The organism is Enterococcus sp. FSL R5-0957, assembly GCF_038008005.1.
Taxonomy (GTDB): Bacteria; Bacillota; Bacilli; order Lactobacillales; family Enterococcaceae; genus Enterococcus_B; species Enterococcus_B faecium.
This window is the reverse complement of record NZ_JBBOYG010000001.1, coordinates 1238858-1354200: the sequence shown is the minus strand read 5'-3', so window position 1 is coordinate 1354200 and position 115343 is coordinate 1238858. Positions and strand designations below refer to the sequence as shown.

99 protein-coding genes, 7 pseudogenes and 1 riboswitch (2 of these 107 running past the window's edge) are annotated in these 115343 nt (G+C 37.6%); of the genes and pseudogenes, 50 read left to right on the top strand and 56 right to left on the bottom strand.

The features are described 5' to 3' along the window. The 13 genes in view from MKX69_RS06520 to MKX69_RS06460 are tightly spaced (at most 53 nt apart) and all read left to right on the top strand, a layout consistent with a single transcriptional unit that may run on beyond the window. Positions 1-336: the 3' portion of a solute carrier family 23 protein gene (locus MKX69_RS06520; RefSeq protein WP_002288870.1), read on the top strand. 948 nt of this gene lie to the left of the window's left edge; the window shows 336 of its 1284 coding nt (coding positions 949-1284); the start codon falls outside the window, past its left edge; the stop codon is at positions 334-336. Between the two features lie 12 nt (positions 337-348). After that, positions 349-1275, top strand: coding sequence for an aspartate carbamoyltransferase catalytic subunit (locus tag MKX69_RS06515; RefSeq protein ID WP_002288872.1), 927 nt, complete (start codon positions 349-351; stop codon positions 1273-1275). An 18-nt stretch (positions 1276-1293) separates the two neighbouring features. Next, the gene (locus MKX69_RS06510; protein ID WP_002306761.1) at positions 1294-2574 is read left to right on the top strand and encodes a dihydroorotase; all 1281 of its coding nucleotides are present in this window, start codon (positions 1294-1296) and stop codon (positions 2572-2574) included. 4 nt (positions 2575-2578) lie between these two features. Further along, positions 2579-3655 (top strand): carbamoyl phosphate synthase small subunit, encoded by a 1077-nt coding sequence (locus tag MKX69_RS06505; RefSeq protein WP_341009411.1) that lies wholly within the window; start codon positions 2579-2581, stop codon positions 3653-3655. A gap of 4 nt (positions 3656-3659) precedes the next feature. After that, a complete protein-coding gene (gene carB, locus MKX69_RS06500; protein WP_341009409.1) occupies positions 3660-6845 on the top strand; it encodes a carbamoyl-phosphate synthase large subunit in 3186 nt (1061 codons plus the stop codon). 53 nt (positions 6846-6898) lie between these two features. After that, positions 6899-7675, top strand: a complete 777-nt coding sequence (locus tag MKX69_RS06495) for a dihydroorotate dehydrogenase electron transfer subunit (protein ID WP_341009408.1) — start codon at positions 6899-6901, stop codon at positions 7673-7675. Further along, positions 7672-8604 (top strand): dihydroorotate dehydrogenase, encoded by a 933-nt coding sequence (locus MKX69_RS06490; RefSeq protein WP_002337698.1) that lies wholly within the window; start codon positions 7672-7674, stop codon positions 8602-8604. The genes MKX69_RS06495 and MKX69_RS06490 overlap by 4 nt, the downstream gene beginning before the upstream one ends. After that, the gene (gene pyrF / locus MKX69_RS06485; RefSeq protein WP_002299720.1) at positions 8601-9317 is read left to right on the top strand and encodes an orotidine-5'-phosphate decarboxylase; all 717 of its coding nucleotides are present in this window, start codon (positions 8601-8603) and stop codon (positions 9315-9317) included. The genes MKX69_RS06490 and pyrF overlap by 4 nt, the downstream gene beginning before the upstream one ends. A gap of 6 nt (positions 9318-9323) precedes the next feature. After that, entirely contained in the window at positions 9324-9953 is a 630-nt protein-coding gene (gene pyrE, locus MKX69_RS06480) for an orotate phosphoribosyltransferase (protein WP_341009406.1), read from the top strand. Further along, on the top strand, positions 9941-10255 hold the full coding sequence (locus tag MKX69_RS06475; RefSeq protein ID WP_002288892.1) for a hypothetical protein: 315 nt from the start codon (positions 9941-9943) through the stop codon (positions 10253-10255). Before pyrE ends, MKX69_RS06475 begins: the two co-directional genes overlap by 13 nt. Before the next feature lie 37 nt (positions 10256-10292). Beyond that, the gene (locus MKX69_RS06470; protein WP_024635180.1) at positions 10293-10934 is read left to right on the top strand and encodes a YfbR-like 5'-deoxynucleotidase; all 642 of its coding nucleotides are present in this window, start codon (positions 10293-10295) and stop codon (positions 10932-10934) included. A gap of 42 nt (positions 10935-10976) precedes the next feature. Next, positions 10977-11669: a carbonic anhydrase family protein gene (locus MKX69_RS06465; RefSeq protein WP_172436436.1), complete on the top strand. Its 693-nt coding sequence runs from the start codon at positions 10977-10979 to the stop codon at positions 11667-11669. Continuing rightward, the gene (locus tag MKX69_RS06460; RefSeq protein WP_002288888.1) at positions 11666-12568 is read left to right on the top strand and encodes a LysR family transcriptional regulator; all 903 of its coding nucleotides are present in this window, start codon (positions 11666-11668) and stop codon (positions 12566-12568) included. The genes MKX69_RS06465 and MKX69_RS06460 overlap by 4 nt, the downstream gene beginning before the upstream one ends. A gap of 157 nt (positions 12569-12725) precedes the next feature. Here MKX69_RS06460 and efbA read toward each other — a convergent pair whose 3' ends face one another. Beyond that, positions 12726-14432: a fibronectin-binding protein EfbA gene (efbA, locus tag MKX69_RS06455; RefSeq protein ID WP_341009402.1), complete on the bottom strand. Its 1707-nt coding sequence runs from the start codon at positions 14430-14432 to the stop codon at positions 12726-12728. Positions 14433-14621: 189 nt separating this feature from the next. Between efbA and MKX69_RS06450 the strand changes: the two genes are divergently transcribed. The 11 genes from MKX69_RS06450 to MKX69_RS06400 all read left to right on the top strand — a co-directional run bounded on the left by MKX69_RS06450 (position 14622) and on the right by MKX69_RS06400 (position 24933). Beyond that, complete coding sequence (locus MKX69_RS06450; RefSeq protein WP_341009399.1) at positions 14622-15245, top strand: hypothetical protein; 624 nt, start codon at positions 14622-14624, stop codon at positions 15243-15245. 449 nt (positions 15246-15694) lie between these two features. Next, positions 15695-16744, top strand: coding sequence for a tryptophan ABC transporter substrate-binding protein (trpX, locus tag MKX69_RS06445; protein ID WP_341009398.1), 1050 nt, complete (start codon positions 15695-15697; stop codon positions 16742-16744). Further along, positions 16741-17622, top strand: a complete 882-nt coding sequence (locus MKX69_RS06440) for an ABC transporter permease (protein WP_341009396.1) — start codon at positions 16741-16743, stop codon at positions 17620-17622. Before trpX ends, MKX69_RS06440 begins: the two co-directional genes overlap by 4 nt. Positions 17623-17624: 2 nt before the next feature. Next, complete coding sequence (locus MKX69_RS06435) at positions 17625-18395, top strand: ABC transporter ATP-binding protein (RefSeq protein ID WP_002309294.1); 771 nt, start codon at positions 17625-17627, stop codon at positions 18393-18395. A 279-nt stretch (positions 18396-18674) separates the two neighbouring features. Beyond that, positions 18675-19529 carry a shikimate dehydrogenase gene (gene aroE / locus MKX69_RS06430; RefSeq protein ID WP_341009393.1) on the top strand — a complete coding sequence of 285 codons (855 nt, stop codon included), beginning with the start codon at positions 18675-18677 and terminating at the stop codon, positions 19527-19529. Between the two features lie 177 nt (positions 19530-19706). Next, positions 19707-20870, top strand: a complete 1164-nt coding sequence (locus MKX69_RS06425; protein WP_341009391.1) for an LCP family protein — start codon at positions 19707-19709, stop codon at positions 20868-20870. A gap of 116 nt (positions 20871-20986) precedes the next feature. Next, the gene (locus MKX69_RS06420; protein ID WP_002299733.1) at positions 20987-21397 is read left to right on the top strand and encodes a VOC family protein; all 411 of its coding nucleotides are present in this window, start codon (positions 20987-20989) and stop codon (positions 21395-21397) included. A gap of 173 nt (positions 21398-21570) precedes the next feature. Then, on the top strand, positions 21571-23793 hold the full coding sequence (topB, locus tag MKX69_RS06415) for a type IA DNA topoisomerase (RefSeq protein WP_341009389.1): 2223 nt from the start codon (positions 21571-21573) through the stop codon (positions 23791-23793). Between the two features lie 63 nt (positions 23794-23856). Continuing rightward, entirely contained in the window at positions 23857-24141 is a 285-nt protein-coding gene (locus MKX69_RS06410) for a hypothetical protein (RefSeq protein WP_179189392.1), read from the top strand. Between the two features lie 160 nt (positions 24142-24301). After that, a complete protein-coding gene (locus tag MKX69_RS06405) occupies positions 24302-24538 on the top strand; it encodes an AbrB/MazE/SpoVT family DNA-binding domain-containing protein (RefSeq protein WP_002289715.1) in 237 nt (78 codons plus the stop codon). Next, complete coding sequence (locus MKX69_RS06400) at positions 24535-24933, top strand: type II toxin-antitoxin system death-on-curing family toxin (protein WP_192453562.1); 399 nt, start codon at positions 24535-24537, stop codon at positions 24931-24933. The genes MKX69_RS06405 and MKX69_RS06400 overlap by 4 nt, the downstream gene beginning before the upstream one ends. Positions 24934-25592: 659 nt before the next feature. Here the strand turns inward: MKX69_RS06400 and MKX69_RS06395 are convergent. After that, positions 25593-26510, bottom strand: a complete 918-nt coding sequence (locus MKX69_RS06395; protein WP_151403386.1) for an L-lactate dehydrogenase — start codon at positions 26508-26510, stop codon at positions 25593-25595. Between the two features lie 324 nt (positions 26511-26834). Next, complete coding sequence (locus MKX69_RS06390; RefSeq protein WP_341010515.1) at positions 26835-27779, bottom strand: AraC family transcriptional regulator; 945 nt, start codon at positions 27777-27779, stop codon at positions 26835-26837. A gap of 192 nt (positions 27780-27971) precedes the next feature. On the opposite strand from MKX69_RS06390, the pseudogene MKX69_RS06385 reads away from it, so the two are divergent. Then, positions 27972-29213 (top strand): annotated as a pseudogene (locus MKX69_RS06385) (MFS transporter). A 21-nt stretch (positions 29214-29234) separates the two neighbouring features. After that, positions 29235-31250 (top strand): annotated as a pseudogene (locus tag MKX69_RS06380) (alpha-L-rhamnosidase-related protein). 82 nt (positions 31251-31332) lie between these two features. Here MKX69_RS06380 and MKX69_RS06375 read toward each other — a convergent pair. The 5 genes from MKX69_RS06375 to MKX69_RS06355 all read right to left on the bottom strand — a co-directional run bounded on the left by MKX69_RS06375 (position 31333) and on the right by MKX69_RS06355 (position 36638). Beyond that, complete coding sequence (locus tag MKX69_RS06375) at positions 31333-32706, bottom strand: PTS ascorbate transporter subunit IIC (protein WP_341009384.1); 1374 nt, start codon at positions 32704-32706, stop codon at positions 31333-31335. A 25-nt stretch (positions 32707-32731) separates the two neighbouring features. After that, positions 32732-33016: a PTS sugar transporter subunit IIB gene (locus MKX69_RS06370; protein WP_002286047.1), complete on the bottom strand. Its 285-nt coding sequence runs from the start codon at positions 33014-33016 to the stop codon at positions 32732-32734. A 1-nt stretch (position 33017) separates the two neighbouring features. Then, complete coding sequence (locus MKX69_RS06365; protein WP_341009381.1) at positions 33018-35033, bottom strand: BglG family transcription antiterminator; 2016 nt, start codon at positions 35031-35033, stop codon at positions 33018-33020. A 178-nt stretch (positions 35034-35211) separates the two neighbouring features. Continuing rightward, positions 35212-35517 carry a hypothetical protein gene (locus tag MKX69_RS06360; protein ID WP_002286049.1) on the bottom strand — a complete coding sequence of 102 codons (306 nt, stop codon included), beginning with the start codon at positions 35515-35517 and terminating at the stop codon, positions 35212-35214. 89 nt (positions 35518-35606) lie between these two features. Continuing rightward, the gene (locus tag MKX69_RS06355) at positions 35607-36638 is read right to left on the bottom strand and encodes a Gfo/Idh/MocA family oxidoreductase (RefSeq protein ID WP_341009378.1); all 1032 of its coding nucleotides are present in this window, start codon (positions 36636-36638) and stop codon (positions 35607-35609) included. Between the two features lie 206 nt (positions 36639-36844). On the opposite strand from MKX69_RS06355, the gene MKX69_RS06350 reads away from it, so the two are divergent. Further along, the gene (locus MKX69_RS06350; RefSeq protein WP_002295882.1) at positions 36845-37720 is read left to right on the top strand and encodes a MurR/RpiR family transcriptional regulator; all 876 of its coding nucleotides are present in this window, start codon (positions 36845-36847) and stop codon (positions 37718-37720) included. 23 nt (positions 37721-37743) lie between these two features. Here the strand turns inward: MKX69_RS06350 and MKX69_RS06345 are convergent. Then, positions 37744-40086: pseudogene (locus MKX69_RS06345) on the bottom strand (VWA domain-containing protein); the annotation flags it as partial. A gap of 256 nt (positions 40087-40342) precedes the next feature. Here MKX69_RS06345 and MKX69_RS06340 point away from each other — a divergent pair. Continuing rightward, positions 40343-41734 carry a helix-turn-helix domain-containing protein gene (locus MKX69_RS06340; RefSeq protein ID WP_341010513.1) on the top strand — a complete coding sequence of 464 codons (1392 nt, stop codon included), beginning with the start codon at positions 40343-40345 and terminating at the stop codon, positions 41732-41734. 72 nt (positions 41735-41806) lie between these two features. Here MKX69_RS06340 and MKX69_RS06335 read toward each other — a convergent pair whose 3' ends face one another. The 3 genes from MKX69_RS06335 to MKX69_RS06325 are packed head-to-tail and all read right to left on the bottom strand — an operon-like array spanning position 41807 to position 44227. After that, positions 41807-42454 carry a TetR/AcrR family transcriptional regulator gene (locus MKX69_RS06335; RefSeq protein WP_010724064.1) on the bottom strand — a complete coding sequence of 216 codons (648 nt, stop codon included), beginning with the start codon at positions 42452-42454 and terminating at the stop codon, positions 41807-41809. Between the two features lie 7 nt (positions 42455-42461). Beyond that, a complete protein-coding gene (locus MKX69_RS06330) occupies positions 42462-43148 on the bottom strand; it encodes an ABC transporter ATP-binding protein (RefSeq protein WP_002286060.1) in 687 nt (228 codons plus the stop codon). A gap of 5 nt (positions 43149-43153) precedes the next feature. Continuing rightward, positions 43154-44227: an ABC transporter permease gene (locus tag MKX69_RS06325; RefSeq protein ID WP_002286061.1), complete on the bottom strand. Its 1074-nt coding sequence runs from the start codon at positions 44225-44227 to the stop codon at positions 43154-43156. A gap of 221 nt (positions 44228-44448) precedes the next feature. Here MKX69_RS06325 and MKX69_RS06320 point away from each other — a divergent pair, with 221 nt between their 5' ends. Together MKX69_RS06320 and MKX69_RS06315 are read left to right on the top strand one after the other, a co-directional pair. Further along, complete coding sequence (locus tag MKX69_RS06320; protein WP_002286063.1) at positions 44449-45123, top strand: response regulator transcription factor; 675 nt, start codon at positions 44449-44451, stop codon at positions 45121-45123. Between the two features lie 4 nt (positions 45124-45127). Beyond that, positions 45128-46468: a sensor histidine kinase gene (locus MKX69_RS06315; RefSeq protein ID WP_341009373.1), complete on the top strand. Its 1341-nt coding sequence runs from the start codon at positions 45128-45130 to the stop codon at positions 46466-46468. A 148-nt stretch (positions 46469-46616) separates the two neighbouring features. Here the strand turns inward: MKX69_RS06315 and MKX69_RS06310 are convergent, their stop codons facing one another. Beyond that, positions 46617-47603, bottom strand: coding sequence for a DUF2382 domain-containing protein (locus tag MKX69_RS06310; RefSeq protein ID WP_002318678.1), 987 nt, complete (start codon positions 47601-47603; stop codon positions 46617-46619). 732 nt (positions 47604-48335) lie between these two features. Between MKX69_RS06310 and MKX69_RS06305 the strand changes: the two genes are divergently transcribed. The 5 genes from MKX69_RS06305 to MKX69_RS06285 all read left to right on the top strand — a co-directional run bounded on the left by MKX69_RS06305 (position 48336) and on the right by MKX69_RS06285 (position 53002). Further along, the gene (locus MKX69_RS06305; RefSeq protein WP_002306726.1) at positions 48336-49367 is read left to right on the top strand and encodes a tyrosine-type recombinase/integrase; all 1032 of its coding nucleotides are present in this window, start codon (positions 48336-48338) and stop codon (positions 49365-49367) included. Positions 49368-49475: 108 nt separating this feature from the next. Then, a complete protein-coding gene (locus MKX69_RS06300; protein WP_341009372.1) occupies positions 49476-51008 on the top strand; it encodes an acyl-CoA synthetase in 1533 nt (510 codons plus the stop codon). A 138-nt stretch (positions 51009-51146) separates the two neighbouring features. Next, complete coding sequence (locus tag MKX69_RS06295; RefSeq protein WP_002286068.1) at positions 51147-51959, top strand: hydroxymethylpyrimidine/phosphomethylpyrimidine kinase; 813 nt, start codon at positions 51147-51149, stop codon at positions 51957-51959. Continuing rightward, positions 51949-52434: an ECF transporter S component gene (locus tag MKX69_RS06290; RefSeq protein ID WP_341009369.1), complete on the top strand. Its 486-nt coding sequence runs from the start codon at positions 51949-51951 to the stop codon at positions 52432-52434. Before MKX69_RS06295 ends, MKX69_RS06290 begins: the two co-directional genes overlap by 11 nt. 22 nt (positions 52435-52456) lie before the next feature. Then, positions 52457-53002 (top strand): TIGR01440 family protein, encoded by a 546-nt coding sequence (locus MKX69_RS06285; RefSeq protein WP_002286070.1) that lies wholly within the window; start codon positions 52457-52459, stop codon positions 53000-53002. Positions 53003-53074: 72 nt separating this feature from the next. On the opposite strand, the gene MKX69_RS06280 is transcribed toward MKX69_RS06285, so the two are convergent. The 13 genes from MKX69_RS06280 to MKX69_RS06220 form a co-directional block, all read right to left on the bottom strand. Beyond that, positions 53075-54718: a glycoside hydrolase family 13 protein gene (locus MKX69_RS06280; protein ID WP_002303818.1), complete on the bottom strand. Its 1644-nt coding sequence runs from the start codon at positions 54716-54718 to the stop codon at positions 53075-53077. Between the two features lie 128 nt (positions 54719-54846). Further along, positions 54847-57075, bottom strand: a complete 2229-nt coding sequence (locus MKX69_RS06275) for an AAA family ATPase (RefSeq protein ID WP_341009367.1) — start codon at positions 57073-57075, stop codon at positions 54847-54849. Between the two features lie 32 nt (positions 57076-57107). After that, positions 57108-57587, bottom strand: coding sequence for a DUF6530 family protein (locus MKX69_RS06270; protein WP_002286073.1), 480 nt, complete (start codon positions 57585-57587; stop codon positions 57108-57110). Between the two features lie 230 nt (positions 57588-57817). After that, positions 57818-58666, bottom strand: coding sequence for a DegV family protein (locus tag MKX69_RS06265; protein WP_002298432.1), 849 nt, complete (start codon positions 58664-58666; stop codon positions 57818-57820). Positions 58667-58822: 156 nt separating this feature from the next. Continuing rightward, positions 58823-60433, bottom strand: a complete 1611-nt coding sequence (locus tag MKX69_RS06260; protein WP_341009364.1) for a polysaccharide biosynthesis protein — start codon at positions 60431-60433, stop codon at positions 58823-58825. A gap of 243 nt (positions 60434-60676) precedes the next feature. Further along, positions 60677-60994, bottom strand: coding sequence for an AzlD domain-containing protein (locus MKX69_RS06255; RefSeq protein ID WP_002295896.1), 318 nt, complete (start codon positions 60992-60994; stop codon positions 60677-60679). Continuing rightward, positions 60987-61766 (bottom strand): AzlC family ABC transporter permease, encoded by a 780-nt coding sequence (locus tag MKX69_RS06250; RefSeq protein ID WP_341009361.1) that lies wholly within the window; start codon positions 61764-61766, stop codon positions 60987-60989. The genes MKX69_RS06255 and MKX69_RS06250 overlap by 8 nt, the downstream gene beginning before the upstream one ends. Positions 61767-61840: 74 nt before the next feature. Continuing rightward, a complete protein-coding gene (locus MKX69_RS06245) occupies positions 61841-62776 on the bottom strand; it encodes a cation diffusion facilitator family transporter (protein ID WP_002295900.1) in 936 nt (311 codons plus the stop codon). Between the two features lie 75 nt (positions 62777-62851). Beyond that, positions 62852-63244 (bottom strand): DUF4430 domain-containing protein, encoded by a 393-nt coding sequence (locus MKX69_RS06240; RefSeq protein WP_002302017.1) that lies wholly within the window; start codon positions 63242-63244, stop codon positions 62852-62854. Next, the gene (locus MKX69_RS06235; protein ID WP_002331765.1) at positions 63225-63743 is read right to left on the bottom strand and encodes a hypothetical protein; all 519 of its coding nucleotides are present in this window, start codon (positions 63741-63743) and stop codon (positions 63225-63227) included. Before MKX69_RS06235 ends, MKX69_RS06240 begins: the two co-directional genes overlap by 20 nt. 147 nt (positions 63744-63890) lie before the next feature. After that, entirely contained in the window at positions 63891-64964 is a 1074-nt protein-coding gene (locus tag MKX69_RS06230) for a hypothetical protein (protein ID WP_002295905.1), read from the bottom strand. After that, the gene (locus tag MKX69_RS06225; RefSeq protein ID WP_341009355.1) at positions 64957-65874 is read right to left on the bottom strand and encodes a coiled-coil domain-containing protein; all 918 of its coding nucleotides are present in this window, start codon (positions 65872-65874) and stop codon (positions 64957-64959) included. Before MKX69_RS06225 ends, MKX69_RS06230 begins: the two co-directional genes overlap by 8 nt. Before the next feature lie 202 nt (positions 65875-66076). Next, positions 66077-66268, bottom strand: coding sequence for a hypothetical protein (locus MKX69_RS06220; RefSeq protein ID WP_002295907.1), 192 nt, complete (start codon positions 66266-66268; stop codon positions 66077-66079). Between the two features lie 158 nt (positions 66269-66426). On the opposite strand from MKX69_RS06220, the gene MKX69_RS06215 reads away from it, so the two are divergent. The 3 genes from MKX69_RS06215 (at position 66427) to MKX69_RS06205 (ending at position 69989) form a co-directional block, all read left to right on the top strand. Further along, entirely contained in the window at positions 66427-67935 is a 1509-nt protein-coding gene (locus tag MKX69_RS06215) for a DUF1846 domain-containing protein (protein ID WP_142431815.1), read from the top strand. A 235-nt stretch (positions 67936-68170) separates the two neighbouring features. Beyond that, a complete protein-coding gene (locus tag MKX69_RS06210) occupies positions 68171-69352 on the top strand; it encodes a NupC/NupG family nucleoside CNT transporter (protein WP_002295909.1) in 1182 nt (393 codons plus the stop codon). An 88-nt stretch (positions 69353-69440) separates the two neighbouring features. Next, the gene (locus MKX69_RS06205) at positions 69441-69989 is read left to right on the top strand and encodes a guanylate kinase (protein WP_341009351.1); all 549 of its coding nucleotides are present in this window, start codon (positions 69441-69443) and stop codon (positions 69987-69989) included. A 255-nt stretch (positions 69990-70244) separates the two neighbouring features. Here MKX69_RS06205 and MKX69_RS06200 read toward each other — a convergent pair whose 3' ends face one another. The 14 genes from MKX69_RS06200 to MKX69_RS06135 form a co-directional block, all read right to left on the bottom strand. Next, positions 70245-70757 (bottom strand): GNAT family N-acetyltransferase, encoded by a 513-nt coding sequence (locus tag MKX69_RS06200; RefSeq protein WP_002295912.1) that lies wholly within the window; start codon positions 70755-70757, stop codon positions 70245-70247. Positions 70758-70800: 43 nt separating this feature from the next. Further along, positions 70801-71757, bottom strand: coding sequence for a sce7725 family protein (locus tag MKX69_RS06195; protein WP_341009348.1), 957 nt, complete (start codon positions 71755-71757; stop codon positions 70801-70803). A 5-nt stretch (positions 71758-71762) separates the two neighbouring features. Next, a complete protein-coding gene (locus MKX69_RS06190) occupies positions 71763-72452 on the bottom strand; it encodes a hypothetical protein (RefSeq protein WP_010724080.1) in 690 nt (229 codons plus the stop codon). Between the two features lie 125 nt (positions 72453-72577). Next, a complete protein-coding gene (locus MKX69_RS06185) occupies positions 72578-73237 on the bottom strand; it encodes an amino acid ABC transporter permease (RefSeq protein ID WP_002321153.1) in 660 nt (219 codons plus the stop codon). Beyond that, the gene (locus MKX69_RS06180) at positions 73237-74073 is read right to left on the bottom strand and encodes a transporter substrate-binding domain-containing protein (protein ID WP_002298445.1); all 837 of its coding nucleotides are present in this window, start codon (positions 74071-74073) and stop codon (positions 73237-73239) included. Before MKX69_RS06180 ends, MKX69_RS06185 begins: the two co-directional genes overlap by 1 nt. Before the next feature lie 20 nt (positions 74074-74093). Further along, positions 74094-75545, bottom strand: coding sequence for an amidase (locus MKX69_RS06175; RefSeq protein WP_341009342.1), 1452 nt, complete (start codon positions 75543-75545; stop codon positions 74094-74096). Positions 75546-75655: 110 nt separating this feature from the next. Beyond that, a complete protein-coding gene (locus MKX69_RS06170; protein ID WP_341009340.1) occupies positions 75656-76624 on the bottom strand; it encodes a dihydroorotate oxidase in 969 nt (322 codons plus the stop codon). 83 nt (positions 76625-76707) lie between these two features. Further along, the gene (locus MKX69_RS06165) at positions 76708-77355 is read right to left on the bottom strand and encodes a PepSY domain-containing protein (RefSeq protein ID WP_341009338.1); all 648 of its coding nucleotides are present in this window, start codon (positions 77353-77355) and stop codon (positions 76708-76710) included. Between the two features lie 229 nt (positions 77356-77584). Continuing rightward, positions 77585-78751, bottom strand: a complete 1167-nt coding sequence (locus MKX69_RS06160) for a cyclopropane-fatty-acyl-phospholipid synthase family protein (RefSeq protein ID WP_341009336.1) — start codon at positions 78749-78751, stop codon at positions 77585-77587. Between the two features lie 150 nt (positions 78752-78901). After that, a complete protein-coding gene (locus tag MKX69_RS06155; RefSeq protein ID WP_002301999.1) occupies positions 78902-79717 on the bottom strand; it encodes a maltodextrose utilization protein MalA in 816 nt (271 codons plus the stop codon). 12 nt (positions 79718-79729) lie between these two features. After that, on the bottom strand, positions 79730-80581 hold the full coding sequence (locus MKX69_RS06150) for a sugar ABC transporter permease (protein WP_341009333.1): 852 nt from the start codon (positions 80579-80581) through the stop codon (positions 79730-79732). Positions 80582-80583: 2 nt separating this feature from the next. Then, a complete protein-coding gene (locus tag MKX69_RS06145) occupies positions 80584-81885 on the bottom strand; it encodes a carbohydrate ABC transporter permease (protein WP_341009331.1) in 1302 nt (433 codons plus the stop codon). 146 nt (positions 81886-82031) lie between these two features. Then, positions 82032-83291 (bottom strand): extracellular solute-binding protein, encoded by a 1260-nt coding sequence (locus tag MKX69_RS06140; RefSeq protein ID WP_002301997.1) that lies wholly within the window; start codon positions 83289-83291, stop codon positions 82032-82034. Between the two features lie 101 nt (positions 83292-83392). Continuing rightward, positions 83393-85159, bottom strand: coding sequence for a glycoside hydrolase family 13 protein (locus tag MKX69_RS06135; RefSeq protein ID WP_341009328.1), 1767 nt, complete (start codon positions 85157-85159; stop codon positions 83393-83395). Between the two features lie 388 nt (positions 85160-85547). On the opposite strand from MKX69_RS06135, the gene MKX69_RS06130 reads away from it, so the two are divergent. The 5 genes from MKX69_RS06130 to MKX69_RS06110 all read left to right on the top strand — a co-directional run bounded on the left by MKX69_RS06130 (position 85548) and on the right by MKX69_RS06110 (position 89229). Continuing rightward, on the top strand, positions 85548-86396 hold the full coding sequence (locus MKX69_RS06130; protein WP_341009326.1) for a YitT family protein: 849 nt from the start codon (positions 85548-85550) through the stop codon (positions 86394-86396). A 123-nt stretch (positions 86397-86519) separates the two neighbouring features. Then, positions 86520-86954: a VOC family protein gene (locus MKX69_RS06125; protein ID WP_341009325.1), complete on the top strand. Its 435-nt coding sequence runs from the start codon at positions 86520-86522 to the stop codon at positions 86952-86954. Positions 86955-87133: 179 nt separating this feature from the next. Continuing rightward, on the top strand, positions 87134-87544 hold the full coding sequence (locus tag MKX69_RS06120; protein WP_341009322.1) for an organic hydroperoxide resistance protein: 411 nt from the start codon (positions 87134-87136) through the stop codon (positions 87542-87544). A 56-nt stretch (positions 87545-87600) separates the two neighbouring features. Then, positions 87601-88041 (top strand): MarR family winged helix-turn-helix transcriptional regulator, encoded by a 441-nt coding sequence (locus MKX69_RS06115; RefSeq protein WP_002301992.1) that lies wholly within the window; start codon positions 87601-87603, stop codon positions 88039-88041. 108 nt (positions 88042-88149) lie between these two features. Further along, a complete protein-coding gene (locus MKX69_RS06110; protein ID WP_002288167.1) occupies positions 88150-89229 on the top strand; it encodes an AI-2E family transporter in 1080 nt (359 codons plus the stop codon). A gap of 125 nt (positions 89230-89354) precedes the next feature. Here MKX69_RS06110 and MKX69_RS06105 read toward each other — a convergent pair whose 3' ends face one another. After that, on the bottom strand, positions 89355-90524 hold the full coding sequence (locus MKX69_RS06105) for an LPXTG cell wall anchor domain-containing protein (RefSeq protein WP_341009319.1): 1170 nt from the start codon (positions 90522-90524) through the stop codon (positions 89355-89357). Between the two features lie 180 nt (positions 90525-90704). Here MKX69_RS06105 and MKX69_RS06100 point away from each other — a divergent pair, with 180 nt between their 5' ends. Then, the gene (locus MKX69_RS06100) at positions 90705-92225 is read left to right on the top strand and encodes a helix-turn-helix domain-containing protein (protein ID WP_445666851.1); all 1521 of its coding nucleotides are present in this window, start codon (positions 90705-90707) and stop codon (positions 92223-92225) included. 107 nt (positions 92226-92332) lie between these two features. Here MKX69_RS06100 and uxuA read toward each other — a convergent pair whose 3' ends face one another. Together uxuA and MKX69_RS06090 are read right to left on the bottom strand one after the other, a co-directional pair. Then, positions 92333-93415, bottom strand: a complete 1083-nt coding sequence (uxuA, locus tag MKX69_RS06095; RefSeq protein ID WP_341009317.1) for a mannonate dehydratase — start codon at positions 93413-93415, stop codon at positions 92333-92335. Continuing rightward, positions 93406-95052: a mannitol dehydrogenase family protein gene (locus MKX69_RS06090; RefSeq protein WP_341009316.1), complete on the bottom strand. Its 1647-nt coding sequence runs from the start codon at positions 95050-95052 to the stop codon at positions 93406-93408. Before MKX69_RS06090 ends, uxuA begins: the two co-directional genes overlap by 10 nt. Positions 95053-95235: 183 nt before the next feature. Between MKX69_RS06090 and MKX69_RS06085 the strand changes: the two genes are divergently transcribed. From MKX69_RS06085 to MKX69_RS06060, 6 genes and pseudogenes are all read left to right on the top strand, one after another. Beyond that, positions 95236-95898 (top strand): GntR family transcriptional regulator, encoded by a 663-nt coding sequence (locus MKX69_RS06085; RefSeq protein ID WP_341009315.1) that lies wholly within the window; start codon positions 95236-95238, stop codon positions 95896-95898. Positions 95899-96041: 143 nt separating this feature from the next. After that, positions 96042-96605 (top strand): alkyl hydroperoxide reductase subunit C, encoded by a 564-nt coding sequence (ahpC, locus tag MKX69_RS06080; RefSeq protein ID WP_002288178.1) that lies wholly within the window; start codon positions 96042-96044, stop codon positions 96603-96605. 9 nt (positions 96606-96614) lie between these two features. Then, positions 96615-98143: pseudogene (gene ahpF / locus MKX69_RS06075) on the top strand (alkyl hydroperoxide reductase subunit F). Positions 98144-98307: 164 nt separating this feature from the next. Beyond that, a complete protein-coding gene (locus MKX69_RS06070; RefSeq protein ID WP_002288180.1) occupies positions 98308-98658 on the top strand; it encodes a DUF2200 domain-containing protein in 351 nt (116 codons plus the stop codon). Positions 98659-98756: 98 nt separating this feature from the next. After that, positions 98757-99284: a DUF308 domain-containing protein gene (locus MKX69_RS06065; RefSeq protein ID WP_002298468.1), complete on the top strand. Its 528-nt coding sequence runs from the start codon at positions 98757-98759 to the stop codon at positions 99282-99284. A gap of 153 nt (positions 99285-99437) precedes the next feature. Then, positions 99438-100589: a cation:proton antiporter gene (locus MKX69_RS06060; RefSeq protein ID WP_341009313.1), complete on the top strand. Its 1152-nt coding sequence runs from the start codon at positions 99438-99440 to the stop codon at positions 100587-100589. Positions 100590-100697: 108 nt separating this feature from the next. Here MKX69_RS06060 and pbp4 read toward each other — a convergent pair whose 3' ends face one another. The 13 genes and pseudogenes from pbp4 to MKX69_RS05995 form a co-directional block, all read right to left on the bottom strand. After that, positions 100698-102734 (bottom strand): penicillin-binding protein PBP4(5), encoded by a 2037-nt coding sequence (gene pbp4, locus MKX69_RS06055; protein ID WP_341009310.1) that lies wholly within the window; start codon positions 102732-102734, stop codon positions 100698-100700. A 125-nt stretch (positions 102735-102859) separates the two neighbouring features. Further along, positions 102860-103726, bottom strand: a complete 867-nt coding sequence (locus tag MKX69_RS06050; protein ID WP_341010509.1) for an LCP family protein — start codon at positions 103724-103726, stop codon at positions 102860-102862. Between the two features lie 109 nt (positions 103727-103835). Continuing rightward, a complete protein-coding gene (locus tag MKX69_RS06045; protein ID WP_341009308.1) occupies positions 103836-104999 on the bottom strand; it encodes an FtsW/RodA/SpoVE family cell cycle protein in 1164 nt (387 codons plus the stop codon). A 124-nt stretch (positions 105000-105123) separates the two neighbouring features. After that, positions 105124-105290: riboswitch (M-box (ykoK) riboswitch) on the bottom strand. 224 nt (positions 105291-105514) lie between these two features. Further along, the gene (locus MKX69_RS06040) at positions 105515-105721 is read right to left on the bottom strand and encodes a hypothetical protein (RefSeq protein WP_002287763.1); all 207 of its coding nucleotides are present in this window, start codon (positions 105719-105721) and stop codon (positions 105515-105517) included. Positions 105722-105736: 15 nt separating this feature from the next. Next, positions 105737-106351, bottom strand: coding sequence for a flavin reductase family protein (locus MKX69_RS06035; RefSeq protein WP_002297470.1), 615 nt, complete (start codon positions 106349-106351; stop codon positions 105737-105739). A 146-nt stretch (positions 106352-106497) separates the two neighbouring features. Continuing rightward, entirely contained in the window at positions 106498-107181 is a 684-nt protein-coding gene (locus MKX69_RS06030) for an N-acetylmannosamine-6-phosphate 2-epimerase (RefSeq protein ID WP_341009306.1), read from the bottom strand. Between the two features lie 108 nt (positions 107182-107289). Beyond that, positions 107290-107748 (bottom strand): ASCH domain-containing protein, encoded by a 459-nt coding sequence (locus MKX69_RS06025; RefSeq protein WP_341009303.1) that lies wholly within the window; start codon positions 107746-107748, stop codon positions 107290-107292. 83 nt (positions 107749-107831) lie between these two features. Continuing rightward, entirely contained in the window at positions 107832-109595 is a 1764-nt protein-coding gene (locus tag MKX69_RS06020; protein WP_341009301.1) for a 1-deoxy-D-xylulose-5-phosphate synthase, read from the bottom strand. A 220-nt stretch (positions 109596-109815) separates the two neighbouring features. Next, positions 109816-111275, bottom strand: a pseudogene (locus MKX69_RS06015) (hypothetical protein). Between the two features lie 207 nt (positions 111276-111482). After that, positions 111483-112409, bottom strand: a complete 927-nt coding sequence (gene glsA, locus MKX69_RS06010) for a glutaminase A (RefSeq protein ID WP_341009299.1) — start codon at positions 112407-112409, stop codon at positions 111483-111485. A gap of 22 nt (positions 112410-112431) precedes the next feature. Next, a pseudogene (locus tag MKX69_RS06005) lies at positions 112432-113860 on the bottom strand (amino acid permease). Positions 113861-113890: 30 nt separating this feature from the next. Next, positions 113891-115105: pseudogene (locus MKX69_RS06000) on the bottom strand (ammonium transporter). Between the two features lie 85 nt (positions 115106-115190). Beyond that, positions 115191-115343, bottom strand: partial view of a hypothetical protein gene (locus tag MKX69_RS05995; protein ID WP_341009295.1) — the 3' portion only. The gene runs 75 nt beyond the window's last position; 153 of the gene's 228 nt are visible here — the last part of the coding sequence; its start codon lies off the right edge, out of view; the stop codon is at positions 115191-115193.

Here is a 115343-nt window from a genome sequence, read left to right as displayed (position 1 = left end):
GTGATCGGTGGAGCTGCAGTATTTGCAGTCATTTTAGGATTCGTAGGAAAATTAAGCGCTTTGATTTTAAGTATCCCTGGACCAGTCATCTCAGGAATCAGTTTTATCTTATTTGGAGTAATTGCGGCAAGTGGAATGAAAATTTTAATCGAGAACAAAATCGATTTTGATAAAAAGAAAAATCTGTTGATTGCTTCAGTTATCTTAGTAGTAGGAATTGGCGGACTCGTCTTTGAAGTAGGCACATTTACATTGTCGGCAATGGCATTAGCAACTGTACTTGGCATCATTTTAAATCTTATCTTACCAGAAACTTCACGAAGCGAAGAAAACTAAGGAGGAAACATTATGATCATCAAATCAGAACGTATCAGCTTAAAGCATTTATTGACCGTTGAGGCACTTACTGATCAAGAAGTTATGGGCTTGATCCGCAGAGGGCAGGAATTCAAGCAAGGTGCTAATTGGACTCCTCAAAAGCGCCAGTACTTTGCTACAAACCTCTTTTTCGAAAATAGTACTCGCACACATAAAAGCTTCGATGTAGCGGAGAAAAAACTAGGGCTAGAAGTGATTGAATTTGAAGCAAGCACAAGCTCTGTCCAAAAAGGGGAAACACTATACGATACAGTACTGACGATGTCAGCATTAGGCGTAGACGTAGCGGTTATCCGTCATGGTGATGAGAACTATTATGACGAACTGATACAAAGTAAAACAATCCAGTGTTCGATTATCAATGGAGGAGACGGAAGCGGACAGCATCCAACCCAATGCTTGCTTGATTTGATGACCATTTATGAAGAATTTGGACATTTTGAAGGACTGAAAGTTGCCATCGTAGGTGATATCACTCACTCTCGCGTAGCTAAATCCAATATGCAGATGTTAAAACGTCTAGGCGCACAAGTATTCTTCTCAGGTCCTAGAGAATGGTACGACGATGAATTCGAAGTGTACGGACATTATATGCCATTGGATGAACTACTAGATCAAGTTGATGTCATGATGATGCTTCGGGTGCAACACGAACGCCATGATGGAAAAGAAAGTTTCTCAAAAGAAGGCTACCATCAGGAACATGGGTTAACAGTTGAGCGTGCGAAGAAGTTGCAAAAACATGCAATCATTATGCACCCAGCACCAGTTAACCGCGATGTAGAATTAGCCGATTCATTAGTGGAAGGATTACAGTCGCGGATCGTTCAGCAAATGAGCAATGGAGTATTCGTCAGAATGGCAATCTTAGAAGCAGTGCTAAATGGAAAAGCGTAATTATAGGAGGATGAAAAAATGAAAACACTCATTAAAAACGGTCAGATCAATACACGAAAAAATATGACGACACCAGCAGAAATTTGGATAGAAGATGGGCGAATCAAAGCAATCGGTACAGGATTCTCAGAAGCCGAATTTGATGAAGTGTTTGATGCAAAGGGACAATTGATCACACCTGGTTTAGTGGACGTCCATGTTCATTTGAGAGAGCCAGGATTTACATACAAGGAGACGATCGAAGCTGGGACTCGCTCAGCTGCTCGTGGCGGTTTCACTACTGTATGCGCGATGCCGAATTTAAATCCTGTACCTGATACGGCAGAAAAGCTGAGACAAGTATATGACATCATTAGAAAAGATGCAGTTGTGAAGGTATTGCAGTATGCGCCAATCACAGAAAATCTGCGAAGTGAGAAATTAGTTGATCAAGAAGCACTGATTGAAGAAGGTGCTTTTGCTTTCACAAATGACGGTGTAGGTGTCCAAACAGCTGGGACGATGTATCTGGCTATGAAAGAAGCTGCAAAAAACAATAAAGCACTAGTAGCCCATACAGAAGATGAATCTTTATTATTTGGCGGCGTTATGCACGCTGGCAAGAAGGCAGAAGAACTTGGTCTTCCCGGGATCTTAAGCGTAACCGAGTCTTCTCAAATTGCTAGAGATCTGTTGCTAGCTGAAGCAACTGGTGTTCATTACCATGTTTGCCATGTTTCTACTAAAGAAAGTGTCCGTGTAATCAGAGACGCAAAAAAAGCAGGAATCCACGTAACAGCAGAAGTTTCACCCCATCATCTTATTTTGATCGACGAAGATATTCCCGAAGATTTCGGCTTTTGGAAAATGAACCCGCCGCTAAGAGGACGGGAGGACAGAGAAGCTTTGATCGAAGGCTTGCTTGACGGTACGATCGATTGCATCGCTACAGACCATGCCCCCCATGGATTAGAAGAAAAAAGCCAAAGTTTCATGAAATCACCATTTGGTATCGTAGGAAGCGAAACAGCATTTCAACTGATCTATACTCATTTTGTAGAAACTGGTCGATTCACGTTGGAACAAGTGATCAATTGGTTGGCAGTTAAACCGGCTGAGATTTTTGGTTTGAATGCAGGAACGCTAACGGTTGGTGCCCCCGCTGATGTAGCAGTTTTTGATATTACACAAACTTGCACGATCGATAAAGCAGACTTTTTATCAAAAGGGGAGAATACACCTTTTATCGGCTGGAAAGTAAAAGGCGAAACACAAATGACTTTTGTCAACGGAAAACTTGTGTGGCAGAAGGGAGAATAAAAGTATGGAACGTTTGCTTATATTAGAAGATGGAACAGTTTTCGAAGGAAAGGCTTTTGGTGCAGATGCTAGTGTCTTCGGAGAAATCGTTTTTACAACAAGTATGACTGGTTATCAAGAAACTATCACTGATCAAAGTTTTAACGGTCAAATCATTACATTTACCTATCCTATGGTGGGTAATTATGGGGTAAATAGAGATGATTATGAATCGATTTCTTCAACATGCAAAGGAGTAGTAGTAAAAGAACATGCACGTGTAGCTTCAAACTGGCGAAACCAAATGACGCTAGATTCATTTTTGAAACAAAAAGGAATTCCTGGAATATCAGGTATCGATACGCGCGCCCTTACTCGCAAAATCCGTGAAGTCGGAACGATGAAAGCTAGTATCGTTGATGCTGGAGATTCCTTCGAACATGCATTTGATCAGCTGAAAGCAACCGTTCTAGCAACCAATCAAGTGCAGCAAGTCTCAACTAACAAACCTTATCCAAGTCCAGGGACAGGTCGGAAAGTCATTGTCATTGACTTCGGCTTAAAACATAGTATTTTACGAGAATTGAGTAAAAGAAACTGTAACCTCACAGTACTTCCCTATAACACAGATGCCGAGACGATTTTAGCGCTATCACCAGACGGAGTCATGCTGACGAATGGACCTGGTGATCCAAAAGATGTGCCAGAAGCAATCGAAATGATCAAAAAAATCCAAGGAAAAGTACCGATTTTTGGTATTTGTCTCGGTCACCAGTTATTTGCTTTAGCCAACGGTGCAGATACCTATAAAATGAAATTCGGACATCGAGGATTAAATCACCCGGTACGAGAAGTAGCGACCGGAAGAATTGATTTTACTTCTCAAAATCATGGCTATGCAGTCGATGAAGCCACGATTGATCCAGAAAAACTCATCGTAACTCATGTAGAAGTAAATGACGGAACAGTAGAAGGAGTCAAACACAGAGATTATCCCGCTTTCAGTGTGCAGTTTCATCCAGATGCTGCCCCTGGTCCGCATGATGCACTACATTTATTTGATGAATTTATGGAAATGATGGACGCAGGAAAGGAGCAGTAAACAGATGCCGAAACGTACAGATATCAAGAAAATTATGGTGATTGGATCTGGTCCGATCATCATTGGTCAAGCCGCAGAATTTGACTACGCAGGAACACAAGCCTGCCTTGCCTTAAAAGAAGAAGGATATGAAGTGGTTTTAGTAAATTCTAATCCTGCGACGATCATGACGGATAAAGAGGTGGCAGATCAAGTATATATCGAACCGATCACACTTGAATTTGTATCAAGGATTCTTCGAAAAGAGCGTCCAGATGCTCTCCTTCCAACTTTAGGCGGACAGACAGGCCTCAATATGGCAATGGAGCTGGCAGCATCAGGTATTTTAGAAGAATTGAACATAGAACTTCTAGGAACAAAGCTTTCTGCGATCGATCAAGCAGAAGATCGTGATCTATTCAAACAGTTGATGAAAGAATTGAATCAGCCAATCCCCGAGTCTGAAATCGTCAATACAGTAGAAGAAGCTGTAGATTTTGCAAATAAAATCGGCTATCCTGTCATCGTTCGTCCAGCCTTTACTTTAGGCGGAACTGGTGGAGGTATGTGTGAAAATGAAGAAGAATTACGTATCGTATCAGAAAATGGATTAAGTCTTTCCCCCGCTACCCAATGTTTGATTGAACGAAGTATTGCAGGTTTTAAAGAAATTGAATATGAAGTGATGAGAGATTCGGCTGATAATGCAATCGTTGTCTGCAATATGGAAAATTTTGACCCAGTGGGTATCCATACAGGTGATTCTATCGTATTTGCCCCTAGTCAAACATTGTCTGACCATGAATATCAAATGCTTCGTGATGCTTCTCTTTCGATTATTCGAGCACTTAAGATCGAGGGAGGCTGTAACGTCCAACTCGCTCTTGATCCACAGAGTTTTAATTATTATGTGATTGAAGTCAATCCGCGTGTTTCTCGTTCATCTGCGTTAGCAAGTAAGGCGACTGGCTATCCGATCGCTAAGCTAGCTGCTAAAATAGCGCTTGGATTAACATTAGACGAAATGAAAAATCCTGTTACAGGAACGACTTTTGCAGAATTTGAACCTGCATTAGATTATGTTGTAGCTAAAATTCCTCGCTGGCCGTTTGATAAGTTTGAAAACGGAGAACGGCTTTTAGGCACGCAGATGAAAGCAACTGGTGAAGTGATGGCTATCGGTCGGAATATCGAAGAGTCTTTATTGAAAGCTGTGCGTTCTTTAGAAATCGGTACACACCATATCGAACTTCCTGAGTTGGCAGACATCACGGACGATGACCTAATCCAAAAAGTGGTTCGAGCACAAGATGATCGCCTGTTTTATGTAGCTGAAGCTATTAGAAGAGGGTACACCATAGAAGAATTAGCGGATTTGACAAAAATCGATTTATTCTTTTTAGATAAACTGTTGCATATCGTAGAAATCGAACAGCAGTTGAAACAGCAGCCGTTGGATGACAAGATATTGAAAACAGCGAAACAAAACGGTTTTACAGACAAAAAAGTGGCGGAGCTGTGGGAAATAAACGAAGAAGCCGTTCGCCAGATGAGAAAAGAAAATGATTTGATTCCTGTATATAAGATGGTTGACACTTGTGCAGCGGAATTCGAATCAAAAACACCTTATTTTTATAGTTCCTATGAATATGAAAATGAAAGTTCACGATCAGAAAAGCACTCAGTTCTAGTACTGGGATCTGGTCCTATCCGTATCGGACAAGGGGTTGAATTTGACTATGCGACTGTGCATTCTGTCAAAGCAATCCAGCAGGCAGGATACGAAGCAATCATCATGAACAGCAATCCTGAAACAGTTTCGACTGACTTTTCTATTTCGGATAAATTATATTTTGAGCCATTGACCTTCGAAGATGTGATGAATGTGATCGAGCTAGAACAGCCGATAGGAGTAATCGTTCAATTTGGTGGTCAGACAGCAATCAACTTAGCCGAACCTTTGACTGCTGCTGGTGTAAAAATCTTAGGGACAACGATCGAAGACTTGGATCGTGCGGAAAATCGTGATTTATTCGAGCAAGCGCTGAAAGAGTTGGATATTCCTCAACCTTCAGGGGATACTGCTACAAGTAAAGAAGAAGCCGTGGTTATCGCTTCGAGAATTGGTTATCCAGTTCTTGTTCGTCCAAGCTATGTATTAGGCGGACGTGCGATGGAAATCGTTGAAAACCAGCGAGATTTAGAAGATTACATGGAACATGCCGTGAAAGCATCTCCAGAACATCCAGTACTAGTGGACCGTTACTTGCTTGGCGGTGAATGTGAAGTGGATGCGATTTGTGACGGTGAAACAGTACTCATCCCAGGGATCATGGAGCATATTGAGCGTGCTGGTGTCCATTCAGGGGATTCAATGGCTGTGTATCCACCTCAAACATTATCTGAATCGATCAAGAAAACGATCGAAGATTACACGATCCGCTTAGCATTAGGTTTGAATTGTGTCGGGATGATGAATATCCAGTTTGTCATCCATGAAAATGATGTTTATGTGATCGAAGTCAATCCTCGAGCAAGTCGGACTGTTCCATTCTTAAGTAAGGTGACAGGAATTCCAATGGCACAAATTGCGACGAAAGCTATTTTGGGAGAGAAGCTAAAGACACTTGGTTATGAAAACGGACTTTATCCAGAAACAAAAGAAGTTCATGTTAAAGCACCTGTCTTTTCTTTTACGAAATTGCAGAAAGTTGATACTTACTTAGGGCCTGAAATGAAATCGACTGGAGAAGTAATGGGATCTGACAGACAATTAGACAAAGCTTTGTACAAGGCATTCGAAGCTTCTGGATTACACTTGCCTGAATATGGAGCCGTATTATTTACGATTGCGGACGAAACAAAAGAAGAAGCACTAGAATTAGCTAAACGTTTTACAGAAATTGGCTATAGTCTGATAGGAACGAAACATACAGCTGCTTATTTTGAAAAAAATGGTCTGGTCGTTGAAACAGTAGCGAAAATTTCTGAGGAAGCAGCAGAAAAAAATGTAGTCGACTTAATAAGAGATGGTAAAACACAAGTGGTTGTCAATACGATTGATAAAGATCGGGGAAATGCTTCTAAAGACGGTTTCATCATCCGAAGAGAAGCAGTTGAACATGGTATTCCATTGTTTACTTCTTTAGACACAGCAGATGCGATCGTTCGAGTGATGGAATCCCGTGCTTTTTCAACTAACCCTATTTAACGGCGAGCACATGTTAAGACAAAAAGACGAAAAACCGTTGCAGGAGGGGACAGATGAAACAAGAAATGATGGAAATCGTTCAGCAAAAACAGCTGGCACCAAAGATTTTTGAAATGACATTGAAAGGTGATCTAGTAAAAGAAATGCAGCAACCAGGACAGTTCTTGCATATTCTCGTGCCGCGTGCAGACTTGCTATTACGCCGACCGATTAGCTTGAATCATATCGACCACGAAACAAATACTTGCCGTATCATTTATCGGGTGGAAGGTGAGGGGACTAGAGTCTTCTCTACTCTTTCTGCCGGAGACCATTTAGATGTCATGGGTCCTTTAGGCAATGGTTTTGATTTGTCCAATCTTCATACAGGAGACGAAGTATTTATAATCGGTGGAGGAATCGGTGTCCCTCCTCTATATGAGTTATCAAGACAGTTAGTCGAAAAAGGAATTAAGCCAACGCATTTTTTAGGTTTTGCCACACATGAAGTCGTTTATTATGAAAAAGAATTTAATCGTCTAGGAGAAACAAGAATCGCTACTGACGATGGAACATACGGTATGCACGGAAATGTCGGTAATTTATTGTTAGGAACGAAGACGGAACCTACAGCTGTTTTTGCATGTGGTTCAAACGGGTTATTGAAGACAGTGGAACAGCTGTTTTCTTCGCATCAAAATGTCCAGTTATCATTAGAATCCCGCATGGCATGTGGGATAGGGGCTTGCTATGCTTGCGTTTGTCATACGCCGGAAGATGAAACAGGAACAAAAAGTGTGAAAGTTTGTGACGAAGGACCGATTTTTAAAATAGGAGAGGTAATTATATGAATGAGAATCCTTTAGCAGTCAAGCTCCCCGGTCTAGAATTAAAAAATCCTATCATGCCGGCAAGCGGCTGTTTCGGTTTTGGCAAAGAATACGGAAAATACTATGATTTGAATCAGCTTGGATCGATCATGGTCAAGGCAACGACTCCAAATGCCCGCTTTGGCAATCCCACGCCAAGAGTGGCGGAAACACCATCTGGCATGTTGAATGCAATTGGTTTGCAAAATCCTGGTCTAGACGTTGTTATGCATAAACTTCTTCCAGAATTAGAGGAGTACAATGAGTTACCCATCATCGCAAATGTTGCTGGTGCTTGTGAAGAAGACTATGTAGAAGTTTGTAGCAAAATTAGCGAAGCGCCAAATGTGAAAGCAATCGAGCTGAATATTTCTTGCCCAAATGTCAAACATGGCGGAATTGCTTTTGGAACAGATCCTGATGTTGCTTTTCAATTAACACAAGCAGTAAAGAAAGTTTCTTCTGTTCCTGTCTATGTCAAATTGTCCCCAAATGTAACAGACATCGTTCCAATCGCTCAGGCAATCGAAGCTGGAGGGGCAGATGGGTTTACGATGATCAATACTCTTCTTGGTATGCGGATTGACCTTAAGACAAGAAAACCGATTTTAGCCAATCAAACAGGTGGACTCTCCGGACCAGCAATCAAGCCTGTCGCTATTCGTTTGATTCACCAAGTAGCAAGTATATCCAGCCTTCCAATCATTGGGATGGGCGGCGTGCAGACAGTGGATGATGTTCTTGAGATGTTTATGGCTGGAGCAAGTGCTGTAGCTATAGGGACCGCGAATTTCACCGATCCGTATATCTGTCCTAAACTAATTAAAGAGCTCCCTGTCCGAATGAGCGAACTAGGCATCGAATCGCTGGAAAGATTAATCAAAGAAGTGAGAGAGGAACGTGAACGATGAATCAACTAGACCAACGACCAATTATTGCATTAGATTTTTCAACTAGGCAAGAGGTAGAAGACTTTCTTCGATTTTTCCCGAAAGAAGAAAAATTGTTTGTGAAAATCGGAATGGAATTGTTCTACCAAGAAGGACCTGAAATCGTACGTTATCTAAAAGAGGCTGGTCATAATGTATTTTTAGATCTGAAACTTCACGATATTCCGAATACGGTCGAAAAAGCAATGCGGGGATTGGCAAAGCTTGGTGTTGATCTCACCTGTGTTCATGCCGCTGGCGGTATTCGTATGATGGAGGCGGCAATGCGAGGATTAGAAGAGGGGACTCCAGAAGGTGGAAAACGTCCGCTACTTCTAGCTATCACTCAGCTTACTTCTACAAGTGAAGAAGAAATGCATGCCGATCAACTAATCGAAGTTTCTTTAGAAAAAAGTGTGATCCATTATGCTAGCTGTGCCAAAAAAGCAGGATTAGATGGTGTGGTTTCTTCTGCTTGGGAAGTAGAAGCGATCAAAGAAATGGCAGGAGACGAATTTGTTTGCTTAACTCCGGGTATAAGACCAGAAGGAACAGTCGCAGGAGATCAGACAAGAGTAGTCACACCTTCTCAGGCAAAAGAGATCGGCTCAACTTTTATCGTTATAGGTCGACCAATCACTCAGTCAACTAATCCTTATAAAGCATATCAAACGATTCAAACAGAATGGAGCTAACCTAAAATGAATGTTGAACAAAGTATCGCAAAAGACTTATTAGAAATTGAAGCAGTATTTTTAAATCCAAGTAATCCTTTTACATGGGCAAGTGGAATCAAAAGCCCAATTTACTGTGATAACCGAATCACGATGAGCTATCCAAAAGTCCGAAAAGAGATCGCAAAAGGATTAGCAAGCAAAATCAAAGAAGCTTACCCTGAAGTACAAGTGATTGCTGGAACTGCAACAGCAGGAATCCCTCATGCCGCATGGGTAGCGGAAATACTGGATTTGCCAATGGTCTATATTCGAAGTAAGCCGAAAGATCATGGGAAAGGTAACCAAATCGAAGGACGTATATTTGAAGGTCAGAAGATGGTTGTGATCGAGGATTTGATTTCTACAGGCGGAAGTGTCTTGGAAGCAGCTGAAGCAGCAAAAAGAGAAGGTGCGGATATCCTTGGTGTTGCGGCTATCTTTACGTATGAGTTGCCAAAAGGAAAAGCAAATTTCGAAAAAGCCGAAATCCCTCTTATGACGTTGACCAATTATTCTGTATTGATTGAAGCAGCTTTAGAAGATCGTTATATCGATGAGCAAGAATTAACTCTGCTAAAAGAATGGAAAAAAGATCCTGAAAATTGGCAGATTTAAGCGCGCTTGATGAAGATAGAGAAATCCGATTTGTGTCTCCAGAATCATCAATTGGAATAGCAAAAATCCAAAAACTGATTGCGAGAAGCATCTTTTCATCAGGTATGAAAAGAAACTTCTATCGTGATCAGTTTTTGATTTTTTTAAAATTCATTTTTCTAAGACTGGTTAGCAGAAAGAAGAGAATAATCTCTTCTCTTTTTTCTATTATATATAGATTTTCTCTATTTTTTGGTAAGGGAGCTGTTTCAAAAATGGTAAAGAGCGGAAATGTTGCGAATATCAGTTATTTAATGATATGATATTCGGAAAAAGAAATCTCAAAGGGAGGTAACTTTTATGGGATTGAATGAATTTATTTTAGGATTGAACAATTTAGAGACGATCACAAGGGCACCTGGATTTTTTAAATATACAGAGCATACAGTAGCAGCACATTCGTATCGTGTAGCATCTATTGCGCAAGTTCTAGGAGACATTGAAGAAGCGAATGGACAACCGATCGATTGGAAACTGCTCTATGAAAAATCATTGAATCATGACTACACAGAGCGTTTTATTGGTGATATCAAAACGCCGGTGAAATACGCAAGCAAAGAGTTAAGAGGGATGCTGCAAACAGTTGAAGAAAAGATGACGGACGAATTCATCAACCAAGAGATTCCAACTGAGTTCCAAGAAGTTTATCGCCGTCGGTTGTTCGAAGGAAAAGATGAAACCGTAGAAGGAGAACTATTAGCCATTTCAGATAAGGTTGACCTTCTTTATGAATCTTTTGATGAAATCATCAAAAATAACCCGGAAAAAGTTTATAAGGAGATGTTCATTGAGGCAGTGACTACGATTAAAAGCTTTGAACATCGGCCTTCTGTTCAGTATTTCTTTAAAGAGATATTTCCGGAACTATTGAACCAGGAATTTTATGGAAAAGAGGCGTTTTTAGAAACCGTCTCAACGATTGTAAAGAAAGAAGAAAAATAAAAATGATATGAGATGCAGGGGGAAGTATAGTTGAAAAAGAATATGGATGTCGAATGGGGCTATTCTGGAGACAAAGGTCCGGAAAATTGGGCGAGTTTATGTGATTGGTTTGCGAGAGGTGCGGAATTTCCATTGCAGTCGCCTATTCATTTGACCAAGGGGGAAGAAACCAAAATAGAAGGAGACACGCTTTCCTTTCATTATCAAAAGCAACGGTTTACTGACAAGGAATTCAAAAACACGATTCATTTAGTACCTTTTGACCAACTCAGTTATGTAGAGTTCAAGAAAGAACGCTATTATTTGACAGATATTCATTTCCACTTGCCTTCTGAACATATCATCAACGGAAAACAGGAAGATATTGAATTTCATTTTGTTCATATGAACAGCAAAAAAGAGAATCTAGTCGTGGGTGTCATGTACCAGCTAATGGAACAGGAAGGTTGGCTGTATAATCAAGAAAATGGGGAAAGTTGGAACTTAGAAAAACATGAGCATTGGGTAAATCCGGATGTGTTCTTTCCGGAGCAAAAAAGCCATTTCCATTATATTGGCTCATTGACAACTCCGCCTACCAGCGGGCCAATCCAATGGTTTGTAATGGATCATGTAGGAAAACTGAACCAAGAGTTTCTTCTCCCCTTCGATGGTCAGTATGCTCGACCGAACAACCGACCAATCCAGCCCTTGAATGGAAGAGAAATTTATTATTTCGAGGAGTTTGAGCAATGAATATCCAGCAGATGAAATACGTGGTCGCTGTAGCAAACAATGGTAGTTTCAGAGAAGCGGCAAAGAAAATGTTTGTCTCCCAGCCAAGTCTTTCAGCTGGTATCAAAGAATTAGAAACCGAGTTAGGGATCACGCTGTTTACTCGAACGAATCGAGGGGCATATTTAACAGAAGAAGGGCAAGACTTCTTAAATCGTGCCGAGAAAATATTGGTCCAGCTTGATACATTAGAAACTCACTATCTAACGAGTGAAAAGAGAGACAATTTTTCGATCGCTGCCCAGCATTATGATTTCTTAGGTCCTTTGACCGCACAGCTACTCGAGGAATTCAAAGACGAGATCAAACAATTTCGGATCATGGAGACGACAACAGCGAGAGTGATCGAAGAAGTCAAAGAGCAGCACAGTGAGATCGGCATTATTTATATGAATGAGCATAATCAAGCTGGTATCAGAAGATATTTACAACAAGGAGAGCTAAGTGGCCGCAGCATTGGAAAATTCAAAACGCATATTTTTTTAAGGCAAGGACATCCATTAGCTGAACACGCAGAGATCACCAAAGAAGAATTGTTATCTTATCCTCAAGTTCGTTTTACACAGGATGGAAATAATTTCCCGTATTTTTATGAAGACCTTATCGAGATCCCTGATCAAGAAACAGTGATTTATACGAGTGATCGAGGTACTTTGATGAATATCGTTCTTGAAACTGATGCTTACGCTTCAGGATCTGGTATTGTGATTGGAGGGATTCGCGAGCATTTGCGGTTAATCCCTTTGGCAGAAGGCGAACTAAATGAATTTTATATCATTTATTCGGCGAAACGTCCGCTCAGTGAAATCGCTCAAAGATTTATCAAAGAGCTTACTCGGTTACTGGACCAGCAGAGCTAAGAAAAGCAGATGAGAACGCTGTTTATTGAACACCGTTAATCAAAAAAGAGGGGTTGTGACAGAATTTTGTCACAACTCCTCTTTTTGTAGCAAACAATTTATAACTAATTGCTGTTGTGGGAAAGTACGCAAATATGATTCTAGAAACACTCATTGATTACCTGTTTTGTTTCATAGCTGTAATTTTTTCTTCTTCTGGTGTCACGATAATCGTCTTTTGGTTTTCATAAATAACATAACCAGGCTTGGCGCCATTTGGTTTTCGGATATGCTTTACCTGTACAAGATCAACCGGCACTTGGGCAGAGTATCGGTATTTTGAAAAATAGGCAGCTAACTCGGCAGCTTCTGTAATTGTTTCATCTGAGGGCTTGTCACTTTTAATGATGACGTGCGAACCGGGTATATTTTTTGCATGAAGCCAATAGTCGGTTTTTTTAGCTGTCTTCATTGTCAGCTGGTCATTTTGAAGATTGTTTTTACCAACAAGAATGAGCGTTCCGTCAGAAGAAAAGTATTGATCAGGCTGAGATGGTTTCTTACGTTTTTGTTTTTTTAAGTTCTTCTTTTTCAGGTATCCTTCTGAAGTCAATTCTTCTTTGATTGCTTCGATATCCATTGGGCCGGCAATTTCCAGTTGAGATAAGACAGATTCAAGATATTGAATTTCATCTTTGGCTTCTTGGATTTGTTCGCCAATCAACTTAACAGCGTTCTTCAGCTTTTGGTAACGATGGAAATATTTCTGTGCATTTTGATTTGGTGTCAATGCCGGATCTAGTGCTATTTTGATTGGCCGATCTTCTTCATAATAATTAGGTAAAACAACTTCTTTTGCGCCCCGTGGTACTTGTGTCAGAAAAGTAGTAAGTAGTTCGCCATCTCTACGGTAATTCTCAGCGTTTTCGGATTCTTTGAGTGTTTGTTCACGTTTTTTCAATTTATTTTTATTTCGTTTTAGTTCATTTTCGATTTTTCGAATCAGTTCTCCGCCTTGTTGTTTTGCCCGATCTTTCTCTGCTTTTTCGTGATAATAGCTATCTAATAATTGACTGAGTGTTGGATAAGCTGTTACAGCAGATGCTTGTTCGGACAATACCTGATAAGCAATCGGTGTGAAAAAATCTTTATTTTCCGTTTCGTAAAAAGTAGGAATAGGCTGATGGCTGATGGCTGAGAAAAATTCGTCCCATACAACCATCTTTTCATTAGGACGTTCAAGTAATCTTTTGGTCAGCTCTTGAGCGGTATCGAAACCGATTCCCTGAAACTGACGTTGGATTGATTTTGGCTCTAGTTCAGTTTGGGAAATCCGCTGAAAGATTTTTTCTTTCTCGGAGCTAAATGGGTTCAAGACTTCTTGTTTTGGCGGAGCAACATATTCTACACCAGGAAGCAAAGAACGATAAGTGTTTTGAGAGCTTCCAATGTGTTTGATCGCATCCAGTATTTTTCCAGTTTCTCGATTAACTAAGACGATCGTACTATGACGTCCCATTAATTCAACGATCAATATGATATTTTGTAGATCACCCAACTCGTTTCGTTTAGCAAAGTGGAAATGGATCACTCGATCATTTTCGATTTGTTCGATGTCTTCTAAAATAGCGCCATCCAAATATTTTCGAAGCATCATCACGAAGTTAGGCGGATTAACAGGATTCTGATAATCGATTTTGGTAATCTGTACACGAGCATAACTTGGGTGCGCAGATAATAATAATCGATGGTTTTTGCCGCGTGAACGAATCACCAGCACGATTTCATTTTCATAAGGCTGATGGATTTTCGAGATCCGGCCAGATAGTAACGTTTCACGCAATTCGTTGACCATCGCGTGGGTAAATACACCATCAAAGGACATGGTTCATTCCTCATTTCTTTTCATAAGTATATTCATTATAACGAAAAAAAGAAGAAAAACCAATTTGGCCGAATAGTAAAGCAAAAGTCTAGAAAAATCTTGGACTAATTACATAAAAAACAGTGTTTCTATCGTTGAAATCCAAATTTTTAGGTATAATAAAAAATAGGAGAAAAAGTAGAAAAGAAGGTGTTTGTTATTTGGGAAGTAGTTAAATCGAGAGTACAAGAAATGAATGAACATTTCTCAGTGTCATTCGCAGAAAATCCAAGTAAGTATTTTCGACGTCTTGTGTTTCTGCTCATCTTATCATTGCTGTTAACAGTTGCAATGTTTTTATTGCCGGAAAAAATCCGAGAAGAGCAAGTAAATAGTCTCGTTTATTCGTCCATACCAACCAGCAAATTGAAACCTTTTGATTACAGCCAAGCTGATCAGAAAATCAAACAAAGCCCGGCGATATCGGTGATGTTCAGCAAACCGAACGGGAAAACCTATCAGGACATGCTTGATGTTTTTAATGATCCCGAGCTTATGGAAGAATTGAATCGACCGATCTTTTATTATCCGATCGTTTATAATGTACATGAACTGGAACAAAAATATAACATACGAACGGATGAAGTGACATTTATTTTCTTTGATGGAGGAAAAGAAGCAAATCGGATAACTGCGGGTAAGGGAGGAATAACTGATTTTGATAAGGAGTTGATCCCTGAACTGAATCGACTTCCGTTAGCCAATATCAAACAATTAGAAGAAGAATTGGATAGAACGGGAGTAACTTCCCGAAATTCCGAGATTGCTAATTGAGACATTGGCGTGATGAAACGGTGGGTCTATATAGCGCTATTTTTTAATTATCAGAACAAGTGATGTTTGATCTTCAAAATAACAAATGAAAAAAATGAAAAATATAGTTGACGGAATTCAAAAATTCGATTAGACTTAAATCAATTCTTAAGGAAAGGGTGACCTGTAATGAACTTATCAAAACGTATTTCAGCAGAAAACAAAAAAAATTGGCGCAGCTGGCGTAGATAAGTTGTATTAATGGTGAGACTTTCCCATAGATACAACTTTTTAGAGTGCATTTCTAAAGCTTGTATCTATGCTAGACATGAACATTGACTGCCGCATAGATGAGAATCTATGCGGTTTTTTGTGTAAAGACAATGACCGCTTTGGCCATTGTCTTTTTTTAGACTGGATACTTGCCTGATTATAATAAATAAAAAGATTGACTTTGCAGGAGGAAAAAAATGAAAAACAAACGTTTAATAACAGTTGTAGTAATTATTTTAGTTTATTTAGCAGGTGCATTTATTTATGGAAAAGCCTCAGGCGAAAAAGAAAGTACTTCGACGAACCAGACAAAAAAAACAACAGTTGTTGGGGTATTGCAATACGTGAGCCATCCGGCATTAGATGAGATTTATCGAGGAATCAAAGATGGTCTGAAAGAAGAAGGATTAAAAGAAGGAGAAAATCTTGAGATCAGATTTCAAAATGGACAAGCCGATCAGAGCAAGCTAGCCACAATGAGTCAACAGCTAGTACAATCTGATCCAGATGTCTTGATTGGAATCGCAACACCTGCCGCTCAATCATTAGCAAACACGACTTCATCGATCCCAGTTGTGTTAGGTGCTGTAACGGATCCTGTGGGGGCTGGATTAGTCGCTTCTTTAGAGAAACCTGGTGGTAATGTAACAGGTGTTTCTGATCAGCCGCCTGTTGCTTCACAAATCAAGCTTGCTTCTGATTTGTTGCCAAATGCAAAAAAAGTCGGAATCTTGTATGCTTCTTCAGAGGATAATTCAAAATACCAAGTAGCACAAGCAGAAGAAGCTGCAAAAAAAGAAGGGTTAGAATCAGTAAAATATGCGGTGCCTTCCACTAATGAGATTGCACAAACGGTTCAAGTGATGAGCCGACAAGTCGATTTTATCCATGTTCCATTAGATAATACCATTGCCAATGCGATGCAAACAGTGGTAAAAGAAGCAAACAAAGCAAATATCCCCGTCATTCCATCTGTGAATACAATGGTGGAACAAGGTGGACTAGCAACAATTGGGATCAATCAATATCAATTAGGGCTTCAAAGCGGAAAGATGGCAGCAGAACTTGCGAGCGGAAAAGAAAAACCGGAAACGACGCCTGTTTATACATTTGATCAAGGGGATACAGTGATCAATCAATCTCAAGCTGATCGCTTGGGAATCACTATTCCTCAATCGATGAAGGAAAAAGCCAAAATCATTACAGATGACTCGCAGCAAGAAACATCTAAGGAGGATGACAAATGATCGTATCAGCTATTTCACAAGGCATGCTTTGGGCAATATTAGGATTAGGAATTTTCATGACTTATCGGATCTTAGACTTTCCTGATATGACGACAGAAGGGTCCTTCCCATTAGGTGCTGCTGTCTGTGTGACAGCTATTACTCATGGGATAGCGCCGATTGTAGCTACATTATTAGGCGTAGGTGCTGGCATGATAGCAGGAATCGTTACGGGGCTACTTTATACTAAAGGAAAGATACCGGTTATTTTAGCAGGGATTTTAGTGATGTCAGGATTGAACTCAGTTATTTTGTTTGTGATGCGAACACCAAATCTTTCTTTATTGAACCATCCGATTCTACAAGACAGTTTTCATCGCTTTGGGTTACCGAATTATTTTGACACAGTCTTTCTTGGCTTGATCTCTTTAGGCATCTTGATTGCTGTACTGCTATTCTTCTTCAATACAGATTTAGGTCAAGGCTATATTGCGACAGGAGACAATGAAACGATGGCTCGGTCGTTAGGGATAAAAACCGATCGTATGAAAATTTTAGGTTTGACTTTGTCGAACGGTGTCATTGCATTATCCGGTGCGCTGATTGCCCAGAATGACGGATATGCAGATGTAAATAAAGGGATTGGCGTGATCGTCATCGGTCTTGCTTCCATCATCATCGGTGAAGTGATCTTCCAAGAATTGACGCTAGCAGAAAGATTGATTGCTATCGTTGTCGGTAGTATCATCTATCAGTTATTAATCTTAGTAGTGATCAAACTCGGGTTTGACACGACTTATCTGAAGTTGTTCTCCGCTATCATCTTAGCTATCTGTCTGATGATCCCACAATTGAAGAAAGCACTGAACTTAAAAACGGGTTTTGAGAAGGAGGCATAGTAATGACTGATATATTGACAATCAAAAATGGCAGAAAAGTCGTAAACAATGGAATGAATGAAGAGAAAGTATTATTGGATGAAATTAACCTTACAATCAGAGAAGGGGACTTCATCACTGTCCTTGGCGGGAATGGTGCTGGAAAAAGCACACTGTTCAATACGATCGCTGGTACGCTTCAACTCAGTCAAGGATCGATTTCTTTTAAAGATCAGCTGATCACAAAAGATTCAGAAGAAAAAAGAGCACGATTCCTTTCTCGGGTTTTCCAAGATCCTAAGATGGGAACGGCTCCCCGGATGACTGTAGCAGAAAATCTGCTACTTGCACAAAAAAGAGGACAAAAGCGGAAATTCCGTTTACGTAACTTGAAAAATCAAAAAGAAGATTTTTTTAGACTATGTCAAGAAGTCGGTAATGGCCTAGAGCAACACTTGGATACTCCAGCGGGTGAATTATCTGGTGGTCAACGCCAAGCATTAAGCTTGCTGATGGCGACGATCACAGCTCCTGAGTTACTATTATTAGATGAACATACTGCAGCTTTAGATCCTAAAACAGCTAAAGCATTAATGCAGTTAACAAATCAGCGGATCAATGAACAAAAATTGACTTGTCTTATGATCACGCATCGAATGGAAGACGCCTTGAAATACGGAAATCGTCTGATCGTACTCCAAAAAGGGAAAATCGTTCAGGATCTTTCTGAAAAAGAAAAGCAACATTTGACAATGGGCGACCTTTTGCAGTTCTTTGAAGAAGTAGTGGATTGATTTCGACAGAAAAATCCCTTTCAGTAGAAGGACTTGAAAACTCATTGACATCTTCCTTTAATTCATCCTATACTTAAAACAATAAACAATTGAACATATTTGGGTGTTTTGTAGGATCACGTAGTCAATGATTTTTAACAATTAAATAGAATATTCTTTGCTCTGACAAGTGAACGAAGAGAAAAGAATTTGCTACTTTGCCACCTAGACGTTTCGTACTTTTTCGTATCAAACGCTAAGTGGCTTTTTTTATTGAAGTAAGAACAAAGGAGGAATAAGATGATTTCTGGACAAACCAAATTAGCTGGGCTCTTTGCTGATCCAGCTTCTCACAGTTTATCTCCATTGATGCACAATACTGCTTTTGAAGCAAACGACATCGATGCGGTGTATCTAGCTTTCAAAGTAAATTTAATGAATTTGAAGCAAGCAGTCGAAAGTATTCGAACTTTTGATATGTTAGGTGTAAACCTTTCGATGCCAAATAAAACAGCGGTTATTCCTTATCTGGATGAGGTAAGCCGGGAAGCACAATTGATCGGAGCAGTGAATACGATCGTGCACGAAAAGGGTCGTTTGATTGGCTATAATACCGATGGTGCGGGCTTCATGCAATCCGTGCAAGAAGCTGGGATTTCGGTCAAAAAGAAAAAAATGACTCTACTGGGCGCTGGAGGGGCAGCAAAGGCAGTCACTGTTCAAGCAGCGTTAGGCGGCGCTAAGGAAATCGTAGTTTATAAACGAAACAACCAAACATTCGCTCAAGTAAAAGAAACATTTGAACGACTTAGCTATCAAACTTCTTGTGAGATAAAAGTTTGTGATTTTGCCGATACGGATCTATTAAGAAAAGACTTGAAAGAAAGCTGCCTTCTAGTCAATGCAACAGATATCGGGATGGGAAAGAAAATCGATCAGTCACCGCTCTTAGATATAAACATGATGCATGAGAATCTAGCGGTTTTTGATTTGATTTATGCACCTAGAGAAACACGTTTATTAAAAGAAGCAAAAAAAGTAGGAGCAAAAGGATACAATGGACTTGGCATGTTGATCTACCAAGGAGCAATCGCGTTTGAATTATGGACAAAGGAAAAGATGCCGATCCATGTGATTGAAAAGCTGTTTGATTAAAAAAGGATAATAGATAAAGATCTTTTATTCTCGCATAAACGGTCTCAAGAAAAGTAATCCTTTATGTATCGAAGCATTTATTTCGTTATTTTTTATTAAATTATCAAAAAATGATAGGCTTTTGTCGATTGGTTATCGTATCCTTTATTTATCAGTAAGAAACGAGGAGGAACCACAATGAGTCGGATGGATCGCTATAAGGACATCCATAAGAAGGCGAAACCTCTGAAGCGGGATACGGGGAGTATTTTTGCTAGAAGAGAACGAAAACGAACGCGTATGGAAAATAAGGAAGATGCTACCCGTATTTATGAAAGAGAGCAGCATTCATTTGAACATTTGAACCAATACGAGCAACAGATATACAGAGATGCACCAAGAGCAGAAGAACAACAAAAAAATAAAAAATTTTTCAATCGGCAAAAGAAGAACAAACCGTTAAAACCTCGAAGAAAGCGATCGTGGAAAAAAATCATTCTATCGATTTTGCTTGTTTTGATCCTTTATTCAGGTATCTCATTTTTTATTGGTAAATATGTAGCTGAACATGACACAAGCTTAGAGGCAGCGACTTCAGAAAACTTTCATGGGCAAAAAGTGACGAATGGTGCGCATAATATTTTGATCCTTGGAAGTGATACACGCGGAGAAGATGCCGGGCGAGCCGATACGATCATGGTCTTACAGTTGGATGGTCCTTCCCATAAGCCGAAACTGATTTCTTTTATGCGTGACAGCTTCGTTACGATCCCAGGGGTAGGACAAAATAAGATCAATTCAGCTTATGCATACGGAGGAGCCGATCTAGTGCGTCAAACTTTAGTAGAAAATTTTGGAATCGATTGTCAATACTATGCGAAAGTCGATTTCAAATCGTTTGAAAAAGTGATCGATGCCTTATTCATGAACGGAGTGAAGATCGATGCAGAAAAAGATCTGAATCTGGATGGTGTAGATATTAAAAAAGGGGTCCAGAAGATGGATGGACATGTTCTTTTGCAGTACGCACGTTTCCGAATGGATGAACAAGGAGACTTTGGCCGTGTCAGACGCCAACAGCAAGTAATGAACGCTATTTTCAGCCAATTGAAGAATCCATTGAATCTGATCCGTGCACCTTATGCAGCTGGTAAAGCTTTAGGGTATACATCCACAGATGTCACTGCTTGGTTCTTGACGAAAAACCTCTTTTCGATTGCACGAGGAGCTGGTGGCATTGATCGAATAAGTGTGCCAGTAGACGGTTCGTGGAATTATGGGCAAAGTGATTATGCTGGCAGTATTCTTGAAATTGATAATCAAATGAATCAATCTGCTATTACAGATTTTTTGAATAAATGATCATAAAAAAGATCAAGAAGAAGCTGCGCAAGGCTTTTGTCATGAATCAATCAAACGATTCACTCGTAAAAAACGCTTTCTTATGGTAGATTTAACCAAGAGAGGAGCTGTTTACATTGGATATCTATCTGAACTTCAAAAATGAGTCGCGTGAAGCCATCGCTTTTTATGAAAAAGTTTTTGAGACTGAAGCATCAGGTATCACCACATACGGTGAAATGCCTGGAATAGAACAAATGAACTTGCCAGAAGAAGCAAAAAATCTAATCACGAATGCACGGCTGAACATTTATGATACATTAGTTATGTTTGCAGATACGCCAGAAGGAATTGGTCCTGAATTAGTTGTGGGAAATAATGTTTCTTTAGTCATCCAGACAAGAAATGAAGAAGAAACGAAGCGCCTATTTGAAAGCTTAGCTGAGGGTGGTAAGATTGAGATGCCACTGGATGCTGTTCCGTGGGCTCAATTGTATGGGATGGTAACTGATCGATTTGGCATCAACTGGCAGATCAACCAAGAGTGACAGCTAAAGATGAATATTTTTTGGAAACATCATGCAGCAAACGGAATATCGTTTGTTTGCTTGATGTTTTTTGTGCCTATTTCGACTATACGGTATCTTTTTTTTATTGCCAGATGCGAAAATATGTTCCATAATAGAGAAGTCCGCAAAAATCAAGTAACGGAGGTCAGAAGATGAAGACGGTAATACTAGCTGAAAAACCTTCACAAGCAAAAGCCTATGCCGAAACCTTCCAACAGCGAAAGCGACATGAAGGGTATTATGAAATCAGCGATCCATTGTTTGCTGGTGAAGTAACCATCACTTATGGTTTTGGACATTTGGTAGATATGGTTGCTCCAGGAGCTTATGAAGAGCGTTGGGCAAAATGGTCGTTAGAAAATTTGCCTATTTTCCCAGAAACCTTCCGTTACGAAGTTCCAAGGGACAAACGTACACAATTTTCGATCGTAAAACGAGAGTTACAGTCAGCTGATACCATCATTATTGCAACAGATGGTGATCGAGAAGGTGAAGCCATCGCGTGGTCGATTATTCGACAAGCAAACGCATTTTCTAAGGAAAAGAACTATTTACGTTTGTGGATCAATTCTCTTGAAAAAGAAGCAATCTATGATGGTTTTAAGAATCTTCAACCTGGGAAGAACTATTTTCCAAAATATAAAGAAGCGCAAGCAAGGCAGAACGTTGATTGGCTGATTGGAATGAATGGAAGTCCATTATATAGCTTGCTACTTCAACGAAAAGGGATTGATGGCAGTTTTTCTCTTGGTCGTGTACAAACACCGACACTCTATATGATTTATCAGCTGCAAGAAGAAATCAAACACTTCAAAAAAGAAACGTACTTTGAAGGAGAAGGTTTAATTACGACAAACAAAGGGCAGTTTTCTGGAAAAATCGTACCAAAAAAAGCATTTAAAACCCAAGAAGAGTTAACGAAGGAAATGGAAAAACTTGGAGCGCATTTAGGTAAGCAAAACGGACGGATTCTTGAAGTTACGAAAAAGGAAAAGAGGTTGCATAGTCCACGTTTATTTTCACTATCTAGTTTGCAGACAAAGATGAATCAGCTAATGAAAGCAAGTGCCAAAGCTACACTTGATGCTGCTCAAGGATTGTACGAAAGCAAGTTTCTAAGCTATCCAAGAACGGATTCCTTTTACATTACAGAAAATGAGCATCAGTATCTGGTTAAACATCTGCAAAATTATAAAAAATTTTTAGGAATAGAAGAAGTACAGACAACTGAGATCAAAGCAAAGAAACGATATGTCGATGCGAAAAAAGTTCAAGAACATCATGCAATTATTCCGACAAAGACGATTCCGACTCCTGCACGCTTTGCGAAGCTTTCCAAATTACAGCAAGCAATCTATTTGCAAGTTTTGCGCACTACTGTGGCTATGTTTGCTGCAGATTATATCTACGAAGAGACGACCGTAATGACGGGCGTACAGCAATTAAAGCTAAAAGGCATCGGAAAGATCCCATTACAGCAAGGTTGGCAGGAAATCTTACGCATCAAGTCAAAAAAGAAAGAAGCTCAGACTCTTCCTCCTATCGTAGAAAATGAAGAAGCAGAAGTAGAACTGAAAAGTATGGAGAAAGAAACACAACCTCCAAAACCCTATACCGAAGGAACGTTGATCACAGCAATGAAAACTGCGGGAAAAACGCTGGATAATGATGAAGCGCAAGAAATTCTCAAAGAAGTAGAAGGAATAGGGACAGAAGCTACACGAGCCAATATCATTGAAAATCTTAAGCAGAAGCATTACATCGAAGTCAATAAAAACGAAATAACTGTTACGCCAAAAGGAATCACTCTTTGTAAGGCAGTAGCCAATGAACCATTACTGACGAGCGCAGAAATGACTGCGCGCTGGGAAGGGTACTTGAGAAAAATTGGTAAACAAGAGGGGACACCATCTGTTTTTTTAGAGAATATCAAAAAATTCATCCTACATTTATTAGCAGAAGTTCCTAATCAAATCGACAAGGTAGACTTTTCAGATGAGATTAGCGGGACACGACAGATAAAAGCGATGGAGAAGAAAAACGATCAATTAGGAAGATGTCCAAAATGTAAAAAGGGAATAGTCATGCTTTATCCTAAAATCGCTACATGCTTGAATCCGGAATGCGACTTCAAATTGTGGCCAACAGTAGCTAAAAAGAAGCTGACTAAAACGAATCTCAGAGATTTGCTTTCAAAAGGAAAGACAAGTAAAGTTGTCAAAGGTTTTACTGGTAAAAAAGGGAAATTCGATGCAGTTTTAGTATTAAAAGAAGATATGACAATCGGTTTTTCTTTTCCTTGGATCGAAAACAGTGGAACAAAAGCAGTTGATGGAAACAAAGAAACATCAAGCAAAAATGTTGGGGTAGGCTGATTTTATATAGATAGCAAGGAGTTTTTTTATTTGAAAAAAGTGCATTCATTTTTAAATTATCTTATGGGAGCAATTACGATTGTGGCTGTGTACCAAGCATTTCTAAAGTATCCTGATTACGGGACGAAGTTGTTGTCATTGACGCACAATCAAACAGCATATTCACCAACGTTGATTTTATCGACTTTGACTGCAGGAGCTAAAAGCGCTACTTATTTTTTTCATAAAACGACAAGCATGCTAAAGCGAAAGAAACAGCGAAAACAATTGTTGATGGTGGTAGCGGCTATGATCATTATTTATTTTCTACCAGTTATTACACAAGTTTTTTATCAATATTTTGGTTAAGAATACGAGAGTTTGTGACAAAAGTCATGTCACAAACTTTTTTTCTTTGTCATTTTTTCGTAAGAAAAAGCAAAATAAAAGTATATACATTGATTAAAAGTATATACTTGGATATAATGTACTTACTATAGAATGAGAATGGTATAGAGGGTGGCGAAATATGAAAAAAATGAAAAAGTATAAAATTAGAAAATCTGGCAATAGCGATGTAACAACTATCCCACCAGAAGTAAAAGAATTCATGGGTGTGCAGACAGGTGACGCAATCAGTTATGTTTTTCAATCTGATGGTTCTGTACGAATGATCAAAGCACAAGAAGAACCTGATATTGATTCATTAGTTGATTCGATCATGAATCAATATGAAGACGCGTTAAAAGATTTGGTTGATTTATGAGGTATCTTTCGACTAAAGAAATTATCAAAATCAACGCGAAAGTTATTTTACGTCACTCGCCAGGCGAAATGATCGGTGTAAAAGATGCAAATGCATTAGATATGGCCGTCAAACAGCCTTCACAAGCAGTATTCAATCAAGAACTCTATCCTGAAATCTATGAAAAAGCGGCAATTTTAGCAATTAATTTAGCTAAAAAACATCCTTTTCATAATGGCAATAAACGAACTGCTCTTGTTGCCATGTTGTTGTTTCTTCAATTGAATAATTGTCCAGTTGCTTTTTCTCGTCAAGAATCTGTTGATTTTATCATAATGATTACCACTAGTTCATTGGATTTCGATTCACTAAAGTCCAAGATAACCAATTATTTACGACAAACCGCAATAAAATGAACGAATTAAAAACTTTATTTCTCAATTAGATCAGCATGTCATTAAGGAATATGCTGGTTTTTTTGTATGGTTAATCATACAAAAAAGTTTTTTCATAAAAATATGGATTAATTTTGAAATAATTGATTTAAAAGGAATACAAAAGAGTGGATAGTAGGAAATAGTGGTCTAGAACTAGTGGACTAGTTTTTTATATATTTTAGTTTACATAATATATATTATACAAAGTAGATTCAAAAAATGATAAACCTCTCTCGAACGGTTTTTTATCAAAAATCGTCATTTTTCCATCAAAATCTGCTTATGCAAAATTATAAAAAAATTTTGCAGTTTTTCTTACTTTTTTTGTCGTTTAATTGAATGATAAAAACCAGTTTCTTTATTCAGTTAATCAAATATGAACGAATTAGATATGAATCATTGTATTTGCCATTGCGGAAGGATTTTTTAATTAACCACAGATAAACATTGATAACGATTCGCTTATTGTAATCAACAGATTAAATTTCATATGTTCATATGTACGGATACATTTTTGGACCGATTAATTTTAACCATTCTGTTTATTTGCTTACCTATTAGATATCAATAAAAAACTGCTTAACAGCTATTTCAGCTGTTAAGCAGTTTTAGGATTTTTAGTTCATATTCATTGTTTCTTATAATACAGTGTTCAATACTTCTCTTAAAGCACTTGTTGATTTGCTGAACATTGCTTTTTCTTCTTCGTTGATTGATAATTCAACAACTTCACGAACACCATTTTCGTCAACGATTGATGGCACACCTGTAAAGATATCTTTTTCGTCGTATTCACCAGTTAAATAAGCAGATACAGGCAATACAGCTTGTTCGTTATTCAAGATAGCTTTTACGATACGTGCAGTACTCATACCAATACCATAGTAAGTTGCTTTTTTACGATCAATGATCTCATAAGCAGCATTACGGACTTTATCAGCAATCACATCTAATTCATCTTGGGCAATACGATGGTCTTTTTCTACAATTTCAAACACTGGTTTACCACCGACAGTTGTATGTGACCATGCAGCAACTTCTGAATCACCATGTTCACCTAAGATATAGCCGTGGACGCTGCGTGGGTCAACTTTTAATTTCAATGCGATTTCTTTACGGAAACGAGTTGTATCCAATGTTGTTCCAGTACCGATAACACGTGATGTTGGCAGACCAGATTCGTTCCAAGCGATATATGTCAAAATATCTACTGGGTTTGAAGCAACAACGATAATACCGTCGAATCCTGATCCCATGATTTCTTTTACGATTTGGCGCATGATTGACGCATTTGTTTTAACTAAATCTAAACGAGATTGACCAGGTTTTTGGTTGATACCAGCTGTGATAACAACGATATCAGCATCTTTACATTCTTCATAGCCACCTGACCATACAGCCACATTTTCATCGCCCCAAGCCATACCATCTAAAAGGTCCAATGCTTCCCCTTCTGCTTTTTCTTGATTCACATCGATCAATACTAATTCATTAGAGATTCCTTGGTTGATCATTGCATAAGCGATACTTGTTCCAACAAAACCTGTACCGACGATTACTACTTTACGACTTGTTTTTTTTCATGAATAAACAGCTCCTTTTCATAACTATTTGTTACTTTCATGAAAAGTATAGTCTTGTTTATTCATTTTATCAACATGTTAATTATAATAGTTGTTATTATAATTTTTGATGGAAACGAATTCCTGAATACGCATAACAGATAAATGACAAATGTTTACACCTATATCCCCTGATAATACAACCAAAAGTTTAGAACTGAAAATAAATCCAAAAAAAATTCGCTGCAACGATATAATAAGACAGCAACCGCACCTAAAACAATTTTCCTTCATATGCTTTAGTGAAAGATTTTCTTCTTAATGTTTATTTCTCCATTCATTGGGAGTACATGTTGAATACTTTTTGAATAATTTGAATAAAGAAGTCGTTTGTTTATATCCGATACGATTAGAGATTTCTTCCAACGAAAAACTCGTTTCTTGAATCAATTCCAACGTAAAGTCGAATTTTTTCTTTAGAACCAGTTCTTGAAAGGAAGCATCAAAATACATTTTCAATTTATTACTAAGATAGACCGGATTGTAGCCAAAATGAGCTGCTGTTTCTTTTAACGTACAAGAAGTAAAATGCTTATCGATATAATCTAATACTCTAAGCATCTCATTTTCTGCGCATCCATCTGCTGATGAAAAGCTTTGTTGTTCTAATAAATGAGTCAATTCGATCAGTAATAGTGATGTATAGAGATTTAACGAACGGATCTTATGACTGTATGTATCAAAATAAATCAACAGCATATTTTCAATCAAATGCGTCAAACGACTTGTTTTTCCGCCGCGAAAATGAATGAATTGTGTATGTTCCCCTTTTTCTTTTGATGCATTGATCAAAAAAGAAGAAAGTAGATTATTTGTGCTTGCCAAATGATTCAATATCTCTGTAGATAAGGTTTCTTCTTTTAATAAGATGTTGATTAAAATATCCTCTTGCCCTGTGTATTCGATTCTTTGAGTAGCTTCTTTATCAATGATCACCACGTCACTTTCTTCCATCTCTATCCTTTCTCCATTGATAATTTGTAAACATGTACCGCTATACATATAATTGATTTCAACAAAATCATGTGTATGCTCGGGAACTTCCGCATATCGACGGTGTTTACTGATATGAATATTTCCCTGTTGAAATAGATCTCCTCGGTGGATTTTTGGCGGTGTCTGAAGATGGTAAGCTAAGTTTAAATCATTGATATTCATTCCTTGTTCACGCTGCAGAGTTTCGATTGATTCTTCGTTACGCAAAAAAGTGTCTAATTCAGCTAGTTCCAATTGACTCCCTCCTTTTTGTAAGTGGTTTCTTTCGCTTATTAGTTTACGCTGTACTGCTATTATATGCAAAGCTATTTTTGGTTTCATAAAGACTTTCTATGGTTGGGACATGAACTTCCTGTGATTCCGCTATTGAGAGAATAACCACTTCATACTATATTTTTGATAAGCGCTTACAAAAATGAAAGGAACATGCTTATGAATAAAAAGATGATGAAATTTTCTCTGCTGTCAGTCTCTCTTATTCTGACTTCTGCTGGTGCAGTCACGTCTGCAATTCCCAGTATGTCAGCTACTTATGTCACGCGTTCTTTATCTGCTGTTGAATTATTAACGACTGCTCCCTCCTTTATGGTCACTATTTTTGTTTTGATTAGTAGCTTTATTGCTAGGAAAATCGGACAAAAACAAACTGTGATCATCGGATTAGTGATTGCATCGATTTGTGGTATCCTCCCCCTCTTCTCACAAAGTTACAGTATTGTCTTAGCTTCAAGAGCTGGACTAGGTATTGGCTTTGGATTGATCAATTCTTTGGCAGTCAGCATGATTGCTGCCTTTTATCACGGAGATGAACGAGCCTCTATGATTGGTTTTCAAAGTGCATTTCAAGGATTTGGTGCAGCTTTAATGACATTTGTTGCAGGACAGCTAGTACAGTTCGGTTGGCAATATACCTTTTTAATCTACGCCATCAGCTTACCTATTCTTGTCTTGTTTGTTTTGTTTGTTCCTACACCTGAAACAACTGAACTTCAATCACATGGCACAGCCCCAACAAGACAAGTAATCAAAACGAATCCTAAAATGATTAGTTATGGTATTTTTCTCTTGCTGGTCATCGTGGTATATAATGCTGTATCGATTAAATTAGCCACAGTCCTGACGACTTATTCTCTAGGAAACGAAACTAATGCAGCGAATATCTTAACAATCATGCAATTGGCAAGTATGGCTGCCGGAGTTTGTTTTGGCTGGCTTCAGACAAAAGCACATCGCTATATGCTTACACTTTCTTTACTACTGATGGGAATCGGCTTTGTATTGATTGCCACTGTGATAAACCTGTATGTGATTGGGTTTGGTGCGATCCTAACAGGAATTTCTTTTTCGTTATTCATTCCTTACTTATTCAACTAAGTAAGTATCCAAGCGCCCAAGCACGCGGAGAGTTTCAATACTTCAATCTTATTGGTTGGCGCTAATTTAGGTACTTTCATTGCACCATATGGTTTGCTCTTTCTCTCTTTTGCTTCTCTTGGGAGTAAAACACTTGCTGTTTTCGTCAATGGCAGTATCTTGCTGTTGATTAGCGCGCTTATTAGCCTTCTAGTAGTACACAGGACGAATAGAAAGACAGTGATAAGAGTAGATGAAGAAATAAAAGAACAATTGACAACAAAATAAATTTGATGGAGGTCGTGTAAAATGACAAATGAAAAACATAAAGATAGATGGCTTTGGTATCCTGGAGACTTTGAGATCCGCCATGGACTGCTACAAAATTTCCAACGGGAAGAACGAGGTTTTGACTGGCCAGCGTACTGGTACATGGATGATTGCCATCGGAACGTCAAGTTTAAGAGATATTACTTTCTTGATCAACCTTCCATGTTTAAAGTGACGATCCAAGGAGTTGGGTATGTAGAAATTAATGGACAAGAACATCCATGTGGAAAATGGCTGACTTGTCCAGCTGGTAAAGCAAAAATTCGTATCTTTGTAGGACATACATCAGGGCTACCAGCGATGTTTATCGAGGGAGACGAAGTAAAATCGGATATTGGCTGGACAGCAAGTAATTTTATTGAAGAATATCCAGCTGGCTGGAGTCCGCTTTATGTCGATATCGCAAAAGACCCAAATCAAATCTATTATCAAAAAGAATGCGTCCATCCAGTCACTGAAACGGAGATTGGCGGAGGAATCTTATTCGATTTTGGGCGAGCAGTGAATGGCTGTGTAGAACTAATATCTCTGGATGACCACATCGAATCTATCACTCTATGTTATGGAGAGTCCGATGTAGAAGCTATGGATATCGATTATTGCTACTATAAGCAAATAGGAATGACAAGAAAAATGAAAGCTCGTAAACGCGCTTTTCGCTATTTGTTTATACCAGAGGTTTCTACTGGAATGGTTCAACTTCAAGTTTTTCATGAATTTTTATCTCTTTCGAAACAAGCTGCTTTTTCAAGCGATTCTTCTTTACTGAATCAGATCTGGTCAGTATCAGAAGAAACATTCAAGTTATGTAGTGATTTGTTTTTTATCGACGGTATCAAACGAGATCGCTGGATTTGGTCTGGAGATGCGTATCAATCATTCATAATCAATCAATATCTTTTTTTTGACGAGGAAATCAATAAACGAACGATATTAGCATTAAGAGGACAAAATGAAATCAAGCAGCATATGAATACTATCGTTGACTATTCGATCTTGTGGCTGATTGGTATCGAAAACCACTATATGATGACGAAAGACTATGAATTTTTATGCATCGTCTACCCTAAGATGCAATCATTAATGAGATACTTGATGGAGCAAACGAATGAATTAGGGTTTATTTATGGGAGAGCAAAAGATTGGATATTTATTGATTGGTCTGAAATGGATAAAGAAGGAACGCTTGCTGCAGAACAAGTCTTATTACTGAAAGCCTATCATTCCATGATCACTTGCGGAGATATCTTAGCTGAAACATATGGAGAGAACGAAAATTATCATACTCATCTCTATCAAGAAAAATATCAACTATTGAAACAAAACCTATTTGACTACTTTTGGGATGAAGAACTTGGCGCTTTTATCGATTGCTATGAATCTGGGAGAAGAAATGTGACGCGTCATGCGAATATTTTCGCTGTTTTATTCGATTTTGCTAACAAAGACCAACAGCAATCGATCTTAAAGAATGTCTTATTGAATGACACTATCACACAGATTACTACTCCATATTTCAAATTCTATGAACAAGATGCTTTATGAAAACTCGGACAGACGAATATCGTCTACCAAACGATTCTTGATTATTGGGGAGGGATGTTATCTCATGATGCGGTAACTTTCTGGGAAGAATACGACCCTACTCAAACAGGAAATGAAAAGTACAGTATGTATGGAGATCCTTATGGAAAAAGCTTATGCCGTGCATGGGGAGCAAGCCCAATCTATCTTTTAGGACGCTATTTTATCGGTTTGTATCCAACAAAGCCAGGTTATGAAGAATTTATGATACAACCTAATCTAGATTCATTTGAAACACTGAATTGTACGCTACCTATCAAAGATGGAAAGATTTCGCTTGAAAAAACAAAAGATAAGATCGTGATTACTTCTGATAGAACAGGCGGAACAGTGAAAATGAATGGTAAAAGTTATCCTCTTCTAGCAAAACAGCCACTTGTCTTAACAAGCTATTCAAAAATAAATGCATAAAACAAAAAACTGCTTGCGACATATCAGAAGACTTTAAATCTTCTTCTGATATTGTCCAAGCAATTTTTATTTTGAAGTTTGCTTAATTCTGTTCTTTAGAAACAATGTTTGTTCTTTTTCCGGCAAAAAGAAAGCTAGATAATACGACAAGTAAAAAGAAAGCGATGATTCCAACTGTCAAGGCCATTTGACCGTATTCTCCTAGTTTCCCAAGTACAAGTCCTGGTACTAGATAATCAGTATCGGCAAATGTAGAAGAAGCGATTTTAAGATCTCCTAATACTGGAAGGATAAATAATGGCAGCCAACTAATCAATAAGCTATTGAAAGCAGAACCTAATACCGCCCCTCTTCTACCGCCAGTCGAGTTGCCGAAGACACCAGAAGCAGCTCCGCAGAAGAAATGTCCTACTACCCCAGGAATGATAACTGTAGTTTGCAAGCCTATCATAGCAAACATGGATAGTGTTCCTACAAAGAAGCTAACAAAAAAGCCAATTAATACAGCATTAGGTGCATATGGAAAAACGATAGGAACATCTAATGCTGGTTTAGAATCGGGTACGAGTTTTTTAGCAATCCCTTGGAATGCTGGAACGATTTCTGCCAATACCATTCGAACCCCTTGAAGGACGATAACAAACCCAGCTGTGAATGTTCCAGCTTGGATCAGTGCAAAGATTACAGCGTTGTCTCCATTGCTTAGTTCTCTTTCAACAAATCCAGGACCAGCTAACAAAGCAAGTGCGACATATACGATCGACATCAAGAGCATGATCGATACAGTAGAATCTCGCAAAAAGCTGAAACTTTTAGGAATCTTTATGTCCTCTGTAGAACGGTCTTTGTTTCCAAAAAACTTTCCGATCCATCCACTAGAAGCATAACCGATATTTCCGGTATGCCCTAACGCAACTTGATTGTTTCCAGTGATGTTCTTCATAAACGGTTGACAAAGAGCAGGCGTAATAGTTAATAGTGTTCCTTCGAAGACCCCGCCTAATAAGATCATCCACAAATTTGCAGTAAACCCCGCGCTCACTAAAATGACTGCTGTTAGACAAGAAACATAAAGCATTGCTTGACCTGTAAGAAAAATGAATTTATATCTTGTGAACCTAGCAAGTAAAATATTCACGATCATCCCTACTAGCATGATCAAAGCAGTAGGTGTACCGTATTGTTGCAAAGCAATCGCCACTACTGCTTCATTGCTAGGAACTACTCCTTGAGTATGCAGAGCTATTTGGAACATCGAAGCAAAAGGGGTTAGTGAATTACTGATTAGACCAGCACCGCCGATCAGTACTAGGAATCCGACAAATGTTTTGATAGTTCCTTGGATCACTTCTGAAAATTTCTTCTTCTGAAGAACGAGACCAAGCAGTGCAATCAAAGAAACGAGGATGGAGGGCTGACTGACGATTGACACAAACAAATTCAACAATTTATCCATTGATAGTTCCTCCCTTGAATCATTTTTATTCTTTTGACAAGATCTTCGTTACTTTTTCTTTTACTTCTTCGCTGTCAATGATCGATTGCAAAGGTACGAGCTTTTCATCAGGTATAGAAGTTAGCGTATCTTTCAAAGAATGCTCAATGAAGAAATAATCAGCCATATCGCTAGATACACTTCCAACATCCGTATGACTTACTTCAAACTCGTCCACATCTGCTCCAAGATCTGCAAGTGCTTGTTTGATGTTCATCTCTACCATAAAACTTGTTCCTAATCCACTTTGACATACTGCAAAAATTTTCATATCATTCGTCTCCTTTTCTTATGATCGCTAATATTTCTTCTTTTGTTGATGCGTGTAATAAATCTTGAAGATTTTGTTTATTAGAAAGTAGCTTTGTTAAATTTGCCAACGCCCGAAGATGCGCCTCATTATCGATAGCAGCTAAACAGATAAACAAACTAATGGGATGGGCAGGATCATCAAGCAGATCCACAGGTTGTTGAAGTTTCAGCAAAGACATCCCTACTTCATTTACGCCATCTTCTGGACGAGCATGAGGTAATGCGATGTGGTCGCCAATATGGATAAACGCACCATACTGCTCCACGCGCTCGATCATAGCTTTGATATAACTTTCTTCTATTTTATTTTCTGATAATAGCGGCTGTGCGGCAAATGTGATTGCTTCTTGCCAGTTTTTTGGTTGATCCGATAATTGGATCATTTCTTCTGTTAATAATTCAGATAGCATAGGACGTTGATCCTCCTTCTTTTCTAAAAGTTTGTTCATTTTACGATTTAATACTTGATAGAGCTTTTCTTCGTCTACGCCTTCTTTTAATTCGATATAAGGCAGTAGCGCCGACAACAATTCTTGGGCAGAAGGCATTGAAAATCCTGGTATCAGCCAATCTCTTTGTACTTGATTGATCAGCTGATTTTTTTCCAAGTCAGTCATGATTGGATGCAGAACATAGAGAGACTTTTTCTTATCAGTAAGTGTGAGAGGTACAGTAGAAAAAATAATATCGTAAGAAGTTTCGTCAACCTCGTGTAAGCGGTCAGCTGAATTAGTCTCTGTAAAAAAGATCATCGGGAATAATTGCTGAAGTTCACTTTTTAAGATCAATGAAGAGCTAATGCCACTTGGACAGACGATCACGGCTCTTATTTTTCTATTTCTTTCTTCTGCGTCCGCTTTTCTGATCTCTCCGCCAAATAGTATAGTGAAAAAACCAATCTCTTCTTCAGGGATGCTCTTCCCTATTCGTCTTTCTAACGGAAGTAATGCTTTTCTTGTCATTTCGTAGATGGAAGCATATTGATGCTTAATTTGATCGATCATCACATTAGGTAAATAAAAAGAATAGGAAATACGAAAATAGGCAGGGACCAAGTGATAAAAGACATTCATCAATAATTCACGAAACGAAGCAAATTCTACGGCCATCAGGAATTCCATGCGATGGATGACTTCTGAAGAACATTCCAGCAAAAAATCAAGTGCAGGCTCCTGGACATCTCCTTCAACGATCGATGCTAAGCAAAGAGAGAAAAATATAATCTCCGAATTTTGATGTTTGGAATAGCCAAGGCCAGTCAATACTTGTCGACTAATGTCAGTGACTGCAAGAGAAGCCAACAGTTCAGCATCTTTTACCAGTTCCATGGATGTTTTTCCAATTCGAATGGTTGTCAAACTCAAATAATAAGCTAATTCATCCATTCGATTTGGTGCGAATCGAAGATCTGATAGTGAAATCGTTTTATCTAGCAAATCTCTAACTTTGGCGTAATAATCAATGGAAAGGGTTGCGGTTAAATACGTGAGCCCAAATCTTCCAGCAAGTGACTGCATCAAACGAGCAGTGCGATTTTTTGCTTCTCTTCTTAATATTGCTTCTGACCCTAGCAGCCTAAAACCAGTTTTCCTAGTATACGACAGCTGACAATCTTCCACTTCTAATTCATTTCTTATCTTTTTGATATCTGACAGGACTGTCCCTTTAGAAACCTGAAGAAAATCTTGAAAATGAAAAACAGAAACAGACGTTGCAGTCGAATAAACCATCAAATAAAGAAGATCTCTTCGCTCTTGTTCGGTATACACAGCTTCAAATCGAGTAATATCCAAAAATTTTTCTGCCCAGTCGATTGCTCGGAATTTCTTTATACGGATATGGGTATCATCCACATATTCGGCAAAAGGAGTTAATTGTTTGATCACCTCGCTTGTATTTACTTCGATGATCTCTGCTGCTTTTTCTAGACTGATTTCTCTTGGTGTTTTCAGGAGATAACTAATTTTGTAGTTCACAGCGCTGTTCACCTCCTACTTATATTCTAGTATGGTAGCGCTTTTAAATCGAGGGGTGTTTGGTACAACTTACAGTTGGATTTTTTTTACGACTGTACCGAACGACTTCTATCGAATGGATACAGAAAAAAAGCAGGTGACCAAATGTCTCCTGCTTTTATGAATTGATTTCGTCCGATTAATGATGATCATGTTTATTTTTTGAGGTCAGTTCTTCAAATTTTTCTTTGACATCTTCAACCGCTTTTTCGATATCTTTTTCAAAGTGATTGGGCTCATTAGGCTTTGTTTCCTCTTCTACAGAATTTGAACCAGATAAAGCTGTTTCTTTATTTTCTGTTTCACCAGAGTTTGTGCCAGCTAATGATTCTTCTTTGTCTTCTGTTTCACCAGAATTAGTTCCTGCTAAAGCCACTTCTTCTTCTGTTTTAGGGGCCATTGAACCTCTTAATCGTTTGTGTTTTTCACCGTCATAATTTGTCATGTTGGTTCCTCCCAGTAGTTCTATACTTTTTCATCGTACAATAAGACAGTTTATGCGTCAAAAAAAAAAACCCGATTCTTACAAATATGTCATATTTTTCCTTCTGATTCTTGAATGCTTTTGATTCCTTCTTCCAAAATTTTCATTTGTAAGATTGTTTCTTCATCTTTGATGACTTTTTCTGCGCCATTAACTAATGTCTCGTAAATCCCTTCGTAGACACGGCTGTAATCACCAACCTCGGAAATTACTTTTTCTTCATGATAACTCCCTTGTTCATCTATATAGGTCAATACACCATAATGTTCGGGCAAATCGATACCAAAGTCTTCATGATCAGGCATGTAAAACATTTTCAGATGTTCTTCTTGTCGATCTTTTGTTTGTTTCACGAACATCCCTTTTTTTCCGTGAACGACGAAACTTGGACGTTCTTTGATGCGGAAATAACTGGATTTTATCGAAATTTTCATATTTCCATAGAAAAAATCCAGATCGAAGTAATCATTCATTCGTCCTTTCCCTAAAAGTTGACGTACATCATAGCTGATATCATCTGGTTCGCCGAAATAAGAAAGAACTTGATCTACTGTATGACAAGCATGTCCATATAAATAGCTGTTCGCAGTAGAAAATTCATGCGTATTTTCTGGTACTTCCGGTCTGAAATAATCATAATGCATTTCTACTTCTAAAATATCCCCTAATTTTCCGCTTTCGATTACTTTTTGGACTGTCAAGAAGTCAGAATCGAACCGTCTGTTTTGGTAACATTGGATAAATAGCCCTTTTTCTTTTGCTAATGCAAATAACTCTTCTGCTTCCTTTGACGTTTCTGCAAAAGGTTTCTCTACTAGTACATTCTTACCATGTTCGAGTGCCATTTTTCCATATTCATAATGAAATTGACTAGGTGTAGTGATGACAACTAATTGGATCTCAGGATCATCCCAAAGATCAGACAGCTGATCAGTATATTCGATGTCTTCGAATGTTTTCCACACTGGTTCAGATGGGGAAAAAATTTTTTTGATATTGATTTTGTTCGTAAGTTTTCTTGAAAAAGGCAAATGATAGCGATTTGTACTCTTTCCATTGCCAAGATAAGCGATTGTAAGCATGAGTGGTGCCTCCTTTTATTGATGTTTTTAGTATATCCTAGAAAAGCGCAGAAAGTATTTGTAATAGCTATTCTGGTAAAAAAGTTCAGAAAAACACTTGTTATTATTCGGTTTGATGAAATTAATGTTCAAAGTAAGGATAAAAATCAAAAAGATAGTAGCGGAACCAAGTGTTTATCAGTAAGATAGAATTTGGAGGTCAGATCATGCTTATTGAAGAAAAACTAACAAAACAAGAGTTGTTTACCACGACAGAGAAACGGATTGCCGATTACATCCGTAGGAATATCGAAGCTGCAGTCTACATGACGATTGAAGAATTAGCAAAAGCTACGTATACTTCCCATTCAGCTATCATTCGTTTATGCAAAAAAATGGGATTCAGCGGATTTAAAGAATTCCGTTTCGAGCTGGGGCGGGAAGTTCATCAATTGATTGCTCAGTTCAATCAAACGATTGATCCTAATTTTCCTTTTTCAAGTGAAGATAGCACTCAGCAAATTGCAAAGAAAATGGCGGATTTATCGATCCAGTCAATAAAAAAAGCACAATTGCAGATTGAACATGAAGATTTAGATCAAATCGGTAAAGTATTGAACAAGGCACAGCGAATCTTTCTTTTTGCAAAAGGTGATTCTCAAATCACGGCAAGGAAATTCCAGAATAAAATGGTCAAGTTGAATAAGTTTTTGATCATGGCCGAAGAATACAGTGATTCTTCTTGGAATGCAGCCAATTTGACTAGCGAGGATTGCGCTATTTTTATTAGCTACAGCGGTCGCATCCATCATTATGAACGAATAATGACCTATTTGAAGCATGTAGAGGCCCCTACCTTGCTGATTACCGGAAATCAGCATTCAGAAATGGCCAAACAGGCTGATATGTGTCTTGTTATATCGCAGGAGGAATATGATTTTGCTAAAGTAGCAACTTTCTCCTCTCAAATTGCCTTCGATTACGTATTAAATACGTTATTCTCAGTGATATATTCTCAAAATTTTGAAGAGAATATCCGCAACTTGAAAAACAAACAAGAATTGATGCAAAAAGGCCTTCTTAAAGAATATCGGAAAACTTAAGAAAAGATCCTCATTTAGTAATTAAGATCCTTTTCTCCTGTAGAGGAATTTTTCGTTATTTTTAAGTCTAACGGTGTGAATTGTTTAGTATTCTTCCATGTCAGTGCGTCTATTTGTTGAGAATCATATCCTGGTACAGGTAGTTCTTTGCTTGTTTGGTAACTGAATGCTTGACCTTGATTATTATATTGAGGCAGTGATAGTATCTCTTGATAACTTTCTCCACTATTTGCAGAGAGTTTGTCGACGTCTGCACGTTCCCACGTATTTGCAGTATCTTCAGCTGGTTTAGCGATGCGGATATATCCGTTTTTCCAAGCTGCAGCATTTGTCGTATGTTCCCGTTGAATCTCAAAAGTAACTTGATCTGGACGATCAGCTAGATTGTTGTCAAATTCTTCCCATAACTTTTTGATGTGAAGACTGACTCCGGGAGCTTTAGCAGATGGTATACCGAATTCAGCTAATTCATTGGTATCAATGTTTGGCTGGAAAGTTGTCCTGCCGTTCATTTGATACCAGAAATTTGGATGGAAGTCCTCATTTTCTGTTTGGATTCTCACTTGGTAATGGATTTGGATTTCTTGGTCTTTTCCTAAATAGATCTGATTGCTCTTGATGGTATTTCCTTCTATGGAAATAGATGGAGTGACCGTTGTAGGACTTGTCCCCACACTCTTGACTGAAAGTGTACCAGGCTGATAAATGAATGGTTCTGCGATTGGATCATTTATTTGTCCATTGCTTACAGTTGCTGAGATCTGTACAGCTTTTTTGGCTAGGTATTCAGAGATATCTGTTGCATGATCAGCTGATTCATAGTAAAGATCGCCTTTTTCATCTGATGAAACCATTTGTCGCATACGAGACTCTACTTCTGCTTTTGAGAGACCAGCTGCCGGATCGCTTTGAAGTTGGATGCCAAGACCATGTATTTCGATTCCTCGTTCTTTGAGTGCCATCGCTTCTCCGATGGTTGCGATAAACGTACTGTCGATTCTTCTGGATAGATTGTTTTGGTCAGGTGCATAATAGCTTCTTGAGATTCGAGAAGTATTTCCCGGCTGATCTTGCGTATTAGAAAACTGAGTTCCGTAATAATTGCTGCTTGATTGTGCGTGTACCCGCTGTACTTTATAGGAAAATGTTGGTACACCATCCGTCAGCAAAACGATCACTTTTTTATGTCCATTTGGAACGGATAGCATGTTTCCTGCATCTCTTAGTGCTTTTTGTGTAAAAGTACCACCATTTGTCCGTGAAGGTGTAATGGATTTTACTTGATTTTTCACTGAATCAAATGAACCCATCTGTACTGCACCGTTACTGTAGCTATATTCTTCGCTTGAGTAGCCGACATATCCCATATTGATTTTGTCTGTGATACCGCTATCTGCTAAAGTATCGACAAAACGATCGACACCAATCTTTACTTCACCGATCCGATTATTGTCGTTCATACTTCCTGACCAGTCTACGACCAATACGAGATCAAGAGGCGTGATATCTTTTTGTACATTTCCACGATCATTCAAATAAACATCAAACAATCCGGGTGTACTTGTTTCCTTTGCATACTTTCGTATCGCATAGTCTGCTTGATTACCAGTTCCTCCATATTCGATATACGAATGGGTCCGATCATTAGGATCTCCATTCCAAGAATTTATACCATCCCATTGATTTGTTCCGTTTTTATTGCCTTGATGATCAAGAACATTTGTATTTCCTGTAGGTTGCCAACTGGCTTTAGGATAAGTGCCCTGATCATCTGTTGTATATTCTGTAGGAATCGTTTGATTAGATGGCACACTCACAGCTGGCAAGGATAATGTAGGCAATGTAAATGGGCTGACAGAATTTTCGTTTTCTTTTGATGATTCTTCTTCTATTTCGTCTGCCTTTGGTACTGACACATCTGTATCTTTCTTATTTTCTGTCTCATCAATAATGTCATATTCTTTATTATCGACGATCAGCTTGTTTGCCTGGCTGTGGTAAAGTGCTGGATCGATTGGAAAACTCAGATCGATAGTTTGTTTAGTGTTTGATGAGATTTCCAACGTAATTTTCCCGCTATTTACCTGATAAGCATAGCCATCTCCTTCTTTTCTTTCCACATCACTTAAGTAATTTTCGACTAGACCAATTTCTTTTTCTATCTTTTCAGCACTGGTGTTATTCGCATTTAGCTTGATATTCAGTGCTTTTTTTCCAGACTGATCCGAAATGACTTCAGCTGAAATTGTTTCTAAAACTGTTGGATCATCTGTAGTGTCTGCTATTGCAGATAATGGCACAAAGTTTGATAAACTCAATATTATCAGCATGAAAATAACTTTCAGTTTCTTCCCTGTGGTCGTCATTTTTCCCCTCCTTTTTATTTTTTTCTGTTTTGACGTGAATAGTGAAAATTATTAAAATAAACAGGCGTTACATAATTTTATTTATTTTAATATGATAATTATTATACGAAGGGCGCTAAAGGGAATCACACCAATTTTCATACCAATTGGTTTCATTTATGAAGTTGATTTCTTCGATTAATGAGCGTTTCATTGAAAGAAAAGGGTTGAGGGAGAAAAACATATGATCAGGTTGTTGGAAGGAAACTATAGAAAGATGGAAAAAATCATTCGAATTCTGTCCATTTCTGACAAGTGGATGACTAAAAAAGAACTTGCCAAACGAATTGGTAGTTCAGAATCTACATTTGTAAGGTATATCGAAGAGATCAAAATCCGCTGGGGAACGGATGTAACGATTCAAACTTCACAAAAATTGGGGTATCGTCTTGAACACTTGAATGTACCAGCTTATTTAAATGTTCTGATGGAAATGTCGCAAAGTTCTACAAACAGTCGTTTATTAAATGAGATTATTGTCAATCCGGGTAAAACGATTGAGTATTATTGTGAAAAAATTTCCATCAGCCGGTCTTCTTTTACACGTAAGTTGAAACAATGCAATCAAATTTTAGAAAGTTATTTATTAAAAGTGATCGTTGACCAAGGTTTTCAGTTAACTAGCCTTAAAAGTGAGCTCCAGTTGCGTATCTTTGTCACCTTTTTCTTTTTAAGTTACTACGGAAGACGCACGTTGCCATTTCCAATCGAAAAAAAGAAGATCAAAGAAATTATGGTCAAGAATAATTGTCAGTTGAATTTGTTTCAGGAAGAAAGCCCATATGAGCAATCTTTCTTTATTATGTATTTTGTTGTGCATCTCATGAGAGAATCCCAAGGAACTCCATTTGAATGGAAAGCTGGAGACTCTTATGTACAGTTGATAAATATCGATAAAAAAGACTTCTTAATCTTGAAAAATCTCTTAGGAAAATTGAAGTACAGCAGCTATATAAAAGTAGTGAACTATTTTGTCAATACGATTTTTTCAGAATTTTCGGAGAAAGAAAAAAATGAAATCAGTGAGCAGATACGAAAAAATATGTCCTACTGTTCGTTTTCATCCTCTGATTGCAAAGAAAAAAACGAAGAATATGTTGTTCAATTATTAACGCAAATTTATTTTTTCTCCCGTATTTTCCCATACGATACGACTCATTTGACGATCTGTGCAACTTACTTTGCACAGCAGATGCAACACCGCCAGATACGTCTATATGCTGGATTTCGTGCAGAACTTCAATTTTATTCCACTCTACTGAATCAGAATCTGATTTATTATTTATCTAGCTATATCTTTTGGATGCTTATCGGTAATCCTGAAATTCACCATTATACTTCTGATAAAAAAATACTGATCATCAGTGACTTAAGTCTTCGACATAGTCAATATATTGAAGAATATATCAGTGATATTCTTGCTGTGCATAAAATTCACTCTGAGACAACTGCTATTACTGAAGATCAGCTGTCGAAATACAATCTTCTCGAGTATGATCTGATTGTTACGAATCAACCCATTTTGAATGCCCATGTTCCTCATATATTGATTGATGATAGTGTGTCATTCGCAAATGAAGAAGAACTCATCCGCTTATTCGAGTTATGAATAATCAAAAAACAGCTATGTATAAACCACCCTGATAAAAATTTCAGGACAAATACACATAGCTGTTTCTTTTTATTGTATTCCTTCAGCAATCCAACGAGATTTATAGCGAAAGTCTTTTAACAACTCTTCTTTTGTCCAATTATTTGCAATGAGATCCGTCAATGTGTTCATTACGAGGGACATGGAAAAGTATAGGAAACTAACTGCTTCTTCCGACGATTGAATGGAGAAATGATTGATTCTTAATAATTCCAGCCATTTTTTGTTCATTGGAGAATCAGCCGATAGTTCTCTACGTTTGGTTGTCTGCTGATCATTTCGCTGGGTTAACAAGTATAACCTTTGCCAATAGATACTTTCGTGATCTAAGTCGCAGCACCACTCTAAATATTTTTCGATCCCCAAAAAGAAATGTTGTTTGTTTTCGCTAATGAATTTTAAGATATCTTGATGGACTATGTGAGAACTGCTTTTGATCGTATACAAATAAGCATCTTCCAAATCTTGAAAATATTTATAAAAAGCACCGCGCGACATCCCCATCTTGTCAACGATCTCTGAGACTTTGACTTGGCTGATGTGCTGTGAGCAAAATATCTCCAGTAATAGGTCATCGATTCTCTGTTTCTTTGCGTTCGATAAATTGAAAAAAGTTTCTTTTGGCATCCACATCTCTCCTTTATCTCTGATTATACGTGGATAGCCCTTCATTGTCATGAAGGATTCATTCCTTCTTTTTCTCTTCTTCTGTCAAGTACCCATCTTCCATTCGATAAACGCGATCACTCCATTGAATCATACGGACATCATGAGTAACCATAATAGTCGCTTTTTGTTTCTCATGAGCTTCTTTAACTAGTAATTTGACGACTTCATATGCATGATCTGTATCCAAACTAGCTGTTGGTTCGTCTGCTAAGATCAAGCTTGGCTCATTATATAAAGCGCGAGCAATTGCCACTCTCTGTCTTTCTCCACCAGAAAGGTCTTTAGGATAACTATTTTTAAGTGACTGGATATCTAAAGATTGCAGCAAGGAATCGATTTTTGTTGAATCTTCTTTTTTTGAAGTAACTTGGTCAACTAGTTCAAATTGTTCCTTTACCGTTAAAAAAGGAATCAAATTAGAGCTTTGGAGAATAAATCCAATTTCTTTAAAGCGTAAATCTGCTCGTTTTTTTTCTGGAAGCTCAGTTAGTGAGTGACCGTTGATCACTATTTCTCCGGAAGTCGGTGTTTGCAATCCTCCTGAAATGGTAAGGAAAGTACTTTTACCTGAACCAGAAGGACCAATGATGCTGACGAATTCTCCTTCCTTTACATAAAAATCAATTGCTTTCAAAGCTGAGACCTTTGTATGACCAGAACCAAATGTTTTGGTAACTTTTTTCATCGTTAATATTTTTTTCATTTTTATTAACCTCCTATTGCTGTAATTGGGTCTACTTTGGTTATCGTACGTATCGAAAACAATCCGCCTAGCATTGCGACAATGATCAAAATCCCACTATATAGCAACCATTGTGACCAAAAAACAGCAAAAGGCATCGCGCTTGGTAAAATCAGACTAGTCAAATAAGCAAACAAAAGAGCAAGCAGAACGCCTACCACCCCAACAATAAAGGACTGTGCTACTAAAGATTTAGCGATGAAGAAATTTTTGATCCCTTGTGCTTTCATTACTCCAAAAATAGCAGTCTTCTGAAGTGTCATCACGTACATGAAAATACCGACCACGGCAGCAACCACTAAGAACAAAAAGTATATCATCGCATTTAAGGTCATATTTTGGGCAGAATAGCCAGGAATACTTTCAATGAATGTCCCAATAGTTAATAACTGTAGACCCTTCGATGCTTTTTCTTTCGAAATTTTAGCTGAATCCTTTATTACGATCCCATTGATCGGCTGTTCTTCTTCAGAAGCAAACGGCTGTTGTCCATACTTCAAAGCAGTCCACGTATCTAGGGACGCATAGATGACGGGAGAAACTGTGTAATAAGTTTCAGGAAAGATACCGACAATCGTCAAAGGATCGTCGTAACTGCCAATTTTGATCGTATCTCCAATTTTATAGCCTGAATCAGCCAGATTTTGAGAGATGATGATTTCATTCTTTGTTTTAAATTCATGCCCTTTCGTGAGTTTTGGTAATAAAAATGCTTCTTTCGTTGTGCCGAAAACTGTAACATTTTCTTTGTTTTTTCCTTTGATTGCTCCGCTGTACAATCCGATTGGTGCTTTCTCTCCTCCTTCAATGTATTTCAGATCTCCTCTTGTTAATTGTGAAGCTGCAAATACTTGATTTGCATCCTCCGACAAAACAATCTCTTGTGCGTCCCAATCATCGATTGCTTTTTTAAACTCTTCTGAAAGTCCATTCGCTAGTCCTGACAACATGAATACGACATACGCAATCAAGAACATAATACCGACGATCAAGCCATATCGTAATTTAGAATAGCGAATTTCTTTGATAGCTAGAAACATTTGTTTTTCCTCCCTATGATAGATTGATAGTGACAAAATGTCACTTATTGAATAGTGTAACTCTAAAGTGACATTTTGTCACTTGTGTTGTTTTTTTCTTATCAATAAATTGTCTAAGACGTCTTTCGATAAAACCTTAACATGAGTCATAAAAAATTTATTTAAGCCTTATTTATGCTTTCCATGATAAACTAAAGTGACCAAATCAATGAGGTGGGAAAATGATTAAACTATTAGTAGTAGAAGACGATAAAGTATTATCCAATAATATAAAAGAAATACTCGCTGCAATCGGCGAGATAACACAAGTTTATGATGGTAGTGAAGGACTGTTCGAGTTGGAAAGTGGAGTTTATGATCTTGCAATCTTGGATTTGATGATGCCGGAAATGAATGGATATGAAGTGTTAGCAAAAATACGGAAAGAAAAAATACAGACTCCAGTATTGATTTTGACTGCAAAAGATAGTTTGGAAGATAAGATTGAAGGATTTGAACGAGGTGCAGATGATTATCTAACAAAACCTTTCTATCGAGAAGAACTGATCATGCGCGTGAAAGCATTATTGAAACGCTCGCTAGGTCTCTTTGATGAAAATGTTCTGAAGTATAAGGATATCAGTTGTGATTTAAAAAGCAATGAAGTCTTGTATAAAGAACAAGTTTTGCCCATACAAGGAAAAGAGTTTGAATTGCTCGTTTATTTTTTACAAAATAAGGGAATCATTTTGACAAAAGAGCAGATATTTGACCGGATCTGGGGATTTGATTCTGATACGACGATTACAGTTATTGAAGTTTATATGAGCAACTTACGAAAACATCTGCGAAGTACTGGATTGGATAAAGAAATCAAAACCTTACGTAATGTCGGTTATATACTGCAAAGGGTGTGATGCAATGAATGGAGATATTACACGAAAGCAACGTAGTCGCTTTTTTGCGACAAATGTAGCAGCATTTGCTTTTATCTTTTTTCTTTTGGGATTCATTACTTTACAGATATTAAACCAATCTGCATACAGAGAAACAGATCTGTCATTAGAGAAAATAAATTTTGATTCTCGAACAGTACAATTAGAGATACAAAGATATCAGCAAGGCGATCCCTTTTTAAACCCGACTCAAACGGAACAAAACAGAACAAACATGGAACAGCCATTAATGGAACCATCAAATGACCGTTTTAACACTCAAGTGATCTTGTGGTCTAAAAATGGTGAGATATTGAATAAAGCAGCTATTGGTGGGCGTTTCAACCAAATCAAAGAATTAAAAATGGATACGAAAAATCTGAATAGCATCCAAAATATTGAATTAAATGAAGACAGTGGCTCATCTGCCCTCTCTTTCCGTTCGATTACGAAAAAAGCGGAGACGAATCAAGATGGCGTTGCCTACATCCAAATTTTAGAAAATACAAATCAAATCAAGAATTCATTAGCGACTTTTCGCACGATTATGATTTTGTGTATGATTGTTTTTTGGATTCTCTCTATTGGTATCAGTTATTACTTGTCTAGTCTAAGCATGCGCCCTATTATTCTTTCTTGGAGAAGACAAAAAGAATTTGTTGAGAATGCTTCTCATGAATTGCGCACACCGTTAACGATTATTCAAAATAGTTTGGAACATCTTTTTACCAAGCCTAATCATACTATTATTGAAGAATCCGAAAGCATCGCTCAAGCATTGTCAGAGACGAGGCGCCTCACTGGATTGACTTCGGATTTGCTGACAATCGCTCGGAATGATTCTGATCAGCAGCTGCTTTCAAAGCAAATGATCAATACACAAGAATATATCGAACAACTTGTTAAACCATTTCAAGAGATGGCCACCATAGATGGAAAAGAGTTTATTCTCCATAACGATGCAACATTAGAAGTACCAATTGACGAAAAAAAAATCCATCAAGTTTTGGTTATTTTGCTGGATAATGCATTAAAATATACGAATCCAGAAGATAAGATCATTTTGGACTCATCTGTTAACCATAAAGAATGGCTGATTCACGTAAAGAATACTGGCCCTTCTATCAGTGAAGAAGATCAAGCAAGGATTTTTGATCGATTTTATTGGGAAGATCAATCTCGGGCGAAAGAGACTGGCGGATACGGGCTTGGCTTGGCAATTGCAAAACAGGTAATCGAACAGCATCATGGACAAATTTCTGTATCCAATTATCTTCCACAAGGAGTCGATTTTAAAGTCCAATTGCCGTTGAAGCCTAAAAAATAATGCTTATCCCTAAAAAAGGGCTGTGACAAAAATCTTGTCACAGCCCTTTTTTGTTGCGAATAAACGGTGTTCCAGAAGTAGCTTCTTCGGAAATAAGCCGAAATTTCTTTAAGCTGACCACTTCTGTCACAACCTCTTTAGCTTACGCTTACGATTTTTTATTGCGGTCTTCAATGTGTACATCACCGCTTGTGTCAATATCCAATTCTTCTCGGCTAACATCTTCTGTCACTTTTTCAACATCTTCATGTTCTTCTTTATGAATCCCAACTTCTTCACGAACAACTGTATGTTTGCTTACATCTACTTGCTCTTCTTTGATTGGGATAGTAATCGTGTCATCTTCCAAGTTTTCGTCTGTTCCCTGTGAAGATTGATCTGTTACTGGTTTGCGTTCGATGACGATTTCTTCACGTTTGACCGGTACTTCTACCGTTTCAGTATCGTTGACCACATGTTTGTGGATGTCGACTTCTCCAGTTGTCACATCATGTGTATTTACATCTAATTTTTCTTCTTTTAGTTGAATTGTATCATCATCTAGATTTGGTTTGCGATCGATGTCTTCAGTCTTGCTTGTACCCATTGTATCAGTCTCGCCAGGTACGTCCATCGGATCAGTTCCTGGTGTCATATTCAATGGATCCGTTGTATTTTGAAAGCCTGTCGTGCCACCTACGTCCATTGGATCTGTTCCAGTGCCAGTTTCTAATCCAGTCCCCATTGTGCTTGCTGGGCTAACAGTATCTTGTGTATCCATTGTATCTTCTGTTGTTTCTGGCTGACGATAGCCTTTTACTGTGATGACAAATTTTCCATCAGAAATATCTCCTCTATATTGATATAAAGGATCATTTTCTGGTGTAGCCGTCTCAGAATCATAGGTATCAAAAGAAAAAGTATCTTTTATTTTTTCCCATAAAGAACGGTCTTCTTCACCATCCATCCGATTTTCATCTGTTTCAACATCTATACCAGACAATCCGTCAAATCCTAGTCTAGATGCTGCTTCATCAGTAGTATAAATAACGATATCATCTCGTTCATACCCTTCGTTACGCAACCGTTCAATTACTGATAATGCTTCTTCCCTCGTACTATAGCTTCCGATGACCGTTAAATTTTTCTCTTCCATGTAAATTCCTCCTAGCAAATAGATTTATGATTGGTATATTGTTACTTATAAATTTATTCTATAGGAGACGATTGTTTTCTACAAATTTTTAGATTGGAATTTGATTAAAACAATTTAATTTAAATTTGAAAACATTTATGTTAATGAAAGTCATATTCTAATAAAATGTCATTTGTTTCTATATGAATTTTTATGAAAAATTTCATATAATTTCCACTCGTTGTGATGGTTTAATTTATCCAATCCATCAATAAGCAAACAACTTATACAAAAAAGGATTAATTCTCAGTATAATTGCTCCTACCATAGAATAAATCTTCATGTAAAGTAATGAAGTACCAACTATTTCTAATACTTATTTAAGAATTATCCCAACAATATCGTTAGACAAACCATTATTGAATAAATGGAGAGCCAATCGATTCTGAAAAAATGTTTTCTAATTTTTCGGAAATAAAAGAAAGAGCCTCCTGCCATTAGAACGAACCAAATCCATTTCATTGCTCATGAAGTAACCACATAGCTAAAAAGAGGATAAATCAATTAAAAGATCAAAAGAATGACTGCACTAATAAAATAACTAAAAATGTATCTTCTTACTTCAAATCTTTTAGCTAGTACTTTTAAAAGACAGTTAAAAATTTGCTTCCTAAGATCAAGACAAACTGTCTATCTTCATTTGATGAAATGCGGTAAAATATAGAAAATGAACACTATTGGAGGGAATTTGTAATGGACAGCAAAACTAGAAAACAACTGCAAGAAAAGTTAAAGCAACGTACACACTTGCTCCCTTCCGTCTTTCAACAGTTTTTAGAAGAAAATCGTTCTTCCCTTTCATTAGGCAGTCGCTATGAATACGCAAAAGATTTTCATCTGTTTACTGATTATTTGAGAAAAGTATTTTCTGAAGAAGTGGATGATCAGCTGATTATCCATTTAGAAAAACAAGATTATCAGAATTTTTTAGCTAAAATCTATCGACATACTCGTTCGTTCCAAACTACAGCGAACCAAGAAACGGAGCAATTGTTTGAAAATAGCTATTACGGGATTTCAAGGAAGCAATATTCATTAAATCATTTTTTACGATTTTTGTATCAAAAAGGACTGATTGAAGAAGAGATTTCTCTTTTGGGTACAAGTTTACCGGAAACAACCAAAGCAGCTCCGCGATATATCGATGCAGAACTTTTCAAAGATTTTGAGCATTTGTTTATCCCGATTGAAGGCTTTCGAACAAGCAGAGAAGCTAGCTTTGAAGAAAAGAATCGACCGAGGAACCTTGCAATTACTGCCATTCTTCTGTATTGCGGATTAAAGATCCATGAAGTAGTAGAACTTAAACGTAAAGATGTATCTTTGACCAAGCAGATTCTTAATCTGAATAGAAAAGAAAACAGACTGAATAAAGTACCAATACCAAAAGAAGCGATGCCGTTTCTAGAGAACTATTTTAAGTTAACAGCACAAAATACGGACGAAAATTCTTTTGTTTTTCGTTCCTCACACGATCAGCAAATTTCTCCTCGGACTATTCGCCAAATTTTGAGCAAAATTACAGTATATAAAAACGTATCGCCAGAACTATGCAGAAAAACATATCGTTATTATGCAGAACTATATTTAGATGATGCTGACGCGGTAAATTATTTATGTGGTAATCGATACCTCTCATCCCATTCTTTTCAAGATATCTGGGAAAAGATGGTTGATTTTTCTTATCACGAATTAGCGGCATTCGTTCAGGTTTCTTCCATATAAAACAAATGTATGATCTTTTTTTCACAATAAACTATGTTATTATATAAAGGATTATGTTACGATTATCTTGAATTTGTATATTACTTAACAAAAGATAATGGAGTGTGAATGATGGAGACCATAACGTATTCCCCTTTGAACTTATTTACGAATTTTCAAGAAGCTGCAGCTAACTTTTCCGAGACCCCGATTATCTTTGATGAGCCACTTTCAGCTTTCCCAGAATTAGGACTTGAAACAACTTACAAAAAATGCTGCGAAAGTGTGTTGAAACGGGCTTATCAATTGGCTCATCTTGGAGTGAAATCCGGAGACAAAGTTATTATTTATAAGAGTTCCGCTTTTGACACATACCTTCTAGCTGTTTCTGTGTCTTACCTTGGTGCAGTGCCTGTCATGACTTCTTATCATCTACCAACAACAACAATGGAAGTATTTATCGATCGTTTAGAAGACCCTCTCATTTTATTTGATGATGAGACAAAAAAGCGAGTGAGAGAAATTTCAAATGGAACAAAATCAAAACAGATTCCTATTCTTTATTTAATGGAACAACCTGCTTTTTCTGTTTCTCAATCATTTTTAGACAAAAATGAAATTTCTTATATGACCCATACTTCTGGTACAACTGGTATCCCTAAACTTATTTGTCATTCTGCTCATTCTATGGGATGGCGGACGAAATGGCAAAAAACAGTTTTCACAAAAATTTCGGAAAAGAAATTAATCGCTTTTCACATCTCTCCAGTGCATTCCAGATTCAATATTGGTATCTCTTCTTTGATGTCCATGGGATTTCCTATGATGCCTTTAGCAAACGCACAAAGTTCAAAAGTTGTTCATATGTTGGAAGCTCACCGGCCAATTGCACTAGAGACCCATCCGAATAACTTTGTTCAGTGGCGTTTTACTGCTAAGGAGCATCCAGAAGCTTTTTCGGGTATCCGATACTATCACTCCACTTTTGATGCTATAAACAACCAGACAATGAAGACATTTTTGCGAACGTCGATGGCACAGGATGCGGTATTTCTTCAAGTATATGGCCAAAGTGAATGCGGACCAATGATTCTTAAGGCTCATACACTAGAGAGTTTGAAAACAAGTGATGCAAGAGATATGGGCGTTGGACTGGAAGACATGACAAGCACTCGGATTACAGATTCAGTTGGGAATGTCCTACCTGAAAACACAGATGGTCATATACAATTACTGTCTAAAGGACGGGCTTTGACTTATTACAAGGAAGATGCACGGTTCCAGGAAAATGTTTATGGCGATTGGTGGGATAGCGGAGATTACGGTTTTATGGATAAGCATGGCCACCTATTTTTGAAAGATCGGCAAGTGGATTTGATCGAAACGATCAATAGTACATTAGCTATTGAAGACTTTTTATTAGATTCGTTAGATTTTTTGGCAGAAGTAGTGATTGTAAGGGATAAAAATCATTCTCCACAACCGATTATTGCTTTAGCTCCTGATAAAGAAATGGATTGGAATCGATGGTGGGAGCAAGTCCATGAACTTCCTCGCTTGAACGTCCCTATCATCCGTGATTTTGATGCAATCCCGCGAACAGCTACAATGAAAGTGCAGCGGCTTCAAATCGAGAAAGAATTAAAATCACAAAAGTCCTAACTATTTAAGGAAAGAAAGATCCATTTTGGTCTTTCTTTTCTTTTTGTTTTTTTAAATTGGATGAGATAAAAATATTCCAATTGGCTGTTTTTCTTTTTTGAAAATTTCGTTATACTCTTATTCATGGAGGAAAATGTTATGAAAAGAATCTTGACAATTGGCGGTTCTGATCCATTTGCTGGTGGAGGAATCCAAACAGATTTAAAAACTTTTGAGAATTTTGGTCTATTCGGACTAAGCGCCTTGACTTCTATAGGGGCACTAGATATTAATGAGCGATTTATGCTGGAATCTATATCTTTGGAATTGCTTAAACGACAGTTAGTTTCGATTGATAAAATGACTTCATTAGATGGTATCAAAATTGGGTTATTGAACTCAAGTGAAGCAATCATGGTTGTTCGAGACTTCATAAAAACAAAACAAAATATCCCAATCATTTTAGACCCTGTTTTGGCATTCAAAGAAACTGAAGCTGTGATCAATCAATTGTATATTTCGCAGCTCATCGAAGAACTTTTTCCACTTGTTACGATGATTACGCCTAATTTGGCAGAAGCTGCTTTACTTTCTGGTCAAGCTCTTCCCTCTTCGTTAACAGAAATGATCCATCTCGCTAAAGAACTCACTGCTTCAGGAACAAAAAACATTGTGATCAAAGGCGGCACAAGGATGGCTGGAGATGAAGCTGTGGATCTTCTCTATTCAATTGATCATTATGAGGTATTTTCTCATAAAAAAATCGACACTACAACAGTAAACGGGGCCGGTTGTGCCTTTTCTTCTGCAATAACAGCGAATCTTGTGTTAGGGGCAGACTTTACCAAAGCAGTAGCAGAAAGTAAAAAATTTGTTGCCCATTGTATTTCTAATGGCGTGCTGATGAACGATCATACCGGAAGCGTCTGGTCTGGCGGTATTCAAAAAGGAGGAATGAGAAATGAAAACTAAGCAATTAACGATCTATGCTATGCTGATTGCGTTGACAGTTGCCCTTTCATTAACAATTTTGATCCCTGTACCGGCTACGAATGGATTTGTGACATTATGCGAGGCCGGGATCTATACCGCTGCTTTTCTTTATGGTCCAACGGGTGGATTAGTTGTTGGTGCTTCCAGTGGTCTATTGATCGATTTGATTTCAGGATATCCGCAGTGGTCAGTTTTTTCATTAGTGATCCACGGGTTACAAGGATATGTTGCTGGTTCTTTCAGCAAATCTTCTACTCGTATGTGGGGATTAGGACTTTTATTAGGAAGCTTAGTTATGATCATCGGCTATGGTATCGCCGGTTGGATTTTATATGATTGGCCGGCTGGAGTGGCTTCTATACCAGGAAACATCTTCCAAAATCTGATTGGAATGGGACTTGCCTTTCCTATAACTGCAAGTCTTCAACGTATTCAAGCACGGAAGCAATATTAATTGAAAAAGAAGGTTTTAGAAAATGAAGTTGTCAGAAAAAGAATTAAAAGACCAATTGACTGAAATAGTTAATGACATATTGGCTGAGGCACACTTGAAAAAAGGTGATCTTTTTGTTTTAGGATGCAGCACAAGCGAAGTCGTTGGAGGACATATTGGAAAAAATTCCAGTGCGGAAGTTGGTCAATGGATCATCCGTACGTTAAAAGAGTTGTTGGATCCTAAAGAAATTGCGCTAGCTGTCCAAGGTTGTGAACATTTGAACCGAGCATTAGTAGTAGAACGAACAGTGGCAGAAGCAAAAAATTTTGAAATTGTCTCTGTTGTTCCTGCACTACATGCTGGAGGTGCTTGTTCTGTTGCTGCTTTTGACCAGTTCAATGATCCTGTCGAAGTGGAACACGTAGTTGGACAAGCCGGTATCGATATCGGTGACACATCAATCGGTATGCATATCAAACATGTCCAAGTACCTGTCAGACCTCGTTTGAAAACCCTTGGACAAGCTCACGTGACAGCCCTTCGCTCTCGTCCTAAATATATCGGTGGTCCTAGAGCGAATTATTGAAATGAGTAATTGACAGAGCAATCTGAAAAACTTCCTCGCAAAGTCCAACTAATGAACTTTAACGAGGAAGTTTTATTTGTTTGTTTTATATAACCGAGCTTCATAAGGTGCTAGTATGCCTTTAGCTTCAAATTCTCCGCTAGAGGAATTTGACAAGAGTAATGTCCAGGACTGATCTGCTTCTTTTGGAAGTTCATAGTCAGCAAGTGATTCTGTTAAGTTTACCATAATAAGATATTGTTCATCTTCTAAATATCTTTCATAGACATAAAGTTGTGGATGTTCATGAAGATATTCTTTATAAGAACCGTATATCAGACCTTTATTGGTTTGTCTAATGCGGATCATATTCTTATAGAATTGCAGGACCGACTCTGGTTCATATTCTTGTTGTTCTACATTGATCGTTTTGGTATTTGGATTAGTGATCAGCCAAGGTTCATGTGTAGAAAAACCAGCATATTGTTCCGAAGTCCATTGCATGGGTGTCCTGCTGTTGTCTCTCGTTGTTTCACGAATGATATCCAATGCTTCTTCTCTTGTCTTACCTTCCGCAAGCAGCCTTTTATAAAGTCTTTTCGAATCTACTGCATCAACTTGATCGATCGATTCAAAGGGCATATTCGTCATTCCGATTTCCTGTCCTTGATAAATAAATGGCGTACCTTGCAAAAAGAAATACATCATAGCGATTGCTTTTGCAGACATAGCCCAAAAATCGGGACGAGTATCTCCAAACACTGAAACGGCACGAGGAACATCATGGTTTTCCATATATAAAGCGTTCCATCCGATACCATCCAATGAAGTTTGCCAAGCGCTTAATGCATGTTTCAATTTAAGGACATCTAATTGCCCTTCTTTTTCTTGCTGCCAGATATGGATATGATCAAATTCGAATATCATATCGAAATAACCGTCTTTCCCTACCCATTGTGGTCCTTCTTCTGCAGTGACACCACTTGCTTCTCCGACAGTCATGATATCGTACTCTTCAAAAACATGTTTCAAATCGGTCAAATGTTCTTCGATTCCTGAGACATTTTGAAAGGGTGAGAAAGGGTTCTCTGTGGCTTTTACTGAATATTCATCTTTTTTTACATGAGAAATCGCATCTAAACGAAATCCATCTATCCCTTTATCCAACCACCATCGGATCATATTGAATAGTTCTTCTTTCAATTTCTCGCTTTCCCAATTTAAGTCTGGTTGTTCTTTTGCAAAAACATGCAGATAATACTGTCCAGTTTCATGAGAATACTCCCAAGCAGAACCGCCGAAAATCGATGTCCAATTATTCGGTTCTTTGCCATCTACCCCGTCGACCCAAATGTAATAATCGCGATACGGGCTTTCTTTAGATTTTTTCGATTCTTCAAACCATTGATGCTGATCCGAACTATGGTTGATGACAAGATCCATAATCACTTTGATCCCTAATTCATGTGCTTCTTTTAGCAATAAATCAAAATCTTCCATCGTTCCGAATCTCTCTTCTATATCTTGATAGTCACTTACGTCATAACCATTATCGACAAATGGAGATTGATAGATCGGATTGATCCAGATAAAGCCGATACCAAGATCTTTCAAATAATTAAGTTTTTCACGGATCCCATTGATGTCTCCTTGACCATCGCCGTTGCTATCTTTGAAACTAGCAGGATAGATTTGATAGCCTACTGCTTCTTTCCACCATTTTTGTTCTTGTATCATATCGTTTCACTCCTTTAACGGTCCCTCTTGATTATAACCGATTCTATTTTAGAAGTATCCTTGTTACCGGTAACTAGAAACGAAAAGCTCAACGAATCTGCTAAGTGCGTTCGTTGAGCTTTATTTTATCATAGATAGCGGGCAATCAGTTGAATCATTTGCTTGGGAAATTCATTCAAGTCAGTAATATCTACAAAACGACTTTCACCGTAGATCGACTTGATTTCTTCTTTGTCTTGGCCAATAGCTGCGGAGACAAATAAGATTCCTTGACGCTCATATTCTTTCAAAACAGACTGGATATCTTCTTTTGCTTTTTTGCCTGTATAATCCGGCAACGCTTTTGGCTGACCGTCACTAATATTAAGCAACAGTTTGGTTGTTGCGGATTGTCTGTTTAATTTTTCTGCTGCTAAACGAAGTGCCGCACCATCACGATTGTTTTGCCTTGGTTTCATAGTGACTAATTTTTCATTTAACCATTGAAATCCGTCTTCAAATTCTTTATAAGAAAACAAAGAAGTCTTTTCTCTTGACGAACGGTCTGCTGTATCTCCGTAAATCAACAATGGGATATCGACTTTCTTAGAAAATTCGGCAATGGCAATCGCTGCTTTTTTTGCCGCTTCGATCCGATCATCCCGTATCATTGACCCAGATTCATCGATCCGTACAGCTACCGCTAAAGAAGGTTGCTCATGTGGCGGGTTCTTTTTGTCAAAATTTTTCAAATCACCATATGCTACTTTGCTTGCATTGAACCGCTGACCTTCGTATTTTCCTTTTTGGTACGTCTCTGTTTGTTCATTATACAGTAACTCTAAAATTTGTCGGCTAAGTGATTCTACTATTGGCATTACTTGCATGTGTAGCTCACGTACTTCCGGCGTTTTTCCTTGGAAAGATGGTCGGTGAACGATGAGACCTTCTTTTTCATGAATCGTTTCCTTCATGATTTGTCGCGCTTCTTTATTCAGTTGCTTCTTGATTTCCTTATCATGTGCTTCCATGTCAGAAGCAGACATTTCTTGAGAATCATCTCCTGTTTGTTGTTCTTTTTGATTTTTTCCTTCGATATCGCTACTGCGTTCTTTTTGCATTTGAGGAGGAATCTCGTTTTTTTCTATTGTTTCTTCTTGTTTCTCTTCTCCCTCATTTGGTTCTTCAGCAGACAACGATTTCTTTTCATCTAAGCGCAGAATTTCTTCAGCATTTTCAGTGATGTTTCGTTCATTTGCTTCTTCGGCGCTAATGGTTCTTCCTTTTGTATGCTCAGATTGAGGATGACCCCATTTTTCTTTTCTCAATATGTCCTGAAGTTCCAGTAGCAATCCACTGTCAGACAAAGCTTGTTCAAGAATTGCCAATTCATCTGGATCAGTGGATAATTTATACAAAACTTTTGGATAAATCGACTGGAGTAAATCTTGTCCTTGCTTATAGGTATTTGCCCAATAAAAATAAGAACGCAGTCCTGCTACACCTTTGATGGCGTTAGCTTTTGCAGTTTCATCCAACAAACGGATAATCTCTGCCATCTTTAAGAGAAGTTCTTGTTTTTGGATCATGGTTTTCGCCATCGCACGTTCTGCCATGACTTCTAAGGCAGGAAGATCCATTTTTTCCGCATGTTGCATCCGATCTCTTAAAGATTCATTTAATGGGCGATTTCCTTGGTAATTTCGATTTGTAGTGATCACAATGACGCAATCTGGATGGCGACGAATGATTCCTGTCGGTAAATTCAACATCCCATTTGGTTCGAGCGCTGAGTTAAGTGCCACAAGAACAGAGGCATCTCGGATGACAGTCGGCTCTTGAATCTCTAATAAATATCCTTTTTCAATCGCTCGAACGATTTCAGAAGGATAATAGCTGTAATGGATTGCATCTGGATAATCAGCTTCGATCCTTTGAACTAGCTCTGCTAATTTTTCTTTAGCAGAAAAAGGATCAATGCCGTAATGGTTCTGGATCAGTGTCAGTACAGCTTCAAGTGTATCTGTTTGGTAAATAGCTTCTAGTAATTCTTGGTCTTGTTCCTTATTAGAATCTACTATAGGTAATAAGGCTCCGAAAACATCTGATTTGTCCATATCTGCAAAACAGGTCACTTTTGTATAGGGAAGTTGCAGATCAGCAGATAGTGCTTTGGCTAATTGTGTCTTCCCCGACCCGGCATCTCCTTCCAAAAGTACGTTACTGATTTTCATTTCAGGATCTTGCCAATTCCCTTTGATTTCGGAGGCGATCCGCCATTCTTCTGCACTTGTCCGATGGCTTTTCGGTTTCTTCCAGATCATTTGCTTTTCTATCCGTGAAAAGGTTCGGTTTTCTGTTAGTGAGAAATTCTCCATGCTTCTCTTTCCCTTTTGATCATCTCTGTCTATTAATATCCTAGCTCATCTAAAAGACGTTTTAAAATACGGAATCGTTCCCCAATCAGTTCTCCGTCTTTTTGTAGTGTATCGTAATACAAAATGATGTCTTCATCGATCTTTGGATTTTTGGTATCTACTTCTACCGTCATTCGGTTCCCTTGCAATCCAATGATGTCTACGACTGGATTTTCTGGATCATAAAATTTTTCATAACGATAAGCATCTTGGAAGTATAAACTTCCTTGCGCAGCTAAGATCGCTAAGTCTAAAATACGTGTGATTGGTAATTCTTCCGACTGTCGTGACCATTTTTCTCCAGTATGTCGCCATACCTTGCCTGAGATATCGACTTTTCCACGATCATTCCACTGAGCAAGGCCCAGAGAAAGCCCTTTTGCGTCCGTATTTAATGCATTTCTTCCATCAACTTTATCATAGTCTTCTACAACGATTACTGGTTTATGTTTTAAATTTGTTGGTATTTCCATTATTTTAACTCCTCATCCTTTTATTTTTAGTAAATAAGTAAATTAGTAGTTTACTCATTTACTAAACTATATGCGACATTATAGAGGATTGAAGTGAGGATTGCAAAGAAAAAGAGCTTCGTTGATAGAAATAAAAACACCATCTCGTTCTTTTACACGCTCATTAGTAACATGTAGAAAGTCCAAGATGATGTTGGAATATTTTTGGTATGTTTTTTGAATAAAAGGAATTATTGCGCTGAAATGGCAATGCCGATGGCTTTTTCACCTAAATGTGTACCAATGACTGGTCCGAAATGACCAATTTCGATTTCTGCATTTGGATATTTTTTCTGCAATTTCTCTTTCTCCGCAATCGCTACTTCTAAATTATTTGCGTGTATCACGTAAAGTTTGACTGGCGGTTGTATTTCGTTATTTCTTCTACCAATAATTTCTTCAGCTCGAGCAAATGCTTTTTTACTTGAACGGATTTTTTCGAATAAAACAATTTTCCCTTCAGAAAATGTCAGGATCGGCTTGATTTTTAATAAGCTGCCAATCAGCGCTGCACCATTTGTCAAACGTCCTCCTCGTACTAAATTGTTCAAATCATCTACAATCAGATAAGCGTAGGTATTATCTCGGATTCGATCGACATGTGCAAGTATTTCATCAAGGGACTGACCTTCATCATTTAAGTCTAAGGCAGCTTCTACCATGTGTCCCATCGGCATACTAGTGATCTTAGAGTCATAAGGAATGACCGTTACTCCGCTGATGTCATCTTTCATCGCAAATAATGTGTTGACAAAGCCAGAAATCCCTGAAGAAAGATGGATACTTAAAATCGTGTCATACCCTTTCTCTTTCAATTCCTCATATAAACCCAAAACTTCCCCTACGACAGGTTGTGAAGTAGTAGGAAAATCTTTACTGTTTTTTAAAAGTCCATAATATTCATCCGCTTCGATATCGATTCCTTCGTTATAAATTTTCCCATCCATAATCAAAGGGATTGGAATAACGAATAAGTCGGGATGGTTCTTGATACGTTCCGGCAGATATGCCGAACTATCTGTAACTACTGCAAGTTTCATGTGTTTAATTTCCTCGTTTCAAAGAATTTTTCCAGACCTTATAACTATATCATAAGTAAGATTAGATATGAAACTAAAATTGGAAAATAGAAAAACGACAAGCGTAATCATACGAGTTGCCGTTTTTCAAGTGACAGCAAAAAACGATTAGTTAACCTATTCTTTGCTTCTGCTATGATGTTTAACATTTTTCAACATTCGAAACCCATTTTTTCCGAATTGAGAAAATAAAAATACTAAGCCGCCAATACTTCCTACAGCCACACAATAAATCATTGCATAGCTTTTTGATTCCATTGACAATCGCTGATTCAGCAAAAAGAAAACGGCAAAACATACTGCAAGCATAATCAGGGTGGAGCGGAAAGTTTTTAAGAAAAAATTGCTGATCTTTGCTAAAGGTGCTATTCGGTATTCTTTGCACATAAAGTGATAGCCGCGAACAAAGACAATACCGAATGCTAAGCCATTTGATAAGCTCATCCCGTATCCGCCAACTAATTCTAATCCGATTACTTGGAAGATGACTTTCAGGATAATTGCTTCTACAGTTAATCGGATCGCAAAACGATGGTGATTCAAAGATTGAAGCATCGTAGATAGGATCGTGAATAAAGAGAAAAACAAAGAAGCTAGCAAAGCCATTTGGAAATATCCGACACTTTCAGGATCATAGCCAAAAAACAATGTGTATAGTGGTCCAGCTAATAAAGACATTCCAGTCAATGAAGGAAGAAGAATCAATAACGCAATCGAAAAACTATCTCCTACTGTTTTTTCGATTTGTATCCGATCTTTTTTCTTCATCGTGCTTAATATTGGCAAGCTGCTTATAGCTACTGTTCCTACCATGGAGATCAGGATCAATGTCAATTTATTTGGATTGACAGAAGCACGGCTGAATAAGAATTCCAGTTGCTGATCTGCGATCTCTGGACGGAAAAAGTGAAGCAGTGGTTTCATCGTTACTTGGTCGATCATTTGAACGATAGTAATGACTGAGCCGACAAAAATAAACGGTAGTGTTTCCCGAATGATAGAGACAGAGGCAGATCGGTTTTCTCTTTCGAAATAACGGCTGGAAATCAAAAAATCTTTAAGTTCGAAGAAGTCTTTTCTGCGTCCGACGATATACATATGGATAATCGCAGCTAACCCACCGAAGAAAGAAGCGACTGTACTGATCAATACAGCTTCTAATATGGTTCCGTCAGTCAATACGCGCAAGTAATAAGTACCAGCCAAGATAACGATCACTCGTACAGCTTGTTCAATAATCAAAGAAGTTCCATAAGGTCGTAAATCGTTTTTCCCTTGGAAGTATCCTCTCATTGCACTAAGAATTGGGATAGCAACCAAAGATGGGCATAAACTTCGGATAGCTAGTATCCCATTATTAACGTTAGCAATCGGACTGATTCCGGCTAGTAAAGGAGCAAATAAATACATCAGTGCAGCAGAGGCGATACCGATGACAAACATGATATTGATCGTACTTCTAAAAATCAGCCGACAAGCAGCGTTATCTCCTTCTTTTGTGGCTACAGCTACTTTTTTTGCAATCGCATTTGGAAATCCGACTGTACCAAGCATCAGGAACAATCCATAAGGAAGATAGCCAACATTATACAATGTCGTAGCAAGCATACCATCTTGATTGTTCCCCATCATACTGAGCCAGGGAATCAAATAGACTACCCCTAAAACTTTACATAGAAGATTAGCAAAGGTTAGCCAAAATGTTCCTTGCATCAATTTTTTATTCATTTAAATTCCCTCAACTATTCTTTCATAAAATAAACATCTTCCCTATTATAGCAAAAAATCATAGAAGGACAAATCCCTCTCTAATTCCTAAAATAAAAAAGAGCTTGCATCATAAGCCAACACTAATCTTTTTTATCCCTACGAATAAACTTGCATCCAGAATTGACTGTTGCAAATGCAGTTCGGATAGATCAGTTTGAACAACTTATGTCGCAATCTCTGTTTTTAATAAAATAAAACAGTTTAAAGCATAGACAGCAAAAAGACAGACGCAAGTCCTGTCAAAACTGACAACGCCATCGAACGTGTTTTGTAAGCCACGCCTGCTACTAGAATCATTGCAGCTATTTTGATATTCCAAGCAATATCCAGATGTTCATGAGTAATGAAAACATCTTTAAAAGCTAACGCCGCAAATAATGCCACCGGTACATATTTCATCCAGTCACTGAACCAGGATGGCACTTTTCGATGAGTAAAATAAAGCATCGGGAACAAGCGCGGGATATATGCCACGATGAACAGACAAGCAACTAAAAGTAGCAAATATAGTTTAGTCATGGTGATTGGCCTCCTGTTCCGGGAAGTTGAAGAGCGGCTCATTGACATCTTTACCGCGGTCTCTTAGTTTCTTAGCTTTTTCTTTTTTGAATGCCTTCTCCAGCATAAATCCGGCAAATGAAGCAATGACTGTTGCTGCAATCAATCCGAAAGTATTTTGGAATAATACCATGAATACGACACCTAATACGCCTGAGAATAAACCTGTAAAGATCAGTAGTGCGCTTTTCATCTGCATGATAAACATGAAAATGAACATGGCCGTCAAAGCAAAATGGACAAGGTCAGCATCTACTCGAATCACCGAGCCGAAAAAATTACCGATCATATTGCTACCGGCCCATGCAGTCATTGAGAACCAATTGACATATAAAGCCTTTCTTTTATTCCAGGAAGGGTCAGTTGAAAACTTTAAGTAGTTCACCGCATAGTTTTCATCATTCAGTGATTGAGAAAAGACAGCCAAAAACGTCCGCTTTTCTTTTTTCATAAAACCGGCAAGACTTGCTCCTAATAATGTATAGCGTAATTCTAAAAAGAAAACCATCAATAATGTCGTTGCAAATGATGCTTGCGTCGTAAGCATAGATGCAACTAAAAACTGCGCGCCACCGGAAAAGACCAGAATCGATAACAGTCCTGATAAGAGAGGATCAAATCCAACTTTTTGCAACAATACTCCGCAAGCTAATCCTACTGGTATATAGCTTATACAAAGTAGCATCACTGCATGCAAAGCTTGAAGCCATGGCGCACTTTTCTTTTTGTTCATTAAAATATCTCCTTTAATTACAACAAATAAACAGCGGACTCATTGTAACATAAATTCGCTAAATTGTAGCCGTTTTATTTACGAGAATAATTTGGGTCATATTTATCTGTTTCAATGTATATATACATCTTCTTGTCAGGAAGAGACTGACGCATATTTTTTTCAATATCGTTGATGACCGAGTAAGCTTCATTCTCTTTGTTACCAACGATATCTGCTTTTGCTGCAACTAAAATCTCCGTTGGACTTAAATGAACTGTTTTGATATCAATTAGCCGACTGATTTCAGGTCGTTCAAAGGCTAACTTGATTTTTGACAAATCGCTTGCTGTCACGCTTTCACCGATGATCAGACTATAAAATTCTTTTGCTAGGAAAATGGCGGCTCCCATCAGCAAGAAACCGATCAGCAATCCGCTGATCGCATCAAATGCAGCAATCCCGGTTGCATAAGTCAATATTGTTCCTGCTAAAGCCAAGACCAAACCGATTACAGCACACAAGTCTTCCGTAAAAATAATCAGTATTTCACTGTGTCGACTTTCGCGCAAAAAGCGCATCGTGGAAAGTTTTTCAGTATTCAATTCTTTGATTTCTTTCATTGCCACGCGTAACGAACTTCCTTCGATTACCAAACCAAATAACAGTATTGCTATAACAATGATCGGATTACCCACTTCATGGGATGGATGCGTCAATTTTTCAAAAGCTTCCATCACCCCAAGTGCCCCACCGCCGAAGAAAAGCATCATTGCGACGATTGTACTGAAAAAGTATTTTGCTCGTCCTTCACCAAATTGATGCAACTCGCTCTGTCCTTTATTGGCTTGTTTATCACCGAATAACAGCAAAATCTGATTGCTGCAATCAACGATACTGTGGATGCTTTCGTTTAGCATGGCGGCACTGCCACTGATTGCATAGCCGACAAATTTGCTGATAGCAACTAGAATATTAGCCCCTAGAGCAGCAATTACGGAAAACATTCCGCTTTTTTTAAAATTTTCCATGTTATTTTCCTTCTTTCATCAACTGAACTCACTGAATTATGGCAATATTCGCCCTTTAACAGTTTTTTATGAAACTTATAGTTTAGACAAATTGAAAATGACCGATTGTCCATCATTCAATTTGATCTCTTTGGCACCAGTAGTAGCACTTTTCCCGTCCACAGTAAACATCCAATAGAGTTGATTTTTCTCATCCTGTGAGTGCCCTTCAAGCGAAGTGATGAAGCCGTTATCTTCTTCGACTTCAAAATTTCGTTTCAAAATACTCAGTAAATCATCGCCTTTTTTGAAGACCACTTCTTTTTCCGAAAAGTTTTGACCATTTTCTTGTAACGTGATTGTTGCTTTTTGCGATGTTTTTACTTCCTCCTTTTGGTTGGAAGCCAATTGTGTATAGGTTGTACTGCAACTTGTCAAAATGAGTATACTGACACTCATTGCAAGCAAACTATAAATTATTTTTTTCATTTTTTCCTCCTGAATGATTGTAAAAACGTTTGACGACTGGCAGAAAAACAAGAAAGAACACAACATTGCCTATACTGTGCATCAAATCAAACGACACCCCTTGAAGGTAATAGATCCAAGGTTGAGGTAAACGATATAACAGCGTATCAAAAACGGTCATACCTATTCCGTAAACCATGCCCGCCAGAAAAAAACAGACTCCCTTTAACCATAGATTCCTTTGCACTGTTTTTCTCAAGCAGGCGATTGAAAACAAACTCAGAACAACAGTATAGCTGATCCATTGGCCGATGACCCATGGTCCAACACCAAAATAAAAACTGCTGATTGCAATAGAAAGACTCATGACAATTAACGCATCTTTTAAGCTTAAGTAAAGTACTATAAATAAAAAAATAGCAGTCATTGGCTGGAAATTCGGAATAAATTGAAAAGCGATCCTACCTGCTACACAAGCAGCAGACAATAAGCTAAGCTGTGCTATTTTATTTGTGGACATTCCTAATGAAATCCCTCCTTCATCAGCAAGTTATTCACGTCCATTTAGTACATACAGAAAAGACTTGTGACAATTATTCTGGATAACTGCCGCAAGTCCTTTGGAACAGAATTATCTGAATGACATCTGGTAATCCAACTTATCCAATCAGGACTTTCTCACCATTAACGGGACCAAGAATTCGTAATTGATAAAGAAATCAATGACAGATCGTGGGTAGTCTCCAGATGAGATCGACAAGACTGTTTGATCTTTTTCGTTTGTTGTTATCGTTAAAGACTGTCCTTTATCTAATCGTACTTGATAAGTAGTTTCGTTGATCTTTTCCATATCGTAGGATGGATTTTTCATTGCCACGATAAAAATATCATCCAATACTTCATTCGTCAATTCAAATTCGCTCTGAAGATTCAAACGAAGTGGCTTCGTATTGTCTAGTAATGTCTGATTAACGGTAAAACCAAGTGTTCTTGCATGGGCTAATAATTGATTCAATTTGTGATTGAATATCGTGATCTGCCCTGCAGAGAATACTCGATCCACTGACCAGTGTCGGATCAAAGAAAGCACCCGGTCATCTTGGACATTGATTTCCATTGTCTCTGGTGATACGTTTAGGAGACTCATCGATTCCACTTGGTATCGTTGATCGATGGTCGGTAATACAAAGGAAAAGACTAATTCGTTTTGTCCATTCAACGTATAATTGATCGAAAAATGTCTTGTTTTCCATGTGTCATAAGCTGAATTTGACCGTTCCAGACCAATATCATTCAACGGTTTCAGTAATTCATACGTGAAGTATTCGATCAGGCTTGTCTTTCCGATCGTGGAGATTGGTTCTTCATTCAATATAAAACGATCATATGATTCTAATAATTGTGGAAAATCTGATTCGATCAAATCTTTTCTCATACGTAAATCCGCTAATTCTGCTTCCGCTGTTTCAATCAAACTGACGATATCTTGATGATCTTGCTCTTTTCCTTCTAAATACCCGGGATTTTCAGTTATTTCGTAAGCATGGGTGTTTTCTGCAGTATTCGTATTCGTCGGAGTTACTTTTTCTTTTTCGTGTATTTTTGTTTCCTCTAGCATAGGGATTTCTTCTGTGTCATCCAGAGGATTACTTGTTTGTTCTTCCAATGAAGTGTTCGTTTCTTCATGATCTTCTGTTTGTTCTTCATTTTTTGTCCATTCTGCTTCATCGTGTTCATTCATACTCGGAACCTCCTTCATTAGATTGATTATTAGGATTCTCATTGCCAAGATAATTCATCAAGAATTCATGGATTGCTTGACCGAATCCCTCTTTGCTACCGAAATAGCGTCTGATTTGCCTTTGTTCTTTTTCTACGATGGCTGCACGAAGCTGGTCCGCTCTTGCTTCTTGCTTCAATGCTTCTTTTTGCTGCTGGATTGTTTCAGGCGTCTCAATATAAGGAAGCCAGCCTAATTTTTCATTAGATAGTACTTGCTTCTTCTTCTCTAATTCTTGAATTTCTTCCTCGATTTTTTTACGATTCAAGAATCCTTTATTGTCGTTCAAATCAGTCATTTGTCGATTGATTTCTTTTATTTGTTCATCTAAACGTTCAATTTCTGTCTGAGCAGTGATCACCTTTGCGTCTAGCTCATTGATTTTTTTGTCATAGTCCGTTGACTCCGGTTGGGAATATTTCTCCCACTCTTCATCGATCTTAGGCAAAACAAAAATTTCTGGCAGACTTGCATCAATACCGACCGTGGGCCGATCATGGTAATAAGTGCCGATTTTGTAATAGCTTATCGTTGGCGAGATGCTTTCTACTTGTTCCATAAAAGGAAATTCCTGTAAAAAACGATCATGGATCTTACGCATCAGCAATTGATCGATCTCGTGATTTTCATTTGAGCTTCTTTTTAATTCTTCATTCAATCGGCCATTGTATAAACGGTAGATCTCAGGGATATCTTCTTCGCGGACAGCTTTTTCAAAAGCCTGTAAGTCTTCTAATAATTGGGAAAGATTCATGCTTGCTTTTTCTTTGATATCGTAAAAAGAAGACGATTCTTGTCCTGTATCCTGATCCGCGTTCGTCTCCTCTAGTTCGTCTGGCTTATAATTTGCATTTGTATCTGGCTCTTTCATACTACTTGCCTCCTCTTACTCATCTGTTTTTCACTTATTAATACTTCAATAGTACCATTTTCTGTAAAAAATTGTTATAAAAAAGAGCGGGCAATGCTCCATAAAAAAGGCTGCACCAAAATTTGGTACAGCCTTTTTTTCGATCAACTAGTCTTTCCATCTGATAGGACAGAATCGAATCCAATGACCTTTATCTTATTTTTTATTTACTAGGCAGATCTCTTGTTGTGAAATGAATGCGCTGATGCTCATCACGAGTTAGCTGCGTTTCTTCGTTTAGATAAGTAAACGTCAATTGTTCCAATTCGGGATCTTCAAGCATTCTTTCATAACCGGTAAAAATCGAACGGATATAGTGTTTATATGCGTTTTTCTTTTTCTGTCTTTTTTTCATGTAGCACCTTCCTTATCAAAAACTATCATACCAATGAATAACTATCTAGACAAGTTGGCTTAAACCATTTTCTTTGTTTTTTTGAGGAATTTCGCTCTTCCAGTTGACGAATCCTCAAAAAAATGAAAAAATGCTTTAGTACTTAAGGAGGGAACCTAGTGAAAAAAAATGGTTTTGACTCAGAAAAATATATTGAAGAGCAGTCAGCGTATATTTTGGAACGAGTGAACCACTATGACAAATTATATTTAGAATTTGGTGGGAAGCTAGTTGACGACAAGCATGCGAAACGTGTACTTCCAGGATTTGAAGAAGATGCGAAAATCAAATTGCTGCAAAAATTGAAAGATCAAGCTGAAATACTGATTTGCGTCTATGCTGGAGATATTGAACGTAATAAGATCCGTGGTGATTATGGGATTACTTATGATATGGATATCTTGCGGTTAATCGATGAGTTACGTGGTTATGGCTTATTAATCAACAGTGTCGTTATCACTCGCTATAGTGGACAGCCTGCCACGAAAGTCTTTATCAATAAACTAGAAAGACGAAACATCAAGGTCTATAAACACTCAGAAATCGAAGACTATCCAGTCAACGTAGAAAAAATCGTCTCAGAAGATGGTTTTGGAAAAAATGAGTATATTGAAACAACTAAACCAATCGTTGTAGTGACAGCTCCTGGCCCAGGAAGTGGAAAGCTCGCTACTTGCTTGAACCAACTGTATCATGAAAGCCAAAAAGGACATGCAGCTGGTTACTCCAAGTTCGAAACTTTCCCAGTATGGAATGTTCCGTTGAAACATCCGCTGAACATTGCTTATGAAGCAGCCACAGTCGATCTAAAAGATGTCAATATGATCGATTCCTTCCACTTTGATGCCTACAATAAAGTAGCTGTGAACTATAATCGGGATGTTGAGACATTTCCTGTAATCAAACGTATTATTGAAAAAATTACTGGTAAAGAATCTGTTTATCAATCTCCTACTGACATGGGTGTGAATCGTGTAGGATTTGGGATCGTGGATGATACCGTTGTCCAAGAAGCCTCTAAACAAGAAATCATCCGTCGTTATTTCCAAACAGAATGCGACTTCAAAAAAGGATTGATCGATGAAGAAGCAGTTAATCGAATCAAACTGATTATGGAAGAAGTCGGTTTACGTCCTGAAGACCGAAACGTGGTAGTCCCTGCCCATGACTATGCAGATAAGATTCAAGCGCAAAGTCCTACAAAAGATCCTTCTGCTGTGATTGCAATCGAATTACCAGATGAAGTCATCATTACCGGGCGTACAAGTTCATTGATGGATGCGTCAGCGGCAGTTATCTTAAATGCAGTAAAACACTTAGCCCATATCGCAGATGACATTCCTTTATTGTCACCATTAGTTCTTGAAACAATACAAGGATTGAAATCAAAGACACTTCATTCCTCTTTGGATGCACTAAGCATCAATGAAGTCTTGATCGCTTTATCAATCAGTGCAGTAACGAATCCAATCGCTCAAGTTGCTTATGATAAACTAGCTGAACTTGAGGGAGCACAAGCCCACTCTACTGTGATGGTCAATAAAAATGATGAACAAACATTGAAAAAACTAGGAATCGATATTACCTGCGCACCTGTCTACCCTTCCGAAAATCTATATTACCAATAGAAAAAGTTTACTTATAAATGTTGAAAACGAAACTATTAGCTTAATCAATAGTTTCGTTTTTTTATAGACTTTACTAAGACGTTACACTTTTTGAACCTTTTATTTTGTTCGCTTTATTTTCTAATGGAAAATGAATGCGTTTCACTCTAAAAAAGTAATGAAAATTTCACTAAAGATTAGTATTTTATTTGCAAAACAGGTAAAATAAAACGGAATTTGGAATAGGAGTGATTATTTGAGTTATTTATTAGGTATTATTGGTTTATTTGTCACATTAGGGCTTGCTTTTTTGATCAGCAGTAACAAAAAAGCAATCAAATTGAAACCACTAATTGTGATGTTCGTTTTACAGCTTGTTCTTGGTTTCGTATTATTACGTACAACTTTTGGTACAGCGGTTGTTTCTGTATTGGCAAAAATGTTTGATCATCTTCTTGCTTTTGCTGGGCAAGGTGTTGACTTTGTTTTTGCCGGTGTAGCAAATAAAGGAAGTGCACCTTTCTTTCTTTCCGTATTGATGCCAATCGTATTTATTTCTGCTATTATCGGTATTCTACGCTATATCAAGATTCTTCCATTATTTATGAAAGCTGTTGGTCTAGGATTAAGTAAAATCAACGGGATGGGCAAATTGGAATCTTATAATGGAGTAGCTTCTGCTATTTTAGGACAATCGGAAGTTTTTATTTCCATAAAAAAGGAATTACCCTTCCTATCTGAGAAACGTTTGTTCACCATGAGTGTATCGGCTATGTCTACAGTTTCTATGTCGATCGTCGGATCTTATATGGCACTGATCGATTCTAAATATGTGATCACTGCCCTTGTTTTGAACTTATTTGGCGGTTATATTCTGGCTTCAATTGTAAATCCCTATGTATTAGAAGAAAAAGAAGATGAGCTGATCATTGAAGAAAACAAAGAACAGACATTTTTCCAAATGTTGGGAGAATACATTCTTGATGGTTTCCATGTGGCGATCACGGTTGCTGCTATGCTTATCGGTTTTGTTGCTTTGATTGCCATGATCAATGCTATCTTCCACGGGATATTCGGCATCACTTTCCAAGAGATCCTAGGTTACATCTTTGCCCCTCTTGCCTTCATCAGCGGAATCCCATGGAAAGAAGCAGTGGATGCCGGTAGTATCATGGCGACTAAACTGGTTACAAATGAATTTGTTGCTATGACAGAATTAGCAAATGGTAATTTCCATTTTACTGAGCGTACAACAGCAATTATATCTGTCTTCCTCGTTTCATTTGCCAACTTCTCTTCTATCGGGATCATTTCTGGTGCGATGAAGGGATTAAATGAAGAAAAAGGAAATCTTGTCGCAAAACACGGATTGAAAATTTTGCTAACAGCGACTTTAGTCAGCTTTTTAAGTGCTATTGTGACTGGCTTGCTGGTATAATATACAAAAAAGCAAAGTTGCTTTTAAAAGCTTTGGAAATATTTTCCAAAGCTTTTTCACTTGTTCAATCATCAAAGGAGAAATGACAATGAATTATTGCTATGTATTTATCGGTCCTTCTGGTTCTGGAAAAACTTCACTCGCAGAAGCTATTTTTCAGCCGGAACAAAAGATCATTACTTACACGAATCGATCACCAAGACCTGGGGAAAAAGATCAAGAGGATTATTATTTTGTTTCTGACAATACATTCAATCAGATGATCAAGGGAAATGAGTTTGCAGAGTGGGACCAATATGCTCAACATAAATATGGTTCCAGTAAAGCAGAAATTAAAAAGAAACTGACAGTAGGAAATTGTTACGCCGTTTTGACAGCAAATGGTTTTTGGCATTTATATGAGTATTTCGGGACGGTAGTCCGTCCTATCTTTATTACGATCCCTAAAGAAACATTGCAATCGCGCCTGAAAAAACGTGGAGATTCATCTGAACAGATTTCAGCCAGACTGGCGGTTTATGTAGAAGATTTAGCACAGTTGAAACGTTTGAAAGCTATCCCCTCACTTTTAGTCGTGTCAAACGATGGAGCGTTCCAAGAAGCTGCAGATAAAATAAAAAAAGGATTATTGATATAAATGTATCGAATAATACTCGTAGGATAAGCCGAGAGGTCGTGACAAAAGCTATGTCACGACCTCTCGATGAAGGGAGTTTCAGAAAGCAGCTTTTTCGTAAAATACGCTAAAATTCCACAAAAATATGAGAGGCATTTTCGGAAATTCTTTCTTGTTTTTTGAAGCTGGCCACTTCTGTTACAACCTCTTGGCTATCATATGATTATTTTTTTCAGTAGTGTTAATGTCTTTATCTTTGCTCAGATGATTTTATAGTCAATTGATGATTATTTGATATGCTTTTCTTTCGCCGTGTTCAAAAGGAAATTCAATCATCCCTTGATAAGTGAATCCAGCAGAATAGATGGTCTTTTCCATCGGTTCATTAGCTGGATAAGTATCGATACGGATATCTTGGATATTTTTGCTGGCTGCAATCGTCAACAAATGTTCTAAGAACGGTTTTGCTAGTTTTTTTCCTCGAGTACTTTCTGCTAAAGCGACACGATGAATCGATAAATAAGGACCAGTTGATTCTTTCCAACTACCATCTATTTTTGTGTAAACGGGATCCACGCCTGAGACTAATGCAGCTGTTCCAGCAATTTGATCTTCCACTATTAATACATAGCTTTCTTTTCTTTCAATATCGTTCAAAATCGTTTCTTTTGTTGGTTTCTGCCCGTTTTGCCATTGAGGAGAGCCTTGCGAAGCAATGAAATCTGCTGCGGCATTAATGATTTCTACCACTTCTTCTACTTCTTCTTTCCTTGTTTGCCGAATATACATCCAGTTTCCTCTTTTCTATTCCTTTTTCATTTACATTATCTAATCATTGGATCACTTCATATAGTTCCTGAACTTTTGAATAATATTTAAGCCAATCTTTTGGATGATCTAGCAGGTGACTAATAAGTTCCAAATGATGCATAAGTGACCACTTTTTCAACACTCCCAGTCCAGGGAATTTTTGTTGCTGGTAAAGAGCCAATAATTCAATCATTCCTGAAGTAATCAAGAGTTGATGATGGTGACGCATGATCCATCTTTTCATTTTATCTCCTGCTTCAAGAAACTTCAATGCTTGGTCTTTAGCAGAGTCGTTACTGTCAGAGACAAAATGTTTCACGCGTATATTGCCGTAAGCATCAATATACGTTAGATGGATAGCAAGCGCTCGGCTAGGGAACCCTTTATCGAAATAACGGCTACCTTCGATCGTGAAATCAGAAAATCCAATATATCCGTCTGCGTGGAAAAAAAGATAGTCATCACTAAAAAAGTCATCTGTTTTATCTGCATAACTTTCAACATGCTTTCTCGTTTGAAAAGAGTCACGGATCACAATTTTGTTTTCGGGAAGCCAGATGCGAAAGCGACTAGTATCTGGTATCAAAAATTTCGAATCAACTCCTGCCAGCTGTTTCCACACCTCTGTATCTTTTGGGTAGTGCTGTCCATCGAAAACAAGAAACGCTGGAGGTGAATCCAGTACTTCACTGAGATTTTCTGGCGTTAAGATCTGTGCAGGGACGACAGAGCTATTTTCTTTGACTTTCCAACTGTGCACATGCTGATCGAATAATTTGAATTGTCCTACTTGGGGATTTTGGATCACAGCGATTGGATGGTGCTTTTTTTGAAATAATTCGATCACATTTTTAAGCGTAGCGGAATCACGTACTGGTTCGATCACTGGTTGGATTTTATTGGAGAGCAATCCTCGCGACAGTACTTCTTTTAATGCTAATAGGTCAAATTGTTTTCCTCTTAAATAAGGATAGTACATATTTTTCACTCCAATGGCTCTGTAGGCAACCGACGGATCTGCTGTTGTTGCCTCAAATATTCATAATCATGCTGAAGCGCGATAACTTCTTCTTGCAACTCATTGATTGCCTGACTAGCTATTTCCTCTAAAAACCGTTCATAATATCGTTCGTTAGAAAATGGATTTTGGTTTTCTGAACGTCTTTTCAATTCTTTGTACAATTGATCTGTTGGAAAATATTTTACGCCTCGCTCCATTTGCTTTGCTTTTCTTACTTCCCTGAATAAAGAAGCCATGAAGCGGTTTGTCAAAGCTTCTTCCGGTACAGCAAGCTCTTTCTTTGCTGCTTTTTTCGCAATCAGAAATGTACCAGAGGCAGGCATCTCCTCTTCAACCGTGTACGGACGATACACTAAAACACCTATTCCTGTAGGGATTTCAGTTTTTACTTCTTCATATAGTTTACTTGGTAAAACAAAATAATTATAATGTCCAACAAATGACAGTTTGGCTGTAGAGCGAAAATCTGCTTTTGTCACTTTCAGCTCATAGCATCGCCATTCTCGGCTTCCATCAAATTTTGTCAAGCAGCTAAGCGTATCTACAATTCCTTGGTCATCAGGCATCGTGACTTCTTCTACAACCAAGCCGCCTTGCTCGATGCAATATTGGTATAACGAGGATTCTATTTCGATGGTTAGCGGGGTCTTCATGTTTTCTACCTCCGAACATATTTTCGATTTACATTTTACATGAAATGGTTTTAAAATACTAGGCAGAATATACAAGAAACAAAAAATAGAAATGGTGCCAGCCACGCTAGCACCATTTCTATTTTTCAGATTGACTGATGGATAGAACGTTTTTCTAAATACTGTTGCACTTTTTCGATCCCGATACAAATGACCCAATAAATCAGTGCAACTAAAATATAGAGAGAAAAATAATCGAATGTCCGACCGCCTATGATCTTTGCTTTTTGAAATATTTCTGGCACTGTGATTGTTGCTGCTAACGAAGTACCTTTCACTAGATCCATAGCTACGTTACTGAGTGCCGGTACCGAGATTCGAAAAGCTTGCGGCAAAACGATATATTTCAATACCCCAAAGAAAGAAAAACCAGAAGCTAAACCAGCGTCCCACTGACCTGAAGAAACGCCTGCTAGTGATCCTCGATAGATTTCACCAATAAATGCACTGCTGGTAATCGTAAAGCAGATGACTGAAGCCGTTAAGGCACTTAATTGATAAGGTAACCCGAAATATAACAGAAACAGCAGGACTAGTGCGGGAATGCCTCTAAAGAACGATAAATAAAAACGAATAAATACATTCAGAGGCAGCCAATCCAAAAGACCTAAAACTGTCAAAAGCAACCCTACCAAATTTCCTAAAAGAAACGACACGAAGCCAATCCCTAATGTGTATACCAAGCCTTGCAGTACGAAAGGAAGCGAAGTCCACATGAGGGAAAAATCAATTAGAGGAAAGTACATCACTCACTCACCGACTCAGCCATCGTTTCTTTCGGTTTGACTGAAACATCAGTTTGAAAATATTTTTCAGATATTTTCTTTGTCGTCCCATCTTCTTTCATCTCTTTTAATACGCCATCGATTTTCTTTTTCAGAGCATCATTTCCTTCTTTCAATAAAAAACCACTTTCGTTTTCATTGAAATAAACGTTCTCCAGTATTTTTACAGGGATATCTGGTAAAGCAGATACGGCCATTTTCTGCAGATAATAATCATTTAGAATAACATCTGTTCGACCATTTGCTACATCGCTTAAATACTGATCATTCGTGGCATTGTCATATGTGACTAATTTAGCTCCGTGTTTTTCCGCTAAACGCATATAGCTAGTATTGGGTTCACCAGCTGCTTTTTTCCCTTTAAGATCTTCAAGTGAGTGGATTCCTGAATCATCTTTTTTTCGTACGATCATACTGTCAAATGAATATTTGAAAGGCTCTGAAAGGGAGAATTTTTTTTCTCTTTCTTTTGTGATACCAAAATCGTTCGCAGCAAAATCTGATTCTCCTTTTGAAACAGAAGTGATTTGTCCATCCACGTTGTATTCTTTAAAGGAGATTTTGACATTTAACCGTTTAGCCACCTCTTTTGCCAAATCTACGTCATAACCAACTAATTCATTTTGATCATTATAATAAGATGCGGGAAACAGTGTGCCAGAAGTCGCTACTACTAATTCTTTCTTTTTTTCTACATTACTCCAGCTGTTATCTTCCTGATTAGCGGCAGCTGTACCGCAAGCGCTTAAAATAAAAAAGGCACTAGTTATTAGAGCAAACAATCTTTTTTTCTTCATTCTTCTTCTCCTTGTTTCTGCTATTTCCATGGATTTGGTAAATGGAACTGATGATTTGCTTCAAATAGATAGCCGATTTGAAATAGCAAATCTTCTCTTCCTCTGGCAGCCATAAATTGGATTCCTAGAGGCATGTTTTCTTTTGTCAAATGAGTAGGCAAGCTGATTGCTGGTTGTCCAGTCAGATTAGCCAACTGTGTATAAGGTGTGATCTTCAAGCTCTCCTCAAACATGGAAGAAACAACGTCTAAAGCTTCTACTTCAGAACAATCACTGATGTGTTCCATCTGTGCTCTTATCGCATCACTTTGCAAATCTTCGCTGATTTTAGGGGCGGTAAATGCAGTCGTTGGTGAAAGGAATAGATCGTATTCTTGATGTAGGTTTTCCATGACAATTGCTGCTTCATCCCATACATGCAGAGAATCGATGTAAGTAGCGGCAGAGAGCTTCTGACCATATTGGAACAAAGTCCAAGAAATGGGTTCAAGTTCTTCTTTTCTGACAGCTCGCTGGATGCCTGTTTCAATCGAGCGGATCATTGCTGCTGTTTCTGCGCCATTCATCTGATAATAAGACGTGATCAGTTTACGACCATCTAGTGGGTAAGGAATCTCTGTCAAATCATGCCCTTCTTTTCCAAGGAAATCTACAGCTTTTTTTACAGCAAGTACTGCCTCTTCACTAATCTGTGAGTGGATCGGTGAATCAACACAAAAAGCTATCTTCAACCGTTTTTTTCTTGGATGTGTTTGCCACTCAACTGGCGATACTTGATATGGCGCACCGGAATGGATACTTCTCATCCCATAAAATAAAGCCTCCGTGTCTCTCATAGAAACTGTCAAGCCGAAATCAATAGCAGCTCCTTGCCATCCTCTCCAAGCATATGGACCAACTGGCATCGTCCCTCGCGAAGGTTTCAGCCCAATCAATCCGCAAAACGAAGCGGGTATTCTAATAGAACCACCGCCATCACTAGCACCAGCTAAAGGAACGATTCCTGATGAAACTGCAGCAGCAGCTCCTCCACTTGATCCGCCCGGTGTACATTCAAGGTTCCAAGGGTTTCTTGCTGGGCCATAGATGACTGGGTCTGTAATATTTTTGAAACCAAACTCTGGCGCATTGGTTTGTCCAAAAGGAACTAGACCTATCGCTTCTGCTTGCCACACATAATTAGATGTATGAGAAGCTCGGTGTGTTTCAAATAAACGAGATCCTGAAGTAGCTAGCCATCCCTTTTTTTCTTGACCGAGCATTTTTAAAGGAAATGGGATACCAGCCAATGGCCCTTTTTCTGACTGGGGAATCAATAGCTCGTGGGAATTACTCTCGAATGGTTCAAGCGCGACAAACGCATTCAATTCATGATTTTGCTTCTTTATTTTTTTCTGTATATCCGTAACTAGTTCTTGAAAGCTAAATTCTTTTTCTTTAAGCTCTTTTGCTAATTCTGTTGCATCATTCATATTATCCTCCTTTTTGCCTCTGTTATTTTCCCACAAGTTCGTCTAACATACAATGAGTACGCTTGCACAGGAATGAACAGACGAGTGTTTTTTATAAAAAAAGACGAAGATCAATCATGACCTTCGTCTCTTTGCCATGAAATGGTGCGTAATTTGCCTTTAAATTCGTCAATTGACGTATATCCTTTTTCTGACATAATCTGCGTTAATTCTTTTATGATTCTAGAAAAAATTTCCGGCCCTTCTTTATGAAGCTCGGTACCAATCTGTAACATGCTTGCGCCACATAGCAGATGTTCAAATGCATCTTGTCCTGTCCGAATCCCACCTGTACCAATGATTTGGATTTCTGGTTTCAAACGTGTATAAAAAGCGCGAACATTTGCCAAAGCAGTCGGCTTGATATACTCTCCACCAATGCCGCCGAACCCTTCTTTTGGTTTGATGACTACTGCTTCTTGTTCTGTATCGATATACAAACCATTGCCCACACTGTTGATAGCATTGACATAGGTCAATGGAAACTGATTCAAGATATCAGCCATCTGATCAAAATGAACAAAATCAAAATAAGGAGGCAATTTGATTCCTAGCGGCTTAGAAAAGATGCTGAATACTTCTTTCAGTGTTTCATAAGTGGCCTCAAAATCGTAAGCTAGTTGTGGTTTTCCAGGCACATTGGGACAAGATAAATTTAATTCAGTGATCCCATTAAACCCACTTTTTTCTATTTTCTCAAGCATTTCCAAGTTTTCCTGGACACTCATCCCGGCAATGGAAAAAAATAACGGTTGATTTTGGTTTTCCTGCACTTTTTCATACGCAAGAGCATACTCTAGATAATAAGAAAAACCTAGGTTTGGAAGTCCCATAGAATTGATACTGCCTAAAGGAACATCAAAATAGCGTGGTTCGGGATTTCCTTTTCGTTCATTGATCGTACAGCTCTTAGTGATAAATGCTCCTGCTTCTGAATGAGCCAGTTCATCTAATTCCTGGGTAGTCATGCAGTGGACACCAGATGCATTCATCAAAGGATTGGCAAAGATATGATTGGCAAAGGTCGTTTCTAAACTCAAGTAAATCGCTCCTTCAAACAAGTTATTTTATCTAGTGTATCATGACTAAAAGAAAAATCAACTCTTGTTTTCCGAAGAAATTCTTAATCATCTTGTTCAGTTGACAGTACTTCGCCTGTTTGGCTATTGATCTTGACTGATGTACTTTGATTGCCGTCTTTTACTTTGACTTCCCAATAAGTAGTACCTAAATCTTTATCCAAATCCCAATCTGTTGCCGTACCGCTTCCTACTTTGTCGACGGCGATTTTTGCTGCTTCCTCAATCGTGATCAATTTATCAACATCCAGACCATCTTCTTTTTTCTTTTGACCATTTTGTTCATCTCGATCTAGAGTTCCTGGATTCTCTGTCTCCATTTTTTCATTTTGAGCATCAATTCTTGCTTCGTATTCTTTTTGATCATCGACACCTTCTATCTTGTAGAAGTAAGATCCCCAATCACTATCTAATTCCAAACTAGTAATTGCAGTATCTGGGTATTTATCTTGGAACAATTCGATCGCACGAGCTGCAGACACTTTGATATCTGACTGAGTACTTGCTTCACTAGAACTTTTTGTCTGGCTAGACGAAGATGTTCTTGCTTTTGTTGAGGAGTCCGATACCTGTGAAGAGCGCTGTTCGCTACTGGAAGACGTATTCCCAGATGTGCCTTGATTGGTATTTGATTGACAAGCAGCTAAAAACAAAGCTGCAAATAAACTAGTATAAATAACAGTTTTTTTCATTGATTCGATCCCCTTTGTTATAAAATAGTATTCTATTACAAGTATAACGAAGAAAAAATTTTCTGTCATGTTTAAAAATTAAAGAACCAAATTTTTATTATGAAAATATAAAGAAAAAGAAACTAAGCTTTAGAGACAATCCTAGAAGTTAGACAAAAAATCTCACTTCTGGAGCATCATAAAACTTAGCTTCTTTTTAAATAGTCTTTAAACAGTACTTTTGCCTCAATTATGCACGATGCATTGGGATGTCATTGTTTCCAGGTTGAACAAGCAAATATTGAATCACATCGATATTACTTGATTCAAATGAAGCTGCACAAGCTTGTAAATATAGATCCCACATTCGATAGAAGGAATCACCCATTTCTTTCGTGACTCGATCTTGGACTTGATGAAAATTCTTTGTCCAATGTTCTAATGTCAATTGGTAGTCACGACGTAAGCTTTCCAAATCAATCAGTTGCAAATCGTTTTTTGTAATATTATCAACTAATTCAGTAACACCAGGGACATAACCGCCAGGGAAAATATATTTATTGATCCAAGCATTTGTCGCACCGCCTTGTTGTCGGCTGATTCCATGGATCAAAGCTGTTCCTTTTGGTTTCAATAAATCTTTTACCACTTTGAAATAACCTTCAAGATTTTCAGAACCTACATGTTCGAACATACCTACACTTGTGATATGATCAAACGTTTCGCCTTTTAGTTCGCGGTAATCCATTAATAATACACGGCATTTATCTTCTAAATGTTCTTCTTTTATTCTTTTGGTAATCAAATCGTATTGTTCTTCACTTAGTGTGATCCCAGTTGCCTTGACATTATACTCTTTGGCAGCAGTGAACATCAATGTTCCCCAGCCACAACCGATATCAAGCAACGTTTCGCCTTCTTTGATAAAGAGTTTGTCTAAGATATGATGGACTTTATTGATTTGTGCTTGTTCCAACGTATCTTCAGGTGTGTTGAAATAGGCACAAGAATAAGTCAAAGTTGGATCTAGCCAAAGTTTATAAAAGTCGTTACCTAAGTCATAATGCGCATGGATATCTTCTTTGTTTTTTTGTTTCGTATGTTTTTCTTTCTTTGGCAGCCATTTTAGATAATCTTTTCCTCGTAAAAAGCTGTTTGCTTGCTGATAAGCATCGTTGATCAATGCTTGGATACTTCCCTCGATCTCGATTCGATGATCCATATAGGCTTCTCCTAGTGCCAAAGAAGCGTTACTTGTAATCTCTTTCATTGGGATTTCTTCATGGATATTGATTTTGATTTGGGGAGGAGTGTCCGTATCTCCGTATTGTTTCGTTGTACCGTCCCAATAATTTACTTCGACAGGGAGCGAGAAAGAACGTGAAAATAATTGATTGTATAAAGTTTTCTCTAACATGATTTTCCTCCTTAAAAAAACTACCCTATTACGTTAATACTAAAAAAGAAAAGAATCAACTAAGAAGTTTAATTTTTTCAGAAATTTTTCAAAAACTACTTTATTTTTCATTTTTTTCACATTCATTGTCGCATAAATCGCTTAAACTTGTCATTCGACACGCTTATCTTTGAATCTTGTTTTGACAAAAACCCATAAAAGCAGCAAGACAGTTATCGTTGTTTGGACACTTAGCATCAAGATAAAGTCAAAGTGGATAAACCCTACAACTGCTGCTGCCATGGAACCTATTCCCATAACATTCAGCATCAAATTTGCACTCTCTTTGAATGTATGAATGGATGAAAGTTGGCTTTTTCTTGTCATCCACAAGAAAAAGGAAGCCCCGAATAAAATGAGACTCGTCATGACAAATAGGACAAGACCAAGACTTAAACTATAAGATAAAATGATTGTTGGACGATTACTGGCATAAAATTCTCTTTCTAAAAATCGTTGGAAATCTTCGGGCGTACGTACAGAATCTGGTTGGAAAGATGGGCTATAATTCATCGTATAGCGGCGTATACCAGATTTATCCTTTTGTTGGATCACCCATTGTTCCTTTTCAAAATCAATAAAAGTTCCATGATCGGATTGTTGTTTCTCAGATAAAGACACACCTACCAAAATTTCAGGGGTCACAGCTATCGTTTGTTGCGATGATTGTAACCCAGTTTCAGATAATTCAAGTTCAGAAAATTTTTTGGTTCCTTGTTCATCGATCAGCGAATGAACGGATAGAAATTGTTCTAATGGAATCGCTTGGATCTGATTGGCATAAAAAAGAGTCACAGGCATGACCATCAAGGAAACTAAAAATACAAATATCAAGAAAAATTTAGGCCATGATAATAGTTTGCGTCCCGCAAACACTTGAGTTGGCGTACGTAATGCGGAAAAATAGTTTAACGGAAATGTTTGCATGATACTCTGCTCCTATCCTTTTGTTCCGCCAGATGTCAGGCCGGTAACAAAGTTCTTTTGTAAAAAGAAGAATAATAGACAAATCGGTAGTGCAATCAAAATTGCCCCAGCAGCAAAAAGAGAGACTCTTTGGTTTGTCACATCAGAAATAAATGTTTGTAAGCCGACAGCAACGGTCTGATTTTTAGGTGTTCGAAGCAGGAACTCAGCTAACATGAAATCCCCAAAAGGTCCCATAAAAGCCCATAATGCTTGAACGGCGAGCATCGGTTTGACAAGCGGTAATACAATCTGGAAAAAAATCCTGAAATGCCCTGCCCCATCAAGTTTAGCAGATTCATCTAAATTTATTGGTACAGTGTCAAAGTATCCTTTCATCAGCCAAGTATTCATTGGAATTCCACCGCCTATATAGATCATTGTCAAGAACCAGTACTTATCTAGCGCCTCTAATAGGAAAGCCATGACATAAAAGGCAGTCAATGCTGCCATAGTCGGTACCATCTGAATCACTAAAAAGAACATCAAACTTGATTTGCGGCCGATAAAACGATAACGGCTATACGTATAGCCAGCTAAAGTTACTACAGTTACTTGTACGATCATCGTTAGGACAGAGATGATTAACGTATTTTTATACCAAGTCCCGTAAAGTGTTTCACTGAATAGCCGAGTAAAGTTTCCTAAAGTCCAGTCACTTGAAAGATCTAAACTAAAAGCTGCAATATTTCCTGACTTGAAGGCAGTACTTGCTGTGATCAAAAGCGGATAGATGATAATGACTGACAGTATTAAAAGAAAAAAGTAAGTAAAAAAGTGAGAAAGTCGTTTTTGGAATCGAGCACTCGAATGAAATTTTTTCATTGTTAATCCCCCATATTGAACGCATTTGTCTTTTTAAATACCAGCAATGACACACAGATAACGATGATGGAGATAATCAACGTGATTGCTGAAGCCATAGAATATTGCGGAGAAGTTCCAGTCGTAAGTTTATAGATCCAGGAAATAAGAATATCAGTAGAACCAGCTCCTCCGCCTACGCTTCCGGGACCACCATTGTTAAACAGATAGATCATGGAGAAATTATTGAAATTCCCCGTATACTGTGTAATAAATGTTGGCGCTGCCACTAGGAAGACAGCAGGAAGCGTGATGTTTGAAAAGCGCTGCCATGCATTTGCTCCGTCGATTTTTGCTGCTTCATATAAGTCTTCTGAAATCGATTGTAAGATTCCTGTAACCATCACATAGATATAGGGAAATCCTAACCAGCCCTGCACTAAGATAATTGCTACTTTCGTCCAGTTGGGATCTGTTTTCCAAGAGATTGCACTGATATCTACAAAAGGAAGCTGGTTTAGGAAAGGAATCACTTGAGTATTGATGGCTCCTACGCTGTCGTTGAATATATTCGAAAAACTCATGATAGTAATAAAAGCTGGGACCGCCCATGGTAATAAGAAAATGATACCGAAAATACGTTTGAATTTAATAAATTTCTGGTGAGCAACAACCGCTGTGAGAATACCAAGGGTGATTTGCAAAGTTGTTGCACATAAAGTCCAAATCACGGTCCACGAAAAGACTGCAAAAAAAGTATTACGATATGAGCTTAAAAAGAAGATACTAAAAAAGTTTTTAGCCCCTACCCAATCAATCAAACTGGCTGGTGGAATATGATTGAAGTCATAATTAGTAAATGCAGTGAACAATGTAACTAGGACTGGGAAAATGATCGTAAAAATCATGAGAAGATAAGCGGGAAGTGTCAATAGATAAGGAAAACCTTCATCACCTATATTATGTATGACTTCCTTCATCGTCCGATTGATTTTTTTGCCCTCTTGACGCATCTTCGCTACTCGATAAGCGTCTAAAAGATTCAAACCGTAAAAAATCAAGAAAATGATTGTAATGATGAATTGCAAAGTGCCTTCAATCAAAATAAATAATGAATGATCTTCCATTGGTATACTTCCCAAAGTAACCAATCCTACCGATGCATGAAATCCGCCCAGAAGCATCTGACCAATGAATAGGACGAATATGGCGAAAAAAACGATACCTTTAAAAGCTTGGCCATTTACAAACTGCCCCATCCCTGGAATAAGTGAACAAAGCGTGATTTTTTTTTCGTTGATATTGCTTGTTTTATCTTGCTGCATCTGAATGCCCCCTCTAAACTTGCTAAACCGCAAACTGCTTTTAAGATAATGGCAACAAGAGCAAGATAATTTTCCATCTCGCTCTTGCCACTTTTATCTGAAGCACCTGTTCCATTTTTTATAAAAATGGACGGTTATCATTTTAATCAGTATTTTTGTTCTATGGCTTCACTGATTGTTTTTACTGCTTCATCTGCGGATTCTTTTGGTGTTTTTGAACCTGATGCTGCATCGAACATCAAGTTTTCTGCACCTGTCCAAACTTCGCCCATTTCTGGGATGTTTGGCATCGCTTGAGCTGTTTCATATTGTTCAATCACAGCTGTTGTTAATTCATCGTTTTTAGCCTTTGCTGTTTCCCTAGCTTGTTGGTTTGCAGGGATTTCATTTACCATTTCAAAGAATTTTTCTTGATTTTCCTGATTCGTTACATAATCAAGCCATTTTTGAGAGAGGTCTTTGTTTTTAGCATAATTGCTGACTACCCATCCTTTTCCTCCGCCAAACGGTTGATAAGGCTGTCCATTATTTAGAGTAGGGATTTTAGCTACACCATAATTGATATTGTTTTCTTTGTATGTCTGCGCTTGCCATGGACCGTCAATGATTGCTGCAGTTTTATTGGACATGAATTGCTGGCTGGCGAAGTCTCCTGCACTTTTTATGTCTTGCATTCCCTTTGGCCAAACATTTTTGAACCAATCTGTTGCATAAGAGATTCCTTCTACAGCACCTGCATTATTCAAACCGATATCTGAAGGATTTGTACCATCATCACCAAATACATAGCCACCGTGACCTGCAATTAAACCATAGGAATAATAAAAGTCAGTCCATTTAGCTAAAAATCCTGTATTTTTTCCTGCTTCTGACTCAAAAGCAAAACGACTGTCTTTGGATAGATTCTCCAAATCTTTAAACGTTGATGGTGCTGTATCGACTAAATCTTTGTTATAGTACAAAACAAGGGTCTCGATTACTGCAGGTTCTCCGTAGATTTTTCCATCATAAGTCACTTGGGCTTTGTCTGTTTCATCGTAAGCTGCTTCATTTCCCAGTTTTACTTCCGCCAGATGTCCTTGCTGTCCTAACGCACCGATCCGGTCATATGCTGCCATCATAACGTCAGGTCCCTTTCCAGCAGGCCCATCTAACGCTAATGATTCCAACTGATCGAACATGTCCTTTTCTACTAGCTTGATTTTCACATCGTTTTCTTTTTCGAAAGTGTTTTTTATTTCGTTTATATAATCTTTATATCCAGAATCAACGGAAACTGTTAACGTTTTTCCTTCATCGGCTTCCCCTTCTGCTGAAGAGTTACCATTGCCACAAGCCGCTAATCCGCCTAAGATTCCTAAAGAGATTAACCCTAAACCCAACTGTTTCACACTTCTTTTTTTCATCTTCATTTCCTCCTGTGTATTCAACGTGCTGTTACACCCTTATTATAATGTGCACAAATCTTCATTTGCAAACGCTTTCTTTTTGTTACCGGTAACAGTTTTCAACACATGATCAAAAATCCGTATTGTCGTATCTCTGCTTTCCCGTCTTCTAACAACTGACAATTTTGACTAAGAATCACCTCATTTTCCTGTTCTACTACCCAAGGTTCTTTTGACTGATTAAAGTAAACATAGATGATCTGTCCCTCTAGTTCCCGTGTGAAATAGAGCTTATCTTCACGATCATTTACTATTAGCCACTGAGTAGAACCTTCAGAAATAATCTTAGACAACTGTTTCCTTAGAGAAACAAGTTCTTTTATAAAACCGAATAGCTCTAGATCTTGTTCCTCCTTCTCCCATATCATACATTTGCGGCAATCCGGGTCATCTTCACCAGTCATCCCTATTTCTGTCCCGTAATAGATACAAGGAGACCCTTTTTGAAGAAACATAAAGGCCATCACAGACTTCATCAATTCTTTGTTACCTTGGCAAAGGGTCAAGATCCTGGCAGTATCATGAGAATCTAATAAGTTGAATGTTCCTTCGTTCACCTGATCTCTGTAAAGCATTTGCTGATGATTCATTCCACTGACCATTTGTGAAGCTGTGATTTTCTTTTTTGCAAAATAATCTTTAATCGAATCTGTAAATGCATAATTCATCACTGCATGGAATTCATCCCCTTGCAGCCAAGCTTGAGAGGAATGCCAAATCTCTCCAAGTATATAGATGTCTGGTTTGATTTCTGTAACTGCTTCTCTGAATTTTTTCCAAAAATGATGATCGACTTCATTAGCAACATCAAGACGCCATCCATCAATATCGAATTCTTTTATCCAATAAGTTGCGATATCCAGCAAATATTTTTGCACTTCTGGATTTGCTGTATTTAATTTCGGCATGAATGGAGTAAAAGCAAAAGTATCATATGGGATATTTTCAGCAGTTTCTGGTAAGTCAGTCATCTGATAAGAATCTACTGGGAAAAAACGGATGTGGAACCAGTCTTTATAGATCGATTTTTCTCCGTTTTTGAGAACGTCTTGCCACTGTGGTGAATGGACACCCATATGATTGAATACAGCATCGAACATGATACGTATCCCTCTTTTATGTGCTTCATCAATCAAGTTTTTTAAAAGTTTTTTATCGCCAAAAGCGGGATCCACCTCATAATAATCAATCGTATCGTATTTATGATTGGATGTGGCTTTAAATATGGGACAAAAATAGATGCCATTGATGCCAAGGTCCGTCAAGTAATCCAAATGATCCATCACACCTTGCAAATCTCCCCCGAAGAAGTCTTCTCGATCTGGATCTTTACTTCCCCAAGGTAAAGTGTGTTCGGGGTCATTTGCTTTGTCCCCGTTTGCAAATCTTTCGGGAAAAATTTGATACCATACTGTTTCTTTTACCCATTCTGGAATAGTGAATCGATCGATTTGATGAAAATAAGGTATTTGAAAATAAAAATTTGGTTCAGTAATCACATTTTCTCGATAAGGAAAAATTCCTTGATCACCGTAAAAACAGTCCGTGTTATCTTCCCCAACAACATGGAACGCATACTGTAAGCGCCTTGTTTCGCTCGTCACTTCAATTTCCCAATAATCATGAACATTGGTACTTAGACATTTTTTCATTGGTCGTTGTTTTTGATACCATTTTTCAGTTGTTATGGTATATGGATCTCCACATAGCACATATACTTTTTTGATATCATTTTTCCTAGTACGAAGCCGAATACGAAATCTTGTATTCGTATATAGAAATGCATATTCACTTTCCGGTCGATGATAAATTGCAGCTGTATCCATTGATTTCCTCCTTGTGTTTTAATATGACGTCATCACTATAAGTGATAGAGAAGCAAAAGACAACGCTTTCAAAAATGTTATCGGTAACAGTTTTTTGATACCGAATTTTTATTTTTTAAACTTGCCAAATAGATAGACTTAAAACTTTTAAAAGTTTTAGTCTACTTCCTGTACTATTTAGTGTCCTGAATTTATCTTAAGCGATCAATTTCTCCAATTTTCTAAAGTAAAAGTTTTTTAACAGTTTTTAACGTAGAAGTATATTCTAGAAGAATGAAACATAATAATTTAGTCTAGCTTAATTTTTTTATTAATTAAAGTTAACTTAAGGTGAAAAGTAAGTTATAATAAGATAAGAGTATTATTAATGAATTAAGGAAGTGGATAAATGAAAGAAACGAGACAATTTATATGGACATACATTAAGATTATTTTTGCCCTCTTCATATTAGGAGTCGCTATCAATATGTTTTTAGGGCCTCATCATATTGCTGCTGGAGGTGTCAGCGGTCTAGGAATATTACTGGAAGCTGCTTTAGGCTTTGACCGAGCTATAGTTATTTTAGTGTTGAATATCGTTATGTTGGTACTAGCTCTTCTATTTTTAGGTAAAAAACCCTTTTTTAAAGTACTTTTCGGAAGCTTGGTTTTTCCTTTAATCATTGCAATAGTTCCAGAAACAATGATTACTTCAGATCGGTTGTTGTCTGTCATTTTTGGAAGTGCGATTTTTGCTTTAGGAGTTGCGATTTTATATAAAAACAACTCTTCTAGCGGCGGTACGACGATCCCTCCCCTCATTTTTAAAAAATATTTCCACTTGAATACTTCGATTGGCTTATTTTTTACAGACGCATTCGTTGTTTCTCTTAATCTGTTTGTTTTTGGAATAGAAGAGTTTCTTTATGCTATTTTATCTATTGCAATCACTTCAATTGTCATGACTTATATCGAAACAGGTATCAATCGAAAGAAATCTGTTATGGTCATGAGTGAACATTATTTGGAAGACATCCGCCTTCGCTTAAGTGCTGAGATTGGACGTGGCCTTACCCTGCTAGAGGCAAAAGGCGGGTATAATCGAAAGTCAAAAGAGGTTTTATTGATCGTTGTGACTGATCATGAATTTTCCCAAATGAAACCATTGATAGAAGAAATCGATCCAAGTGCCTTTGTCATTGTCAGCAGCGTAGCAGAAGTAATGGGACGCGGATTTACTTATCATCCAATCGAATGAGTTGGTAAGTAAATCCGCTATTGAGTTGGTAAGTAAATCCGCTATTTTTTTGAATGCGTTTTCTTTAGCTGGTATAATAAAAGAATCTAGTAACTGTTCGACTGAAAAGGAGAGGAGATCTTTATGCATAAAGGAGCGGAAATCGATTTTGTATTAAATGATAGTTTGAAAGCACTAGAACTGTATCAAACAATCTTTGATGAAATACAACTGATTGAGGCAACAGATTACCCTAGAGGCAATAATGAAGTCATTTTTACCTTGTATGGCACGAGATTCCATATGCTGGATGAAAACACGTCTCTTGGTTTGACTGCTCCTACTGCTGAACATCCAAATACGATCTGGTTCAATATCATCGTCTCTGATATCGAGGACACACATAATAAAGCATTACGAAATGGCTGTGTAGAGATTCAAGAAATGACAGAAATGATGGACTTTGGTGTGACTAACTCAATGTTCAGAGATCCTTTTGGTTATTTATGGATGCTTCATCAGGTCCATCGTGAAGTAAGTTTTGAAGAAAGAAAACAACTTTTTGAGAAATATATGTAATGTTTATGATGAGATTATTTTTTGTCTCTGATATTTTTTGTATATGTTTGCTATTCGAGAAAGCGCGTCTGTTTCATGTGCTTTCTCTTATTTATCTTATGCCAATCCATTTCTTTGCTTTCCACAATTATATTGTGTAAAATTCAATTGTATAAAATATAATTAAAGGTGGTAATTTTATGAAAAAAATGTATTCTACGAAAATGATCAACACAGGCGGACGCTCTGGAGAAGTGCATAATCCCGATCGTACATTCGAATTGAATATTGCAGCTCCTGGTAAACGCGTCGAAAATGCAACCAACCCTGAACAATTGTTTGCAGCTGGTTTCAGTGCATGTTTTAACAGTGCATTAGAATTGATCAAACAGCAAAAAAATATCTCTGGGGCTTCTACTGTCAGTGCACAAGTTTCCCTTTATTCAGAAAGTGAAACGAGCTTTGTCTTAGATGTAGGGATTGAAGGATCTATCGAAGGTCTTTCTCTGGAAGAAACGCAAGAATTATTAGAGGCAGCGCATAAAGTGTGTCCGTATTCAAAAGCTACAGCTGGAAATATAGAAGTTACTCTGAAAGCAGTTAGTGAATAGACTTTTTTGTGTAAATCCGCTATGATACACTATAGTAAAACAGCGGAGGTGGAAAAATGGAAGATCTATATTTAGTTAATCAAGTATGTTTTCCTTTATATGCCGCCTCTAAGGAAATCATTAGACACTACACTCCCCTCCTCAAGCCGCTGAATCTTACCTATACCCAGTATCTTGTGATGTTAGTTTTATGGGAAAAGAAAAAGACTTCAGTGAAAGAGCTAGGAAATGATTTGTGTCTGGATTCTGGTACGCTGACTCCCTTACTAAAAAAGTTAGCAGAAAAAAATTATATTAATCGTCAGCGTGAAACGGGTGATGAAAGAATCGTAAATGTTACGCTGACTGCTCAAGGTGCTGCGTTGCAAAAACAAGCAGAAGGTATTCCACAAAAGATCAAGTCTTATCTTCCACTTGAACAGGAAGAATTGGATACACTGCAACATCTGACCCGAAAAATGCTAGATAATTTTCATCAAGACCAGAAAAAGGGCTGAAACTGCTAGATGAACGATTTTATGAGGAAAACCAACTCATAAGATAACGTCATTTAGCGGTTTTTCTTTTTGCTCTTTCTCTTTCTTATTTTCATATTCCATCATATAATGAATAACGTGTTTATTTTTTGTTATTTGGAGGTTGTCGATTTGACCGTTTATCAGCGTTTTTTGGCGAATGAAAAAATACGCCGTCTCACTGTTTTATTATTTGTCGTTTTTGTTCTTTTCTTAGTTAGAAGTATGATTACAACCATTTTGCTCACATTTATCTTTACTTATTTGATGATTCATCTTGTTCAAATCATTCAGCGATTTGTCCGAATCCCTACAGGTGTTTTAGCTATCATGATTTATACACTGATCGTTTACCTTATCTATCTGGCATTCACAAAGTATATCCCGATGCTTATTCATCAAACATTTGACATGATCCAGTCCGTTATTGATTTTTACGAGCATCAGCCAAAAGATGCAGATCCTGTTTTACAATATATCCATACTTATATTGAGCGAAACGATTTTTTTGAACAGCTTCAAAATGGCGCTTCGATTGCGCTTGGCTATTTACAGGATATAGGAAAAATGGCAGTGGCGTTTGCTATGTCATTCATCTTAAGTTTCTTTTTTATGATTGAAAAGAAAAAAACAATTGTATTCTCAAGATTGTTTTTAAAAAGTGAATTTTCTTGGTTCTTTCAAGATATTTACTATTTTGCCGATAAGTTTGTCAATACATTTGGTTTGGTATTAGAAGCTCAATTTGTTATCGCTCTTTTAAACACGTTGCTCACTACAATCGCCTTGGCTGTATTTGGCTTTCATCAGCTGCTGAGTTTAGCGATCATGATTTTCATTTTAAGTCTGATCCCAGTAGCAGGTGTTATCATTTCTTGTATTCCTCTATCTTTCATAGCTTATTCCCAAGGAGGCATCCGAGATGTTGTTTATATCCTGATTACGATTTTGATTGTCCATCTAATTGAGTCTTATGTGCTGAATCCGAAGTTGATGTCCAGCAAAACAGAACTGCCGATTTTTTATACATTTGTGGTCTTACTTGTTAGCGAACGGTTCTTTGGCGTTTGGGGCTTGATTGTCGGCATTCCGATCTTTACCTTCTTTTTAGATGTATTGAAAGTGAAAAAGATCCCGAACCATCTTCCAAAAGAAACAGATATCCCTTAAAATAAATATGAAGAAAGATAAAGTATGAATGACCCCAAATATCAGATTTCAATCTGGTATTTTGGGGTCATTTTCTGGATATTTCTTTTTATTTGAAAAATGCGTTCACAGACATTATTCAAATGTTAGAGAGATCTGTTTTGTTTAAATCTTTTTGCAGAAAGCATTGTTGCTATACTTAATAGAATGATTCCTCTCCACAGTATAACTTTGTTTTGTGACTCTCCGGATTTTGGTAGCTGTTTATTTTTCGTTTCAGGACTAGCAAAGGTTGTATCCTTGCTACTTTTTAAGGTTTCAGCTGATTGGGCGCTATCAAATATTCGTGATTTTTTATTCAGCTGCTCTTCATTTATTTTTAGAATTGCTAGATTTGATTTTTTACTCTCTTTTTTTCCATCCTCTTGAATTGTTTTTTTGTTTATTTTTTCTGGTATTCCTTGGTCTCTTGCGTCCGTATCTGGTTCTGGAGTCACATCTGGTTTTTCTTCTGGATCTACCTCTGGTTTTTCTGGATTTTCAGTTTCATTATCTGTGTCTGGATTTGTTTCCGGTACTGTTTGGTTTCCAGAATCCGTATCTGGTTCTGGAGTCACATCTGGTTTTTCTTCTGGTTCTACATCTAGTTTTTCTCCAGGGGTTATTTCAGGTTTTGATTCATTGTCTGGCTCTGGTTGAGTTTCTGTATCGGGTTCTTCTCCAGGTTCTATTTCCGGTTTCTGTTCTCCGTCTGGATTTTCTGTAGGCGGTACTTCTGGTTTATTTTCATTTTCTGGTTTATCTGTTGGTTCTTCAACAAGATCTCCTCCTGAGTCGATGGCTGAACCTTGCTCAATTGTCTGCCGCTGACTATACGGCGTTAAATGATGATGATCGTTCGGTAGTCCATCTGATACCTTGACAGTAAAAAGCGCTGGTTTTAACAAGTCCTGATTTAATGTAACGGTGAAGGTAAATATCGCTTGCTTGTGTTGGATAGTCAAAGTGTTCTCGTCATAGCCAATCGACAAAGCGGGATCAACATTCTCAAATGTAACAGCTGATTGTAGTATAGGTGCTAAGTCTCCCGAATAGTCAATTTTTGCTTTGATGGTCGCTGTTTGTCCTTTTCTTAATTTTGCGACTCCTGAATTGAAGGATGAAAATTCATCCTGAAAGGTAATTCGATTGACGTTGGCCCACTTGGTTTCTGTCCATTTGGCTGTTTCTGTCTCCTCTGTGTGGACTGTCTGATTTATAGTAAGCGATAAGCTTAAGGCTGCAAATGTTGATATTAAGATGGTTGAATATCTCATAACTCTCTCACTCCTTGATTTTTTTGTATGCAAGAAATAAGATAGTAGAGATTCTACCTATATGTTTACTGTTTTTTTGTCTAAATTTATGAAAAAAACAGTAATATTTTCAAGTTTTAACAATTTAAGTAAAAAGGAGCCTCTTTCATGTAAACTCAAGAAGCGATTAAAACGTTTCTCTTGAAGAAAAAAAGCAATACAAAATTAGATATTTTTCTTTTCCTATCTGAACATCGTTTCTTTATTACTACACAATATTTAGCAGATCATTTCCATATGTCTGAATCAAATTTTTTACTATACATCAAAGAATTAGAACAAGACTTTGAGCGTCTCAATCTAACAGAACTGCATATTGATAAGCAAAAACCTTTTTTAAAGTTGAATTTTGAAGGAATTGATCCGGCTTACTGCTATTATCGTCTATTTGGAAGATACTGCAACGAATCAGTCAGTTATCAGATCTTGACTTCTTTGTTCAGCTGTCAGACAAATTCGATTATCAGTTTAAGTCAGCAAACAAACTATAGTGCCTCTTATTTGTATACGAAAATGAAAAAGATTAATGCATTTTTAGCATTGTACGGTTTGTCTATCTCCTTTTCTAATAATGGCAGAAAGTCTTTTTCTGGAAAAGAGGTACAAATTCAATATGCAGCATTAGATATTTATTGGAACATCTTTTCAAGTACTGCTACAGAATTTTATGATGAAGATCCGCAAGTAGTGGCTTTTATGATGAATACTTTTTTTAAAAAAGAAGTACTTGACCGACTAAATAGCGGTATGATAGATAAATTATATTTTCTATTAAAAATATGTAAAGAGAATTTTCCTGCAACTTCTGTGAAAGACGTACAAAAAGAATTCACAGAGTATGAATATATTGACTTTTTTATTGATCCCTCTGTAGATATTTTGCGACCTAATCTGCCAATTTGTCGCGAACAACGCATCTTAGTGAATATTTTAGCTCGACTTTCTATCACGAAAATCGAATCGGAAGAAACAAGCTTGGAGCAATACAAACTTTTAAAAAAAGCAAACGTTCCTCATGTTCTTTATTCAAGAGAAATGGTGGAGTCCTTTTGTACTGTATTTGATTTGTTTATACCTGAAAAAGAAAAGATTCTTTACTCATTGGCATTCGCACGAAATAAACTTTATAATGGATTTCTTAACTTCAATCAACCAAATACGCCCCTTCCTACTTTCATGCTTTATCAAGAACATAGCGTATTGAAAGAAGTCCAAACCGCCATTGAACAATTTTATATGGATTTCAGAGAACAAAATCAACACTTGTTACCAGTTATTTTAGAAAAGGAAAATGTGCAATGGATGGTTGAAGACCTAGTACATTTGTATGATCGCTACAAAAAACAGCCGCGAATTGTGATTGGTGTGAACTATACGCGTGATTTTTATATCAGTAAAGATCTGATCGTTAAGATAGAACAAATTTTTTCAAATGAATCGATCAAAATACAAAATGATTTTATGGAGAACTGCAACATCGTTATCAGCGACTGCCCTTTGAAACAATTGCCTTCTCATATCAAAAAAATCTATATTTTAAAAGGAATCATCACACCAGAAGACTGGAAAAAAGTGATTATGAGGATCTTAGAATATATCTTTGAATTAAAAGAAGAAGCACTCATGGATCAATCGAAAAAAGAAAATCAAGTTACTTCCTAGACCAAATAAGATACATAAATCCGAATGCTTATTAACAACCTCCGGATTTATGTATCAAGAATTTGAACATCCTTCTTATTTACATAATAAAATTACAGTTTTTTTCACTAATTATCTTTACTTTTGTTTCCTTTTTCGATTGCTTCCCATAATCCATTTAGATAAACAGCACCTAATGCTCGATCATATAAGCCGTATCCTGGTCTTCCTGTCTCATCCCAGATCGTTCTTCCATGATCAGGACGGATGTATCCGTTAAATCCGTTGTCATACATTGTTTTTAGTATGCGGTACATGTCTAATGAACCGTATTCGGATTTATGCGGTGCCTCATAGAAATCTCGATTAGCTAAAAATTTAATATTTCGAACATGTGCAAATGGGATTCGATCTCTTTGGCAAAATTCTGCTAAAATCCCATATACATCATTTTCTGGATCTTCTGCAATACTCCCTGTACAAAGAGTGATTCCGTTATAAGGGCTGTCTACTATGCGACACAACCAATCTAAATCTTCTCGATTCTTTACGATTCGAGGTAATCCAAAAATCGAGTATGGCGGATCATCTGGATGTACAGCCATTTTGACCCCTACCTCTTCACATGTTGGGATGATTGATTGGAGAAAATAGGCAAAATTTTCTCGAAGTTTTTCTTCGTCTACTGATGCATAGGCTTCAAGCAAGGATTTGATATGAGCTAAGCGCTCAGGTTCCCATCCCGGCAATTCAAATTCATTGCTGGAATGTTCGATGCGCGCGACGATTTCTCTTGGATCATCTGGAATATCATCAGATATAAAAGCTAACGTGGATGAGCCATCTTCTAAGCGGTAGTCAAGGTCAGATTTCACCCAGTCAAATACAGGCATAAAATTATAGCAGATGACTTCTATTCCATATTCTGCCAAGTTTCGGATTGTCTGCTTATAGTTTTCGATATACTGCTCACGGGAAGGTAATCCAATTTTAATGGCATCATGCACATTGACGCTTTCAATTACTTTTAGTGTTAACCCACGAGACTCAATTTCTTCTTTTAGTTCTTTGATCCTCTCCCTAGGCCATACCTCTCCTACTGGTATATCCATCAATGTGCCTACAATCCCTTTGACCGCAGGAATCTGTCTGATTTCATCTAAGGTAATCTTTTCTTCCTGTGATCCGTACCATCTAAAAGTCATTTCCATGATAAATTTCCTCCATGTTCTTGTAAGTAATCCTGTAATGTTTTTCGTACGGCATTTGGTCCTACTACCATCTTGATGAACATTTCTTCTATTTTTCTGCCAAGCTCTGCTTGGTAAAGATCTACACCAAAAATTTCTTTATTTGACAAAATAGGAACCATTTTCTCATGAATATGTGATGTATCTTGCGTACCCAGTTGAATATCGGAAAGCTTATGCTGAAGGTCTGTCAATAGTGGGTCTGGACTCGGGATGAATGGTTTTCCTTGATCATCAATGCCAATGAGGTATCGAAGCCAAGCAGCGAGAGTCAATGGTATGAATACAAGTGTCTGCGGGTCTTTAACTTCTATTTCCATATATTTTTTAATCGTCTCACCATAACGAATCGCCACCTTTTGAGAGGTATCCGTGGCGATTCGCTGAGGCATATCAGGAATATTTGGATTAGAAAAGCGCACAGTAATTACTTCTTCCAGAAAGATCTTTGGATCAATGATACCTGGAGACTCCACAACTGGGAGGCCTTCATTGTACCCGATTTCAGAAACTAGCAGCGATAAATTTGGATCTTTCATCTCCTCAGCTATGCTCCTATACCCCAGTAAACAACCCACAATAGCTAAAGACGTATGCAAAGGATTAAGGCAAGTCGTCACCTTCATCGTATCTGCTTTATCTACCGTTGCACGATCAGTCAAGAATACCCCAGCTTTTTCGAATTTTGGACGTCCATTGGGAAAATGATCTTCCATGATTAAATAATGGATGTCCTCTGTATTGACAAATGGAGCAATATTATTTCCTTTTGCGGTTTGGAAAATCGACATATTTGAAAAGCCCTCTTTTGCCAACATTTTGCTAACTGACAAGGAAGGATTCGGGGTGATACGATCAATCATCGTCCATGGAAACGCAACAATTTCTTCATTCGATAAGTATTGGATAAATGTATTTTGTACATAACCTTCCTTTTGCCATTCTTTTGCGATTGTTAGCAAAGAAGTACGTAATTGACTACCGTTTTGTGAAAAATTATCTGTAGAGACAAGTGCAATCGGCCAAGCTCCAGATAAAAAACGTTTATAAAGTAGCGCAGCAAGAATACTCATTGTATGTGATGGCTTCTTTGGACCATTTTTTATATCGACTGCAATCGGTCCTATATATTTATTATTTGTATCTTTCAATCGATAACCTTTTTCAGTAATAGCAAAAGTAACTAATTGTAAACTAGGATTTTCAAAGTGTCGAATCATCTTATCAAAGTGTTCAGAACAATCTGGATGACAATACAGACTGTCAGCTGTCGCAGCTAATATACGTTTGACGAGCTCTCCACTGCTTGGCATGACCACTTCAAGAATCAAATCATCAAAATCTTGGTAAGCCCTTTCAATTATTTCTTCATCGAATGTTTCACAAACAATGACACCAGTGGACAATTCGCCTAGATCCGCTAAACGTTGAGCGATTTCTGCATGAAATCCTCGATAAAGATTTCCGCCACCGAAATGGATCCAGACAGGATTTTTTTGTCCATTTTCTCTTAATGATGCACGGTCAAAATGAGGTATTTCTACTTCTTTTTGAGATAATTCAGGAATAAAGTTCCTCCAGTTGTTTAAATCAATCATTTTTCCCCTCCTAAACTAACATATTAGTTTTTGTATTCAAGTGAATTTTATGCAATAAAAATCGCTATGTCAACCAAAATTTTACTATTTATACAAATTTCCTAGTTAATGTGACATATCAGATTATTTTTCAGACCTCTTCTGTTATACTACGTTCATAGAAATGATTTTGGAGGTATAAAAATGAAAAGCAGCTTGCAATCTCAAGCTTATCAAGCGATTCGTAAACAAATTATCTATGCTGACTTAGAACCTGGAAGGAAAATATCTGAAAAGGCACTGGAGGAACATCTTGCTATCGGCCGGACTCCCATTCGCGAAGCATTGATTCAACTACGTCAGCAAGAACTCGTGTATACGATACCTCAAAGTGGTACGTATGTTTCAAAAATTAATCTTGTTTCTGCAGAAAATGCTCGCTTTGTCCGAGAACAGTTGGAAGAGCAAATCATGATTGAATGTTGTTCCAAATTGGACACACAAACACGAATAGTGCTAGAAACGATTTTAGAAGAACAAGAAAAAGCAGTCAAAATAAATGACGAACGCGCTTTTTTCCGTGCAGATAATTTATTTCATGAAGCTTGTTTCGAAACTGCAGGAAGAAAAGAAGTTTGGAACTGGTTAGATGACCATAATACCCATTTAGAACGTTTCCGCTGGTTACGAGTGACCATTCAGGGGCTTCCATGGGAAACGATCATGGAACAACATTATGATTTACTCAAGGCTTTAGTTGATAAAAAACCAGAAGAAGCTCGATTTCAAACGGGATTGCACTTACACATGATGCTGAAAGAACAGGAAACTGTTATTCAACGTTATCCCGAGTATTTCCAGCAGTAGCATTTTCTTGCGACCTCTTCTATTTTTATAATTAACCTTCGTTTTTGAGTAATCTTTATTAAATAACAAAATATCCATTGACTTTGCAACTCCAACTAAATTACAATAATTATAAATAAATAATTATTATTGGAGGTTTTACTATGTCATTGATTGGGAAAAAAATCGAAGAATTTAATGCACATGCTTATCATCAAGGAGAATTTTTAGAAGTCAGTGAAAAAGATCTTATGGGGAACTGGAGTATTCTTTGCTTCTATCCAGCTGATTTTACTTTTGTTTGTCCTACTGAATTAGAAGACTTACAAGAACAATACAGTACATTGAAATCTTTAGGTGTTGAAGTCTTTTCTTGCTCTACCGATACCCACTTTACTCACAAAGCATGGCATGATACATCAGATGCTATCGGTAAAATCGAATACGTGATGATCGGTGATCCGTCTCATCAGATTTCTCGTATTTTTGATGTTTTGGATGAAGAGCAAGGATTAGCTCAGCGAGGAACATTTATTATTGATCCAGACGGAATCGTTCAAGCTATGGAAATCAATGCAGATGGAATCGGTCGTGACGCTAGTGCACTGATTGATAAGATTCGCGCTGCTCAATATGTACGTACCCACCCAGGTGAAGTTTGTCCGGCAAAATGGAAAGAAAGTGGCGAAACATTGAAACCAAGTTTTGATCTTGTTGGAAAGATTTAGGTGGTGGATATGTTAGACAAAGAAACTAAACAAAATCTCGAACAATATTTAGCACTGATTGAATCTCCTATTGTTTTTTCTGTTAGTTTGGATACTAGTGAAAATAGTCAAAAACTAGCTGAATTTACGAAGGAAATAGCAGAAATGTCTCCTAAAATCTCTTGGGAAAAAAGAGATTCGATGCGAACACCTAGTTTTTCTATCAATCCAGTTGGCAAAGAAAATGGAATCGTTTTTGCTGGTATCCCCCTCGGTCATGAATTTTCCTCTTTTTTACTGGCTATGTTACAAATTAGTGGACGGGCACCGAAAATCAGTGAATCTTTGAGTCTTAAAATCAAAAAAATAACACAAAAATTGCATTTTGACAGTTATGTTAGCTTGACTTGTCATAATTGCCCGACGTTGTACAGGCATTGAATATATTAGCTGTATTAAATCCAAATATTACTCATACGATGATTGAAGGCGGGATGTTCCAAAAAGAAATCGATGATAAAAAAATCATGGCAGTGCCAACTGTGTTTTTAAATGGAGAAGAATTTAGTAGCGGACGCATGACGATCGAACAAATTGTTGAAAAAATCACTGGCCCTTTGATTGAAGAAGAGTTGTTTGAAAAAGAACCTTATGATGTATTAGTGATTGGCGGTGGACCAGCAGCTAGTAGTGCAGCTATCTATGCAGCACGTAAAGGAATACGTACAAGACTTGTCGCTGATTCTTTCGGCGGACAAATCGTTGAAACACTCGGGATTGAAAATATGATTGGTACCCCTTACACAGAAGGTCCAAAATTGATGCAGCAAGTAGAAAGTCATGTGCGTAGTTACCCTATCGACATTATGATGAATCAACAGGCCGTTTCCTTAAATAAAGAGCAACATTTTATTAATATTGGCTTAGCTAACGGTATATCACTTAAAGCAAAAACCGCAATCATCGCGACAGGTGCGCACTGGCGTTCTATCAATGTACCAGGCGAAAAAGAGTTTAAAAATAAAGGAATTGCTTATTGCCCACACTGTGACGGCCCTTTATTTAAAGGAAAAGAGATTGCTGTAATCGGTGGTGGTAATTCTGGTGTTGAAGCAGCGATTGATCTAGCTGGGTTAGCAAAACATGTTTATGTTCTAGAATTCTTACCCGAATTAAAAGGAGATCAAGTTTTACAGGATAAACTAGTTTCTCTTGCGAATGTCACTGTTATCAAAAATGCAGCGACGAAAGAAATCAGCGGGTCGAATCAGGTCGAATCTCTCTCCTATATCGATCAACATACGAAAGAGTTACATACTCTAGCTGTTTCAGGTGTATTCATTTTAGTCGGTTTACTTCCTAACACGGATTGGCTAGATGGAACAATCGAAATGAACCCAAGAAATGAAATAGTGACTGAGAAAAATGGCGCGACGAATATCCCCGGTGTTTTCGCAGCTGGTGATTGTACAGATAGTCCATACAAACAAATCATTGTTTCAATGGGTTCAGGAGCTACTGCAGCTTTAGGAGCCTTCGATTATTTGATGCGCACTTGAGCGATGAAGATTATACAAAAGACAGATAGAGGTTGTAAGCCTGCCGTTTCGCTCCGAGTCACAAGGAACAATTTAATAAACAGTTTCTCATGTTTGTTGAATATTGTGACCGAGGAGTTGACAGGACAACACCGTTTACTCGGAAAAAAGAAAGGTGACTGATTATGGCGCAAAATCGTATTTTTACGACAAGTTTTGCAAGCGTTTATCCTATGTATGTAGCAAAAGCGGAGAGAAAAGATCGTATAAAAGAGGAAGTAGATGAAATCATTTGTTGGCTGACGGGTTATTCCCAAACAGAACTAGAATATCAACTACAAAAACAAGTGACTTTCGAACAATTTTTTGCGGAAGCCCCTGTCCCCAATCCTTCACGTTCCTTGATTACAGGTGTTGTTTGTGGTGTACGAGTAGAAGACATCGAGGATAACTTGATGAAAGAAATTCGTTATTTAGATAAAATGATCGATGAGCTAGCAAAAGGCAAAAAAATGGAAAAGATCCTCAGAAGTTGATTTTTCCAGAGATATTCTTCTCCTTCGCTCATTTTGTAACATTTAATTTGGTAAAATGACTAGTTCACGTTAAAATAAGTCAAAGGAGGTTTTCTTATATGTTTGAGACGATTAAACAAAATATTCAAAAATACGCCTTATTAAGAGCTGCTGTTTATATTATTTCTGGGATTGCGATCGTAATTGCTCCATCGGCAGTTTTTCATTTTATCGGTTATCTGATCACTGCCTATCTTGTTTTACTTGGATTGTTGAATCTTTTTGAGGCTTACCGTTTTAAAAGAAAAACAGGTTCTTGGAGTATCGGTCTGTTCAGTGGTCTTTTTTTCCTGATCTTAGCGCTGATCGTCTATGCTTTTGCACCTGCAATCGTTTCTATCCTGCCGATTCTTCTTGGATTAGCTGTTATCATCAACAGCTTGTTCCAGTTGTTCTTCAGCATGAATACAAAAGCTAAAAGTTGGAGTGTTTATAGTATTCTGTTGTTGATTGGCGGATTCGTCTTATTGTTCAATCCATTCAAAAGTTTGATGCTTCTATTCCAAATATTCGGCTTTATTTTGATTTTCATGGGCATCCAGGAGATTATCAATTTCATCAGAATAAGAAAAATGACTATACGTTAATCATTTTTAGTTATTAAAATAGACCGTATAAAAACCAACAATCCAAAAAAATCTTTTGGATTGTTGGTTTTTTTGTGAGTATATTTTCCTATTTTTTCAATAATGTATGTTATGCTAAGTTCGGGCTATATTTTATACAAAGGAATGATGAGAATGAAATTTATTGGTATTTTATGCCTGATATTGATTTCAACAACGATTGGCTCACATATCTCGCGGAGATTAGGTATCCCAGCAGTGATTGGACAATTACTTGTTGGTGTTTTGCTAGGCCAAGCTGGATTGAATTGGGTCAAACCTGATATTCTAGTCCATGACTTTTCGGAGATTGGTGTGATCTTATTAATGTTTTTAGCTGGTCTGGAAAGTGATTTATCTCTTTTGAAAAAATATTTCCGACCTGGTATGTTCGTTGCTTTGCTTGGGATCATCTTCCCGGTTGTTTTTGGCTGGTTGACAGGCGAAGCATTCCAAGTTTCGGGAAATGAAGCGATTTTCTTTGGGATTATTCTTGCGGCAACTTCTGTCAGTATTTCAGTAGAAGTATTAAAAGAACTAAACGTAGTGAATACAAAAGAAGGATCAACAATTTTGGGTGCTTCTGTGGTAGATGACATTTTAGTCGTTTTAGTTCTAAGTTTCAGCCTATCTTTTCTAACGGGGGAAGCTTCTAGCAATGCTTCTTTACCGCTTGTTTTGATTGAACAGCTAATTTATTTTGTTTTTATTTTCTTATTAGTCAAATGGATTGCGCCTTTCCTACTTTCATTTGCAGAAAAAGTGTACGCAAATTCTTCTATTATCATCGTATCGCTAGTTATTTGTTTAGGAATGTCTTACGTAGCGGATCTTGTTGGGCTTAGCTCTGTCATTGGTGCTTTTTTTGCAGGGATAGCTGTCAGTCAGACAAAGGTTAAAGAAGAAGTATACCACAATGTAGAGGCTTTAGGATATGCAGTATTTATACCAGTATTTTTTGTCAGTGTAGGATTAGAAGTTGATTTTTCTGACTTTAGTGAACAACTACTCTTTATTTCTATATTGACGCTTGTAGCGATTTTGACCAAATTGCTTGGAGGGTATTTTGGTGCTCAGATTGCCGGTTTTTCTCAACATAGTTCATTGATGGTCGGTGCTGGTATGATCTCTCGTGGAGAAATGGCTTTGATCATTTTACAAATTGGACAGCAAAGTCAATTGATCGAACCACAGTACTATTCACCTTTAGTTATCGTGATTTTATTAAGTACACTTATTTCTCCACTTGTTCTAAAATATTTTACAAAAAAAGTTTATGAAGTGTGAGTAAATCAAAAAGAAGTTGTGAAAGAGACATCGTGAAAACCGTTTATTTGAAAAAAGGACTGTGACGATAACGCCACAGTCCTTTTACTGTACTTAAAAAGCAATTTTTTATTGATAATTTTGGTTGAGGTATTGCAATAGTTCCGGTGCTCGTTTGGTTGCTGAATCATCATCTTCTTTATTTTCCAACATGCTGACCATCATATAACCTTGGTTATCAGGATTGAAAGCAAACAAGAAACTGTTCTCTTTCCCTTTTTCATCCTGTTTTTCTTTGATTTCCGCTGTACCAGTTTTCGCTGCCAACGGAATCCCTAAAGCAGAAAGAGAATGTGCTGTACCATTTACATCTTGCACAACTTCTCTCAGATCTGGCACGATCGTTTGTACTGCTGTTTCGCCGATGACATTCTTCTTATCTTTTGTCTCTTTATCTGCAATCAATTTAGGATAGACAAGTGTGCCATTGTTGGCAAAAACAGAATACATTGCTGCTTGCTGGATAGGATTAATTAGAAGTTCGCCCTGTCCATATCCAGTATCAGCTAGCAAGATATCTGAGTTAAAGCTATCTTCATTAGAAATTTGTGCTGGATTCATACTAATTGGCAAATCAAGGTCTTCACCAAAAATGAATTTATCTAAGCCTGTACGAAATTTTTTCTCACCCATTTTCAACGTTTCTTGTGCCATATATATATTATCGGAATAGATCAAAGCAGTTTTTAAGTCTACTTGTGATACATCACTGACACGCGTTACTTGATAAGATCCCCAAGAACTGTCTTTTTGCCATTTAAGCCCGTTGATCGTCAACACTTCATTTGGATCGATAGTGCCGTTGTCAAGACCGATTGCTGCTGTAATCATTTTAAACGTAGATCCAGGAGCATAACCTGTCGCAAATCGGCTGATGAATGGCTGTTCAGGATTTTCTTCATAAGCTTTGTAATCTTCTTGTGAGATCTCGTTTGTCATTTTGTTTGGATCATAGCTTGGAGAGCTAGCAAGCGCAAGAAGATCACCGGTTTTTGGCGTTGTCGCAACAGTTGATCCAGCTTTTCCTCCTAGACTGTCAAAAGCTGTTTTTTGTGCCTTCGCATCGATTGTCAATTTGATATCTTTGCCATTTTGAACTTCATGTTCGATCAGAACTTTTTTCTCTACACCGTCTGCATCTGTAATGCTTAATTTCCCACCTGTTGTCCCACGAAGATCCTTATCAAAAGCCATCTCCAAACCTGAGCGACCGATTTTTCCATTACTGCTTAATTCTGGATTCTTATCAATATCTTCTGCTGTGATATCTCCCACGTAACCAATCAGCTGAGCAGCTGCTTCACCCAAAGGATAATATCTGCCGTCTACTTCTTGAATGGTAGCTCCAGCTGGAAGTTCTGGCGTTGCTCCATCAATGATTTTCAATGGGACAAAGTAATCGGGTTGTACCCAGCTTTGTGAAATCGCCTGATTGATAGCATCTTCTGTTAAGTCGAAGGAGGAAGCAATCGCTTTGATATTGGCTGTTTTTTCGTCTCCATCTCCAAGTTTACTTGGAACGACTCCTAATTGTTTTAGTTTGCCTGTTGTTGCTAATGGTTCACCATTTCGATCTATAATATTCCCTCTTGCTGCTTCTTGTGTGGTCAGGCTTACTTTGTCATTTCCTTCCATTTCTGGAAAAACCAAGTTGGGTTGCCAGTTGATCGTGGTTTGACCATCATTTTTGTCTAATGTTCCTTTATAAGAAAGATCTTTCAATTCACCTAATGAGGTATTCATCTTTGCTTTATATGAAAAACTGTAAGTAGAATCGTCTTTTTTATCTACTTTTAGATTCGATATCTGAAGTCCTTTGACATCAGCAGCACCGTATATATTCTGGTATTTCTCTAAGATCTCTTTTTCAGATAATGCACTTTTATTTGCCGCCTTTTTTGATGCCATTTCTGCAGCTTTGTTATAATCTCCCTCGTTCAAAGCTTGGACAAATTGCTCAACTGTCTTTTCTCCAGCTTCTACTGCTTGGGTTTCTTGATAGTGCTGGTAGTAAAAATAACCGCCACCCGCAGCTGCTATTAAGATCACTGCGCCGGCAATATAAGCGCCTGTTCGATTTTTGCCGTGCTTGTCACTTCTTTTCATTTTTTCCTCCTTCTCTTGCTTGTCATTCCTTTATTTTCACTATTTATACCTGTTTATTCTAACATAATAAAAGAAGTCAGAACATAACATAGATTGTTATTTCTAACTTCTTTTATTTTCTTTACTTAATTATTCAGAAATTTTTTGATTGCTTCTTGGTTTTTGGTCAAATCTAATTCCAGAACACTTCCGGAAGGCGTATTGTCGTTGAAGTCCCAACTGCCGTCTACTGGTACGGATAATGTATCGATCTTTTTATTATTGTCTTTGAGGAAATCCATACCACAATCCAGAAGCACACTTTCTGGAAGGTTCGTTTGGATACTACCAAGTAATTTCCCAACCGCTTTGGGTAGCTTGAATATTGAAGTTACGTCTTTCAGCTGCTGAGAGATAGCTTTGATCACTTGCTGCTGCCTTCTGATCCTCCCGAAGTCTCCTTCTTTGTCTTCCCGAAATCGAGCATACTGGAGTAAAGTATTACCATCCATCACTTGCTCTCCTTTGTTTATATATACGCCATCTAAATCTAGAGATTTTTCTGCATCGATCTTGACTCCACCAGGAAACAGTTCATTAACGCAATCGATAAAATCTTGAAATGTGATACTTGCATAATAGGGAGCTTCAAATTTGAAATTTTCCTTTAATGTTTGATTTAATAAATCAACTCCCCCATAAGAGTAAGCTGCATTTATCTTATTCATTCCGTAACCTGGAATATCGACATATGAATCTCTCATGATAGAGATCAGTTTTGCTTGTTGTGTTTTCTGGTTGTATTGTGCAACCAGAAGTGAATCCGAGCGACCGTTTTCGTCTTTCGAACGAGCATCTGAACCAATCAAAGCCACATTTAGTGTGGTAGGGACACTTTTCGGCTCTACCTTTTTCACAGTTGAACTCTGTTTTGCAGACGAAAATCCATGGATAAACTCAATCGAAAAATAGCCAACTACTAATGTAAGCAGTAACAAAATAGATAATATGATTTTTTGAGATACTTTCGTTGCGAATTCCTCTTTCTAAAAGAACCTCTCGCTTGAAAAATAAAAGATTGTACTTTATGATAATTCAAACTGAGAGTTTCTCAGTTTCTCTTTATTGTTTTTCAGGTCGATAGAGCGGCAACTCTTCGGCCTGTATCTTTGAAGAAATATTCAACGTGATTCCGATTCCTAAAGAAAGGATCAGATAACTTGTTCCTCCGTAGCTAACAAATGGCAATGGCACACCAGTCATTGGCATCAGCCCCGCGATACTTCCCACGTTCATTATCGTCTGAACGAATAGCAAAGTTCCGAATCCTAAAAGAAACAATCCAGCTTGCTGATTTTTACAGCGACTGCTTAAACAAAAGATTCTCATGCATAATGAGAACAATAAGAAAAGCACACACAATGCACCGATTAGCTCAAGCTCTTCTGTAATAATCGAAAAAATAAAATCTGTTTCTGTCTCTGGAAGATACCCTTTTTTTGTGATACTATTTCCTAATCCCCGCCCAAATATGCCACCATTATATAGTGCATAAAACGAATGGGTCATTTGATAGTCCGCGCCATGACTATCGATAAAAGGATCTCTTAAAGTCGCGATCCTTTCATAAGCATGATTAAACATCTGTGGAAGCCAACCTTTATTTCCTAAATATAATACCCCGCCTGCTGCTCCAATCAGCAATGCAGAAAAAGTAACGATTAGATAGATCCCTTTTTTAAATGGAACCGCCGCTGCCCAAAATATGATCCACGCAATCGAAAGGATCATCAATGCTCCAGCAATCTTTGGCTGGAATAAAATCAGAAAAGTTATACCTACTGTAATCAGGAATGGTTTTTTTAGATCTTTTGGGCTACTATTTCCGTCACGAAAAAACCAGCTTAAATAAAAAATCAAAAAAAGATTTGCCAGTTCAGAAGGCTGGAATTGAATGCCAAACAGAGAGATCCAACGTTGTGCACCATTGACAGTGACACCGAATATCCCTATTCTTACTAATGCTAAAAAGAAAATCGATAAGGCTAAACCGTATCCTGCTATTTTAGGGTGAAGTAAATAGTGTAGTTTGACTGAACGAGCTAAGAAGATCACGCTCCAACTCAAAAATATGAAAATTAGTTGACGCAATAATAGACTTTTTGTATTTTCATCGGCTTGCAATAAACGATAAGAACTGGCACTGTATACTTCTAAAAGACCGATCATGGACAAAGTCAAATAAGGATCCAAAATCCACCAATCGATCTTTTTTCTTTTTTTCACCGCATCTCCTCCTCACACAGCAATCCACTTGTCAGGTGAGGAGCGAGTTTGTCTCATCAAATAAGTCAGTCACAAAAATATAAAGAAAAGGTCAGAAACCTTTTCGAATAAGAATTCTGACCTAGCATCATCTCATCGTCCGAGTTTTAGCACTATACAACGTAAAGAAAACATTCTTAGCTATTGGAAAAAGCCTTAATCCGACAGTTTCTATTTTACCCATTGGCGACTTTCGACGTTTCTGGGCAACAGCCTATGTTTGTATAGGAGCCTCACCTAACAAGGTTATTACTATATTCTATTTACGAGTTCATGATAGACTTTTCCTAATGATTAGGCAATGGAATTTGAAATGAAATAGTGAAATTTAACAATCTTTAATATTTTTTAGAAAAAAATAACAAATAAGTTGAAAGAATCCCGTTGCAAATTCTTTCAGTTGCACCAGGATTCTTTGATAATTTTTTAGTTTTATGTGTTTTTTTATGTGTTTTCTCACTTTTCGGAATAAATATTTATTTGTTAAAGTAATTAAACAATCCGCTAATCGTTTGATCTGGCATTTCTATTTCCTTACCATCTAAAGTAACAGTAGTAACGACAAAATGGTCTTGCAATGGCGGAACTTCTAAGTACTGCCCTTGCAGAAAATCATTCACTGTTTCATATTCTTTTTTCATTTCTTTTGAATCTGTCGATGGTTTATAGCTTATTTTTAACATAACTAGTGCTCCTTTTTATTCGGGACGTGCAATCGTGAAAATTTCTCCTATTGCTGCATAATCATTTCCTGCCAAACGGCTTACAGCATTCAATTTTCTTGGATCGATCCTTCCTGTCTTATCATCATAGACTGTTTCATTTAAATGATATTTCTGTACTTCTAGCAAAAATAAATCAGCTGTTACTTTATTTTTATTCCGTATCTCGACATGTTCATATAAGGATGTTTCAAAACGAACTTTTGCTTCTGTCAATGCTGGTACTGAAATGATTACTGAATCAGTTAAAGTCAAGTCAGTCAGGTACAGTTCGCTTTCCTCATTAGGCAGATTGGCTGCTGTTTTATTTACTTCTTCTACGTTGTCCTCATCAAGGATATGGATAACAGCTTCTCTTGTCTCAAGAATATTCTTTGCTGTGTCTTTTACTGCATCTTGTTTTCTCTGGATCGCCAAGGATAAGATGGGTGGATTCGAACTGACGATATTGAAGTAACTGAAGGGTGCGATATTCACTATATCTTTTGCTGATTTAGTCGTTACTACTGCTACTGGTCTAGGGATGACTGAACCAATCAGCAACTTGTAATTTTCACGTTCTGTCAATTCTGAAGGACTCCGTTCAAACATGGTTTCGCCTTCTTTCTATAAAATTCGTTAAAAAGCAGATCTTGAAGACAAAATGAAAAGTAATGCTTTTTTCATCTTCTTAGAATCTGCTTTAAACTATCTATCAATTTTTCTTTTTTGTCAAGAATCTGTACCGTGCGTGTTTTTTAGTTACTTGCTTTACTTGCGGCTTCGACATATCTTTTAGTGATCAATTGCGGACGGGTGATAATAGATCCAACTACGACTGAAAAAGCACCTAATTCATATGCTTTCTCTACTTGTTCAGGAGAGTCAGTATGTCCTTCCATAATTACTGGGATATCGACTTGTTCTATGATTTGATTCAATAAATCAAAATCAGGTGTCTGCGTCTTTCGTGAATATTCTGTATAGCCTGCTAAAGTCGTAGACAAAAGATCAAAACCATCTCCTTGCGCTTGAAGCGCTTCCTCAAAAGTCGAAATATCTGCCATAGCTAACCGACCGTGTTCGTGAATCATTTGGACAAGTTCAGCAGTTGTTTTTTCTGTCGGACGTTTACGAGAAGTTGCATCCAGTGCAATGATTTCTGCTTGCGTCTCCAAAAGTTCTTCCACTTCTTTTTCTGTCGCAGTAATAAACACTTCTGACCCATCGTAATCTCTTTTGATAATCCCTATTACCGGTAAATCAACGATTCGCTTGATTTCATTGATATCTTCTGTCGTATTTGCTCGAATACCAACTGCTCCGCCTTCTTTTGCAGCCAAAGCCATTCTCCCCATAATAAAAGAACTGTGTAGCGGCTCGTTTTCCAAAGCTTGACAAGAAACGACGACTCCGCCTTTGATTTGTTCCAGTGTATCCACAATATCTCCTCCAGTAATGTTATATAAAAATACAGCTTCATATAAAAATGTAACCCTTTTCTATTCAGGAGTCAATAATGAGCTATTTCTTTCAGCAGACCTTTCTTACTAAAAGAAAATTACTTCAAATTCTTCGTATACGACCAGCTTCTCTTCTGTAAATTCTATGTTCAACGCTTCTTTATAAGCATGTTTAAAAAACTCAGCATGGACTTTCCGCCAATAAGCTAATGTCCGATCCCCTTCTCCTTCTTTCCAAGCATGCTCTTTCGTGACTTCACTAAAAGGCAAGATGGTCACATTTATATTTTTGATGATACAAACTGGTTCATTTTTTCCATTCAGGACCACGTCTAATTGACCAACTTTTGGTAAAGGCTCATTCTCTTGTTTATACAGATCGTAACCACTTGATGTACCAGTCTTTATCTTTTTTACAACTAGTTCGCTCAACTCGTCTGCCATTTTTTCTGTATCCCCAAATGAAAAGAAACCTAATTTTTCTGATTGATAACTAGGATATTTTTTTTGGAACTTTTTGACATATTCTTCTACTTGCTGATACATAACATCCACCCCTTTGCTTTTTATAATGAAAAAACCATCCAGATACTAGTATAAACAATTATCTGGATGGTGAGCATAATGAATTATTGAATATTCAAGACACGCAGACTATCTTCAACGATTTGTTTTGGTGTTAAATGATAACGTTCATAAAGCTGCCCTACAGGAACGCTATCCGTGAATTCTTTCTCTGCACCAAAATTTAATACGTTCATTGAAGAATCACCATAATAACGACTGATATTTTCGCCAAATCCTCCTGACAAACTACCATCTTCTAATGTGATGACTAATTCATGTGTTTCTTTTAATTTATCTAATGTTTCTACGTCATTTTCTGTGATCGTTCTTGGATTGATCAACGTTGCTTCGATTCCTTTTTTTCTAAAAGCTTTTACTGTTTCTTTTCCTAATTCAAGAAAACCGCCTAAAGCTAAAATTGCTACTTTTCCTCCATTATTTACTGTTTGATAGGCTGGAATACTATAATCATTTGCGATAGCTGTACCATGTTCTACACCATGTGTAGGAATCCGGATTGCTACAGGCTGCGCTGTTTGTTCGAACGCCCAATCTAGCATAGAGATCATATCCTCTTTTGTTGCTGGAGCAAGATATTTGATGTTCGGGATACTTGATAAGTAAGGAATGTCAAATGTTCCTTGGTGTGTTCGGTCACTAGCTGAGATCGTTCCGCTACCGACTAAAATAATCACTGGATTCTCGTTGATCGCTAAATCATGTGATAATTGATCATATGCCCGTTGCAAGAAAGTACTTGATTGGAAGACGACTGGACGTACTCCCTGAGAAGCCAAAGCAGAAGCGAAAGTGATAGAGTGCTGTTCAGCGATCCCCACGTCAAAATAATGATCTGGATGTTTTTCTTGGAATGTTTTCAGTCCAAAGGCGCCTGGTATCGCTGCATTGACTGCGGCAATAGGAGCTGTACTTGTTTGCATTTTCTTATCCAAATAATCCATGATGATCATATTAAATGTTTCTCCAGAAGTTACTTGCTTTGCCTCCCCGGTGGACAGATCAAATGGTACATGCCAATGATATTTCATTTTATTATCGATTGCCGGCTGATAACCGCGACCTTTTTCCGTATGTACGTGAAGTACAATCGGATGATCAATATCTTTTACTTCTTCAAATAAACGGATCACCGTTTCCAGATTGTTTCCATTATCCACGTAACGATAATCAAATCCCATTGCTTTAAATAGGTTATTGCTGCTTTTACCGTTGGTTTGACGAAGCTCAGCTAAGTTTTTATATAAACTGCCATGGTTCTCATCAATAGACATCTCATTATCGTTTACTAATACGATTAGATTGGATTGTAAAACACCACCATTGTTCAATCCTTCAAAAGCTAAGCCACCACTTAGGGAGCCGTCACCGATAAATGCTACCACATTTCCTGATTCTTTCTTCAGATCTCTCGCTTTAGCTAAACCTGTTGCTAAGCTGATAGATGTAGATGTGTGCCCCACTGTAAAATAGTCATGTTTACTTTCATGTTGGTTGGAATATCCGCTCACTTCACGGGAATGTCCTTTTTCAAAACCATTTTTTCGACCAGTTAAAAGCTTATGACCATAAGACTGATGGGAAACATCCCAAACGATTTTATCCTTTGGTGAATCAAATACATAATGAAACGCAATCGTTAATTCTACTACACCTAGATTCGGACCAACGTGCCCACCTACATCGCTGTCCTTTTGCAAGATTTTTTGGCGCATCTCTTCTGCCAACTGTTTCATTTCCTCAACAGATAATTTTTTGACATCTGCGGGGCTATTGATTGCATCCAATACATGTAATACTGTACTCATAATACATTCTCTCCTCCGTACTATCTTCTTTTAATGAAAATAGATTTGTTACACTTTATCTATTCTACTACTTAGAGTTGACTCTAAGTCAATAGCATTTTAAAAAAATTTCAGAGAAAGCTTGTTATATAAGTAGATCTTCGCACGAATCAGGACTCAAATAAAAACCTTCTACAGACAATTAAAAAGCTTTGTAGAAGGTCTCCTAATTAAGGTCTCATCAAGAAATATGTTTTTTTAATAGGTGAAGTTCCTGAGCAATATGATACAAATGGATGTTTGCACCTTTTAATGAGATTGGATAGATCTTTGTCTTTTCAGTTTCTAATCCATTTTGATAGCTAGCAGCATCGCACAAAACCACTCTTTTTTTCGCACATAGACATTCATCAGGCAATTCTTCTAATGAACGAAATAAAATAGGATTTATTTCGGCGATGCCTTCTTCCGCATACAAATGAAATTGGGTTCGATAAAAAAATTGTTTGACTGAACTTTCTGAAACAACAAAAATTTCTATTTCCTGTCTCCCCGCTTGTTCACTGTTGATCAAAGAAAGACTTTTGACGAATTTTCGAATGAAATTTTCATTCCATCTTAGTTGGATTTGATTTTTCTTTTTCCACTCTTCCAATATTTCTACAATTTTTCCGTACAGAAGTTGTTCTTTTTCTGATAGAAGATAGATCCTTTCCGGTAAAAATACTTGTCCATCTGCCCACAACGTACGGACAAATTGTAAAAAGGATTGCTTGAAAATAAAATTTTCTGCATCGTCGATTTCAGCGATACTAATAATCTGTAAAATCAATTCATTCAGTGATAGGTCATTGAGAACAAAATTTTTATAAACAACTTCGAAATCTTTTCTTAACAGCTCCATGTTCTCATTGGTATAATTTCTACTGTTGAACAAAGAAAAAATATAATAGACATCTTCTTCTTGTAAGTCTAGAATTCCTTTTTGCTCTTCCAATCCTTGACAAACTAATTGAAATAACGGCTTCGTTTCTGCGCTTTTCTTATCTTCTTCTTTCAGTCCAAGGGGAAATGCCTTTCTTCCGATTGCGATCTCTATTCCTCGTATGATAAAGGACTTTTCATCTTCCGAATATCTTCTTTTAAAAAAATGAGTCTCTACATAATCAATCAACTCGTTACAAGCTTCTTCTACATACGAATTTTTATTTTCATAGCCTTCCCAATTGACATAGCGTACTAAAGCTAGCAAGATGTTCCGCGAGTCAAATTCTGGGATAATGATTTCTTTATTTTTCAAATAATCATTTTCTTTAAAAAATCCAATACGATTTTTTTGATTGTATATACTTTGCTCAAAGAAATAAATTCAAGATCAGCCAGTTCTGTACTCGTGAATATACCATCAAAATAATAACTTAAAAACTTTAAAAAATAAGATTGACCGTACAGAAACTGTGTGAGCTCAGAAAGAGCAATACCATGTTTGAATACGAGTTTATACTTATGCTTCTCTCTTACTTGTTCTTTTATACAATATTCTAGACACTCGGCTAGACTTTCTAGATCGTGAAGGATCGTTGGTGTAGTCACCCTTAGAGAAATAGCTGTTTGTTCGATATCTATTTCTTGGAATTCAAATAATTGTTCACACAGATACACTTTTCTAAATATATTTCGCTCGATGTAATTTTCCAGCATTCCTGATACACGCCTCCAGTTTTTCTTATGAGTTTATTTAATCATATCTGTAAATCATATTTTTGTTTCCTTTTTATTTAGAAAAGCCCTTTCAAAAACCAATAAAAAAAGAAACTGGGACAAAAGTCAAACAAGCTCACAATTTCAGCCTCATTGTAGGTAACTTTGAGCCGTTTGGACTTTTACCCCAGCCTCTTTCAAGAATGGTTATTCAAAGATGTCAGTGTCTAGTTCTTTGACTACATCTTTCAACAATTGGATACCAGCTGCGCTGTTACCAAATGGATCTAGTGCCGGGCTGAAGACACCTATGCCGTAACGATTTGGCACAGCTGCCATCAACCCGCCGCCTACACCGCTTTTTGCAGGTACACCAACATGGACGGAAAACTCTCCTGATTCATCATACAAACCAGCAGTTGTCATAATTGATTTGACGATTGTAGCACTTTCTTCAGTAATGATTTGTTTGCCATTCCAAGGAGCAATTCCTTTATTTGCCAGCACAGCAGCTAATTTTGCTATGCCTGTAGCGGTGACATTGAGGGAGCATTGTCTGAAATAAGCATCGAGTATCTCCTGTACGTCTCCTTCGATCATTTGATTACCTTTCATATAGTAAGCAAGAGAGCGATTGATATCACCTGTTCTTGATTCAGAATGATAGATTTCTTCATTCAATGTGATATTAGGATCATCACAGATCTCTTTCATAAATGACAAGATTCGCTCAAATTTTTCATCTGCATCTTTACCGGCAATCAACGAGGTTGTTGCAATCGCTCCTGCATTAACAAAAGGATTCATTGGATGTTTGCGATGATTGATTTCCATATTCATGATAGAATTGAAGGCAAAACCGGTTGGTTCCGTGTTGATTGTTTGAAAGACTTTTTCTATTCCGTTGTCTTTGATTGCTAATAACAATACGGGAACTTTTGACATGCTTTCGATGGCAAAGCGCACATCGGCATCTCCTCCCTCAATCAGTTGTTTTGTATCCAAATCATAAATCGCCATACCTAATTGTTTAGGATCCACTTCAGCTAATGCTGGAATGTAATCCGCCACTTGTCCTGTTTGATAATAGTGGAAATTTTTTCCAATCAATTGTTCTAATTCTTTTACTTCCATTTGAATAACCAGCTTTCATTTTTTATTTTTCTGCATGCTGGAATTTATGACGGCATGCGTAGATCGTAAATGGAATAACTAAGACGATAAGATAAGAAACAATCAGAATCGTTTCATAAATCCCATGCTGTCCAGCTGCGATACTAGCAGGTGGAACAAATGAGATACAAAAAGCAAAAAGTGAAGTCAAAAGACCTAAACAAGCAACGATTACTTTTACAACTTTTCCGCCTGGAACCTGATAGGCTCTTTCAAGACTGTCATCTTTAAAAACCAGCTTCAAATAGCCCGCGAAAAACATAAAGTACAACATCAGGTAGATTACAACAGTCAATGACATCGCTGCAAGAAATGAAAGATTATTCCCCCCGCCGCTTAATGTAAAGACGGCTGCCCAGATTGTTGCAACGATCCCATTGGCGATCATCAAATGAGCAGGAACACCGTGTGTGTTTTCTTTTGCAAAATATTCAGGAAGTAATCCTTCTTCTGCTGCTACGTGAAGTGCTTTTGAAGGAGAGGTTACCCAAGAAGCAATTTCTCCGATGACACCTAAACAAACAAGAATCGCAAGAATTTTCGCAATCCATGCAAGATTTGGATCAATGTGTCTTAATAGGAATTCTAACGATTGAATCACCCCTGTTATTAAGAGACAAACCATGTTGAGGTACTGTAGTAGCGACGGTCAATCCGCCAAAAATATCTAAAATGATTGCCAGAATAACCAATACAAACATTGCTAATGGATAATCCTTTTTAGGGTTTTCCATTTCATTTGCATGACTGGCAGATGTTTCTACGCCCATATATGCTAAAATAAAGGAAACAAAAACAACCAGCGTAGGCAATTTCGAAAAATCAGGAATCAATGTTTTCATAGACAGTGTCGTTTGTAGTGGAGCGCCTGAAGCGACATAATGGATACCTAAGCCAAACAGGACTAATGCTGGCAACAAGATACCAGCTACAAAACCGATCCGAGCAATCAATGAAGTGTATTTGGTTCCTTTTAACTGTGAGAGTAAAATAGCCCAGAAAATAATCAATAGGATTGCCAATTTCAGATATTTATTGTTTTGTATAGCACCAATACCCGTTGCATAGGATAATGCACCAGTTAAGAAATACAGCATGGTCAAGTAGCCAACTGTTATCTCAAACCATTGGAAAAAGATTGCGGCAAAACCGAATCGTTTTCCCAATGTGCGACTGACCCAAGTATAGACACCGCCTTTTTCCCATCCTTTCACCGTTGCCATCTCTGCTGCGCACAATGCCACAGGGATAAACCATAGCAAACCGCCTAATAACAAGAAAAATACTAAGCTGAAGCCTGAGGTCGCGAATGTGGGATATTCATATAATGAAACGACCATTGAGATGGTCATAGCCAAAAAGCCAAAGAACGTTAATTTTTTTGCAGGAATTTTCGTTTTGCTTTGTTGCATGAATCTTCCTCTTTTCTATTTGAATTTGTTTCAATTGAGTTTGTTGCCAAAGAAGAAAAAGTCCAATCCTTCTTCTTGTTCTTCTTTTGTAGTAGTGATCGTTGTAAAGTGCATCGCCGATTTTAAAATCACTGTTGTCAGCACATAGGCATACACGGCAGTAATGATGACACCAATCACTTGAATCCCTAAGAAGTACCAGCTGCTTGGATTCGTTAGTAGATGGCTGTTAGATGCAAAGATCCCTATCAGAATCGTACCTGTGAATCCGCCCATGCCATGAACACCCCACACATCAAGTGCATCATCTCATTGTTTCTTTTTACGAAAATCAACAGCAGCATGACAGACGATACCCGCAATGATCCCAATCAGCATGGCACTTTTTGCTTCTACATAACCGGCACAAGGCGTAATGGCTGCCAATCCAGCAACGGATCCTGTTAGTACGTCGACAAAATCAAAGCCATTTCCTTTTACTTTTGCAATGATCAGCCAAGTAATCATCGCAAATGCAAGAGCGATGAATGTTGAACCAAATGCATTGACTGCTTGTTCATCTGCTCGAAGTGCACCACCGGAATTAAAACCGAACCAGCCAAACCAAAGCAGTCCTGTACCGATAGCAGCTGCCATAAGACTGCTATGCTGACTTCTTTCTCCTAAAGGAATCTTTCTTTGACCAAGTGTGAGGATACATGCTAAAGAGCCGAATCCAGCTGTCGTGTGGATGACTGCTCCACCAGCGAAATCTCTAAATCCCATCTGATCCAAAAATCCGCCGCCCCATATCCAGTGGCAAACAGGGAAATAAATCAGCAGATTCCAAAAAATAACAAGTATAATATAGCCTTTTAAATTCAATCTCCCTGCAAAAGCTCCTGTCATCAAAGGAACGGTAATCACGATAAACATCAGTTGGTAAAGAAAGAACATTAAAAATGGAATCGTTGCACCATGAAACATGTTGGGGAAGCTTGTAACATGTCTCATCAAAAAGAAATCTGCCGGGTTTCCAATAACACCGCCGATATCCCGTCCAAAGGCCAATCCGAATCCACCAAATACCCACATAATCGTTGTTATCCCAACGGAGAGAAAAGATTGAGACATGATCGTTAGTATATTATTCTTCCGTGCTAATCCGCCGTAAAAAAATGCTAGACCAGGAGTCATCAGGCAAACCATTGCTGTACATAAAATCATGAATGCTGTATCTCCTGTATTGATAGGTAATGTATTCATTTTTTTCGCCTCCTTTCTACGATTACGAGTATAAAAGAAGGTGTAGTTGTTTTTTTCTTCTGTTTTTTTGAATTAATACTTGCATTTATAAAAGACAGACAATTAATAAAAGCTTGATGTGTTGTGCTCTTTTTCGTTTTTCACACAAATAAAGACAAAAAATAATCGGTCTTCTTTTTATAGAAAACCGTTTATTTTCGTCTTTTTTTATTTTTAAAGATATTTTTTCATAAGGAAT

Coding starts and splice junctions, on each gene's coding strand:
- MKX69_RS06225 (WP_341009355.1), bottom strand. CDS start 65,874: ATGAAAGAGCCAGATACAAATGCAAATTATAAGCCAGACGAACTAGAG.
- MKX69_RS06200 (WP_002295912.1), bottom strand. CDS start 70,757: ATGTATATTCGGCAAACAAGGAAAGAAGAAGTAGAAGAAGTGGTAGAA.
- MKX69_RS06440 (WP_341009396.1), top strand. CDS start 16,741: ATGATCGTATCAGCTATTTCACAAGGCATGCTTTGGGCAATATTAGGA.
- MKX69_RS06350 (WP_002295882.1), top strand. CDS start 36,845: ATGCTTATTGAAGAAAAACTAACAAAACAAGAGTTGTTTACCACGACA.
- MKX69_RS06120 (WP_341009322.1), top strand. CDS start 87,134: ATGAAAAAAATGTATTCTACGAAAATGATCAACACAGGCGGACGCTCT.
- MKX69_RS06250 (WP_341009361.1), bottom strand. CDS start 61,766: ATGAACAAAAAGAAAAGTGCGCCATGGCTTCAAGCTTTGCATGCAGTG.
- MKX69_RS06305 (WP_002306726.1), top strand. CDS start 48,336: ATGGACAGCAAAACTAGAAAACAACTGCAAGAAAAGTTAAAGCAACGT.
- aroE (WP_341009393.1), top strand. CDS start 18,675: ATGATTTCTGGACAAACCAAATTAGCTGGGCTCTTTGCTGATCCAGCT.
- MKX69_RS06235 (WP_002331765.1), bottom strand. CDS start 63,743: ATGTCCACAAATAAAATAGCACAGCTTAGCTTATTGTCTGCTGCTTGT.
- MKX69_RS06110 (WP_002288167.1), top strand. CDS start 88,150: ATGAATAACGTGTTTATTTTTTGTTATTTGGAGGTTGTCGATTTGACC.
- MKX69_RS06175 (WP_341009342.1), bottom strand. CDS start 75,545: ATGAATGATGCAACAGAATTAGCAAAAGAGCTTAAAGAAAAAGAATTT.
- MKX69_RS06040 (WP_002287763.1), bottom strand. CDS start 105,721: ATGTTAAAAATAAGCTATAAACCATCGACAGATTCAAAAGAAATGAAA.
- MKX69_RS06295 (WP_002286068.1), top strand. CDS start 51,147: ATGAAAAGAATCTTGACAATTGGCGGTTCTGATCCATTTGCTGGTGGA.
- MKX69_RS06435 (WP_002309294.1), top strand. CDS start 17,625: ATGACTGATATATTGACAATCAAAAATGGCAGAAAAGTCGTAAACAAT.
- efbA (WP_341009402.1), bottom strand. CDS start 14,432: ATGTCCTTTGATGGTGTATTTACCCACGCGATGGTCAACGAATTGCGT.
- carB (WP_341009409.1), top strand. CDS start 3,660: ATGCCGAAACGTACAGATATCAAGAAAATTATGGTGATTGGATCTGGT.
- MKX69_RS06065 (WP_002298468.1), top strand. CDS start 98,757: ATGTTTGAGACGATTAAACAAAATATTCAAAAATACGCCTTATTAAGA.
- ahpC (WP_002288178.1), top strand. CDS start 96,042: ATGTCATTGATTGGGAAAAAAATCGAAGAATTTAATGCACATGCTTAT.
- MKX69_RS06300 (WP_341009372.1), top strand. CDS start 49,476: ATGATGGAGACCATAACGTATTCCCCTTTGAACTTATTTACGAATTTT.
- MKX69_RS06220 (WP_002295907.1), bottom strand. CDS start 66,268: ATGAAAAAAAGACAGAAAAAGAAAAACGCATATAAACACTATATCCGT.
- MKX69_RS06035 (WP_002297470.1), bottom strand. CDS start 106,351: ATGTTTGAACGGAGTCCTTCAGAATTGACAGAACGTGAAAATTACAAG.
- MKX69_RS06340 (WP_341010513.1), top strand. CDS start 40,343: ATGGAAAAAATCATTCGAATTCTGTCCATTTCTGACAAGTGGATGACT.
- MKX69_RS06425 (WP_341009391.1), top strand. CDS start 19,707: ATGAGTCGGATGGATCGCTATAAGGACATCCATAAGAAGGCGAAACCT.
- MKX69_RS06140 (WP_002301997.1), bottom strand. CDS start 83,291: ATGAAAAAAAGAAGTGTGAAACAGTTGGGTTTAGGGTTAATCTCTTTA.
- MKX69_RS06240 (WP_002302017.1), bottom strand. CDS start 63,244: ATGAAAAAAATAATTTATAGTTTGCTTGCAATGAGTGTCAGTATACTC.
- MKX69_RS06335 (WP_010724064.1), bottom strand. CDS start 42,454: ATGACAATGAAGGGCTATCCACGTATAATCAGAGATAAAGGAGAGATG.
- MKX69_RS06360 (WP_002286049.1), bottom strand. CDS start 35,517: ATGACAAATTATGACGGTGAAAAACACAAACGATTAAGAGGTTCAATG.
- MKX69_RS06060 (WP_341009313.1), top strand. CDS start 99,438: ATGAAATTTATTGGTATTTTATGCCTGATATTGATTTCAACAACGATT.
- MKX69_RS06285 (WP_002286070.1), top strand. CDS start 52,457: ATGAAGTTGTCAGAAAAAGAATTAAAAGACCAATTGACTGAAATAGTT.
- MKX69_RS06270 (WP_002286073.1), bottom strand. CDS start 57,587: ATGGAAATACCAACAAATTTAAAACATAAACCAGTAATCGTTGTAGAA.
- MKX69_RS06150 (WP_341009333.1), bottom strand. CDS start 80,581: ATGAAAAAATTTCATTCGAGTGCTCGATTCCAAAAACGACTTTCTCAC.
- MKX69_RS06510 (WP_002306761.1), top strand. CDS start 1,294: ATGAAAACACTCATTAAAAACGGTCAGATCAATACACGAAAAAATATG.
- MKX69_RS06505 (WP_341009411.1), top strand. CDS start 2,579: ATGGAACGTTTGCTTATATTAGAAGATGGAACAGTTTTCGAAGGAAAG.
- MKX69_RS06105 (WP_341009319.1), bottom strand. CDS start 90,524: ATGAGATATTCAACCATCTTAATATCAACATTTGCAGCCTTAAGCTTA.
- MKX69_RS06290 (WP_341009369.1), top strand. CDS start 51,949: ATGAAAACTAAGCAATTAACGATCTATGCTATGCTGATTGCGTTGACA.
- MKX69_RS06490 (WP_002337698.1), top strand. CDS start 7,672: ATGAATGAGAATCCTTTAGCAGTCAAGCTCCCCGGTCTAGAATTAAAA.
- MKX69_RS06025 (WP_341009303.1), bottom strand. CDS start 107,748: ATGTATCAGCAAGTAGAAGAATATGTCAAAAAGTTCCAAAAAAAATAT.
- MKX69_RS06230 (WP_002295905.1), bottom strand. CDS start 64,964: ATGAATGAACACGATGAAGCAGAATGGACAAAAAATGAAGAACAAACA.
- MKX69_RS06155 (WP_002301999.1), bottom strand. CDS start 79,717: ATGCAAACATTTCCGTTAAACTATTTTTCCGCATTACGTACGCCAACT.
- MKX69_RS06245 (WP_002295900.1), bottom strand. CDS start 62,776: ATGGAAAATTTTAAAAAAAGCGGAATGTTTTCCGTAATTGCTGCTCTA.
- MKX69_RS06205 (WP_341009351.1), top strand. CDS start 69,441: ATGAATTATTGCTATGTATTTATCGGTCCTTCTGGTTCTGGAAAAACT.
- MKX69_RS06085 (WP_341009315.1), top strand. CDS start 95,236: ATGAAAAGCAGCTTGCAATCTCAAGCTTATCAAGCGATTCGTAAACAA.
- MKX69_RS06130 (WP_341009326.1), top strand. CDS start 85,548: ATGAAAGAAACGAGACAATTTATATGGACATACATTAAGATTATTTTT.
- MKX69_RS06135 (WP_341009328.1), bottom strand. CDS start 85,159: ATGGATACAGCTGCAATTTATCATCGACCGGAAAGTGAATATGCATTT.
- MKX69_RS06180 (WP_002298445.1), bottom strand. CDS start 74,073: ATGAAGAAAAAAAGATTGTTTGCTCTAATAACTAGTGCCTTTTTTATT.
- glsA (WP_341009299.1), bottom strand. CDS start 112,409: ATGGAAGTAAAAGAATTAGAACAATTGATTGGAAAAAATTTCCACTAT.
- MKX69_RS06330 (WP_002286060.1), bottom strand. CDS start 43,148: ATGAAAAAAATATTAACGATGAAAAAAGTTACCAAAACATTTGGTTCT.
- MKX69_RS06495 (WP_341009408.1), top strand. CDS start 6,899: ATGAAACAAGAAATGATGGAAATCGTTCAGCAAAAACAGCTGGCACCA.
- MKX69_RS06325 (WP_002286061.1), bottom strand. CDS start 44,227: ATGTTTCTAGCTATCAAAGAAATTCGCTATTCTAAATTACGATATGGC.
- MKX69_RS06410 (WP_179189392.1), top strand. CDS start 23,857: ATGGGAGCAATTACGATTGTGGCTGTGTACCAAGCATTTCTAAAGTAT.
- MKX69_RS06275 (WP_341009367.1), bottom strand. CDS start 57,075: ATGGAGAATTTCTCACTAACAGAAAACCGAACCTTTTCACGGATAGAA.
- MKX69_RS06400 (WP_192453562.1), top strand. CDS start 24,535: ATGAGGTATCTTTCGACTAAAGAAATTATCAAAATCAACGCGAAAGTT.
- MKX69_RS06315 (WP_341009373.1), top strand. CDS start 45,128: ATGAATGGAGATATTACACGAAAGCAACGTAGTCGCTTTTTTGCGACA.
- trpX (WP_341009398.1), top strand. CDS start 15,695: ATGAAAAACAAACGTTTAATAACAGTTGTAGTAATTATTTTAGTTTAT.
- pyrE (WP_341009406.1), top strand. CDS start 9,324: ATGAATGTTGAACAAAGTATCGCAAAAGACTTATTAGAAATTGAAGCA.
- MKX69_RS06370 (WP_002286047.1), bottom strand. CDS start 33,016: ATGAAAATTTTTGCAGTATGTCAAAGTGGATTAGGAACAAGTTTTATG.
- MKX69_RS06145 (WP_341009331.1), bottom strand. CDS start 81,885: ATGCAGCAAGATAAAACAAGCAATATCAACGAAAAAAAAATCACGCTT.
- MKX69_RS06405 (WP_002289715.1), top strand. CDS start 24,302: ATGAAAAAAATGAAAAAGTATAAAATTAGAAAATCTGGCAATAGCGAT.
- MKX69_RS06280 (WP_002303818.1), bottom strand. CDS start 54,718: ATGATACAAGAACAAAAATGGTGGAAAGAAGCAGTAGGCTATCAAATC.
- MKX69_RS06190 (WP_010724080.1), bottom strand. CDS start 72,452: ATGAAGACCCCGCTAACCATCGAAATAGAATCCTCGTTATACCAATAT.
- MKX69_RS06115 (WP_002301992.1), top strand. CDS start 87,601: ATGGAAGATCTATATTTAGTTAATCAAGTATGTTTTCCTTTATATGCC.
- MKX69_RS06310 (WP_002318678.1), bottom strand. CDS start 47,603: ATGGAAGAGAAAAATTTAACGGTCATCGGAAGCTATAGTACGAGGGAA.
- MKX69_RS06090 (WP_341009316.1), bottom strand. CDS start 95,052: ATGATTGATTTAAACAACTGGAGGAACTTTATTCCTGAATTATCTCAA.
- MKX69_RS06355 (WP_341009378.1), bottom strand. CDS start 36,638: ATGCTTACAATCGCTTATCTTGGCAATGGAAAGAGTACAAATCGCTAT.
- topB (WP_341009389.1), top strand. CDS start 21,571: ATGAAGACGGTAATACTAGCTGAAAAACCTTCACAAGCAAAAGCCTAT.
- MKX69_RS06185 (WP_002321153.1), bottom strand. CDS start 73,237: ATGTACTTTCCTCTAATTGATTTTTCCCTCATGTGGACTTCGCTTCCT.
- MKX69_RS06195 (WP_341009348.1), bottom strand. CDS start 71,757: ATGTACTATCCTTATTTAAGAGGAAAACAATTTGACCTATTAGCATTA.
- MKX69_RS06320 (WP_002286063.1), top strand. CDS start 44,449: ATGATTAAACTATTAGTAGTAGAAGACGATAAAGTATTATCCAATAAT.
- MKX69_RS06265 (WP_002298432.1), bottom strand. CDS start 58,666: ATGAAACTTGCAGTAGTTACAGATAGTTCGGCATATCTGCCGGAACGT.
- MKX69_RS06165 (WP_341009338.1), bottom strand. CDS start 77,355: ATGAAAAAAACTGTTATTTATACTAGTTTATTTGCAGCTTTGTTTTTA.
- MKX69_RS06470 (WP_024635180.1), top strand. CDS start 10,293: ATGGGATTGAATGAATTTATTTTAGGATTGAACAATTTAGAGACGATC.
- MKX69_RS06020 (WP_341009301.1), bottom strand. CDS start 109,595: ATGAGTACAGTATTACATGTATTGGATGCAATCAATAGCCCCGCAGAT.
- MKX69_RS06460 (WP_002288888.1), top strand. CDS start 11,666: ATGAATATCCAGCAGATGAAATACGTGGTCGCTGTAGCAAACAATGGT.
- MKX69_RS06255 (WP_002295896.1), bottom strand. CDS start 60,994: ATGACTAAACTATATTTGCTACTTTTAGTTGCTTGTCTGTTCATCGTG.
- MKX69_RS06260 (WP_341009364.1), bottom strand. CDS start 60,433: ATGAATAAAAAATTGATGCAAGGAACATTTTGGCTAACCTTTGCTAAT.
- MKX69_RS06515 (WP_002288872.1), top strand. CDS start 349: ATGATCATCAAATCAGAACGTATCAGCTTAAAGCATTTATTGACCGTT.
- MKX69_RS06465 (WP_172436436.1), top strand. CDS start 10,977: ATGGATGTCGAATGGGGCTATTCTGGAGACAAAGGTCCGGAAAATTGG.
- uxuA (WP_341009317.1), bottom strand. CDS start 93,415: ATGGAAATGACTTTTAGATGGTACGGATCACAGGAAGAAAAGATTACC.
- pyrF (WP_002299720.1), top strand. CDS start 8,601: ATGAATCAACTAGACCAACGACCAATTATTGCATTAGATTTTTCAACT.
- pbp4 (WP_341009310.1), bottom strand. CDS start 102,734: ATGAAAAGAAGTGACAAGCACGGCAAAAATCGAACAGGCGCTTATATT.
- MKX69_RS06375 (WP_341009384.1), bottom strand. CDS start 32,706: ATGGATAAATTGTTGAATTTGTTTGTGTCAATCGTCAGTCAGCCCTCC.
- MKX69_RS06125 (WP_341009325.1), top strand. CDS start 86,520: ATGCATAAAGGAGCGGAAATCGATTTTGTATTAAATGATAGTTTGAAA.
- MKX69_RS06160 (WP_341009336.1), bottom strand. CDS start 78,751: ATGTTAGAGAAAACTTTATACAATCAATTATTTTCACGTTCTTTCTCG.
- MKX69_RS06070 (WP_002288180.1), top strand. CDS start 98,308: ATGGCGCAAAATCGTATTTTTACGACAAGTTTTGCAAGCGTTTATCCT.